Source organism: Streptomyces pseudoechinosporeus (assembly GCF_054783935.1).
The window spans coordinates 1-110,656 of sequence record NZ_BAAGPS010000016.1 but is presented as its reverse complement, the minus strand read 5'-3'; the positions used below and the strand labels follow the sequence as shown (position 1 = coordinate 110,656).

Below are 110,656 nucleotides of genomic sequence, written 5' to 3'. Positions count from 1 at the left end.
CATCATCGCCAGGACCGCAACCATGACTGCCATACGCAAGCCCCTCACCGCGGCCGGTTGCGCCGCCGCCCTGTTCGCCGGTGCGGCCGCCTGCGGCACGGTCGAGAACCTCACCGCCGGGCAGAAAGTCGACCGCGCCGTCGAGGGACTCGGCGAACAGAAGTCGCTCTCCTTCGAGTTGGGGCTCCACGCCAAGCCGTCCGTGCTCACGAAGCTGGCCTCAGAGGCGGAGCCGGGCGAGGAAATGCCGCCCGAGCTCGCGAAGTTCTTCAGCGGGCTGCGCGTCAAGCTGTCCGTCGAGTCGAAGAAGCCGCTCGCGGACTCGGGCGAGAAGGACCTCGTCGGTGTGGGCATGCGGGTTTCGGGAGCCGATGGTGTCCTGGCCGAGTTCCGGGTCGTCGGCGATTTCACGTACTACCGCGCCGACATGGAGACGCTCGGCGAGGCGATGGGCGTCCCGTTCCCCACGGTCGACGAAATCCCCGAGAGCGAGAAGGAGCTCAGGAAGGTTCTCGAGGGTGAGTGGGTCAAGGTCGACAACGCCGAACTCGAGAAGTCCGGCAAGGGCGCCTCAGGTTCCGAGGAGATCGACACCAAGACCCAGCAGAAGATCCTCAAGGCCGTACGCGGTGTCATCGCGCGCGAGGTCACCTTCAGCAGCAAGGGCGGCAGTGACGGCACCGAACAGATCGTCGCCAAGGCATCGTTCCGAGACCTGCTCACGGGTGTCTTCGACAAACTCCGGCCGCTGGCCGACGACCTCCCAGCGGGCACCGAACTGCCCACCGACAAGGACCTGAAGGAGGCCCCCGACAAGAAGATCGCCGTCAACTTCTCCCTGAAGAACGGCGACCTGACCCGCGTCTCGGTCAACCTCGCCACCCTCGCGGACAACCCGAAGGGCGCCCGACTCCCGCTCGTCCTCACCTTCGGCAAGGCATCCGACGTCAGCGCCCCCTCCGACGCCACCGAGGTGCCCGCAGGGGAGTTCGCGGGCCCCGGCAACCCGTTCACAAGCGGGATGCTGAGCGGCGGCTTCTGACGGCCGAAGCCCTCGGGGACAGGCCCGTCGGTGCCCAAAACCATCGGCACAGGTGAAAACACCAGCACGCGCGCGTGGACCTCAAAAACCCTCCACGCGCACGTGAACCCTCAAGACCCCGCCTCAGCCCAGCCTTCCCAACGCCCTCGCCTCAAGACGGCACCCCACCCCGCCCCTGCCGAGGCAGATCCAAGGCCGCAGCCGCAGCCGAGCCGCAGAATTCCCGCACCGCATTCGTCCGGACCACCACCCGCCCCTGGTGCACCACGATCCGGCTGTACGCCAGCGACAGCGCCCCCGCCAGCCGGTCCCCGCGCACGGCGAGCAGCTCGGCCGGGAAGCCGGCCTCCACCCGCACCTCGGGCAGCCCGAGCGCCGCACGCGCCGACGAACTCACCGCGTCGTACGCGTCCTCGGGCCGCAGCCCGTAGCGCGAGGCCAGCAGATACGCCGCCTCCAGCGGATCTCCGCGACCCACAGGGTTCGATACGTCCCTCAGGGCGCCGCTGCCCGCAACGACCCGCACCCCGGCCGCCCGCAACAGTCGTACCGGAGCCGTCCCGCGCCGGTCGGCGCCCGAACAGCCGCCCTGGGGCAGGCAGACGACGGTCACCCCGGCCGCGGCGAGCTGGTCCGCGGCTCGGGAGGCCGCCTCCGAGGGCAGCAGTCCGAGCCCGCCGCACGGGCCGAGCGTCACCCCGGGCCGCAGCCCGCCCGCCATCGCCGCGAGCCGCGCGAGCCTCGCCGGATCGTCACCGTCCGTGTGCAGATCGACCGGGCAGCCGTGCTCCGAAGCGACCTCCAGGACCGCCTCCACATACCCCGTCGGATCGGGGTCGAGATCCGGACAACCGCCCACTACGGAGGCACCCATTTTCACCGCGTCCCGCAGCATCGCCAGCTCCTCGGCCCCGGCGAGCCCGGTCAGCACCCGCGGCATCGCCACCGTCGTCAGCTCGGCGAGTCCCCGCAGCGCGCGCCGCGCCTGGAGTACCGCCGCCAGCGCGCCGAGCCCCTGCACATCGCCGATGCGTACGTGGGAACGCAACGCCGTGGCCCCGTGCCCGAGGTGCAGCAACGCCGCCTCGGTCGTGCGGCGCTGGACGTCCTGATCGTCGTACGGGATCGGACCGTCGCCGTCGGCAGACAGGGCCGTGTCGCCGTGGGCGTGCGGCTCCGCGGGGGCCGGCAGGAGCAGATAGCCGGCGAGATCCACGCGCGCGGTGTGCATGCTGAGGCTGCCGGCCGTGCCGACCGCCTCGATGCGCCCGCCGCCCAGCCGCACGTCCACGGTCCGGCCGTCGGTGAGCCGCGCACCGCACAGCAGCAGGGCGGAGCCGTCGGCCCGGCCCGACGAGGAACCCGACGACGAGGAAGGGGGTTGCTGCGGCCGGCTGTCGGGCATCGCGCTCCTGGGTCTCGGGCGGCTGCGCAGGGGGAACAAGCGATCACGCAGCGTGAGTCGAGCCTAGGGCGGCTAGCAGTGCGCTTCGAGGAGGAGCGGAATAGTCGTACCGGTGTGGTCCGCCGTGCATATGGGGCTGTTGGAACGCCTGTGGAGCTCCTGGGAGCTGCGCAGAACGCCGCGAACGGGGCCGGACAGGTACGGCGAAACGGATTTGGGCGAACGGCGGCCGAGCGTGTAATGTCTTCATCGCTCGCCCCAATAGCTCAGTCGGTAGAGCGTCTCCATGGTAAGGAGAAGGTCTACGGTTCGATTCCGTATTGGGGCTCTGGTGTGAGAGGTTCCCGCCGCAAGGCGGGGCCGATCGCATCACAGCGGTGTAGCTCAGTCGGTAGAGCAAGCGGCTCATAATCGCTGTGTCACCGGTTCAAGTCCGGTCACCGCTACTGACAGTAGCCGATTGCGGGGTCGGTCCTTCGATCGGCTACTCTTCTGTGCGTTAATGTCCTATCCGTTCGTCAAGGAGCACTCCTGTGGCTGCCACCGACGTCCGCCCGAAGATCACGCTGGCCTGCGTGGAGTGCAAGGAGCGGAACTACATCACCAAGAAGAACCGGCGTAACAACCCGGACCGTCTTGAGATGAAGAAGCACTGCCCGCGTTGCAATGCGCACACCGCGCACCGCGAGACGCGATAAAACAGGCTCGTACGCGAGGCCGTCCCCAGTTAACGGGGGCGGCCTCGCGTCGTTGTCGGCCGGCCGGGCCGACCGTCACGCATGCTTGTTCCGGGCCATCACAGCGACCATCAGGAGGTACCGGGCCATGGCGCTCGACCAGTCCTTCGTGGGGCGGTCCTATCCGCCCACCGATCCCTATGAGGTCGGCCGGGAGAAGATCCGCGAGTTCGCGGAGGCAGTGGGGGATCCCAACCCCGCGTACACGGACCCGGAAGCCGCCAAGGCACTCGGGTACGCCGATGTGATCGCCCCGCCCACCTTCGTGTTCACGATCACCTACAAGGCCGCGGGACAGGTCGTCCAGGACCCCCAACTGGGCCTCGACTACAGCCGCGTGGTGCACGGCGACCAGAAGTTCGCCTACAAGCGCCCGGTGCGCGCGGGAGACCGGCTGACGGTCGTCTCGACCATCGAGGCGATCAAGTCCATGGCGGGCAACGACATCCTGGACATCCGGGGTGAGGTCCACGACGAGGCGGGCGAGCATGTGGTGACCGCCTGGACGAAGCTCGTGGCTCGCGCGGCAGAGGAGGGCTGAGACGAATGGCGGCGAAGATCGCGTACGACGACATCGAGGTCGGCACCGAACTGCCGGCTCAGAGCTTCCCCGTGACCCGCGCCACGCTCGTGCAGTACGCGGGCGCATCCGGGGACTTCAACCCGATCCACTGGAACGAGAAGTTCGCGGTCGAGGTCGGCCTCCCCGATGTCATCGCGCACGGCATGTTCACCATGGCCGAGGCGATCCGGGTCGTCACCGACTGGGTGGGCGATCCGGGCGCCGTCGTCGAGTACGGCGTGCGCTTCACCAAGCCCGTGGTCGTCCCGAACGACGACAAGGGGGCCACGATCGAGGTCAGCGCCAAGGTCGCGGCCAAGCTGGACGACAACACTGTCCGCGTCGACCTCACGGCGATGAGTGCGGGACAGAAGGTCCTGGGGATGTCGCGGGCGGTCGTACGGCTGGCCTGATGGCATCGCATGAGTAAGGGGCATCCTCAATGGAGGGGTGCCCCTTACTCATGCGCTCTGCACGGCCCCAAGGATGCCCCTTGACTTAGGTAGTGATTGGCCACTAACTTCGTTCTCATGGTCAGGATGAGTGCAGAGGAGAGGCGCGAGAGCGTCATCCGCGCGGCGGTGAGCGAGTTCGCCCGGGGCGGCTACTACGGCACATCCACCGAGGCGATCGCCAAGCGGGTGGGTGTCTCGCAGCCGTATCTCTTCCGCCTCTTCCCCGGCAAGAAGGCGATCTTCCTCGCGGCGGCGGAGCGCTGTACCGAGGGCACCCGCCGTACCTTCGAGGAGGCCGCCAAGGGGTTGGAGGGCGAAGAGGCCCTGCATTCCATGGCGGACGCGTACACCAAGCTCATCGCGGAGCAGCCAGAGCTGCTGCAGATGCAGATGCAGATGTATGTCGCGGTAGGGGCTGCCGAGGAGACGGGCGACCGTGAGTTCGGTGAGGCGGTACGGGCCGGTTGGATGCGCCTGTGGGACACCGTCCACGTACCGCTTGGCGCTGACGTGAACGAAACCACGACCTTCTTGGCTTATGGCATGCTCATCAACTGCCTGGTGGCCATGGGGTTTCCGCCCGAACACCGGGTGTGGGAGGGGCTCTATCCATCGGCCCGGACCAAGGGTCGGCTCGAACACTGAAACCGCAGTGGCGTAGATCGTCGCCTTCTTTACGTCCGCGAAAGTTAGTCATTAATAACTAACCAACTCTCTGGGGGAGAGATGTCGCAGGAGACACCACGTCGCGGGGGAGCAGTCTGGGCCCTCGTCATCACCAGCGTCGCCGGGTTCATGGCGGCGCTCGACAACCTCGTCGTCACCACCGCCCTGCCGTCGATCCGTGAGGACCTCGGGGGAGGGATGGACGATCTGGAATGGACAGTGAGCGCGTACACGCTGACCTTCGCCGTGCTGTTGATGTTCGGTGCGGCGCTGGGGGACCGGTACGGCCGGCGTAGGCTCTTCCTCGCCGGCATCACGATCTTCACCGGCGCCTCGGCCGCCGCGGCCATGGCACCCGGTATCGACTCACTGATCGCCGCCCGCGCGGTGCAGGGCGTCGGCGCCGCGATCATGATGCCGCTGACGCTGACCCTGCTGACAGCCGCCGTGCCCGCCGCCAAACGCGGTATGGCGTACGGGATCTGGGGCGCCGTCAACGGACTTGCGGTCGCATCCGGGCCGCTCATCGGCGGCAGCCTCACCGAACACGTCTCCTGGAACTGGATCTTCTGGCTGAACGTGCCACTCGGCCTGGCCCTGCTGCCGCTCGCCCGGCTGCGCCTCTCGGAGTCGTACGGCTCGGGCGCCCCTCTCGACATCCGCGGCACCCTGCTGGCCAGCGGCGGGCTGTTCGGCATCGTGTACGGCCTGGTCCGCGCGCCTGTCGTCGGCTGGACCGATGAGCTGGTGCTCCTGGCGCAGTTCGCGGGCACGGCTCTGCTCGTCGGCTTCGTGGTGCACGGCAGCCGGGCCAAGCACCCGATGCTGCCGATGCGGCTCTTCCGCAACCGGGCCTTCGCCGGGATCAACGCGGCCACCCTGCTGATGTTCCTCGGGATGTTCGGCTCGATCTTCCTGCTCAGCCAGTACCTACAGGGCGTTCTCGGCTACTCGCCCACCGAGGCGGGTCTGCGGATGCTGCCCTGGACCGGAATGCCGATGCTCATCGCGCCGGTCGCCGGTTATCTGTCCGACCGGATCGGTGGGCGTCCGGTCGTCGCCGCGGGCCTGTTCCTGCAGGCTGCCGGGCTGGGCTGGTTCGCCTCGATCGTCGAGACCGACACTTCGTTCGCCGCGCAGCTGCCCGCCCTGATCATCAGCGGCGTCGGCATGTCGCTCTTCTTCGCCCCGGCATCCAACCTGGTCATGTCCAGCGTCCGAGGGCAGGAACAGGGGATCGCGTCCGGTACCAACAACGCGCTGCGCGAAGTCGGCGGCGCGCTCGGCATCGCGGTGATGGCTTCGATCTTCTCCGCGCAGGGTGGCTATGAGACCAGCCAGACCTTCGTGGACGGGATCAGGCCCGCGCTGTGGGTCGGCGCCTCCGCGGTGGCCATGGCGGGCGTCGCGGCACTGCTCATCCCGACTCGCCGTCGCACGGCCGAGGTGCGGAGGCGGGACGTCGAGGCGGCGCCCGCGCCGGTACTGGAGACGAGCTCGCACTGAGTTCGGAAATCCAACAAACCCACCAGGAACAAACCCCCAGAGTTCGGAAATCAAATCCTGGAAGGAGCCCGGTCATGCCCACCCTCCCCTGGACCGTGCCGAACATCCCGCCGGAGCACGCCGAAGTGCATGTCTTCGCCTCCCGTTTCGAAACCCGCACCCTCTGGGGAGCGCTCAAGTTCTTCGCCAGGACGCCGGGTGTCTGGCGACAGGTGCGCAAGGCGCCGGGCGCGTACGGGGCCTCGCTGAAGGCGGCGCCGTTGCGGCGGACCTTCTGGACGCTGTCCGCCTGGGAGTCACCCGCGGCGCTCAAGGCCTTCGCCCGCTCCGGCACCCATGCGCCGACCGCCCGGGGCCTCGGCCCTCAGATGCGGGACGCGAAGTTCGCCACCTGGACGGCGACCACGGACGACCTCCCGCTGGACTGGTCGGATGCGTTCCGGCGCCTGTAGTCGAACCACACGGAGAACGGCCCCGCCCTGACCGGCGGGGCCCTTCTCGTACCCTTGTGCCCGTGCAGGAACTCCACGACGCCCCACTCGCCCCACTGACCACCTTCCGGCTCGGCGGTCCCGCCGCACGGCTGATCACCGCGACGACCGACGCCGAGGTGGTCGCCGCCGTCCGCGAGGCCGACGACACCGGTACGCCGCTGCTGCTCATCGGCGGCGGCTCCAACCTGGTCATCGGCGACAAGGGCTTCGCGGGAACCGCCCTGCGCATCGCCACGCGCGGCTTCGAACTCGACGGTACGAAGCTGGAGTTGGCCGCCGGCGAGGTATGGACCGACGCGGTCGCCCGCACCGTCGAGGCGGGCCTCGCGGGCATCGAGTGCCTCGCCGGAATCCCCGGCTCCGCGGGCGCGACACCCATCCAGAACGTCGGCGCGTACGGCCAGGAAGTGTCGTCGACGATCACCGAAGTGATCGCATACGACCGGAAGAGTCGCGAAACGGTCACCGTTCCGAACGCCGACTGCGCCTTCTCGTACCGCCACAGCCGCTTCAAGGCCGACCCCGAACGCTTCGTCGTCCTGCGCGTCCGCTTCGCGCTGGAGGACGCCGACGGGCTCTCCGCGCCGATCAAGTACGCCGAGACCGCCCGCGCCCTGGGTGTCGAGGCCGGCGAGCGCGTGCCCCTCGCGGCTGCCCGTGAGACCGTCCTGAAGCTGCGCTCCGGCAAAGGCATGGTCCTGGACCCCGAGGACCACGACACCTGGTCGGCAGGATCCTTCTTCACCAACCCGATCCTCACGGACGAGGAGTTCGCGGCGTTCCACGCGCGCGTGGAGGCGCGTTTGGGGACCGACGTGGTTCCACCCGCGTACCCGGCAGGCAACGGCCACACCAAGACCTCCGCGGCCTGGCTGATCGACAAGTCGGGCTTCACCAAGGGCTACGGCACCGGCCCCGCGCGCATCTCCACCAAGCACACCCTCGCCCTCACCAACCGCGGCGAGGCCACCACCGAGGACCTGCTCGCGCTGGCCCGCGAGGTCGTCGCCGGAGTCCACGCCGCCTTCGGGATCACACTGGTCAACGAACCGGTGATGGTGGGCGTCAGCCTCTGACCGGCCCTCTCACTCAGCCGGAGCCGTGAGCCAGGCGTCGATCCCGGAGAGAAGCTTCTCCTTGACGTCCCGGGGCGCAGCCGATCCCCGTACCGACTGCCGTGCCAGTTCGGCCAGTTCCGCATCCGTGAAACCGTGATGGCGGCGCGCGATCTCGTACTGGGCGGCCAGGCGCGAGCCGAAGAGAAGGGGATCGTCCGCACCGAGTGCCATAGGAACCCCGGCTTCGAAAAGCGTGCGCAAGGGGACGTCCTCCGGCTTTTCGTACACCCCTAGGGCCACGTTCGACGCCGGGCACACCTCACACGTCACCCCACGGTCCGCGAGCCGCTTCAGCAGACGCGGGTCCTCGGCCGCCCGCACCCCGTGCCCGACCCGCGACGCCTCCAGGTCGTCCAGGCAGTCGCGCACCGACGCGGGACCCGTCAGCTCGCCGCCGTGCGGAGCGGCCAGCAGCCCGCCCTCACGCGCGATGGCGAAGGCCCGGTCGAAGTCCCGTGCCATGCCCCGGCGTTCGTCGTTGGAGAGCCCGAAGCCGACGATGCCGCGGTCCGCGTACCGCACGGCCAGACGGGCCAGCGTGCGGGCGTCCAGCGGGTGCTTCATACGGTTCGCGGCCACCAGGACCCGCATCCCGAGCCCGGTCTCGCGCACGGCCGAGTCCACCGCGTCCAGGATGACCTCCAGGGCCGGAATCAGCCCGCCCAGGCGAGGCGCGTACGACGTCGGATCGACCTGGATCTCCAGCCAGCCGGAGCCGTCCCTGAGGTCCTCCTCGGCAGCTTCGCGCACCAGCCGCTGAATGTCCTCGGGCTCTCTGAGGCACGACCGCGCCGCGTCGTACAGCCGCTGGAAACGGAACCAGCCCCGCTCGTCCGTGGCCCGCAGCTTCGGCGGCTCGCCGCTGGTCAGCGCGTCGGGAAGATGGATCCCGTGCTTGTCGGCCAGTTCCAGCAGGGTGGTGATCCGCATCGACCCGGTGAAGTGCAGGTGCAGATGGGCTTTCGGCAACTCAGAGACATCACGTACGTGCTGCATCCCAAGATCCTGCCGTACGTCGCTGTCGAGTCGGTAGCGCTTTCCCCGAACGTGGTCTTGCTCGCACTGAGAAGCGGGCCGCCTCCCCAAAGGAAAGCGACCCGCACACGCGCGTGGAGCACGAAAACAAAAACAACGCCCCTAGGACGTACAAAAACTCAGGCCCGTGCCTCCGCCAGCAGCTTCTGCATCCGGGAGACACCCTCGACGAGGTCCTCGTCCCCGAGCGCGTACGAAAGCCGCAGGTAACCCGGAGTGCCGAAGGCCTCGCCCGGGACGACCGCGACCTCGACCTCCTCCAGGATCAGGGCGGCCAGCTCGACCGTGTCCTTCGGGCGCTTGCCGCGGATCTCCTTGCCGATGAGGGCCTTCACGGAGGGGTACGCGTAGAAGGCGCCCTCGGGCTCGGGGCAGACGACGCCGTCGATCTCGTTCAGCATCCGCACAATGGTCTTGCGGCGCCGGTCGAAGGCCTCACGCATCTTGGCGACGGCCTCCAGGTCGCCCGAGACGGCGGCGAGCGCGGCGATCTGCGCCACGTTCGACACATTGGAGGTGGCGTGCGACTGGAGGTTCGTCGCGGCCTTCACCACATCCTTCGGGCCGATGATCCAGCCAACGCGCCAACCCGTCATCGCGTACGTCTTCGCCACACCGTTGACCACGACGCACTTGTCGCGCAGCTCGGGCAGGAGGGCCGGCAGCGACACGGAAGCGGCGTCTCCGTAGACGAGGTGCTCGTAGATCTCGTCCGTCATCACCCACAGGCCGTGCTCGACGGCCCAGCGGCCGATGGCCTCGGTATCGGCCCGGTTGTAGACGGCGCCGGTCGGGTTGGACGGGGACACGAAGAGGACGACCTTGGTCTTCTCTGTACGGGCCGCCTCCAGCTGCTCGACCGAGACGCGGTAGCCGGTGGTCTCGTCGGCGACGACCTCGACCGGGACGCCGCCGGCGAGGCGGATCGACTCCGGGTACGTCGTCCAGTAGGGAGCCGGGACGATCACCTCGTCGCCCGGGTCGAGGATCGCGGCGAACGCCTCGTAGATGGCCTGCTTGCCGCCGTTGGTCACCAGGATCTGCGAGACCTCGGGTTCGTAGCCGGAGTCGCGCAGCGTCTTGGCGGCGATCGCGGCCTTCAGCTCGGGAAGGCCACCGGCCGGCGTGTAGCGGTGGTACTTCGGGTTCTTGCACGCCTCGATGGCGGCCTCGACGATGTAGTCCGGCGTCGGGAAGTCGGGCTCACCGGCGCCGAAGCCGATCACCGGACGTCCGGCGGCCTTCAGGGCCTTGGCCTTGGCGTCCACGGCGAGGGTGGCGGACTCGGAGATCGCACCGACTCGGGCGGAGACCCGGCGCTCGGTGGGAGGGGTTGCAGCGCTCATGGGCCCATCGTTCCAGACCCGAAACGTCCACGGCACACGGGTTTCACAGACTGAGCGGGCCCCGCCAAGGCCCGTACGGGCGCTTTCTGTTCGACGACCGGCCGCCGACCACGTACACTCTCACCTCGTTGGCCTTCACCGGCCGCACGCACCGGGTGCACACCGAGCACCCGGACGGATGCGGTACGTTGAAGGGAAACAAAGGGTCGTAGCTCAATTGGTAGAGCACTGGTCTCCAAAACCAGCGGTTGGGGGTTCAAGTCCCTCCGGCCCTGCTACACACTCCTTTCGTCAGGATGTGTGCGCATGTACGTACTGCAATGCACCCGCCGTGCGGCTCAACCGGGCGCGGCACGGCCACGACCCGGAATCAGGTGAGGACGAGTGACGGACGCCGTGGGCTCCATCGACATGCCTGATGCCCAGGATGAGGTGCCGGAGTCCAAGAAGAAGGGCCGCAAGGGCGGCAAGCGTGCCAAGAAGGGCCCGCTGAAGCGCCTCGCCCTCTTCTACCGCCAGATCGTCGCGGAACTCCGCAAGGTTGTCTGGCCGACTCGCAGTCAGCTGACGACATACACCACTGTGGTGATCGTCTTCGTTGTGATCATGATCGGTCTGGTGACTGTGATTGACTTTGGACTCGACAAGGCGGCCAAGTACGTCTTTGGCTGAGCCAAGCGCGAAGGGCGCCGTACCCGGCGCCCCCTTTCGCGTGTTCCACCCCCATGTATCCAGGAAGAAGCAGCCACCGTGTCTGACCCGAACCTGAACGACGCCATCGAGTCGGCGGAGTCCGTTGAGGACGAGCTCGACATCGTCGAGGCTGCGGACGCTGAGAAGAACGTCGAGAACACCGACCACACTGAGAACACCGAAGACGCTGCCCTGACCGAGGCCGCCGAAGCCGAGGACGCGTCGAGCGAGGACGCGGCCGTCGCCGAGGAAGCCACGGAAGAAGTCCTGGAGGAAGCCGAGGCCGCGGAGGAAGAGGCCGAGCCGGTCGACCCGGTCACCGCCCTCCGTGAGGAGCTTCAGGGACTGCCCGGCGAGTGGTACGTCATCCACACCTACGCCGGTTACGAGAAGCGCGTGAAGGCCAACCTGGAGCAGCGCGCCGTCTCGCTGAACGTCGAGGACTTCATCTATCAGGCCGAGGTCCCCGAGGAAGAGATCGTCCAGATCAAGAACGGCGAGCGCAAGAACGTCCGGCAGAACAAGCTGCCCGGTTACGTTCTCGTCCGCATGGATCTGACGAACGAGTCCTGGGGCGTCGTCCGCAACACGCCCGGTGTCACCGGCTTCGTGGGCAACGCCTACGACCCGTACCCGCTGACCCTGGACGAGATCGTCAAGATGCTCGCCCCGGAGGCCGAGGAGAAGGCCGCGCGTGAGGCCGCGGAGGCCGAGGGTAAGCCGGCTCCGGCCCGCAAGATGGAGGTCCAGGTACTGGACTTCGAGGTCGGCGACTCGGTCACCGTCACCGACGGCCCGTTCGCGACGCTCCAGGCGACCATCAACGAGATCAACGCCGACTCGAAGAAGGTCAAGGGCCTCGTCGAGATCTTCGGCCGCGAGACCCCGGTCGAGTTGTCCTTCGACCAGATTCAGAAGAACTAGCTCCTCGGAGCCTTCTGAAACACCAAGTTCCGTCCAGGTCAGACCGGCTTTCACAGTTGGTCTGACCTGCTCGGTTTCAGGCTGCGCCACGTTGCCCGTTATCGTGGTGCGGTTGCCTTCGTGGCAACACGACAAGGAAGTCCAGAAAGAGGACCCGGAATGCCTCCCAAGAAGAAGAAGGTCACGGGGCTGATCAAGCTCCAGATCCAGGCCGGTGCCGCCAACCCGGCTCCGCCGGTCGGCCCGGCGCTGGGCCAGCACGGCGTCAACATCATGGAGTTCTGCAAGGCCTACAACGCCGCGACCGAGTCGCAGCGTGGTTCGGTGATCCCGGTGGAGATCACGGTCTACGACGACCGCTCTTTCACCTTCATCACCAAGACGCCGCCGGCCGCCAAGATGATCCTCAAGGCCGCGGGCGTACAGAAGGGCTCCGGCGAGCCGCACAAGACCAAGGTCGCCAAGATCACCCAGGCGCAGGTCCGTGAGATCGCCACCACCAAGATGCCCGACCTGAACGCGAACGACCTGGACGCCGCGGCGAAGATCATCGCCGGTACCGCCCGTTCCATGGGCATCACGGTCGAGGGCTGACCTCCACCATCCGTAAGGCCTGTGCGGCGACAGCCGCATCCGGGCACGTGGAAGGGCCTGCTCGGCCCGGACCACGACTCCTTTAGAAGACATCAGGAGCAGCAGTGAGCAAGCGCAGCAAGTCTCTCCGCGCTGCGGACGCCAAGATCGACCGGGAGAAGCTGTACGCCCCGCTCGAGGCCGTGCGTCTCGCCAAGGAGACCTCCACCACGAAGTTCGACGGCACCGTCGAGGTCGCCTTCCGCCTGGGCGTTGACCCGCGCAAGGCCGACCAGATGGTCCGTGGCACCGTCAACCTCCCGCACGGCACCGGTAAGACCGCCCGGGTCCTGGTCTTCGCGACCGGTGACCGTGCCGAGGCCGCGACCGCCGCGGGCGCCGACATCGTCGGCTCCGACGAGCTGATCGACGAGGTGTCGAAGGGCCGTCTGGACTTCGACGCCGTCGTCGCCACCCCGGACCTCATGGGCAAGGTCGGCCGCCTCGGCCGGGTCCTCGGCCCGCGTGGTCTGATGCCGAACCCGAAGACCGGCACCGTGACCCCGGACGTGGCCAAGGCCGTGACCGAGATCAAGGGCGGCAAGATCGAGTTCCGCGTCGACAAGCACTCGAACCTGCACTTCATCATCGGCAAGGCGTCTTTCGACGACACCAAGCTGGTGGAGAACTATGGCGCCGCGCTGGACGAGATCCTCCGTCTGAAGCCGTCCGCCGCGAAGGGCCGGTACATCAGGAAGGCCGCCATCACCACCACGATGGGCCCCGGCATTCCGGTCGACCCGAACCGCACCCGCAACCTCCTCGCCGAGGAGGACCGGGCAGCCGTCTGAGTCCGACGCTCACCCGGCAGTCGCGTACGCGTTCTTGTCAGCGGGCCCCGCAACCTTTCGAGGTGCGGGGCCCGTCCCTTTGGTGGATGTGGATTTCTTGAGCCGGGTGTCAGTGGCCTGCGCTGGCGTGCGGGGCACAGGAATCTCATGGGGGCGGGACGAATGAAGAGCACGAGCGTGCGCCGCGTGAGCCTGGCGATCGCGGTGGTGGCCTGTAGCGGCTCGGACTCCGGCCAGGGCTCGGGGGACGACGACAAGGTGGACGTCGCGGATCTCGCTGTGCGGAACTCGAGCCTCACCGAGGATCAACCGGCCGACTTGAAGCGGCAGTTGCAGCAGGCCGGGATCACCACCGAGAGGGTCGACATCTGGGTCAACGATGACGATCTGCTGGTGAAGAAGGTCGAGAAGGGGGAGCTGGCGAGCGGGCCGCTGTCCTCCACGGCGTACTACAGCGACTACGGGGTGGAGGTCTCCGCGGAGGAGCCGCCGGCTGCCGACACCGCGGACTTCAAGGATCTGGTGGGGACTCAGCCGGCGGCGTGAACGCTCCGCTGGGGCCCCTAAGCGGTCTCGGGGAGGTGAGGCACGCCCCCACGCCGCCCGGCACGGCACCTCGCCGCACTGCCGCATCACCCAAGTACGTCCAGTACGAGGGCGATGCGGCAGCACGCCGATGCACCGCACCGGACGACGCGGAAACGCACCCCACCTCCCCGAGACCGCTTAGGGGCGCAGGCGTCCCGCCCGACCGCCGGCGGATTTGCTTGACACTCGGCCGGTCGCGTACGCTTCCCCGGAAGCCAAAGACCGCTGGTCGTTGCCGTGTGCTCGTACGAGGACATGGTGGCCGAAGGATCCGCTGAACTGCGGACGGCCCGCGCAGGTGACTGTGGAAGAGCTCCCGTGTCCGTAAGGACGTCCGGTCGAGTTCACGCCCCGTGCGCCTGCGCCGGGGCGTTTCGTTTTGAAGACGAGCCCCTTCCTCGCGTGCCTGATTCAGGCGGTCCGGCGACGTGCGGCTGATCGAGAGGTCAGTCGAGGATCATCACCCCGGAAGGAGGCCGAGGCTCATGGCGACGTCCGACAAGGTCGCAGCCGTTGAAGAGATCACGACGAAGCTGCGTGACTCCAATGCCGCTGTCGTCACTTCGTACACCGGACTGACCGTGGCGCAGCTCCAGGAGCTGCGCCGTTCTCTCGGCGAGAACGCTCAGTACCGAGTGGTGAAGAACACGCTGACCCAGATCGCGGCCAAGCAGGCCGGGGTCGAGCTGGACGAGCACCTCGAGGGCTCGACCGCTGTTGCCTTCGTGACCGGTGACCCGGTCGTGGCGGCGAAGGGTCTGCGTGACTTCGCCAAGAACAACCCCTCTCTCGTCATCAAGGGCGGTGTCCTTGAGGGCAAGGCGTTGTCCGCCGACGAGATCAAGAAGCTTGCGGACCTCGAGTCCCGCGAGGTTCTGCTCGCCAAGCTGGCAGGTGCCATGAAGGCCAAGCCGTCCCAGGCTGCCGCGGTCTTCCAGGCGCTTCCCTCGAAGTTCGTCCGCACCGCGGAGGCGCTTCGTGCCAAGAAGGCCGAGCAGGGCGGTGCCGAGTAATTCGGCTCGCACATTGACCGCGGTCTCAAGGCAGCAGTCCTGAGGCGACGGTCGAAGCGGGCCCAACGTACGCCCGCCGACATGTACATCCGGCACCAGCCGATTTAGTGGAAGGATCGCCCATCATGGCGAAGCTCAGCCAGGAAGACCTGCTCGCGCAGTTCGAGGAGATGACCCTCATCGAGCTCTCCGAGTTCGTGAAGGCGTTCGAGGACAAGTTCGACGTCACCGCTGCCGCCCCGGCCGCCGTCGTCGCCGCCGGTGGCCCGGCCGCCCCGGCCGCCGAGGCCGAGCCTGAGCAGGACGAGTTCGACGTCATCCTCACGGGTGCCGGCGACAAGAAGATCCAGGTCATCAAGGTCGTGCGTGAGCTGACCTCCCTGGGTCTGAAGGAGGCCAAGGACCTCGTGGACGGCGCTCCGAAGGCCGTCCTCGAGAAGGTCGCCAAGGAAGCCGCCGACAAGGCCGCCGAGTCCCTCAAGGGCGCCGGCGCCTCCGTCGAGGTCAAGTAAGTCTCCACATGCGGCTACGGCCGCGCGGCGACTTCCGTGACCACGGCTCTCCCGTAGGGCTGTAACGCGGACGCACTGAGGAGCGATCACCCAGTTGGGTGGTCGCTCTTCGGCGTTCGAGGGGGTGCCGTGGCGGCTGCCTTGCGCTGTAGGTCGCGGTGGGTATGGTGATCTTCGTAGTGCCTCCCGCCGCCCCGGTGACGGGCAGCAGACCGGGCTGCAAGTGACGATGGCAGCATCCGGTTTGGGCATGGGGGGCCTTGACGAACCGCACGCAGCGCGCAATTCTCAGGACGCGTCGTCACAACGATCCGGATCCGAGGCATGGATCGACGGCGAAGAGGGAAGTATCGAGGTGCATTGAGGGCGTGGCTTGCAGCAGGGGTTGAGAACAACGAGGGTCTTCAAAAACCCGCACTGGACATCAGTGGGCCTAGTGGCTACACTGACCCTTTGCGCTGCCTGTTAGCTGCCTCCTGCCCGTCACCAGGGGCATGCCCTCGCTTGAGCACTGTGGATTGAAACGGCTCTGACCTGGCCTTCTTTGGCTGATTCAGGAAACGTCTGTCTCTGTGCCCGGCTTGGGACCGGTACGCGCGTAGTGAGTCCGAGCCCTCGGAAGGACCCCCTCTTGGCCGCCTCGCGCACTGCCTCGACCGCGAATACGAACAACGGCGCCAGCACTGCCCCGCTGCGCATCTCCTTTGCAAAGATCAAGGAGCCCCTCGAGGTTCCGAACCTTCTTGCGCTGCAAACCGAGAGCTTCGACTGGCTGCTCGGTAACGACGCGTGGAAGGCTCGTGTCGAGGCGGCTCTGGAAAGCGGACAGGACGTCCCCACCAAGTCCGGCCTGGAGGAGATCTTCGAGGAGATCTCTCCGATCGAGGACTTCTCCGGGTCGATGTCGCTGACCTTCCGCGACCACCGTTTCGAGCCTCCGAAGAACTCCATCGACGAGTGCAAGGAGCGCGACTTCACGTACGCCGCCCCGCTCTTCGTCACCGCTGAGTTCACCAACAACGAGACCGGCGAGATCAAGTCCCAGACCGTCTTCATGGGCGACTTCCCGCTCATGACCGGCAAGGGCACCTTCGTCATCAACGGCACCGAGCGTGTCGTGGTGTCGCAGCTGGTCCGTTCGCCGGGTGTCTACTTCGATTCCTCCATCGACAAGACGTCCGACAAGGACATCTTCTCCGCGAAGGTCATCCCGTCCCGGGGTGCCTGGCTGGAGATGGAGATCGACAAGCGCGACATGGTCGGTGTGCGCATCGACCGCAAGCGCAAGCAGTCCGTGACCGTTCTGCTCAAGGCTCTCGGTTGGACAACCGAGCAGATCCTCGAGGAGTTCGGCGAGTACGAGTCCATGCGCGCCACCCTGGAGAAGGATCACACCCAGGGCCAGGACGACGCACTGCTCGACATCTACCGCAAGCTGCGTCCGGGCGAGCCCCCGACCCGTGAGGCCGCGCAGACGCTGCTCGAGAACCTCTACTTCAACCCGAAGCGTTACGACCTCGCCAAGGTCGGCCGCTACAAGGTCAACAAGAAGCTGGGCGGCGACGCCCCGCTGGACGCCGGGATCCTGACCGTCGAGGACATCATCTCGACGATCAAGTACCTGGTGAAGCTGCACGCCGGTGAGACCGAGACCGTCATGGGTGAAAACGGCACGTCGATCGTCGTCGAGACCGACGACATCGACCACTTCGGCAACCGTCGTCTGCGTAACGTCGGCGAGCTCATCCAGAACCAGGTCCGTACGGGTCTGGCGCGTATGGAGCGCGTCGTGCGTGAGCGCATGACCACCCAGGACGTCGAGGCGATCACGCCGCAGACGCTGATCAACATCCGGCCGGTCGTCGCCTCCATCAAGGAGTTCTTCGGCACCAGCCAGCTGTCGCAGTTCATGGACCAGAACAACCCGTTGTCGGGTCTCACCCACAAGCGCCGTCTGTCGGCACTTGGCCCGGGTGGTCTCTCCCGTGAGCGGGCCGGCTTCGAGGTCCGTGACGTGCACCCCTCGCACTACGGCCGCATGTGCCCGATCGAGACCCCTGAAGGCCCGAACATCGGCCTGATCGGCTCGCTCGCCTCGTACGGCCGGGTCAACGCCTTCGGCTTCGTCGAGACGCCGTACCGCCGGGTCACCGACGGTTTCGTCACCGACGAGGTCGACTACCTGACCGCCGACGAGGAGGACCGCTTCGTCATCGCGCAGGCCAACGCGCCGCTGTCGGACGACATGCGGTTCGAGGAGTCCCGCGTGCTGGTTCGCCGCCGTGGCGGCGAGGTCGACTACGTCCCCGGTGACGACGTCGACTACATGGACGTCTCCCCGCGCCAGATGGTGTCGGTCGCGACCGCCATGATCCCGTTCCTCGAGCACGACGACGCCAACCGTGCCCTCATGGGCGCGAACATGATGCGTCAGGCCGTGCCGCTGATCACCGCCGAGGCCCCCCTCGTCGGTACGGGCATGGAGTACCGCTGCGCCGTCGACGCCGGTGACGTCATCAAGGCCGAGAAGGCGGGTGTGGTCCAGGAGGTCTCCGCGGACTACATCACCGTCGCCAACGACGACGGTACGTACACCACGTACCGCGTCGCGAAGTTCTCCCGTTCCAACCAGGGCACCTCGGTCAACCAGAAGGTTGTCGTCGACGAGGGCGACCGGGTCGTCGAGCACCAGGTGCTCGCCGATGGGCCGGCCACCCAGGAAGGCGAGATGGCGCTGGGCAAGAACCTGCTCGTCGCCTTCATGCCCTGGGAGGGCCACAACTACGAGGACGCGATCATCCTGTCGCAGCGCCTCGTGCAGGACGACGTCCTCTCCTCGATCCACATCGAGGAGCACGAGGTCGACGCCCGTGACACCAAGCTCGGCCCCGAGGAGATCACCCGGGACATCCCGAACGTCTCCGAGGAGGTCCTCGCCGACCTCGACGAGCGCGGCATCATCCGTATCGGTGCCGAGGTCGTCGCCGGCGACATCCTTGTCGGCAAGGTCACGCCCAAGGGTGAGACCGAGCTGACGCCGGAGGAGCGCCTGCTCCGTGCGATCTTCGGTGAGAAGGCGCGCGAGGTGCGCGACACCTCGCTGAAGGTGCCGCACGGTGAGATCGGCAAGGTCATCGGCGTCCGCGTCTTCGACCGCGAGGAGGGCGACGAGCTTCCCCCCGGTGTGAACCAGCTGGTGCGCGTGTACGTGGCGCAGAAGCGCAAGATCACCGACGGTGACAAGCTCGCCGGCCGTCACGGCAACAAGGGCGTCATCTCGAAGATCCTGCCGATCGAGGACATGCCGTTCCTGGAGGACGGCACCCCGGTCGACATCATCCTCAACCCGCTGGGTGTGCCGTCCCGAATGAACCCGGGGCAGGTTCTGGAGATCCACCTCGGCTGGCTCGCCAGCCAGGGCTGGGACGTCTCCGGACTCGCCGACGAGTGGGCGCAGCGCCTCCAGGTCATCGGCGCCGACCAGGTCGACCCGCGTACGAACGTGGCGACCCCGGTCTTCGACGGTGCCCGCGAGGACGAGCTGGCCGGTCTGCTGGAGCACACCGTCCCGAACCGCGACGGCGACCGCATGGTCCTCCCGTCCGGCAAGGCGCGGCTGTTCGACGGCCGCTCCGGCGAGCCGTTCCCCGAGCCGATCTCGGTCGGCTACATGTACATCCTCAAGCTGCACCACCTGGTCGACGACAAGCTCCACGCCCGCTCGACCGGTCCGTACTCGATGATCACCCAGCAGCCGCTGGGTGGTAAGGCCCAGTTCGGTGGCCAGCGGTTCGGCGAGATGGAGGTGTGGGCGCTGGAGGCTTATGGCGCCGCGTACGCCCTCCAGGAGCTGCTGACCATCAAGTCCGACGACGTCACCGGCCGCGTGAAGGTCTACGAGGCCATCGTCAAGGGCGAGAACATCCCCGAGCCCGGCATCCCCGAGTCCTTCAAGGTGCTCATCAAGGAGATGCAGTCGCTCTGCCTCAACGTGGAGGTGCTGTCCTCGGACGGTATGTCCATCGAGATGCGCGACACGGACGAGGACGTCTTCCGCGCCGCGGAGGAGCTCGGTATCGACCTGTCCCGGCGCGAGCCGAGCAGCGTCGAAGAGGTCTGACGGGTCTGGCCGGGGCTCCCTGAACCAGAGCCCCGGCTAACCCCGGACCCCAGTCAGACCAGTGAAGAATCGACCCCGAAAGAGGGATTGACGACCAGTGCTCGACGTCAACTTCTTCGACGAGCTGCGGATCGGCCTCGCTACCGCTGACGACATTCGTCAGTGGTCCCACGGTGAGGTCAAGAAGCCGGAGACCATCAACTACCGCACTCTCAAGCCCGAAAAGGACGGACTCTTCTGCGAGAAGATCTTCGGTCCGACCCGGGACTGGGAGTGCTACTGCGGCAAGTACAAGCGTGTCCGCTTCAAGGGCATCATCTGCGAGCGCTGCGGCGTCGAGGTCACTCGCGCCAAGGTGCGTCGTGAGCGGATGGGCCACATTGAACTGGCCGCGCCCGTCACCCACATCTGGTACTTCAAGGGCGTTCCGTCGAGGCTCGGCTACCTCCTCGACCTCGCCCCGAAGGACCTCGAGAAGGTCATCTACTTCGCCGCGTACATGATCACGTACGTGGACGAGGAGCGCCGTACGCGCGACCTGCCCTCGCTGGAGGCGCACGTCTCCGTGGAGCGTCAGCAGGTCGAGAACCGTCGCGACGCCGACCTCGAGGCCCGCGCCAAGAAGCTCGAGACCGACCTGGCCGAGCTGGAGGCCGAGGGCGCCAAGGCCGACGTACGCCGCAAGGTGCGCGAAGGTGCCGAGCGGGAGATGAAGCAGCTGCGTGACCGTGCGCAGCGCGAGATCGACCGTCTCGACGAGGTGTGGACGCGCTTCAAGAACCTCAAGGTCCAGGACCTGGAGGGCGACGAGCTCCTCTACCGCGAGCTGCGTGACCGCTTCGGCACGTACTTCGACGGCTCCATGGGTGCGGCTGCCCTGCAGAAGCGCCTGGAGTCCTTCGACCTGGAGGAGGAGGCCGAGCGCCTCCGCGAGATCATCCGTACCGGCAAGGGCCAGAAGAAGACCCGTGCGCTGAAGCGGCTGAAGGTCGTCTCTGCCTTCCTGCAGACCTCCAACAGCCCCAAGGGCATGGTCCTCGACTGCGTGCCGGTCATCCCGCCGGACCTGCGTCCGATGGTGCAGCTGGACGGTGGCCGCTTCGCGACCTCCGACCTGAACGACCTGTACCGCCGTGTGATCAACCGCAACAACCGTCTGAAGAGGCTTCTCGACCTCGGCGCGCCCGAGATCATCGTCAACAACGAGAAGCGCATGCTTCAGGAGGCTGTTGACGCCCTCTTCGACAACGGCCGTCGTGGTCGCCCGGTGACCGGTCCCGGTAACCGCCCCCTGAAGTCCCTCAGCGACATGCTGAAGGGCAAGCAGGGCCGCTTCCGGCAGAACCTGCTCGGTAAGCGAGTCGACTACTCGGCGCGTTCCGTGATCGTCGTCGGTCCGCAGCTGAAGCTGCACCAGTGCGGTCTGCCGAAGGCGATGGCGCTGGAGCTCTTCAAGCCGTTCGTGATGAAGCGGCTGGTGGACCTCAACCACGCGCAGAACATCAAGAGCGCGAAGCGCATGGTGGAGCGCGGCCGTACGGTCGTGTACGACGTCCTCGAAGAGGTCATCGCCGAGCACCCGGTTCTGCTGAACCGTGCGCCCACCCTGCACCGCCTCGGCATCCAGGCCTTCGAGCCGCAGCTGGTCGAGGGCAAGGCCATCCAGATCCACCCGCTCGTCTGCACCGCGTTCAACGCGGACTTCGACGGTGACCAGATGGCCGTGCACCTGCCGCTGTCCGCGGAGGCGCAGGCCGAGGCCCGCATCCTGATGCTGTCCTCGAACAACATCCTCAAGCCCGCTGACGGCCGTCCGGTGACGATGCCGACCCAGGACATGGTCCTCGGTCTGTTCTTCCTCACCACCGACGGCGAGATGCGGGACGTCAAGGGCGAGGGCCGGTCCTTCGGCTCCGCCGCCGAGGCGATCATGGCGTTCGACGCGGGCGAGCTCTCGCTCCAGTCGAGGGTCGACATCCGCTTCCCCGTCGGCACCATCCCGCCCCGCGGGTGGACGCCGCCGGCGCGGGAAGAGGGCGAGCCGGAGTGGCAGCAGGGTGACAGCTTCCGGCTGAAGACCACGCTCGGACGTGCGCTCTTCAACGAGCTGCTGCCCGAGGACTACCCGTTCGTCGACTACGAGGTCGGCAAGAAGCAGCTCTCCGAGATCGTCAACGACCTCGCCGAGCGCTACCCCAAGGTCATCGTGGCGGCGACGCTCGACAACCTGAAGGCTGCCGGCTTCTTCTGGGCGACCCGTTCCGGCGTCACCGTGGCCATCTCCGACGTCGTCGTTCCCGAGGCGAAGAAGGAGATCGTCAAGGGTTACGAGGCGCAGGACGAGAAGGTCCAGAAGCAGTACGAGCGCGGTCTGATCACCAAGGACGAGCGCACGCAGGAGCTCATCGCGATCTGGACCAAGGCGACCAACGAGGTCGCCGAGGCGATGAACGACAACTTCCCGAAGACCAACCCGATCTTCATGATGGTGAACTCGGGCGCCCGAGGGAACATGATGCAGATGCGTCAGATCGCCGGTATGCGCGGTCTGGTGTCGAACGCCAAGAACGAGACGATCCCGCGTCCCATCAAGGCGTCGTTCCGTGAGGGTCTGTCCGTGCTGGAGTACTTCATCTCCACGCACGGTGCCCGTAAGGGTCTGGCGGACACCGCTCTGCGTACCGCCGACTCGGGTTACCTCACCCGTCGTCTGGTCGACGTCTCGCAGGACGTCATCATCCGCGAGGAGGACTGCGGCACCGACCGTGGCCTGCGTCTGCGGATCGCGGACCGGGGCGCCGACGGTGTCCTGCGCAAGGCGGACAACGTCGAGACCAGCGTGTACGCACGTGCGCTGGCCGAGGACATCGTCGCCGACGGCAGGGTGCTGGCCCCGGCCAACACCGACCTGGGCGACGTCCTCATCGACGAGCTGGTGAAGTACGGCATCGAGGAGGTCAAGACCCGCTCGGTCCTGACCTGCGAGTCCGCCGTCGGCACCTGCGCCATGTGCTACGGCCGTTCGCTGGCCACCGGCAAGCTGGTCGACATCGGTGAGGCGGTCGGCATCATCGCCGCCCAGTCCATCGGTGAGCCCGGCACGCAGCTGACGATGCGTACCTTCCACACCGGTGGTGTGGCCGGTGACGACATCACCCAGGGTCTGCCCCGTGTCGTCGAGCTCTTCGAGGCTCGTACGCCCAAGGGTGTCGCCCCGATCTCCGAGGCCTCCGGCCGCGTACGGATCGAGGAGACCGAGAAGACCAAGAAGCTCGTCGTGACCCCGGACGACGGCAGCGACGAGACGGCGTACCCGATCTCGAAGCGCGCCAAGCTCCAGGTGCGCGAGGGCGACCACGTCGAGGTGGGCCAGAAGCTCACCTACGGTGCCACCAACCCGCACGACGTGCTGCGCATCCTCGGTCAGCGGGCCGTTCAGGTCCACCTGGTCGGCGAGGTGCAGAAGGTCTACAACTCGCAGGGTGTGTCGATCCACGACAAGCACATCGAGATCATCATCCGGCAGATGCTCCGCCGGGTGACGATCATCGAGTCCGGCGACGCCGAGCTGCTGCCCGGCGAGCTCGTGGAGCGCTCGAAGTTCGAGACCGAGAACCGTCGTGTGGTCCAGGAAGGCGGCCACCCGGCCTCCGGCCGTCCGCAGCTGATGGGTATCACCAAGGCCTCCCTCGCCACCGAGTCGTGGCTGTCGGCGGCGTCCTTCCAGGAGACGACCAGGGTCCTCACGGACGCGGCGATCAACGCCAAGTCCGACTCCCTGATCGGCCTCAAGGAGAACGTCATCATCGGTAAGCTCATCCCGGCCGGTACGGGCCTGTCCCGCTACCGCAACATCCGGGTCGAGCCGACCGAGGAGGCCAAGGCCGCGATGTACTCGGCCGTCGGCTACGACGACATCGACTACTCGCCGTTCGGCACGGGCTCCGGCCAGGCCGTTCCGCTGGAGGACTACGACTACGGTCCGTACAACCAGTAAGCGGGTCGCTTGAGTTGAAGGGCGGTCACTCCGTTTCGTACGGGGTGGCCGCCCTTCGGCGTGCTTCTCGCCCGCCGACACCGAGTCCGCCGATGCCGATTTGAAACGGAAGTGCGGGCCAGGGAACCGATGCCGATATTGACGCGTTGGAGGATGATGGAGGCATTCAGCCCCGGGGGAGGTGTCCGTGTCGTACCCATCGCAGTGGCAGCCGTGGCAGGGCCAGGGCAGTAGTCCGCAGCCCTGGCAGGGCCAGAACGGCTCGTCGATGCTGGCCTCCCACGCCGACAGAGAGCGCGCAGTCGACGTGCTCAGAGCGGGCTTCGGCGAGGGACGCCTGCAGCAGGCCGAGCTCGAGAAGCGCATCGCAAGGGCCTACGAGGCCCGCACGGTCGGCGAGTTGGCCCTGCTCGTCGCCGACCTGCCACAGGGCCCCATGCCCGTGCCCATGGCCGCCTCGGCGCCCGTGCCGCGGACCTTCCTGCCCGCACAGCCGCCGCCCACCAACGGCAAGGCGGTCGGTTCCATGGTCTGTGGTGTGCTCACCACGATGACCTTCGGTGTCACCGGCCTGCCCGCGGTGATCCTGGGTCATACGGCACGCGCCGAGATACGCCGCACCGGCGAGAGCGGCGAGGGTTTCGCGATGGCCGGACTCATCCTCGGCTGGCTGTCCGTGGCGGGCTGGGCGCTGTTCCTGATGATCATGATCGCGGCTTCGGCCTCGGGCGCCTGACGGCCGGTTCCCTGCCTGCGCCCATTTGTTTTGACCGCAGCGTATGAGGTAGGTACGCTCAGACCTTGTGCCTGGGGTGTGCCCTGGCTTCCGTGCGTGCCTTCAGACCGCAACGGGAACCGTCACCGGCCACCGTAATCTGCGCCCTTTCTGCCTTGCGGCGGGAGTCTGCAGCATTCGACACACCCGACCGCGTGGGTCGGCAACGTTCCAGGTTAGCTTCACCATTCGGCACACAGAAACCGGAGAAGTAGTGCCTACGATCCAGCAGCTGGTCCGGAAGGGCCGGCAGGACAAGGTCGAGAAGAACAAGACGCCCGCACTCGAGGGTTCGCCCCAGCGTCGCGGCGTCTGCACGCGTGTGTTCACGACCACCCCGAAGAAGCCGAACTCGGCCCTGCGTAAGGTCGCGCGTGTGCGTCTGACCAGCGGGATCGAAGTCACCGCTTACATTCCGGGTGAGGGACACAACCTGCAGGAGCACTCCATCGTGCTCGTGCGCGGCGGCCGTGTGAAGGACCTGCCGGGTGTTCGCTACAAGATCATCCGTGGCTCGCTCGACACCCAGGGTGTCAAGAACCGCAAGCAGGCCCGCAGCCGCTACGGCGCCAAGAAGGAGAAGTAAGAATGCCTCGTAAGGGCCCCGCCCCGAAGCGCCCGGTCATCATTGACCCGGTCTACGGTTCTCCTCTGGTGACCTCCCTCATCAACAAGGTGCTGCTGAACGGCAAGCGCTCCACCGCCGAGCGCATCGTCTACGGCGCCATGGAGGGTCTGCGTGAGAAGACGGGCAATGACCCGGTCATCACGCTGAAGCGCGCGCTGGAGAACATCAAGCCGACCCTCGAGGTCAAGTCCCGCCGTGTCGGTGGCGCCACCTACCAGGTTCCGATCGAGGTCAAGCCCGGTCGTGCCAACACCCTGGCGCTGCGCTGGCTGGTCGGTTACTCCCGCGCCCGTCGCGAGAAGACCATGACCGAGCGTCTGCTCAACGAGCTTCTCGACGCCTCCAACGGCCTTGGTGCCGCTGTGAAGAAGCGCGAGGACACCCACAAGATGGCTGAGTCCAACAAGGCCTTCGCGCACTACCGCTGGTAGTCGCTACCCACATCGAGACCGAGAGAAGACCGAAGCCTTATGGCTACCACTTCACTTGACCTGGCCAGGGTCCGCAACATCGGGATCATGGCCCACATCGACGCGGGCAAGACGACCACCACCGAGCGGATCCTGTTCTACACCGGCGTCTCCTACAAGATCGGTGAGGTCCACGACGGCGCTGCCACCATGGACTGGATGGAGCAGGAGCAGGAGCGTGGCATCACGATCACCTCCGCTGCCACCACCTGTCACTGGCCGCTGGACAACGACGACTACACCATCAACATCATCGACACCCCGGGTCACGTCGACTTCACCGTCGAGGTGGAGCGCTCGCTGCGCGTGCTCGACGGTGCCGTGACGGTGTTCGACGGCGTCGCCGGTGTCGAGCCGCAGTCCGAGACGGTGTGGCGTCAGGCCGACCGTTACGGCGTGCCGCGCATCTGCTTCGTCAACAAGCTGGACCGTACCGGCGCCGAGTTCCACCGTTGCGTGGACATGATCTCGGACCGTCTGGGCGCCCAGCCGATCGTCATGCAGCTGCCGATCGGTGCCGAGGCCGACTTCAAGGGCGTTGTGGACCTGGTCCGCATGAAGGCGCTCGTGTGGTCCGCCGAGGCGGCGAAGGGCGAGATGTACGACACCGTCGACATCCCGGCCACGCACGCCGAGGCCGCCGAGGAGTGGCGCGGCAAGCTGCTCGAGGCCGTCGCGGAGAACGACGAAGAGATCATGGAGCTGTACCTGGAGGGCCAGGAGCCCACCGAGGAGCAGCTGTACGCCGCGATCCGTCGCATCACCATCGCGTCCGGCAAGTCCAACGACACCACGGTCACCCCGGTGTTCTGTGGCACCGCGTTCAAGAACAAGGGCGTACAGCCCCTGCTCGACGCGGTCGTGCGCTACCTCCCGACTCCGCTCGACGTCGAGGCCATCGAGGGCCACGACGTCAAGGACCCGGAGCTGGTCGTCAAGCGCAAGCCGTCCGACGACGAGCCGCTGTCCGCCCTTGCGTTCAAGATCATGAGCGACCCGCACCTGGGCAAGCTCACCTTCGTCCGGGTTTACTCGGGCCGCCTGGAGACCGGCACCGCGGTGCTGAACCCGGTCAAGGGCAAGAAGGAGCGCATCGGCAAGATCTACCGTATGCACGCGAACAAGCGTGAGGAGATCGCGGCGGTGGGCGCCGGCGACATCGTCGCCGTGATGGGCCTGAAGCAGACCACCACCGGTGAGACGCTGTGCGACGACAAGCAGCCGGTGATCCTGGAGTCCATGGACTTCCCGGCGCCGGTCATCCAGGTCGCCATCGAGCCCAAGTCCAAGGGTGACCAGGAGAAGCTGGGTGTCGCCATCCAGCGTCTCGCGGAGGAGGACCCCTCCTTCCAGGTCCACTCGGACGAGGAGACCGGCCAGACCATCATCGGCGGCATGGGCGAGCTGCACCTCGAGGTGCTGGTCGACCGCATGAAGCGCGAGTTCAAGGTCGAGGCCAACGTCGGCAAGCCGCAGGTGGCCTACCGCGAGACGATCCGCAAGGCCGTCGAGCGTGTGGACTACACGCACAAGAAGCAGACTGGCGGTACCGGCCAGTTCGCCAAGGTGCAGATCGCGATCGAGCCGATCGAGGGCGGCGACGCCTCGTACGAGTTCGTGAACAAGGTGACCGGTGGTCGCATCCCGAAGGAGTACATCCCTTCGGTCGACGCCGGTGCGCAGGAGGCCATGCAGTTCGGCATCCTCGCGGGCTACGAGATGACGGGCGTTCGCGTCACGCTCATCGACGGCGCCTACCACGAGGTCGACTCCTCCGAGCTCGCGTTCAAGATCGCCGGTTCGCAGGCCTTCAAGGAGGCCGCGCGCAAGGCCAGCCCCGTACTGCTCGAGCCGATGATGTCCGTCGAGGTCACCACGCCCGAGGACTACATGGGCGAGGTCATCGGTGACATCAACTCCCGACGTGGTCAGATCGAGGCCATGGAGGAGCGTGCCGGTGCCCGCGTCGTCAAGGGCCTGGTTCCGCTGTCGGAGATGTTCGGCTACGTCGGCGACCTCCGCAGCAAGACATCGGGTCGCGCGAGCTACTCGATGCAGTTCGACTCCTACGCCGAGGTTCCCCGGAACGTCGCCGAGGAGATCATCGCGAAGGCCAAGGGCGAGTAACTCACCCGAGTTCACGCCTTAGGCTTGACTCCGGAGCTTGCTGGGGCATTCCGTCACCATCGTGGCTGGAGTGCCCCGGGCCCCGGCTTTCCAGCAAAGATCACCTGGCGCCGATGAGTAAGGCGTACAGAACCACTCCACAGGAGGACCCCAGTGGCGAAGGCGAAGTTCGAGCGGACTAAGCCGCACGTCAACATCGGCACCATCGGTCACATCGACCACGGTAAGACGACCCTCACGGCCGCCATTACCAAGGTGCTGCATGACGCGTACCCGGACCTGAACGAGGCCTCGGCCTTCGACCAGATCGACAAGGCTCCTGAGGAGCGCCAGCGCGGTATCACCATCTCCATCGCGCACGTCGAGTACCAGACGGAGACGCGTCACTACGCGCACGTCGACTGCCCCGGTCACGCGGACTACATCAAGAACATGATCACGGGCGCGGCCCAGATGGACGGCGCCATCCTCGTGGTCGCCGCCACCGACGGCCCGATGCCGCAGACCAAGGAGCACGTGCTCCTGGCCCGCCAGGTCGGCGTTCCCTACATCGTCGTCGCCCTGAACAAGGCCGACATGGTGGACGACGAGGAGATCCTGGAGCTCGTCGAGCTCGAGGTGCGTGAGCTGCTCTCCGAGTACGAGTTCCCGGGCGACGACCTGCCGGTCGTCAAGGTCTCGGCGCTCAAGGCTCTCGAGGGTGACAAGGAGTGGGGCAACTCCGTCCTCGAGCTGATGAAGGCCGTCGACGAGGCGATCCCGCAGCCCGAGCGTGACGTCGACAAGCCGTTCCTGATGCCGATCGAGGACGTCTTCACGATCACCGGTCGTGGCACCGTCGTCACCGGTCGTATCGAGCGTGGTGTCCTCAAGGTCAACGAGACCGTTGACATCGTGGGCATCAAGCAGGAGAAGACCACCACCACGGTCACCGGCATCGAGATGTTCCGCAAGCTGCTCGACGAGGGCCAGGCCGGTGAGAACGTCGGTCTGCTGCTTCGTGGCATCAAGCGCGAGGACGTCGAGCGCGGCCAGGTCATCATCAAGCCGGGCTCGGTCACCCCGCACACCGAGTTCGAGGCGCAGGCGTACATCCTGTCCAAGGACGAGGGTGGCCGCCACACGCCGTTCTTCAACAACTACCGTCCGCAGTTCTACTTCCGTACGACTGACGTGACCGGTGTTGTGACCCTCCCCGAGGGCACGGAGATGGTCATGCCGGGCGACAACACTGAGATGAAGGTCGAGCTCATCCAGCCCGTCGCCATGGAAGAGGGCCTGAAGTTCGCCATCCGTGAGGGTGGCCGGACCGTGGGCGCCGGCCAGGTCACCAAGATCAACAAGTGAGCTTGTTGACTTGACCTGGTAGCTCAGCGAGCTGCTGAAAGGGCCCGTACGACTTCGGTCGTACGGGCCCTTTTGCTGCTGCTGGGGTTGCTGTTCTGGGGCGGCTGGAGAAGCCGTTGCATTCGCTGACGCGGCATCGGCATCTGTGGCCGGTGTCCGGCTCAGCGGCTGACGGCGATATTCCTTTGGAAGCGCTCATGCAGCGCGATACCGACCGAGACCGAGACATTGAGGGACTCGGTGGAATCGATCATCGGGATGGAAACCGTTGTGGCGGACGTCTTCTTGAACAATTCGGAAGGGCCGCCCTTCTCGCTGCCGAACAACAGGGCCAGCCGGTCCTGGTTGCCGCCGAGGTCTTTGACGGTGAGTTCACCGCCCGCTTCGAACGCCATCAACGGCATTCCGCTGTCGTGGACGAAGGCGGCCGCTTCCTCGCGACTGGCGAGAACGACGGGAAGGGAGAAGACGTAGCCCCGGCTGGCCCTCAGCAGACGCCGGTCGGCGATGCTGGTGAGATCGCTGTCGACCAGGACGATTCCCGAGGCCCCCATCGCGAGGGAAGTCCGCACGATCGCGCCGATGTTCCCGACGATCTTCACGCCGTCGAGAACGACGACGTCTCCGCCGCGCTCCGCGATGTCACTGAACCGAGCCGGCCGGGGGACGCGTGCGATACCGAATGTCTTGGCCTTTCGCTCCCCTTTGAACAGCTGATTGACGATCGACGATTCAACGAGGCGGACCGGCACATTTCGCTGCCGGCACAGGTCGAGCAGTTCGGGAGAGAACGGAATGCTGTCGCTGCCGTACACCTCGATGAATTCCACCCCCGCTGCCAGGCATTGCATAAGGGGTTCGGTGTCCTCGATCAATACCGTCTTGATGCTGGATCTCGACGGCTTGGTGACGTCGAGAATTCGCTGCATCGCGGGATCGGAAAGGGAAGTGATGGTGGCCAGCTCGTTCATGTGCCGATCCTAACAGCGCTGTGTAACGGCGAATATCGACGAAAAGTGCGTGCGCCGTTCACTCCGTGCGGCGTCACTGCAAGGAGCACTCGGCCCAGACCGTCTTACGCGGGGGCAGGTCCTGCGTGACGCCCCAGCGGTCGGCCAGGGCCTCGACGAGGAGGAGCCCGCGGCCGGACTCGGCCTCGGAGGAGGGCTGTTGAGGGTCGGGAAGCGGTCGGTCTCCGCGTGTGTCGGTCACTTCGATACGAAGGGTGCCGCCGGTCACGTAGAGCGCGAGCCGGAAGTCGCGGCCGGGTACGCGGCCGTGCGTCGCCGCGTTGGCCGCCAGCTCGGCCACGATGTGGCTCGCTGCCTCCAACGGCAGCCCCCAGGAACGGAGTTGCTCGGTCGCGAGCAGTCGGGCCAGGCGGGCGCCGCGCCGGGTGGAGGAGAGCTGCACGGTGAACCGGCGTGCGGTGGCGGGGACTTGAGCGGTTTCGGCGTTCATGTGACTCAGAGTGCCGGAGGTTGCCTACGCTGAGCTGCGATGACGCCTGTGCGTACCGGGACTGTCCCGCCGTTGTCTCGTTCTGTCTCGGCTGTCTTGGGTGTCGTACGGGTACGGGTGGGCGTTGGAGGTGGGTGGGCATGAGTAGCGAGGGTGTGGACGAGGCGGGCTGGGACCTCGAACCGGGGGACGAGAGCGCGCCGTTGGTGGAGGCCGTGGGGCGGCTGGTGAAGTTCTGCCGGGAGGCCTGCGGGATGCGGGTGGCCGACCTCGCCGATGCCATGGGGTACGGCGAGGACATGATCCGCAAGATCGAGCGCGGGGCTCGGATTCCCCGCCCGGAGTTCCTGGAGCAGGCGGATGAACTCCTCAACGCGAATGGGCGCCTCAAGTGGTTCGTGGAGGACATGCGGAGGGCTCGATATCCCAAGAAAGTGCGGGAGTTGAAGGCGTTGGAGGATCGGGCGGTCGAGCTTCTCCTCTACAGCAACCACAACATCCATGGGCTGTTGCAGACGCCGGAGTACGCGAAGGCTCTGTTCGAGACGCGGCAGCCCCCGTCTTCGACGGACGTGGTGGAGCGGGAGACCGCCGGGCGCATGGCCCGTAAGACGATCTACGACCGGGACCCCGCCCCAATGCTTGGGTTCGTCCAGGAACAGGTGACGCTGGAACGCCCCATCGGGGGCAGGATGGTGTTGCGTCGGCAGCTCGAACACATGCTGGAGATCGCGGAGTTTCGGAACGTCACGCTCCAGGTCATGCCGACCGACCGAGAGGATCATGCTGGGATGCAGGGCCTGATCGAGGTGCTGAAGTTCGCGGACGGTACAGGCGTCGGACGTTCCGATGGCGCGTTCAACGGACGCCCGGTCTCCAACCTCAGGGATCTTCGTATCCTGGAACTGCGGTATGGCATGATCCGCGCGCAGGCTCTCACTCCGAGGGAGTCGCTGGCCTTCATCGAGCGCACGCTGGGAGAACTATGAGCGCCCCGGAACTCCACTGGTTCAAGAGCAGCTACAGCAGCAGCAGTGAGCCCGGCGACTGCGTCGAGGTCGCGCTGGACTGGCGCAAGAGCAGCTACAGCAGCAGCGAAGTCGGCGACTGCGTCGAGATAGCCCCCACCCCCTCCACCATCCACGTCCGCGACTCCAAGAACACCCAGGGCCTCCACCTCGACTTCGCCCCCACCGCCTGGGCCGACTTCGTCTCGTACGCCTCCGAGAGCTGACGCCCGATCAGTACAACGTCGGGATCTCGCCGCCCTCAACTCTCCTCAGCGTGACCCCCGACAGGCCGCGCAGCCGACGCTCCGCGACCGCCGCGAGACGATCCGGAGCCGGTGGGTTGAGGCCCAGGCCAATGGCGTAGCGGAGCGGGTCCCTGGTGAAGGGCCGGGGCCAGGCATGGGTGGCCGGAGCCGCGTCCGACAGGTCGGTCAGCAAGGCCCGCATCCTGCCCCGTACCCGGCCCTCGTCAGCGCCAGGGCCCACCGTCACGACCGCCCAGGCCGCGTGGCGGCGGTGCAGCGGGGGAGGGGACAGCAGCTCGGGCCACGGGAACGGGTCCGCGGTCGAGTCCAGCAACTCCCAGGCGCGGAACAGCTCTTGGGTGATGAGGTCTCGCATGCCCGCAGTGACCTGGTCCGTGCAGGGGCGGACCGGATCGGACGGCGTCGTGATCGTGAGGGGGAGCGCCTGACGACCCCCTTCGCCCGGTTCGCCCACCGGGTCGCGCCAGTCCCAGGCCGCCCACGTCGCGAAGAAGTGCCGTAGGAGATCGGCCGGGGGCAGGTCGCCGGCCTCGCTCGCGGTACGGGCCGCCAGGACGGACCAGGCCAGGCCCGGCAGCCCGCCGAACGGTGCCGAATCCAGGCCGCGTGCCTTCGCCCACGCCTTGACCTGCGTGGCCAGCCGGGCAAAGGCCGGTCCGTGAGCGCCGACCGAGGCGAGGAGTGCGTCGGCGTCGCTCACCGCACTGAGCGCGATCGCCGCCGCCTCGCCCAGTTCGGCCCGGCGGTTCACCGCCTCCGTGGGGTCCATCGATCCGGTGGTCACGACGACCACGTCCACGTCTAGCCCGTCGAGCCACAACCGCAGGCCGGGTACGCGCGCCCCGACCACTTCCCGTACGTCGCTCGCCTCGGGCAGGGCCTCGGTCAACTCCGCCTGTACGGCGGCGAGTTCGATCGTGCCGGGAAGCGCCGCCACCAGGTCCAGGTCCGCACCCGGCAGCGCGCAGCCCATGCGCCGGGAGCCGACGACGTGTACGACGCCACCGGGGAGGGCCTGCGCGATGCGGTGGGTGATGCGGTCGGCCACAGCGGTGTCGGCCACGTCCATGTCGGCGGCGTCGTACCCGTCCCCATACCCGTAGTCCACGCCCGTATCGCCGGCGTCGTACCCGTAGTGCTCGGCAGCCTCGTACCCGTAGTGCGGGGCATCCTCCGCCCACCGCACCGCTCCCGTGCCCAACGTCACCGTCGCTCGCAACCGCATCGGTTCGTCCCCGCGCCGCGACAGCAGCGCCAGCTCGCCGATCCGGACCGGCATGGGGGTGAGCCGGGCCTCGCAGGCGGCGGCCAGGGTGTTCGGGTCGGTGGTGCGGCCCAGGCTCAGGTGCGGGGTGAAGCCCGCGTGGCGGCTGCGGCAGTGAGGGAAGTGGCGTACGAGGGTGCGGTGCAGCTCGGCCCATGGCTCCTCGTCGGCCGCCGTCGGGTCGAGCCACACCGTCGCGTAGTCCCGGTGGCCGAACCAGTGCACGCCCTCCAGCCGGGCGTCGAAGGGAGCCGTCCTGGCCGCCGCGAGCACGGATGCCGCCTGCTCGAAGGCGTGTTCCGGTACGAAGCCGAAGAGGACGTTCACGTGCGGGGGCCAGCGGTGGATCTGCGGGTCGTGGTTCCGGCGAATGTCCTGGAGGGGCGGCCACAGCTCCTGGGGCGGGATCCACGCCAGGGCCGTACGGGGAGTCGGCTGCGCGTCGAGAACGTCGTACGCCCCCGGCTCAGCCGAGTCCGCCGAGTCCGCCGTCAACTCGACCCGCACCCCGTAGTGATCGGAGATGTGGAGGCCGTCGGCCGAGGGTGTGTCGCCGTAGATCTCGGCCCGCCGTACCCGCAGGCCCTCCGCGCGCAGCAGCACCCGGTCCAGTCGGGAGGCCCGGCCGGTCAGGGAGGAGACCGCGGCCAACTGGTTGGCGCCCGGGTCGAACGTCGGCGTCCGGTCGTCGGCGCCGTGCGCCTCGCTCCACGCGTCCCGCAGGCCCAGTGTCAGCTGCGGTGTGTCCCCGCCGTCGTTGAAGTCGCCCATCAGGACAAGGCCGTCCTCCAGGGCCGCCAACCCCTCGGCGATACGGGCGAGTTCGGCCTCGCGTCTGTCGGCACCGTTCTCGGAGTGGTCGCTGCTGAGGTGGGTCGCGGCGACGACGAGGGGCCGGGTGCCCGTCTCCACGACGAGGGCGGTCACCGCCTTGTGCGGGCCCAGCGCGTGGTGGGCCGCCTCGCGGACGGGCAACCGGCTCAGGAGCAGCAGACCGCAGTCGTCCACGTCCCGGCCCCGGGGATCCGTGCCGAGCGTCCAGTCCGCCCGGACCCACGGCTCCCGCAGCAGCATGCCCAGCAGCTCCGCCTCGACCTCCTGCAGCGCGATCACGTCCACATCGGCATCGTGCAGGGCCCGCAGGAGCAGCGGTCTGCGCCGGGCGCTGTCGATCCGGTCGGCGTCGTACCGGTCCCAGAGGGTGTTCCAGGTCAGCACCCGTACACCGCCGGGGTGGTGACCGGGTACGGTGCCGCGCGGCGAGCGCACGGGGCGCCACTCCTCGCCGTCCCACGCGTACGGCATACGGGCCTCGAAGAACGGCGCCCGGAGCCGCCGCGCCTCCCGCACCCGCCCGGCCTCCGTCGCGTCGATCCGGTCCACGCCCGTGGTCCGGTCCCACACCACCTCGCCGTCGGCCTCGAAGAACAGCACCCGGTGCCACGGGATCTCGCCGCCGGGCACGAAGGCGGGCAGCGGAACGCGCTTGGGATCGGCGCCGCGCTGCAGCACGCCCAGCACGAAGCGGGCCGGGTCGAAGCGCGCGTCCCAGCGCACCCGGTGATAGATCTCCTCGCTTGTGCGCACCGGTCAGACCTCCTCCTCGACGGTCCCGCTCGCTCCGATGTACCAGGTGCGGTGCGCGTCGCCCGCGTATGGCGGGCCGAAGCGGCGCAGCTGGGCAGTGAGCACCCCGGGTGGCACCGGGTGCTCGCGGCGGGCGTTGCGCCGTATCAGCTCGTGCTCGTCGACCAGGACCACGGCGTGGGTGAGCAGGGCGTCGCGGCGGTGGGCGATCGCGTGGACGAGCGAGCGCTGCTGCTTGTTGAGGGACGTGGCGTCCCACACCACGGTCCCTCCGGCGGCCAGGGCGGTGTCCAGGCGGCCGAGACCCTCGCGCAGGACGTCCGCGTTCGTCCGCTGGTCGGCGCGTGAACCGCGGGCCTCGCGCAGGTCGTCGAGGGAGATGTACGCGTCCACGCCTGGAAGCCCCCGGGCGAAGGTGCTCTTGCCGCTGCCCGCGGGGCCGACCGTCTGGATCAGCTTGGGGAAGGCGCCGGAGCGCCAGCGCCACGTGGCGGCGACCGCCTCGTCGAGACCGTGGATCCGCCCCCGCGCGTACGCCTCGCGTGCCTCGGCCCGGCAGCGGACGGCCGCGTCGCCCGGCAGCCCGGCGAAGGCCTCCTGCAGCCCACCCTCGTCCAGGCCGCCGCCGATGTCCTCGACGTGCAGGGCCGACCACTCCACCTGCTCGCGTGCCTCGTCCGTGTCCGCCGTGGCCCGGGCGACCGCGTGCAGGAGACCGAGATCGGCTGCGTACGACAGCCGCACCAGGCCGGCCCGCCGGTCCTCGTCCGGATACGGCCGGTGCAGCGCGGGGTGCAGTCCGACGAGGTCCGCGACCCGGCGTGCGAGCGGCATGTCCGCCGCGGCGATCTTTGCCGCGATCCGTGCCCGCCGGCCTCCGTGCAGCAGCGCGGCAAGTACGCCGGCGAGCCGGTCGTCCCCGGACCGCCCCGCCAGATCGAGTCGGGCGACGACCTCGGAATCCCCCTCGCCGGCCAGCCCCACCGCACGCATCAGGGCATCCACGTCGACCGCCGCTCCCGAACGCACCGCCCACAGGGCGGCCCTCGCCCCGAGCCCGTTCTCCACGACGGCCGCGTGCATCCAGTGCGTGTCCGTCCGCACATGCCCGGCCCGCACCCACTTGGCGACCCGCTGCCCGAACTCCTGCGCGCCGAAGGCGGCGACGGCCCGGACGACGTATCCCTCCTGCCGTACGGGATCCAGCCGCAGCGCCCGCAGCACACGCTCGTCGAACACGCCCCGCCACAGCACGCGCGGCACGGGAATGCCGAGCCCGCGCAGATACGTGACCGTCCGGTCCCAGTCCAGGCAGCGGCCGTCCGCGTCCCACACCGAGAAGCCGTAGAACCAGCTGTCCAGGTCCTCGTACGCGATCGAATGCCGGGCGTACATGTTCTCCCCGCACACGCGCCAGCCCTCGGGGATGGCAGGACCGATGCGCCCCTGGAGCGCCTTGACCCAGGCCCGGGAGGGGTGGTGGGCCGAGTCGAGCGAGCGGGCGTGCAGGCCGTCGGCGTACAACGTGGTGTTCTCGCCGTCGAGCTTCTCGGTGACGACGACCTCGCGTCCCCGCAGACCCGACAGGTCCGTGACCCGGAGATCGTCCGCGGTGGCGCCGGGCGACCAGGGCAGATGCCGGGTTCGTGGGTAGTGCGTACGCATGCTGAACGCTCCCCCCGTGGCAACCGCTGTACCTGATCAGCGTAGGAGCGCAGGGGAGGGGCGAGCGAGCGGATTAGCGGCGGCTCAGGGCCCGACCGACTCGGGCTCAGACGGTCCCAGGTTTGACGCACGTCGCTCCCCGGGTACCCTCTACCGCTCGATTGGCCAGCGCAGTGGCCCGTATGGCAGACTGTCCGGGTTGCTCGGTTGAGTGCCGATGCTGCGCGCCTCCCGCCGGGAGGACCGGAAGCGAGTCCCACAGTACTCGTCGTCTTAACTGCCCCTCAGGGCAGCGCTGAGGCGGACGTACGGGAATCTTCCGGGAAGTGTCAGCGGGGTACCGGCCAGGCGCCCGGTGGGTGTCTCACCCTCGGATCCGCGGTCGATGATCGCACCCCCTAGCAGGGAATCCCTTTGTGGATATCTGTGTCAGTGAGGGAGCGACACGCCCGACCGCGTGGGTCGGAGGATGAAGACGCGGACCTTCCGAGTCGCCAGAGCGTTTATTGAGAGACAGGACTACGGAGTAGCCATGGCGGGACAGAAGATCCGCATCCGGCTCAAGGCCTACGACCACGAGGTCATCGACTCCTCGGCGAAGAAGATCGTCGAGACGGTGACGCGTACTGGTGCGTCGGTCGCGGGCCCGGTGCCGCTGCCCACTGAGAAGAACGTGTACTGCGTCATCAAGTCGCCGCACAAGTACAAGGACTCGCGCGAGCACTTCGAGATGCGTACGCACAAGCGCCTGATCGACATCCTCGACCCGACGCCCAAGACCGTTGACTCTCTGATGCGACTCGACCTCCCGGCCGGTGTCGACATCGAGATCAAGCTCTAAGGGCCGGTGATCTGAGAATGGCTAAGCAGATCAAGGGCATCCTGGGCGAGAAGCTCGGCATGACGCAGGTGTGGGACGAGAACAACCGGGTTGTTCCCGTCACCGTCGTCAAGGCCGGGCCGAACGTCGTCACCCAGGTCCGTACGAACGACACCGACGGCTACGAGTCCGTGCAGATCGCCTTCGGCGAGATCGACCCGCGCAAGGTGAACAAGCCCCTCAAGGGCCACTTCGCCAAGGCCGACGTGACCCCCCGCCGCCACCTCGTGGAGATCCGCACCGCGGACGCCAGCGAGTACACGCTCGGGCAGGAGATCACCGCCGAAACCTTCGAGGCCGGCGTGAAGGTCGACGTCACCGGCAAGAGCAAGGGCAAGGGCTTCGCCGGTGTCATGAAGCGTCACAACTTCAAGGGCCTCGGCGCCGGTCACGGCACCCAGCGCAAGCACCGCTCTCCCGGCTCCATCGGTGGCTGCGCCACCCCGGGCCGTGTGTTCAAGGGCCTCCGCATGGCGGGTCGTATGGGCAACGAGCGGGTCACCACCCAGAACCTGACCGTCCACGCCGTTGACGCGGAGAAGGGTCTGCTGCTCATCAAGGGCGCGGTTCCCGGTCCGAACGGCGGCCTCGTCCTGGTCCGCACCGCGGCCAAGGGGGCCTGAGGTAACGATGAGCACTGTTGACATCATTTCGCCGGCAGGCGACAAGACCGGGACGGTCGAGCTCCCCGCGGAGATCTTCGACGTTGAGAAGGTCAGCATCCCGCTGATCCACCAGGTCGTCGTCGCCCAGCTGGCCGCTGCCCGTCAGGGCACGCACAAGACCAAGACCCGCGGCGAGGTTCGTGGTGGCGGTAAGAAGCCTTACCGCCAGAAGGGCACCGGGCGTGCGCGCCAGGGCTCGACCCGCGCTCCGCAGTTCGCCGGTGGTGGCGTCGTGCACGGTCCCGTGCCGCGTGACTACTCGCAGCGGACCCCGAAGAAGATGAAGGCCGCGGCCCTGCGCCACGCCCTCACCGACCGGGCCCGCAACAACCGCATCCACGTCGTCACCGGCGTGGTCGAGGGCGAGATCTCCACCAAGGCCGCGAAGACTCTGCTGGGCAAGATCAGCGAGCGCAAGAACCTGCTCCTGGTCATCTCCCGCGAGGACGAGCAGGGCCTGCTCTCCGCCCGCAACCTGCCCCAGGTGCACATCCTGGAGCCGGGCCAGCTGAACACGTACGACGTTCTCGTCTCGGACGACGTGGTCTTCACCCAGGCCGCCTTCGAGTCCTTCGTGTCCGGCGCACCTTCTGCTGCGGAGAACACCGACACTGAAGGGAGCGAGGTCTGATGGCTATCCGTCACCCCTCCATCGCCTCGAAGGCCGCGAAGAAGGCCAAGGAGGCGCGCGTCAAGAAGGCGCGTCGCCACGCCACCGAGGGCAAGAACACCGTCGAGACGCCGCTGAGCAAGTCGTACACGGACCCCCGTGACGTACTGATCAAGCCGGTCGTCTCCGAGAAGAGCTACGCGCTCCTCGACGAGAACAAGTACACGTTCATCGTCGACCCGCGCAGCAACAAGACCCAGATCAAGCAGGCCGTCGAGACGGTCTTCGAGGTCAAGGTCACCGGGGTCAACACGATCAACCGCCAGGGCAAGCGCAAGCGGACCCGCACTGGTTTCGGCAAGCGTGCCGACACCAAGCGCGCGATCGTGACCCTTGCCGAGGGCGACCGTATCGACATCTTCGGCCAGGCCTCCTAACGGAGTGCCCTGGTCCGATATCGGACGAGGACTGAGAAATGGGAATCCGCAAGTACAAGCCGACTACGCCGGGCCGCCGTGGCTCCAGCGTCGCCGACTTCGTCGAGGTCACGCGGTCCACGCCGGAGAAGTCGCTGGTTCGCCCGCTGCACAGCAAGGGCGGCCGTAACAATTCCGGTCGTGTGACCGTGCGCCACCAGGGTGGTGGCCACAAGCGCGCCTACCGCGTCATCGACTTCCGTCGCCATGACAAGGACGGCGTGCCGGCGAAGGTCGCGCACATCGAGTACGACCCCAACCGCACCGCGCGCATCGCGCTGCTGCACTACGCCGACGGCGAGAAGCGCTACATCCTCGCCCCGCGCAACCTGCAGCAGGGCGACCGTGTGGAGAACGGTCCCGGGGCCGACATCAAGCCCGGCAACAACCTGGCGCTCCGCAACATCCCGGTCGGTACCACGATCCACGCGATCGAGCTCCGTCCCGGTGGCGGCGCCAAGTTCGCCCGCTCCGCCGGTGCCTCCGTGCAGCTGCTCGCGAAGGAGGGCACGATGGCCCACCTTCGTATGCCGTCCGGTGAGATCCGCCTGGTCGACGTGCGCTGCCGCGCCACCGTCGGTGAGGTCGGCAACGCCGAGCAGTCGAACATCAACTGGGGCAAGGCCGGCCGCAAGCGCTGGCTGGGCGTCCGCCCGACCGTTCGCGGTGTGGCGATGAACCCGGTTGACCACCCCCACGGTGGTGGTGAGGGCAAGACCTCCGGTGGTCGCCACCCGGTCAGCCCCTGGGGCCAGAAGGAAGGACGTACTCGTTCGCCCAAGAAGGCCTCGAACAAGTACATCGTCCGCCGCCGCAAGACGAACAAGAAGCGCTAGGAGCGGGTTTAGATGCCGCGCAGTCTCAAGAAGGGGCCCTTCGTCGACGACCACCTGATCAAGAAGGTGGACGCCCAGAACGAAGCCGGTTCCAAGAACGTCATCAAGACCTGGTCCCGTCGCTCGATGATCGTCCCGGCCATGCTGGGCCACACGATCGCGGTGCACAACGGCAAGACCCACATCCCGGTGTTTGTCACCGAGTCCATGGTCGGCCACAAGCTCGGCGAGTTCTCGCCGACGCGCACCTTCCGGGGTCACGTCAAGGACGACCGGAAGTCGAAGCGCCGCTAAGGCGGGGTGAATGACCATGACAGACACTGAAGGGACAACCATGGAAGCCAGGGCCCAGGCGCGGTACATCCGCGTCACGCCCATGAAGGCCCGCCGAGTGGTGGACCTCATCCGTGGCATGGACGCCACGGAGGCTCAGGCGGTCCTGCGTTTCGCCCCGCAGGCCGCGAGCGTGCCGGTCGGCAAGGTGCTGGACAGCGCCATTGCCAACGCCGCGCACAACTACGACCACACCGACGCCGACAGCCTCTTCATCTCCGAGGCGTACGTCGACGAGGGCCCGACCCTGAAGCGGTTCCGTCCGCGTGCCCAGGGCCGTGCCTACCGGATCCGCAAGCGGACCAGCCACATCACCGTGGTCGTCAGCAGCAAGGAAGGAACCCGGTAATGGGCCAGAAGGTTAACCCGCATGGGTTCCGGCTCGGCATCACCACGGACTTCAAGTCCCGTTGGTACGCCGACAAGCTGTACAAGGACTACGTCAAGGAAGACGTCGCCATCCGTCGGATGATGACGTCCGGCATGGAGCGCGCCGGTATCTCGAAGGTGGAGATCGAGCGCACCCGTGACCGTGTGCGGGTGGACATCCACACCGCGCGTCCGGGCATCGTCATCGGCCGCCGTGGCGCCGAGGCCGACCGCATCCGCGGTGACCTCGAGAAGCTCACGGGCAAGCAGGTCCAGCTGAACATCCTCGAGGTCAAGAGCCCCGAGACCGACGCTCAGCTGGTTGCTCAGGCCGTTGCCGAGCAGCTGTCCTCCCGCGTCTCCTTCCGTCGCGCCATGCGTAAGAGCATGCAGGGCACGATGAAGGCCGGCGCCAAGGGCATCAAGATCCAGTGTGGTGGCCGTCTCGGCGGCGCCGAGATGTCCCGCTCGGAGTTCTACCGCGAGGGCCGCGTGCCCCTGCACACGCTCCGCGCGAACGTCGACTACGGCTTCTTCGAGGCCAAGACGACCTTCGGCCGCATCGGTGTGAAGGTCTGGATCTACAAGGGCGACGTCAAGAACATCGCCGAGGTCCGCGCCGAGAACGCCGCCGCCCGCGCCGGCAACCGTCCGGCCCGTGGCGGCGCCGACCGCCCGGCCCGTGGCGGTGGCCGCGGTGGCGAGCGTGGCGGTCGCGGTCGCAAGCCGCAGCAGCAGTCCGCGCCGGCTGCCGAGGCCCCCAAGGCCGAGGCTCCCGCCGCTGCCGCTCCGGCTGAGAGCACTGGAACGGAGGCCTGACCGACATGCTGATCCCTCGTAGGGTCAAGCACCGCAAGCAGCACCACCCCAAGCGCCGCGGCCAGGCCAAGGGTGGTACGACGGTTGCGTTCGGCGAGTACGGCATCCAGGCCCTCACGCCGGCGTACGTGACGAACCGCCAGATCGAGGCGGCTCGTATCGCGATGACCCGCCACATCAAGCGTGGCGGCAAGGTCTGGATCAACATCTACCCGGACCGTCCCCTCACGAAGAAGCCCGCCGAGACCCGCATGGGTTCCGGTAAGGGTTCGCCGGAGTGGTGGGTCGCGAACGTTCACCCGGGCCGGGTGATGTTCGAGCTGTCCTACCCGAACGAGAAGATTGCGCGTGAGGCGCTTACCCGCGCTGCTCACAAGCTTCCGATGAAGTGCCGCATTGTGCGGCGCGAGGCAGGTGAAGCGTGATGTCGGCCGGTACCAAGGCGTCCGAGCTGCGCGAACTGGGCGACGAGGAGCTTCTCGCGAAGCTTCGCGAGGCCAAGGAAGAGCTGTTCAATCTCCGCTTCCAGGCGGCGACCGGCCAGCTCGAGAACCACGGCCGTCTGAAGGCGGTCCGTAAGGACATCGCGCGGATCTACACCCTGATGCGTGAGCGCGAGCTGGGCATCGAAACGGTGGAGAGCGCCTGATGAGCGAGAACAACGTGACTGAAGAGACGAAGGCCGCGCGCGGCGCCCGTAAGACCCGTGAGGGTCTCGTCGTCAGCGACAAGATGGACAAGACCGTCGTCGTCGCCGTCGAGGACCGCGTCAAGCACGCGCTGTACGGCAAGGTCATCCGCCGTACGAACAAGCTCAAGGCGCACGACGAGCAGAACGCCGCCGGTGTCGGTGACCGGGTCCTCCTCATGGAGACCCGCCCGCTCTCGGCGACGAAGCGCTGGCGCATCGTGGAGATCCTCGAGAAGGCGAAGTAATCAAGCGGGGGTTCCACCCCCGCTGACCCCCGCTGGGGGCTCCGCCCCCAGGCCCCCGGGCCGGGGGGCGAAAGCCCCAGCAAAGGGATCCGGCGCCAGGCCCGATGGCCTGCGGCCGGACCGGCTGGGGCACTGTCCCAGGCCCCTCGGGGCCGGTGGGGCGGAAGCCCCGCGGCCCCCGCAAGGTGGCGCCGCCGGCCCTCGGGCCCGGCGGCGCCGAGCCCCGGCGAGGGTTTTCGCCTCTAGAGGCACATGTAATTCCTGCGGGAGCAACTCGCAGGACGGTTCCGCCAGGCTCTCCGGGCCAACCCCCGGAGGGAACCGGCAGACAAACAGGAGATAGACGTGATCCAGCAGGAGTCGCGGCTGCGTGTCGCCGACAACACGGGAGCGAAGGAAGTCCTTTGCATCCGTGTGCTCGGTGGCTCCGGTCGCCGCTACGCGGGCATCGGTGACGTCATCGTCGCCACCGTCAAGGACGCGATCCCCGGTGGCAACGTGAAGAAGGGTGACGTCGTCAAGGCGGTCATCGTTCGCACCGTCAAGGAGCGCCGCCGTCCGGACGGCTCGTACATCCGCTTCGACGAGAACGCCGCTGTCATTCTCAAGAACGACGGCGACCCTCGCGGCACCCGTATCTTCGGCCCCGTGGGCCGTGAGCTGCGCGAGAAGAAGTTCATGAAGATCATCTCCCTCGCGCCGGAGGTGCTGTGAGCATGAAGATCAAGAAGGGCGACCTGGTCCAGGTCATCACCGGCAAGGACAAGGGCAAGCAGGGCAAGGTCATTGCCGCTTACCCGCGCGACGAGCGTGTTCTGGTCGAGGGTGTCAACCGGGTCAAGAAGCACACCAAGGCCGGTCCGACCGCTCGCGGTTCGCAGGCCGGCGGCATCGTCACGACCGAAGCGCCGATCCACGTCTCCAACGTCCAGCTGGTCGTTGAGAAGGACGGCAAGAAGGTCGTCACGCGTGTCGGTTACCGCTTCGACGACGAAGGCAACAAGATCCGCGTTGCCAAGCGGACGGGTGAGGACATCTGATGACTACCACCACCGCTCCGCGTCTGAAGCAGAAGTACCGCGAGGAGATCGCGGGCAAGCTGCGTGACGAGTTCAAGTACGAGAACGTCATGCAGATCCCCGGCCTCGTCAAGATCGTGGTCAACATGGGTGTGGGCGACGCCGCCCGCGACTCCAAGCTGATCGAGGGCGCCATCCGCGACCTCACCACGATCACCGGTCAGAAGCCGGCCGTCACCAAGGCCCGTAAGTCCATCGCGCAGTTCAAGCTGCGCGAGGGCCAGCCGATCGGTGCCCACGTCACGCTCCGTGGCGACCGCATGTGGGAGTTCCTGGACCGCACCCTGTCGCTCGCGCTCCCGCGCATCCGCGACTTCCGTGGTCTGTCCCCCAAGCAGTTCGACGGCCGTGGCAACTACACCTTCGGTCTCACGGAGCAGGTCATGTTCCACGAGATCGACCAGGACAAGATCGACCGCGTCCGGGGTATGGACATCACCGTGGTCACCACGGCGACCAACGACGCTGAGGGCCGCGCGCTCCTCCGTCACCTCGGCTTCCCCTTCAAGGAGGCGTAAGCGAGATGGCGAAGAAGGCTCTGATTGCCAAGGCTGCTCGTAAGCCCAAGTTCGGTGTACGTGGCTACACGCGCTGCCAGCGCTGTGGTCGTCCGCACTCCGTGTACCGCAAGTTCGGCCTCTGCCGCGTGTGCCTTCGTGAGATGGCTCACCGTGGCGAGCTGCCGGGCGTGACCAAGAGCTCCTGGTAATCCCCCAAATAGGGGATCGTCAGGGCTCTCGGTAAGTAAAGGGTTCGGTCAGGGGCCCACCCCTCCATGGCTTAGGCTAGGAGGGTTGGGCGCCTGACGCCCGTACGACTTACTACGCCGTAGGTCCACCGCGCCGCACCCGTCCCGTCTCGGATCGGGGAGAGGGATGGCGCACCAGGAAACCCCGGCGAGAGAGGCCGAAGGCCAATTCATGACCATGACTGATCCGATCGCAGACATGCTGACGCGTCTGCGTAACGCGAACTCGGCATACCACGACACCGTGGCTATGCCGCACAGCAAGATCAAGTCGCACATCGCGGAGATCCTCCAGCAGGAGGGCTTCATCACGGGCTGGAAGGTCGAGGACGCCGAGGTCGGCAAGAACCTCGTTCTCGAGCTGAAGTTCGGCCCGAACCGTGAGCGCTCCATCGCGGGCATCAAGCGGATCTCCAAGCCCGGTCTCCGGGTGTACGCGAAGTCCACCAACCTGCCGAAGGTGCTCGGCGGCCTGGGCGTGGCGATCATCTCCACGTCGCACGGTCTCCTCACCGACAAGCAGGCCGGCAAGAAGGGCGTAGGCGGAGAAGTTCTCGCCTACGTCTGGTAGCGGAAGGGAACGGAGGAAACAGCTATGTCGCGCATTGGCAAGCTCCCCATCACGGTTCCCGCCGGCGTGGACGTCACCATCGATGGCCGTACGGTCCAGGTGAAGGGTCCCAAGGGCACCCTCTCCCACACCATCGCGGCGCCGATCGAGATCGCTAAGGGCGAGGACGGCGTGCTGAACGTCGTGCGTCCGAACGACGAGCGTCAGAACAAGGCCCTGCACGGCCTGTCCCGCACGCTGGTGGCGAACATGATCACCGGCGTGACCACGGGTTACGTGAAGAAGCTCGAGATCAGCGGTGTCGGTTACCGAGTCCTGGCGAAGGGTTCCAACCTGGAGTTCTCGCTCGGCTACAGCCACCCGATCCTGGTCGAGGCCCCCGAAGGCATCACCTTCAAGGTCGAGAACCCGACGCGGTTCTCGGTCGAGGGCATCGACAAGCAGAAGGTCGGCGAGGTTGCGGCCAACATCCGCAAGCTGCGCAAGCCCGACCCGTACAAGGCCAAGGGCGTCAAGTACGAGGGCGAAGTCATCCGCCGCAAGGTCGGAAAGGCGGGTAAGTAAGCCATGGCATACGGGCAGAAGATCGCCAAGGGCGACGCCTACAAGCGTGCTGCCATCAAGCGGCGTCACATCCGGATCCGTAAGAAGGTCTCGGGTACGGCTGAGCGTCCCCGCCTGGTCGTGACGCGCTCGAACCGCCACATCGTGGCCCAGGTGATCGACGACCTCAAGGGACACACCCTTGCGTCGGCGTCCACTCTGGACACCTCGATCCGCGGCGGAGAGGCCGACAAGTCCGCGCAGGCCAAGCAGGTCGGCGCCCTGGTCGCCGAGCGCGCCAGGGCCGCGGGCGTCGAGGCCGTCGTGTTCGACCGTGGTGGCAACCAGTACGCGGGGCGCATCGCCGCCCTGGCGGACGCCGCCCGCGAAGCCGGGCTCAAGTTCTGAGCCTGCCGTAGCTAGCGGAAACAGAGAGAGGTAAATCCAATGGCTGGACCCCAGCGCCGCGGAAGCGGTGCCGGTGGCGGCGAGCGGCGGGACCGGAAGGGCCGTGACGGCGGTGCGGCTGCCGCCGAGAAGACCGCGTACGTTGAGCGCGTCGTCGCGATCAACCGCGTCGCCAAGGTTGTGAAGGGTGGTCGTCGCTTCAGCTTCACCGCGCTGGTCGTGGTGGGCGACGGTGACGGCACCGTGGGTGTCGGTTACGGCAAGGCCAAGGAGGTGCCGGCCGCCATCGCCAAGGGTGTCGAGGAGGCCAAGAAGCACTTCTTCAAGGTCCCCCGTATCCAGGGCACCATCCCGCACCCGATCACGGGCGAGAAGGCCGCGGGCGTCGTCCTGCTCAAGCCGGCTTCCCCCGGTACCGGCGTTATCGCCGGTGGCCCGGTGCGTGCCGTGCTCGAGTGCGCCGGTGTTCACGACATCCTGTCGAAGTCGCTCGGCTCGTCGAACGCGATCAACATCGTGCACGCGACCGTGGCAGCCCTGAAGGGTCTGCAGCGTCCCGAGGAGATCGCGGCCCGCCGCGGTCTGCCCCTCGAGGACGTCGCTCCCGCGGCTCTGCTGCGTGCGCGTGCCGGGGCTGGTGCTGCGTAATGGCTCAGCTCAAGATCACGCAGACGAAGTCGTACATCGGCAGCAAGCAGAACCACCGTGACACCCTGCGTTCGCTTGGTCTCAAGAGGATCAACGACGTGGTCGTCAAGGAGGACCGCCCCGAGTTCCGCGGCATGGTGCACACCGTCCGCCACCTCGTGACGGTCGAGGAGGTCGACTGATCATGGCGGAGCAGAACCCGCTCAAGATCCACAACCTCCGTCCTGCCCCGGGCGCCAAGACCGCCAAGACCCGCGTCGGTCGTGGTGAGGCCTCGAAGGGTAAGACGGCCGGTCGTGGTACCAAGGGCACAAAGGCCCGCTACCAGGTTCCGGAGCGCTTCGAGGGCGGGCAGATGCCCCTCCACATGCGGCTCCCGAAGCTGAAGGGCTTCAAGAACCCGTTCAAGACCGAGTATCAGGTCGTGAACCTGGACAAGCTGGCCTCCCTCTACCCCGAGGGTGGCGAGGTCACGGTGGCCGATCTGGTCGCCAAGGGCGCCGTTCGCAAGAACAGCCTTGTCAAGGTCCTCGGCCAGGGCGAGATCTCCGTGGCACTCGAGGTGAAGGTCGACGCGGCCTCCGCCTCCGCCAAGGAGAAGATCACCGCCGCCGGCGGCACCGTCACCGAGCTCGTCTGAACTCCACGGACGCCTCGATGACTTGAGCGCACCCGACCGGGGATGCCCCACAAATGGGGCATCCCCGGTCTGTCGTTCCAAGGAAAGCTGTGTCGCCGGTATGGTGGCCAGCACTGCTCATTTTCGACTGGTGTGCCCACTGGGAACTCCAGGCCGCTTTTGACTGTTAGTTAGCTGTCCATTACTCGTCGAACCTCAAGACCGCCTCTGACGCAGTTGCGCGGGGGTCGCAGGAGGCACCGTGCTCACCGCGTTCGCCCGGGCGTTCAAGACGCCCGACCTGCGCAAGAAGCTGCTCTTCACGCTCGGCATCATTGTGATCTACCGGATCGGTACGCATATCCCGATCCCCGGTGTCGACTACAGGAACGTCCAGACCTGTATCGACAACGCCAACGCGAACCAAGGCATCTTCGGCCTGGTCAACATGTTCAGCGGCGGCGCGCTGCTGCAGATCACGATCTTCGCGCTGGGCATCATGCCGTACATCACGGCGAGCATCATTCTGCAGCTGCTGACCGTGGTGATCCCGCGTCTGGAAGCCCTGAAGAAGGAGGGCCAGTCCGGCACGGCGAAGATCACGCAGTACACCCGTTATCTCACGGTGGCGCTGGCCGTCTTGCAGGGCACCGGCCTGGTGGCCACCGCCCGCACGGGCGCGCTGTTCCAGGGCTGCCCGGTCGCCACGCAGATCGTGCCCGACCGCTCGATCTTCGTGACCACCACGATGGTCATCACCATGACCGCCGGTACGGCCACCGTCATGTGGCTCGGTGAGCTCATCACCGACCGCGGCATCGGCAACGGCATGTCGATCCTGATGTTCATCTCGATCGCCGCCACCTTCCCGTCCGCGCTGTGGGCCATCAAGCAGCAGGGCAACCTCGCGGGCGGCTGGATCGAGTTCGGGGTCGTGATCGCGGTAGGCCTGTTCATGGTCGGCCTGGTGGTCTTCGTCGAGCAGGCCCAGCGCCGTATCCCGGTCCAGTACGCGAAGCGGATGATCGGCCGCCGCTCCTACGGCGGCACGTCCACGTACATCCCGCTGAAGGTGAACCAGGCGGGCATCATCCCCGTGATCTTCGCCTCGTCACTGCTCTACATCCCGGCTCTGATCGCGCAGTTCTCGGGTGGAACTTCCGGCTGGAAGACCTGGATCGAGCAGAATCTCGCGGATCCGGGCGCGACGCCGCACATCATCCTCTACTTCTTCCTGATCATTTTCTTCGCGTTCTTCTACGTGGCGATCTCGTTCAACCCCGAGGAAGTCGCGGACAACATGAAGAAGTATGGTGGCTTCATCCCGGGCATCCGGGCTGGCCGACCGACCGCTGAGTACCTGGGATACGTACTCAACCGGATCACCTGGCCGGGTTCGCTGTACCTGGGGCTGATCGCTCTCGTGCCGACAGTGGCGTTGGCTGGCTTCGGCGCCAACCAGAACTTCCCGTTCGGCGGTACCAGCATCCTGATCATCGTGGGTGTGGGTCTGGAGACGGTGAAGCAGATTGAGAGCCAGCTCCAGCAGCGCAATTACGAAGGGTTCCTCCGCTGATGCGAATCGTCCTCGTCGGGCCGCCCGGTGCAGGCAAGGGAACGCAGGCCGCGTTTCTTGCCAAGAACCTGTCGATCCCGCACATCTCAACGGGCGACCTCTTCCGCTCCAACATCAACCAGCAGACGGAACTCGGCAAACTTGCCAAGTCCTACATGGACGCGGGGAACCTGGTACCGGACGAGGTCACCATCGGGATGGCGCGGGACCGCATGGAGCAGCCCGACGCCGTGAACGGCTTCCTGCTGGACGGCTTTCCGCGCAACGTCTCGCAGGCCGAGGCGCTGGACCAGGCGCTGAAGGCCGACGGGGTGGAGCTGAACGCGGTGCTGGACCTGGAGGTCCCCGAGGACGAGGTGGTCAAGCGCATCGCCGGCCGCCGCATCTGCCGCATGGACTCGAGCCATGTCTTCCACGTGGCGTACAGCCCGCCGAAGAAGGAAGGCGTCTGCGACGTCTGCGGCGGCGAGCTGTACCAGCGCGACGATGACTCCGAGGAAACCGTTCGCCGACGGCTCGAGGTCTACCACACGCAGACCGAGCCGATCATCGACTACTACCGGGCCCAGGGCCTGGTCGTGACGATCTCGGCGCTCGGCAAGGTGGACGAGGTCACCAAGCGGGCGATGGACGCGCTCAAGCGTGAGGACGACGAGAGCTCTGAGGACGACGAGAGCGCGTAGTCGTCCCGCTGGTTCGGCCGCGGTGCCCGTCAGGGTGCCGCGGCCGTACTGTTGTGTGTACGTGACGGTCAAGAAGACGGAGAGCGCAGGCCCCCATGGTGCAGATCAAGACCCCCGAGCAGATCGCCAAGATGCGTGAGGCGGGCCTTGTCGTCGCCGCCGTCCACAAGGCGACGCGTGAGGCGGCGGTGCCCGGGGCCACGACCAAGGATCTCGACGAGGTTGCCCGCAAGGTGCTGGACGAGCACGGGGCGAAGTCGAACTTCCTCGGGTACGGGGGCTTTCCCGCGACGATCTGCACCTCCGCGAACGAGGTCGTCGTCCATGGCATCCCCAGTGACGAGGTCGTTCTCAAGGACGGCGACATCATCTCCATCGACGCCGGTGCGATCGTGGACGGGTGGCACGGGGACGCGGCGTACACCGCCTTTGTGGGGAGTGGGCACGCTCCCGAACTCGTTGAGCTCTCGCGGGTGACCGAGGAGTCGATGTGGGCGGGGATCGCCGCGATGAAGGTGGGGCACCGGCTTGTCGATGTCTCCCGTGCCATTGAGACGTATATCCGGCGGCAGCCCAAGCCCGGCGGCGGGCGGTACGGGATCATCGAGGACTACGGCGGGCATGGCATCGGTACGGAGATGCACATGGACCCGCATCTGCTGAACTACGTCGAGCGGAAGCGGGGGAGGGGGCCGAAGCTGGTGCCCGGCTTCTGTCTTGCCATCGAGCCGATGGTGTCCTTGGGGACGGCGAAGACCGAGGTTCTCTCGGACGACTGGACTGTCATCACCACGGATGGCACGTGGTCGTCCCACTGGGAGCACTCGGTCGCCTTGACGGAGGCCGGTCCGCTCGTGCTGACGGCTCCGGACGGAGGTAAGGCGAAGCTCGCCGAGTACGGGGTTGTGGCTGCGCCTGATCCGCTGGGGTGACGGGGAGGGTTTTTCTTTCCCCAAGCCCGCGCCTTCCCGAAACTGGGGGCTGTGCCCCCAGGCCCCCCGGGGTTTGTTCGTCGGCCGCGGGCCGGTTGTGGCTGGTCGCGCAGTTCCCCGCGCCCCTTACGGGGCGCGCCCCCTGTCTACCCGCTTAAGGATCTTCCTGGGTGGGCAGGCTCCCAATTCGTGTTTCCGATGGCCCTGACGTAGACTGACTCGTCGGCTCTTGTGTACCCGCATGTCTGCATGCGGTTGTGTGGAGCCGATCAAGGTAGTCGATTCGAAGGGCGAAGCGTGGCCAAGAAGCAAGGTGCCATCGAGATCGAGGGCACTGTCGTCGAGTCTCTTCCGAACGCGATGTTCAAGGTCGAGCTCCAGAACGGCCACCAGGTCCTGGCACACATCAGCGGCAAGATGCGTATGCACTACATCCGCATCCTCCCTGACGACCGGGTCGTGGTGGAGCTGTCTCCGTACGACCTGACGCGTGGCCGGATCGTCTACCGGTACAAGTGAGTTTGGGCGAGTCCCGTACTTGCCTCGGCGGCCGGGAGGGTCGTCGTCGGACAGGCTCGACCTGTCAAACTCCCCGGAGCGATCCAGGAGAGAGTCTTCCTGATCCGTCAGGAAGAGAACTCCAACGGTACAAGTAGATCTTTGCGCCCCGCCTCCGCCTGGTGCGGTGGCACTGACCCGGAGAACCTCACCCAATGAAGGTCAAGCCGAGCGTCAAGAAGATCTGCGACAAGTGCAGGGTGATCCGCCGTCACGGTCGGGTCATGGTCATCTGCGAAAACCCGCGCCACAAGCAGCGCCAGGGCTGACGCACGACCAACCTTCTGCATCCGCAGACTTCGCGCGACGCAAGCAGTACATGTTCATACGCAGGGCCCGGATCCCATGTTTCAGCAAGGATCCGATACCCCCGGTCGGAGGCCGGGGACCCGGTTCGTACCGAATCTTGGAGTCCAAGAGTCTTTGGAGTTCGAGAGGACGGCGGGCGGGAGCCGGTTCTGCGGAAGACCTCCGAACGACAACTGGAGCCATTGAATGGCACGCGTTTCCGGTGTTGACATCCCGCGCGAAAAGCGCGTGGAGGTTGCCCTCACCTACGTGTTCGGCATCGGCCGGACCCTCTCGCAGAAGACGCTGGCCGAGACCGGCGTCAACCCGAACACCCGCGTTCGCGACCTCTCCGAGGAGGAGCTGGTCAAGATCCGCGAGTACGTGGACAACAACATCAAGACCGAGGGTGACCTCCGTCGTGAGGTTCAGGCCGACATCCGCCGCAAGGTGGAGATCGGCTGCTACCAGGGTCTGCGTCACCGTCGTGGCCTGCCCGTCCACGGTCAGCGCACCAGCACCAACGCCCGTACCCGCAAGGGTCCGCGTCGCGCCATCGCCGGCAAGAAGAAGCCGGGCAAGAAGTAGTCCTCAGCGGACAACGCTTCATCAGCGGTCTTCGCTGTAGGACCGACCACCTCCCCGTAGGAGTAATAGATGCCCCCCAAGGGTCGTCAGGGCGCTGCCAAGAAGGTGCGCCGCAAGGAAAAGAAGAACGTCGCTCACGGCCACGCGCACATCAAGAGCACGTTCAACAACACCATCGTTTCGATCACCGACCCCACCGGCAACGTGATCTCCTGGGCCTCCGCCGGCCACGTCGGCTTCAAGGGCTCGCGCAAGTCGACCCCCTTCGCCGCGCAGATGGCCGCCGAGTCGGCCGCCCGCCGCGCGCAGGAGCACGGCATGCGCAAGGTGGACGTGTTCGTCAAGGGCCCGGGTTCGGGTCGTGAGACCGCCATCCGTTCGCTTCAGGCGACCGGTCTTGAGGTCGGCTCCATCCAGGACGTCACGCCTACCCCGCACAACGGCTGCCGTCCGCCCAAGCGTCGTCGCGTCTGACGCCGCACCTTAAGGGCTTGCTGTGCCTCCGGTGCTTTTCGGCCGGGGGTGTGGGGGTTGGCCCCCACATGTAACAGCCGGGCGGTACGGCTCCGTAAAAGGGCCGTATCGCCCGTACCCTTGCAGTATCCCGCGCTCTGGCTGGCGCGGTTCCGTCGGGCGTCAAATAGCGGGCGTCCACGAAAAAAGGATCCACACATGCTGATTGCTCAGCGTCCCTCGTTGACCGAAGAGGTCGTCGACGAGTTCCGCTCCCGGTTCGTGATCGAGCCGCTGGAGCCGGGCTTCGGCTACACCCTCGGCAACTCCCTGCGTCGGACTCTCCTGTCGTCGATTCCCGGTGCGGCTGTCACCAGCATCCGTATCGACGGTGTCCTGCACGAGTTCACCACCGTGCCGGGCGTCAAGGAGGATGTCACCGACCTGATCCTCAACATCAAGCAGCTGGTCGTGAGCAGCGAGCACGACGAGCCTGTGGTGATGTACCTGCGCAAGCAGGGGCCGGGTCTGGTGACCGCCGCCGACATCGCGCCGCCGGCCGGTGTCGAGGTGCACAACCCGGATCTGGTTCTTGCCGCGCTCAACGGCAAGGGCAAGCTGGAGATGGAGCTGACCGTGGAGCGCGGTCGCGGCTACGTCTCCGCCGTGCAGAACAAGCAGGTCGGTCAGGAGATCGGGCGTATTCCGGTCGACTCGATCTACTCGCCGGTGCTCAAGGTCACGTACAAGGTCGAGGCCACGCGTGTCGAGCAGCGCACCGACTTCGACAAGCTGATCGTCGACGTCGAGACCAAGCAGGCGATGCGTCCGCGTGACGCGATGGCTTCCGCCGGTAAGACGCTGGTCGAGCTGTTCGGTCTGGCCCGTGAGCTCAACATCGACGCCGAGGGCATCGACATGGGTCCGTCGCCGACGGACGCCGCCCTCGCGGCCGATCTGGCGCTGCCGATCGAGGAGCTGGAGCTCACCGTTCGGTCGTACAACTGCCTCAAGCGTGAGGGCATCCACTCCGTGGGTGAGCTCGTGGCGCGTTCCGAGGCCGACCTGCTCGACATCCGTAACTTCGGTGCGAAGTCGATCGACGAGGTCAAGGCGAAGCTGAACGGGATGGGTCTGGCCCTGAAGGACAGCCCGCCCGGGTTCGACCCGACCGCTGCGGCGGACGCCTTTGGCGCCGACGACGACGCCGACGCCGGTTTCGTCGAGACCGAGCAGTACTAAGCGCTCCGCTGGAAGGCGGGTTCGAAACTGCGGGTCCGTCGTGGCTGGTCGCGCCCGCGCGGCGGAGCCGCAAATCGATACAGCCCCGCGCCCCTTACGGGGCGCGGGACCGCAGCGGACTGCGGGGTGCGCCCCGCGTGCAAGCCTCCGGGTTCACCCGGATCTCCGACGGGCGACCGCCCGCTCGGATACTGACCCCGGTACCTGATACGGCCGGGGCAGACACCTAGGAGAAGAACCATGCCGAAGCCCGCCAAGGGTGCCCGTCTGGGCGGCAGTGCCGCGCACGAGAAGCTGCTTCTTGCGAACCTTGCGAAGGCGCTGTTCGAGCACGGCCGTATCACCACGACCGAGGCGAAGGCCCGCCGGCTGCGGCCGTACGCCGAGCGTCTGGTCACCAAGGCGAAGAAGGGCGACCTTCACAACCGCCGTCAGGTGCTCCAGGTCATCACGGACAAGAGCATCGTGCACACGCTCTTCACCGAGATCGGCCCGCGGTACGAGAACCGTCCGGGTGGCTACACCCGTATCACCAAGATCGGTAACCGTCGGGGCGACAACGCGCCCATGGCTGTCATCGAGCTGGTGGAGGCGCTGACCGTGGCCCAGGAGGCCACCGGTGAGGCCGAGGCGGCCACCAAGCGTGCCGTCAAGGAGGACGCCTTCAAGAAGGAGGACACCCTCGAGAAGGAGGATGTTCTCAAGAAGGAAGACGTTCTCAAGAAGGACGAGGCCGCTGAGGCCGAGGCCGAAGAGGTCGTCGAGGACGCGAAGCCGGCTGCCGCCGAGGGCGACGAGTCCAAGGACGCCTGAGGTTTCACCTCGCGTCGAGCGGGTCCGCCCCTCCGGGGGCGGGCCCGTTTTCGTGTTCCTGAAAGGATCCAGGTGTGAGTGACGAGGTAGAGCCCGGGTTCGTACGGGTGCGGCTTGATCTTTCGTATGACGGGAGCGCGTTCTCCGGGTGGGCCAAGCAGGCTGGGGGGCGGCGGACCGTGCAGGGGGAGATCGAGGATGCGCTGCGTACGGTGACGCGGTCGCGGGAGACGACGTACGAGCTGACCGTGGCCGGGCGGACCGATGCCGGGGTGCATGCGCGGGGGCAGGTGGCGCATGTCGATCTGCCCGAGGGGCTGTGGGCCGAGCATCGGGAGAAGCTGCTCAAGCGGCTGGCCGGGCGGTTGCCGAAGGATGTGCGGGTGTGGTCGCTGCGGGAGGCGCCCAGCGGCTTCAACGCGCGGTTCTCGGCGGTCTGGCGGCGGTACGCCTATCGCGTGACCGACAACCCCGGTGGCGTCGACCCCTTGCTGCGCAGTCACGTCCTCTGGCACGACTGGCCGCTCGATGTCGACGCCATGAACGAGGCGGCGCGGCCGCTGCTCGGGGAGCACGACTTCGCGGCGTACTGCAAGAAGCGGGATGGAGCGACCACCATTCGTACGCTTCAGGAGCTGAGCCTGGCGCGGGGGACGGACGGGGTGATTACCGCCACAGTGCGGGCCGATGCCTTCTGCCACAACATGGTGCGGTCGTTGATCGGGGCGCTGCTGTTCGTGGGGGACGGGCACCGCGCTCCCGACTGGCCGGGGAAGGTGCTGGCCGCCGGGGTCCGGGACTCGGCGGTGCATGTCGTACGGCCGCACGGGCTGACGCTGGAGGAGGTCGGGTACCCGGCGGACGAGTTGCTGGCGGCGCGGAACAAGGAGGCGCGGAACCGGCGGTCGTTGCCGGGGGTGGGGTGCTGCTGAGCGGGAAGTCGCCTCTTATGCCCGCTGCGGCGGACAGGGAAACCCCTGCGTAACACGTATGTTCGGGCGTAACTGCTGAAACTCGGTTACGATGCCGCTGCTCGGCCTTGGGTTCGATTGGGTAGTGGCCGGGCTTGGGTGGGGGTAACGGGCTGGACCGGCCCGGGGGGTTTGTACATGAGTGCAGTGGGGACTGCTCGTGTTCCACAGAACCGACGTCGCAGGCGGGCGCCGCAGAGTCATGGGCTGCTGCCGCAGCCGCCGGACGACGCGGAGAAGTACTCGTACGCGCGCCGGTACCTGTGGGTGCTGACGATCGGCTCGCTGATCAGCTTCGCGTGCCTGGCGATGAGCCAGTTTCTGTTCACGGCGTCGAGCCCTTGGTTCTGGCTGACGCTGCCGCTGCTGGCGTTCATCATCGCGGACTACCTGATCTCGCTGTATCTCGACGGGCTCAGCAAGGACTTCGACCTCAAGGCACACAAGCGGCTCGTCCGCTGGTGGCAGCCCGCCGTGTACCCGAGCGTGGACATCTTCCTGCCGGTGTGCGGTGAGCCGCTGGAGGTGCTGCACAACACCTGGGTCCATGTGAACCGGCTCGCGGCCAGCTATCAGGGCGAGGTGAAGACGTACGTCCTCGACGACGCCGCCGAGGACGAGGTCGGGGCCATGGCGCACGACTTCGGCTTCCACTACGTGGTGCGGCCCAACCGGGGCTGGTTCAAGAAGGCCGGCAACCTCAACCACGCCTTCGAGAAGACCGACGGCGACCACATCCTCATCCTGGACGCCGACTTCGCGCCGCGCGCCGATCTGCTCGACGAGCTGCTGCCGTACATGGACGACGACCCGAAGATCGGCATCGTGCAGTCGCCGCAGTTCTTCCGCATCGTCGACCGGCAGAACTGGATCGAGCGTGGGGCCGGCGCCGTGCAGGAGCAGTTCTACCGGTCCGTGCAGACTTCCCGGGAGGACAAGGACGGGTCCATCTGCGTGGGGTCGTGCGCGGTCTACCGGCGTGAGGCGCTGGCGCAGATCGGCGGCATCACGCTGATCGAGCACTCCGAGGACATGTACACCGGTTTCGATCTGCGGGCCCTCGGCTGGAAGCTGCGCTATGTGCCCGTCGCGCTGTCCGCCGGGGTGTGCCCGGACACGGCCGGTGCCTTCCACAACCAGCAGTACCGCTGGTGCATGGGCTCGCTGGAGCTGCTGACCAGCAAGCGGTTCTGGGAGATGGACCTGAAGTTCAAGACGCGGCTGTGCTACGTCTCGGGCTTCCTCTACTACCTGCAGACCGCGCTCGCCACGTTCATCGCGCCGGTCATCCCGCTCGCGCTGATGATCCTGCGCCCCGATCTGCTGCGGGCCGAGGCCGCGCTGTGGGTGCTGCCGAGCGTCGCGTACGTGACGCTGGTGCTGCCGCTGTGGCACCGGGCGCCGTACCGGCTTGAGGCCTGGTCCGTCCGGATCATGTACGGGTGGTCGCATGTCTTCGCCGTCTGGGACGTGCTGCGCGGCCGTCCGATGGGCTGGAAGCCCACGGGTTCGGACGGCGCCAAGAAGAACGGCATGCGCCGCTACTGGAACTGCATGATCATCTGGACCGGCGGCACCGCCCTGCTCTGGATCGTCGTCGCCGCCTGGCGCATGCTCACCCTCTATCCGCCGGACTTCGCGCTGATGCTGTCGGCCGGGCTGTTCTACGCGATGGTCGTCGGTCGCGTCCTCGTACAGCCCCGTGGCCAGGAAGTGCAGGAAGCGACCGCATGATTTTCTCCCTACGCTCCGTCAGGGCGCTGCGGCACGTGCAAGCGCTTGCCGCCGCACTGCTGGCCGGTGCGCTGCTCGCCGGATGCAGCACCTTCTCCGAGGAGGGCCGAGACCAGTACGAGCGCAGCCAGGGCGAGCAGCCGGACGCCGACCCCTCCGCCGAGGCGAGCGAGTCCCCGAAGCCGGAGCCGCCGTACGACGTCCGGCCGCTGCTGGAGCCGGCCAAGGACTATCTGGGGCTGGCCGCCGACGGTGCCCCCGCCAAGATGACCGCCGTCAAGGACTTCGCGGAGAAGGCGGGCAAGAAGCCCAACCTCATCGAGTTCTACTCGGCCTGGGGCGACCAGTACGAGACGCGCCTTGTGCAGAACTCCTGGGACTACGGCGCGGTGTCCTTCATCGCCTGGGAGCCCTTCGAGACGAGCCTGAAGGACATCGCCGGCGGCAAGGAAGACGAGTACATCCGCGAGTACGCGCGCTCCGTCAAGGAGCTGAATCTGCCCGTGGCGATCAGCTTCGCGCACGAGATGAACGGCTTCTGGTACCCGTGGGGCACCAAGAAGGCCACGGCCGCCCAGTTCACCGCCGCGTACCAGCACATCCACGACATCTTCGCCGACGAGGGCGCCACGCAGGTCATCTGGGTGTGGAGCCCGAACGTCACGCACCCGATGCCGAAGGTGAAGCTCGAGCCGTACTGGCCGGGCGACGAGTATGTCGACTGGGTCGGCGTGGTCGGCTACTACGCGGCCACCGGTCCCTCGACGTACCAGGCGCTCTACGGGCCGACGATGACCCAGATCCGTACCTTCACGAAGAAACCGTTCATCATCGCGGAGACCGCGGCGCAGGCCGGCGAGCGCAAGCCCGCCGACATCAAGGATCTCTTCCAGGGGACGGCGGAGCGCGAGGACGTCATCGGGTTCGTCTGGTTCAACTTCGACAAGGAGACCGACTGGCGCATCAACAGCGGTCCGCTGTCCCAGAAGACCTTCCGGGAGCAGGCCCAGAGCCAGAGCTTCGGATTCGATGTGACCAAGCCATGACGGACCGACGCACGCCCACCTGGGCGGAGGACTCCGAGCTGCGCGGCGGGGAGTACGAGCGCCCGTACGCGTACGAGCAGGGGAATCAACAAACCTACGAGCAGGGGCAGCAGACCTCGTACGGGCACGGGAACCAGCAGCAGCCGTACGACCAGGGGAATCAGCAGCCGTATCAGGGCAGTCAGCAGCCTTACGGGCAGGGGAACCAGCAGTCGTACCCGCAGGCGGAGCAGCGGCAGGTCGGGAACGAGAGCCTGCGGCAGTACGTGCAGAACGCGCCGCCCGCGGTGTACCCGCCCTATCCCGAGTACGACGAGAACGCCGCGGGCGGGCGGCAGCTGACCGAGACCGGCACCTGGCGGTTCAACGGGCGGACGTCCCTGTACCTGGACCAGGCGACGTTCCAGATCTACGCGCCCTTCGACCCGTACGCGCGCTACACCGCGGTCGAGCCGGAGCCCGAGGCTCAGGCGCAGGAGGAGAAGCCGGGGTACACGCTGCCCGCTGTGCCGGAGTCCTCCTGGTCGGTGGACACCCGGCGCAGCAAGCTGCTGGGCCGTGCGGTGCTGCTGTTCATCCTGCTCGTTCAGGCGGGGCTGTCCCTGCGCCTGAAGGGGACGGCCTTCCAGGACGAGGCGCTGTATGTCGCGTCCGGCCACTACGAGCTGGCCAACCTGCTGCACGGCACGAAGCTGCCGGTCGACTTCGCGGCCTACTTCTCCGGGCACCCCAAGCTGTATCCGGTGCTCGCGGCGATCGTGGACAGCCGGTTCGGGCTGACCGGCGTACGGCTGGTGAGCCTGCTGTTCATGCTGGGGTCCACCGGGCTGCTCTACTCGCTCACCCGGCGGCTGTTCAACCTCCGCGCCGCGTTGGGTGCCGCCGCGCTGTTCTCGGTGATCCAGTCGACGAGCGTGCTCGGCAACTTCGCCACGTACGACGCCGCCGCGGTCTTCCTGCTCGCGCTCGCGGCCTGGGCGGTGGTGCGCACCGACCGAATGAGCGCCTTCGCCGTGCTGCTCGCGGCGCCACCGGCCGCGCTCGCCTTCGGGGTGAAGTACGCTTCCGGGCTCTATCTGCCGACCCTGGTACTCCTCGCCGTGATCACCGCGCACCGGCACCGCGGCATCCGCGCGCTGGGCCGTGGTGTGGTGCTGGGCACGGGCGTCGTGGCCCTGCTCGGTGTCGGCTACTACTTCTCCGGGCCGCTGGGCGGTATCAGCTCCACCACCACCGACCGCGCGAAGGGCCAGGACACCGCGGCAACGATGCTCCAGCACAGCGCGGAATGGGGCGGTCTTGTCTTCCTGGCCGCGCTGGGCGGCTCGATCGCGTACGTGATGCGCGGCCGGATGGGCGAGATGCCGTGGATCGACGGCACCGCCACCCCGGGCCGCTGGCGGCGCGCCTCACTCGGCCTGCTGCTGACCGGGACCGCGCTGCTCGCCCCCGCGTACCAGATCCACATCCAGACCGAGATCTCGCTCTACAAGCACGTCGGCTTCGGCCTGCTCTTCGCGGCGCCGATGGCAGGACTCGGCATGGCCCGCCTGGTCGGCCCGCACTTCAGACATCCGCAGCTCGGGATCCTGCTGTACGTGCTCACGCTGGTCTTCGGCATGGTCCAGGCGCAGCGGGCGTACAGCTTCCCGGACTCCACGGAGATGATCGCGTACATGCGCAAGGTCGTCGACAAGAAGGGTGAGTACCTCGCCGAGGAGCAGGAGGTCCCGGGCTACTACCTGCGGGACAAGACGGACTGGCGGCAGTGGCAGAACTCCTACTTCATGGACTACCGCGGCAAGAAGGACAAGAAGCAGTACTCCGGCCCCGAAGCCTTCCGGCAGGCCGTCCGTGAGGGGCACTTCGACGCGATCGTGATGCACGGCGGGGTGAGCCCCGACACGTACAAGGCGGTCAAGGAGGGGCTGAAGGGCAACTCCCACTACCGGCTGGCCGCCGTGTTCCCCTTCACCACGAGCAGCGGTGAGCACGCCTACCGGATTTGGGTGAAGCGATGACTGTCAATGCCTCCCCGCCGTACGGCGGCGGATACCCGGATGCCCGGGGCGGCCATGATCCGTACGCGGGTCAGGGCGGCTACGGCGGTCAGGGCACGTACGCCGGTGGCCAGGGCGGCTACGGCGGCCCCGGCAACCAGGGCACCTATGCCGACCCGGCGCAGGGCGGGTACGCGGGTGCCGGTCAGTACGCCGACCCCGGTGCGTACGCCGCCCCTGGAACGTACGCCCAGCCCGGCCAGGACACCTACACCCCCGAGCCCACTCCGGTCGAGCCGCCCCCGGCCCGGCACCGCGCGCCCAAGGCGGAGGAGCCCAAGGCCGACCCCGAGGCCGACGACGAGCAGCCCGACGAGCCGGAAGGCGGGCGGCTCGCCGGCGTGCTGACCTTCCTGGTGCCCACGGCGCTCGCCTTCGCCCTGATCTGGCGCGGGATCGGTGAGCGGCAGTTGTGGCGGGACGAGCACGCCACCTGGTGGGCGGCGACGCTGTCGTTCCACGACCTGAGCATGCTGATCCGCTCCATCGACGTGGTCTTCACGCCGTACTACGTGCTCATGCACGCCTGGATCGCCGTCGCCGGGGACTCCCCGACGGCGATGAGGATCCCCGGCGCGGTGGCCATGGCGGCGTCCTGCGGTCTGCTGGCCCTGCTCGGGCGGCGGCTGTTCACCACACAGGCGGGACTGCTCGCGGGGCTGGCCTTCGCGGTCGTCCCGGCGACGACGCGGTACGGGCAGGAGATCCGGCCGTACGCCTTCGCGGTGGCGGCCGTGCTGCTGTCGACGTGGCTGCTCGCCCGGGCGCTGGACAAGCCGTCGTTCAAGGTGTGGGTCGCCTACACGCTGTCGGTGCCGCTGATCGGCTGGAGCCATCTGGCCTCGATGGCGGTGCTCGGCGCGCATCTGGTGATGATCCTGATCGCGCGCCGCGAGGGCGACAAGATCGTGGGCTGGGCCTATGCCGCCGCCTGCACCCTGGGCCTGTGCTTCGTCATCCCGATGGCGGTCTCGGGCTCGGGGCAGAGCGGACAGATCGCCTGGAACAACCCGGTGCTCAAGGACCTGATCGACTTCCCGAAGAACCTCTTCGGGTCCTGGGCGGTGGCCGTGCCGGTGATGGCGCTCGGCACTCTCGGACTGCTCTTCGTGGGCAAGCGGGCCCTCGCGCTGGCCGTCTGGATCGTGCTGCCGCCGCTGGCCACCTACGTCACCGCCGCGCAGCTCCACCTCTTCCTGCCGCGCTATCTGCTGTTCACGGCGCCCGCGTGGGTGCTGCTCGCGGCCGTGGCCGTGTGCCGGCTCGCCGGTCCGGTCGCCGGGGCGAAGGCCGGTTCCGGGGCGGCGGTGCGGCGCGGCTTCGGCTGGGTGCTCGTGGCGGTCACGGTCGCCGGGATCGCCGTCCAGGCGAAGCCCGGGATTCGTGAGACCCGGCAGAACGCGCTGGGAGAGCCCGACTTCCGCGGCGCCGCGCAGATCATCGAGGCCGGGCAGAAGAAGGGCGACGGCATCGTCTTCAGCGGTGTGATGGCCGAACGCCGGGCCATGGACTACGAGTTGCGCAACGACGCGGGCCGCCCGAAGGACTGGCTGATGTACCGCACCCCGCAGGAGCTGGGCTCGTTCGGCGCCGCCGAGTGTCCCAAGCCCGCAGCGTGCCTGGCGAAGGCCGACCGCCTGTGGCTCGTCGCGACGACGCTCGACGGGAATCCGTTCAGCGGCATGCCGAAGCAGACGGCGACCGCGATCCAGAGGAGCTTCCGCACCGTGAAGACACGGAAGCTCGACAGTCTCCAGCTCGTGCTCCTCGAAAGGAAGAAGGACGCGAAGGCCGACCCGTCGGACGAGAAGGACGACGCGGCCGAGCGCGAGGTGCACACCTAGAGCTGGTTCGGTACGGGCGCCGGAACGGCCGGTGCCCGTGGGGGTTCCCGCATGGGGACATGGGGAGGGAAAAGAGATGACGTACGACCTGGGGGCGGGCACGGCGGTCACCGTGGTGATGCCCACGTACAACGAAGCCGCCAACCTGCCGAGAATGGCCGAGGCGGTGCTCCAACTGCCGCTTGACAGGCTCCACTTGAAGATCGTGGACGACTCCAGTCCGGATGGTACAGGACGGATCGCCGACGAGCTGGCGGAGAAGCACAACTGGGGTGGGCGGCGCCGGATGAGCGTGCTGCACCGGACCGAGAAGGACGGCCTCGGGCGTGCCTACGTGGCGGGTATGAGTGCCGCCGTCGACGAGGGCGCCGAGTACGTCGTGCAGATGGACGCCGACGGCAGCCACCCCGTGGAAGCGGTCCCACGGATGCTCGGCACCGCCCTGGCCTCCGGGGTCGGACTGGTCATCGGCAGCCGGTACGTCCAGGGCGGCTCGCTCGACGAGGACTGGGGCGCGCACCGCGTGCTGCTGTCCCGCTTCGCGAACCGTTACGCGCGCACCGTGCTCGGCACGAAGATCCGCGATATCACGGCCGGCTTCAACCTCTGGTCGGCCGAGGCCCTCCGTGACGTCGACCTGCACTCCTTGGACAGCGCGGGCTACAGCTTCCAGGTCGAGCTCAAGTACAAGGCCGTACGCGCCGGTCACAGCGCCGTCGAGATCCCGATCCGCTTCGAGGAGCGGACCGAGGGCGTCTCGAAGATGACCTTGCGTACGCAGCTGGAGTCGGCGGTCGTGCCGGTGCGGCTGCGACTGAAGCACAAGTAGCGGGCGGGGGTTGGTTGTTGGCGGTGGTCGCTCACGGGTGGCCGCCGCCTTCCCGTTGCCCGCCTGCCGACGCCAGCTCAACTCCTCGCGGCTGCCTACTCGTTGGCCGCGGCCGTAGCCTGCGCCTCCCCCCGCCGACGGATCTGGCGGAAGGTGAACTCCGCGAGGTCGTCGCCGGTGGAGAAGACCTTGGTGTCCTTCTGGGTCACGTCCTTGCCGTTGGTGAAGCCGGCGACCGTGAAGTAGGCGTAGCGTCCGTAGGAGTTGGTCGTCGAGCGGCAGACCGCCGCGCGGCAGAAGGCGGGGACGCCGTCGCCCGACAACGACTGGACGACGCTCTTGGTGTCGGCGTCGTTCTTGGCCTTGGTCGCCTGGGCCTCGGTGTCGAAGAGGGCCACGCCGACCGTCACCGCCACACCGTCCAGGGAGTACGTGACGCGCATCAGCCGCGTGCAGTCGTTCTTCGTGAGGACCGTGCCGAGCGTGCCCTGGACGGCGGACGCGCAGTCCTTCGTGGACGCGGTCTTGCCCTTCTCGTAGCGGGACTCGCCCATCGTCAGCCGCGAACCGGGGAAGAGGATGTCCGGGCTGAGCGGAGCCGTGTCCTTCTTCGCGCTGGAGATGAAGTCCTTCGGGTCCAGCGGGGGAGGCGCCGAGGTCTCCGCGAACGACGGGCCGGGTCCTGTGGTGTCCGGCGGGATGTCCGAGGTGGCGGGCAGGTCGGAGGCAGGCCGGTTCGCCGCCTGGCCGTCGTTGCCGTCGGCCGAGACCACGGCCACGGCGACGGCCGCGCCTATCGCGACCGTGGCGAGCGCGCCGCCGCCGACCATCAGCCATCTGCGGCGCCGGTTGCGCGACTCGGACGCCTCGGCGAGCGCCGCCCAGTCGGGAGTCTGGTTTCCCCACTGCGGCGGCTGAGAACCCGATCCCCCGGGACCCCACTGAGGTCCCCCCTGCCCAAAGCTCATGGGGCGCATCTTATGACAGGACAAGGCGTCTACTGGTCCCACAGCGGTAACAGTGGTAACCGTCGGCCCCCACGCGTTTTGACCCGTGTGGGCCGCCGGAGCTATTCTTGCCCTTCGTTATGTGTATTGGCTTGCTCATTCTCACGTGAGAGGCCCTTACACCGGTCCACCGGGGCCGATGACCAGCGATCTGCATGCGGTTGCGTCGCCGCCGTGCGGTCAGGGCTGTCGTGATCGTCCGTGGTGGCCTTGTCAGGACCCCACTCACTGAAGAAGCGAAGGCTACGAACCGTGCGTACGTACAGCCCCAAGCCCGGCGACATCACTCGCCAGTGGCACGTCATCGATGCCCGGGACGTCGTTCTCGGCCGTCTGGCGACCACCGCTGCCACCCTTCTGCGGGGCAAGCACAAGCCGATCTACGCTCCGCACGTCGACGCTGGTGACTTCGTCATCATCATCAACGCGGACAAGGTCCACCTGTCCGGCAACAAGCGGACCCAGAAGCTGGCCTACCGCCACTCCGGGTACCCGGGTGGTCTGCGCTCCGTCCGCTACGACGAGCTGCTGGACAAGAACCCCGAGAAAGCGGTCGAGAAGGCCGTCAAGGGCATGCTCCCGAAGAACACCCTGGGCCGTCAGATGCTCTCGAAGCTGAAGGTCTACAGGGGTGACCAGCACCCGCACGGCGCGCAGCAGCCGCAGCCGTACGAGATCACCCAGGTCGCGCAGTAAGTCCGGCCACCCCTAAGACCGAAGAGAATCTGAGGAGAATCGTGGCCGAGACCACCCCCGAGCAGCCGGTCGAAGAGACTGAGACCGAGCTCGTCGACATCGAGCAGTACACCACCGAGTCCGAGGTCCCCGTCGAGGGCGAGTACACCTCGGAGTCCCTGGCCTCCCGCTTCGGCGAGCCGCAGCCGGCCGCCGGACTGGGCCGCCGCAAGAACGCCATCGCCCGCGTCCGGATCGTCCCGGGCACCGGCAAGTGGAAGATCAACGGTCGCACCCTTGAGGACTACTTCCCCAACAAGGTGCACCAGCAGGAAGTCAACGAGCCCTTCAAGGTGCTCGAGCTCGACGACCGTTACGACGTTGTCGCCCGCATCTCGGGTGGCGGCGTGTCCGGCCAGGCCGGCGCCCTGCGCCTCGGCGTGGCCCGCGCCCTGAACGAGGCCGACGTGGACAACAACCGCGGCGCCCTCAAGAAGGCCGGCTTCCTCCGCCGCGACGACCGTGCGGTCGAGCGCAAGAAGGCCGGTCTGAAGAAGGCCCGCAAGGCTCCGCAGTACAGCAAGCGTTAGTCGTTTCCGCGTGCTCTGCACGCAGCATCGCCCCGGCGGCACTTCTGTGCCGCCGGGGCGTTCGTTTACGGCCGGTATGCACTTATCGCGGCCTTACGCCACGGTCCTTCAGCCTGGGAACTGGAGGACACGCGTGATCAAGGCCTTACCTGGACACTCGGCATGAGCCGCAATTTCTGAGCATGTTCGGAGGACATCAGTGGGACGACTCTTCGGCACGGACGGCGTGCGCGGTGTCGCCAACGCGGACCTGACGGCTGAGCTGGCGCTCGGCCTGTCCGTCGCGGCGGCGCACGTACTGGCCGAGGCGGGCACCTTCGAGGGCCACCGGCCCACGGCGGTGGTCGGGCGGGACCCGCGGGCGTCCGGGGAGTTCCTGGAGGCCGCCGTGGTCGCCGGCCTCGCCAGCGCGGGTGTGGACGTACTGCGCGTGGGCGTGCTGCCGACGCCGGCGGTGGCGTATCTCACCGGCGCACTCGGCGCCGACCTCGGCGTGATGCTCTCCGCCAGCCACAACGCCATGCCCGACAACGGCATCAAGTTCTTCGAGCGCGGCGGCCACAAACTCGCCGACGAGCTGGAGGACCGGATCGAGGCCGTGTACGAGGAGCACCGCACCGGGGCTCCCTGGGACCGGCCCACCGGTGCGGGCGTCGGGCGCGTCCGGACGTACGAGAAGGGTGCCGATCAGTACGTCGCCCACCTCATCACGGCCGTTCCGAACCGTCTGGACGGTCTGAAGGTCGTCCTCGACGAGGCGCACGGCGCCGCCGCCCGGGTCTCGCCCGAGGCCTTCACCCGGGCCGGCGCCGAGGTCGTCACCATCGGTGCCGAGCCGGACGGCCTGAACATCAACGACGGGTGCGGCTCCACGCACCTGGGTCTGTTGCAGGCAGCCGTCGTCGAGCACGGCGCCGACCTGGGCATCGCGCACGACGGCGACGCCGACCGCTGCCTCGCCGTGGACCACACGGGCGCCGAGGTCGACGGGGACCAGATACTGGCCGTACTCGCGCTGGCGATGCGGGAGCGTTCCGCACTGCGCTCCGACACCGTTGTCGCGACGGTCATGTCCAACCTGGGCTTCAAGCTGGCCATGGAGCGCGAGGGACTCTCCCTGGTACAGACGGCAGTTGGTGACCGTTACGTCCTGGAGGAGATGAAGAAGCACGACTACGCGCTCGGCGGCGAGCAGTCCGGGCACGTGATCATCACGGACCACGCGACCACCGGCGACGGCACGCTGACCGGCCTGCTGCTGGCGGCCCGGGTCGCCCAGACGGGACGTACGCTCCAGGACCTCGCGTCCGTCATGGACCGGCTGCCGCAGGTACTGATCAATGTGCCGGACGTGGACAAGTCCCGGGTCAACACCTGCGCCGAACTGACGGCCGCGGTCGCCGACGCCGAGCGCGAACTCGGTTCCACGGGTCGGGTGTTGCTGCGCTCGTCCGGTACGGAGCCGCTGGTGCGCGTGATGGTGGAGGCCGCCGACCTCGACCAGGCCAGGTCGGTGGCGGGGCGGCTCGCCGACGTGGTGAAGTCGACGCTCGGCTAAGCGGTCTCGGGGAAGTGGGGTGCGTTCCCGCGTCGTCCGGTGCGGTGCATCGGCGTGCTGCCGCATCGCCCTCGTACTGGACCGTACTTGGGTGATGCGGCAGTGCGGCGAGGTGCTGTGCCGGGCGGCGTGGGGGCGTGCCTCACTTCCCCGAGACCGCTTAGATGCCCGGCTGGGACTTCCCGGCCTTCGCCGTACGCTCGCGCTGTGCGGCCCAGAGCCACTTCTGGGCGAGCAGTGTGAGCGTGCCGGCGAGGATGATGCCGAGCAGGTTCAGGAGCAGTTGTTCGGTGGAGCCCCAGGTCTGCTTCGTGTCTCCGTAGCTCAGGGCCACCGCCGCGTTGGCGGCGGCCGGGACGGTCGTGACGGAGATGGCGACACCGACCAGGGCGCCCGACTTGGCCGAGGTCAGCGAGAGGGTGCCGGCCATGCCCGCGAGGACGGCCACGATGAACGAGAACCAGTCGGGTGCGTAGACGAAGGCGGTGTTGGGTCGCTCGCTCTCCAGCCGGCTCTCGCTGAACAGGTCGATGCTGTCCATGAAGAAGCTGAATCCCACGGTCACGGCCATCGCCACGGCGAAGCCCACCAGGAGCGCGATCAGTGAACGCGCCGCCAGCCGCGGATGACGCTGCACGACCGCCGTACTGAACCCCGCGAGCGGCCCGAACTCCGGGCCTACCGCCATCGCGCCAACGATCAGGATCGCGTTGTCGAGGACCACACCACAGGCCGCGATCATCGTGGCGAGTGTGATGAAGGCGACGTACGTGATCGAGAGCGTCGACTCCTCGTGCGTGGCCTCCGCCAGGTGCTCCCACAGGACGGCGTCCGCGCCCTCGCCCGGCGCCTCCTCCTCCGCCTTCTCGGCGCGCTTCGACAGTGACAGGTGGATGTCGTCGACGGCGATCGAGCCGCACTTGTCGATGTCCAACACCTGCAGCCCGCTGATCAGTTGGTCGCCCGCCTCGCGTGCGACGTCGCACGTCACGATGTCCCCGGCGGGGTTGCGGGCGACCCCCGGCACGACGACGAGATGAGTGGCGCCGGCCGTGTTCTCGATCAGACGCACCACGTCGTCGGTCTTGTCGGCGGGCGTGATCAGACGCAGGTGCAGCATGGGGGCAGGGTAACGGTGCCTGATTACAGCTTGCGCAGGCTCAGGCGCTGCACCTTGTGGTCGGGGCCCTTGCGCAGGACGAGGGTGGCGCGGCCGCGCGTGGGGGCCACGTTCTCCAGCAGATTGACCTTGTTGATGGTCCGCCAGGTCGTACGGGCGTAGTCCAGGGCCTCTTCCTCGGAGACCTGGGTGTACTTGCGGAAGTACGAGGACGGGTTCTGGAAGGCCGTCTCGCGGAGCCTGCGGAAACGATGGAGGTACCAGCGCTCGATGTCCTCGGGCCGGGCGTCGACGTACACGCTGAAGTCGAAGTAGTCGGCGAGGCCCACGCGGGTGCGGCCGTCCTTGCCGGGCAGGGCGGGCTGGAGGACGTTCAGGCCCTCGACGATCAGGATGTCGGGGCGGCGCACGGTGAGCCGCCTGCCCGGCACGATGTCGTAGATCAGGTGGGAGTAGACGGGCGCGGTGACCTCGTCCTTGCCGGCCTTGATGTCCGCGACGAAACGGGTCAGGGCGCGTCGGTCGTACGACTCCGGGAAGCCCTTGCGCGACATCAGGCCGCGCGCCTGGAGCTCCTTGGTCGGCAGCAGAAAGCCGTCCGTGGTGACCAGTTCGACACGCGGGTGCTCGGGCCAGCGGGACAGCAGGGCCTGGAGGAGACGCGCGACGGTCGACTTGCCGACCGCCACGGAACCGGCGACCCCTATCACAAATGGGGTCCCGGACTGGGAGCCCTGCTCGCCGAGGAAGGTGTTCAGGGCGCCGCGCAGGCCGTCCGTGGCCTTCACGTACAGGTTCAGCAGCCGGGACAACGGCAGATAGATGTCCCGTACTTCGTCGAGGTCGATGACGTCGCCGAGGCCCCGCAGCTTCTCGACCTCGTCGGCGGTCAGCGGGAGCGGCGTCTTCTCACGCAGCGCACTCCACTCGGCACGGGTGAGGTCGACGTAGGGAGTCGCCTCCGGCCTGGACCGGTGGGCGCTCCGCGGCGACGAGGAGACCGAAGAGATCACAGTCCATTGTTACGGGAGTGGGGGCGCGTCGGCGGGTGGGGTCCGTCACGTCTGGCTGTGGATGAGTTGTGGGGAAAGTATGGACCTGCGGGGTCGGTGGGGATACGGTCCGGGCAGCCGGGAGCGAGCCGCCTTCCGGAAGCCTTGGGCGGTTGGGGGTGGCTGTGGCCATGCGTATTCGTGATGCCGTGCGGCGAAGATCGACGCGTACTGACGCGGACTTCGCGGGGCGCGTGAGCAGCGAGCTGGCGGTGGACCTGCCGGACGAGGACTTGGGCGAGTACCTCTACGACTGCATCGACCTGTACGAGATGGGCAGCAAGCCGCGGTGTGAGGAAGTGGAGTACTTGGAGCTGGTGCAGGAAGCGATAGAGCGGGTTGAGCGGGGGCGCTGAGCGCTGGCTTGAACGGTTTCGGCTGCGGCGCCGTTGTGGCTGGTCGCGCCGTTCCCCGCGGGGTGCCTCCGGCGGTTGGGCGGCTGCGGGTGCGTGGTGGCTGGTCGCGCCGTTCCCCGCGCCCCTTGGGTGGGTGGGGGGTGCGGGGCCGTGGGCCGGTGCGTCAGCCCGTCGCAGGCCGGGCATACGGCCCTGGCCTGGTACACGGTCCTGGTTCTCCGAGACCGAACCTAAGCGACGGGCATACGACGCACCGGCCCACGGCCCCTCCCGCCGGTGGGAGGCTGCGGGCACGTGGTGGCTGGTGAACATGATGGCCGGCGGCTCCAGGGACACGCCCTTTAGGGGCGCGGGGAACTGCGCGACCAGCCACAACGAACCCGCACCCGCCCATGAACGGAACCCACCCTCCCGGTAGGCGCTCCCGCCCAACCGCCGGAGGCATAAGCTGCCGCGCATGTGTGCAGTCGTGGGTTACGGCCTCGGGGGAGTGGCGTGATCATCGGGGTGGGGATCGATGTCGCCGAGATCGAGCGGTTCCGGGCGTCGCTGGAGCGGACGCCGGCGCTCGCGGAACGGCTTTTCGTTGAGCGGGAGTTGTTGTTGCCGAGTGGCGAGCGGCGGGGGGTCGCATCGCTGGCGGCCCGGTTCGCGGCCAAGGAGGCGTTGGCGAAGGCGCTGGGGGCGCCCTCGGGCCTGTACTGGACCGATGCCGAGGTGTACGTCGAGGACAGCGGGCAGCCACGGTTGCGGGTACGGGGAACTGTGGCTGCCCGGGCCGCGGAACTGGGCGTGCGGTCGTGGCATGTTTCGCTGAGTCATGACGCGGGAGTGGCTTCGGCGGTGGTCGTCGCGGAAGGGTAGAGGTGGCCTCCGGCGCCTCAACTCATGACATCCCGCCACGCGGAGCGGATCGACTCGGACACGTCGTGCGCGCCCATCGGCGCCCCGTCCGCCGCGAACCGGCCGGCGAGCCCGTGGAGGTACGCCGCGACGCTCCCGGCGTCCAGAGCGCCCAGCCCCGAGGCCAGCAATGACCCGGCAAGCCCCGACAACACGTCCCCGCTGCCCGCCGTGGCCAGCCAGGACGTCCCCGTCGCGTTGACCCGGACCGGCCCACCCCCGGGCGAAGCCACCAGCGTGGTCGAGCCCTTCAGCAACACCGTCGCCCCGTACCGCTCCGCCAGTTCCCGCACGGAGTGCAACCGTGCCGCTTCGACCGACTCCCGCGAGACACCGAGCAAGGCGGCGGCCTCACCGGCGTGAGGCGTCATCAGCGTGGTCGCCTTCCGGGCCCGTACGAGATCCCGGTCCGCCAGCCGGAGGCCGTCCGCGTCCACCAGGACGGGTACGTCCTGGGCGAGCACCTCCGCCACCGTCTGCGCGTCGTCGCCGGCACCCGGCCCGACGACCCAGGCCTGCACCCGCCCGGCCCGCTTCGGGCCCTGGTCCGAGACGAGGGTTTCGGGGAAGCGGGCGATCACCGCGTCTCCGGCGGGGCCGACGTACCGTACGGCCCCGGCTCCACCCCGCAGCGCGCCCGCCACGGCGAGTACGGCCGCCCCGGGATACCGGGAGGACCCGGCGGCGATCCCCACGACCCCCCGCCGGTACTTGTCGCTCTCCGCCCCCGGAACAGGCAACAGCGCCGCCACATCGGCATGTTGCAGGGCCTCCGCCTCGGCCTCGTCGGGCAGCGAGAGCCCGATGTCCACGAGCCTCACCGAACCGGCGTACTCCCGGGCCGGATCGATCAGCAGCCCCGGCTTGTGCGTGCCGAAGGTCACGGTCAGGTCGGCACGGATCGCCGCGCCGCGTACCTCGCCGGTGTCCGCCTCGACACCGCTCGGCAGATCCACGGCGACGACGGCGGCGCGGGAGGACTCGGCCAACTCGGCCAGGGTGGCGGCGTCGGGGCGCAGCCCGCCCTTGCCGCCGATCCCGACGATTCCGTCGACCACGAGATCGGCGGAACGGATCGCCCGCTCGACCGCTGCGGCGTCTTCTTTCTGCCGGGTCGCGAGTGCGCTGCCGCCTGCCCGGCGCAGCGCGGCCAGGCCGCCGGGATGGGTTCGTTCGGGAGACAGCAGTACGGCCGTGACGCCCGCGCCGCGGCGGGCGAGGCGGGCTCCCGCGTACAGGGCGTCTCCGCCGTTGTCCCCGCTGCCGACGAGCAGGACGACCCGGCGGCCGTACACCCGTCCCATCAACTCCGCACAGGCGGCGGCCAGTCCGGCCGCCGCCCGCTGCATGAGCGCCCCCTCCGGAAGCCGCGCCATCAACTCCCGTTCGGCCGCCCGCACCTTCTCCACTCCATATGCACTACGCATACGCCGAGTCTCGCGCACCCGGCGGACTCGCGGGCGGCGGCCCGGTACGTCGGGCGCGCCCGGTGCTCACAGCGGTACGGGCTCGGCGAAGCTGTCAGTGGGCTCTGAGACACTGGGCGCGATGAACGAGACAGCACCCGCGCGTGCCCGCGCCGAGATCGATCTGGCCGCCCTGAGGGCCAATGTGCGGACTCTGCGCGCCCACGCGCCCGCCGCCGCCCTCATGGCGGTGGTGAAATCGGACGCGTACGGACACGGGGCGGTGCGCTGTGCCCGGGCGGCCCTCGACGCGGGGGCCACGTGGCTGGGGACGGCCACGCCCGAGGAGGCCCTGGCCCTGCGCGAGGCGGGGCTGCGGGGACGGATCATGTGCTGGCTGTGGACGCCCGGCGGCCCTTGGCGTGCAGCCGTCGAGGCCGACCTGGACCTTGGGATCAGCGGGCTCTGGGCGTTGCGGGAAACCGTCGAGGCCGCGCGCGCCGCGGGGCGTACCGCTCGGGTTCAGCTCAAGGCCGACACCGGGCTCGGGCGTAATGGATGTCAGCCCGGTGACTGGCCCGAGTTGGTCGCGGCAGCCCTGCGGGCCGAGGCCGAGGGGCTGGTCAAGGCCACCGGGCTCTGGTCGCATTTCGCCTGCGCCGATGAGCCGGGGCATCCCTCCATCGGGGCCCAACTCACCGCCTTCCGCGAGATGGTGGCATACGCGGAGAAGCAAGGCATACGGCCAGAAGTGCGCCACATCGCCAACTCGCCCGCCACGCTGACCCTTCCAGAGTCCCACTTCGATCTCGTACGCACCGGAATCGCGACGTACGGCATCTCGCCCAGCCCCGCACTCGGCACCGCGGCCGAACTGGGGCTGCGGCCGGTGATGACGCTGTCGGCCGCGCTCGCGCTGGTGAAGCGCGTTCCGGCAGGGCACGGCGTCAGTTACGGGCACCACTACGTCACACCGGGCGACACGACCCTCGGCCTGGTGCCCGTGGGATACGCGGACGGGATCCCACGGCACGCCTCCGGGACCGGGCCCGTCCTGGTCGGTGGCAAGTGGCGGACGGTGGCGGGGCGGGTCGCGATGGACCAGTTCGCCGTCGACCTCGGCGGGGACCAGCCGGCGGTGGGGGAACGAGTGGTGCTGTTCGGGCCGGGCGATGAAGGTGAGCCGACCGCCGAGGACTGGGCCCAGGCCGCGGGCACGATCGCGTACGAAATCGTGACCCGGATCGGAACCCGCGTACCGCGCGTCTACGTGAATAGTGAATAACGCACAAGACGGGTACTCACCTTTCCGGGGACGGCCCCCGGACCACAAACCGGCGAAGAGGAGCGGTACGTGAGCGAGAGCAGGGCGGAGGCCGTCGCCTCGGTGGCCTCCGCCGCGGGGAACGCCGGGAGCTGGCGTAGGGCGGGCATCGTCGGCACCGCGATAGGTGTCGTCGCCGCGGGCGCCGCCGCCGGAGTCGCGATCGAGCGGCTCACCGTCGGCCGCGGCATGCGCAAGAAGGCCCGCCTCGCGCTCGACTCGGCAGGTCCGTACGGCGCACTGCGCGGCATGCCCGGCACGGCAACCGCGGACGACGGCACGGAGATCTACTACGAGATCGACGACGTGGAGCAGGACGCCACGCTCACCCCCCGCCGCCGCAGACTGTTCGGCCGTAAGGCCCCGGCCCCCGTCACCGTCGTCTTCAGCCACGGCTACTGCCTCAGCCAGGACTCCTGGCACTTCCAGCGCGCCGCCCTGCGCGGTGTCGTACGGACCGTCCACTGGGACCAGCGCAGCCACGGCCGCTCCGCACGCGGGGTCGCACAGGTCCAGGACGGTGTGCCGCTCGACATCGAGCAGCTCGGCCGCGATCTGAAGGCCGTGATCGACGCGGCTGCCCCCGATGGACCGCTCGTGCTCGTCGGGCACTCGATGGGTGGAATGACGGTGATGGCCCTTGCCGACCAGTACCCCGACCTCATCCGCGAGCGAGTGGTCGGTGTCGGACTCATCGGTACGTCGTCGGGGAAGCTCGGCGAGGTCAACTTCGGGCTTCCCGTGGCGGGTGTCAACGCGGTACGGCGCGTGCTGCCCGGCGTACTGAAGGCGCTGGGGCAGCGGGCCGAACTGGTGGAACGGGGGCGGCGGGCCACGGCCGATCTGTTCGCCGGGATCATCAAGCGGTACTCGTTCGCGTCCAGGGACGTCGACCCGGCGGTCGCGCGGTTCGCCGAGCGGCTGATCGAGGGCACGCCGATCGATGTGGTCGCCGAGTTCTACCCGGCGTTCACCGACCACGACAAGACGGAGGCGCTGGCGTACTTCGCCGAGCTGCCCGTCCTCGTACTGTCCGGCGTCAAGGACCTCGTCACACCGAGCGAGCACAGCGAGGCGATCGCGGATCTACTGCCGGACGCCGAGCTGGTGCTCGTGCCGGACGCCGGACATCTGGTGATGCTGGAGCACCCGGAGGTCGTCACGGACCGTCTCGCCGACCTCCTCACCCGCGCGGGAGCCGTCCCTGCCGACGCTACCGTGGGTGGCTATGGAAGCACCAGCAGCACCGCACAGCCCGGCTGATCACCCGATGCCGTACGTCACCACCGAGCTCACCGTCAACTCCCCCGAACAGATGCAGGAGTTGGGCCGCCGCTTGGCCAAGCTCCTGCGCGCCGGTGACCTGGTGATGCTCACCGGCGAGCTCGGCGCGGGCAAGACAACGCTGGCCCGTGGGCTCGGCGAGGGGCTTGGCGTACGGGGTGCGGTCACGTCCCCCACCTTCGTGATCGCCCGCGTGCACCCCTCCCTCGGTGACGGGCCGCCGCTCGTCCACGTCGACGCCTACCGCCTGGGCGGCGGACTGGACGAGATGGAGGACCTCGACCTCGATGTCTCGCTGACCGATTCCGTGATCGTCGTGGAGTGGGGCGAGGGGAAGGTCGAGGAGCTGACCGAGGAGCGGCTGCATGTGTTCATCCACCGCGCGGCGGGAGACACGACGGACGAGGTCCGGCACGTGACGCTCCGCGGGGTGGGGGAGCGGTGGGCTGCCGTGGATCTGAGTGTGCTTTCGGCTTGAGAGCCGGGTATTCGTAACGTTCCGACACGGCGTCGGCAAGAGGTTGCGTGGGGTGGCTTCGGCGTGTTCATATGGATACCGGTGTTGGTTAGGGTTACCTAACTACGTCTGCTCCGGGAGCCCCAGGAGGCGGCCATGTCGACTTCGGATCGTGACGCGGTAGTTCCTGCGGAAGCTGGCGTGGTTTCGGTGCGCGAGCTGCTCGCGGCTTGCGCCGCCGCCCGCGTCGTGTCTACGCCGCCGCGGGACCCGGCGCCTGCGCCGCGGGCGCCCGCGCCAGCGCCGGAGGGCCGGCAACACCGCGAGGCTGCGTAAGCAGGAGGTTTCTTTCCCCAGCCCCGCCCCTTCCCGAAACTGGGGGCTGCGCCCCAGACCCCGCAAGGGGGTGGGGGTGACACGGCGTGTCGCGGCTGCGGGTGCGTCGTGGCTGGTCGCGCAGTTCCCCGCGCCCCTGAAAAGCCTGCGACTGCCCGCGCCCCCAGAAAAGTTCGCGCCCTGAGCAAGTCCGCGCCCCGGGGGGAGCCCGCACCCCAACGCTCCCGCAGCCTCCCCCCGGCGGGAGGGGTCGTGGGCCGGTGCGTCGTATGCCCGTCGCGTAGGTTCTGTCTCAGGCCACCCGCACCGTGTACCAACACCGGGCCGTATGCCCCGCCTGCGACGGGCTGACGCACCGGCCCACGGCCCCGACCCACCCACCGGACCCAAAGGGGCGCGGGGAACGGCGCGACCAGCCACCCACCAGCCCGCAGCCGCGACACGATCCCCAACACCCCACCCCCGTAGGCCCCCATCCCGCCGTGGGCGAGGTGCTACTCGACCACGACAACCTTCGTGCCGATCGTCGCGAACTCCCACAGCGCATCCCCATCCGCCCGGGATTCCCGAATGCCACCCAGCTTCTTCCCGGGGTCGGGGGCGGAGGTCGACCCGTCCACCGCCGCGCTGAACCCGATCGTCGTGCCGTCCACGTTCGCGAAGCGGACGACGTGTTCGACGGCTACTCCGTCGGAGCCGGTGATGGAGCCGGAGCGGGAGGTGACGGCGTACGTGTCGGGCGTGGGGTCGACCGTGCCCGGGGTGACCTCGAAGGTGCGGCGGACCTTGTCGTTCGCGGCGACCAGCCAGACGCGGTCGGCCTGCACCGAGTAGACGACCCGTCGGCCCGTGCCGGACCGGCCGGGCAGCGCCGCCGCGTTCGGCTCGGCGCGCGGGGACGGGGCGGAGGCCGCAGGGGACTCGGCGGCCCGGGGCGGTGCGCCCAGGGTGTCCGGCACGTTGGCGGACGCCTGGTAGGCGAGGAAGCCGACTGCGGCGACCGCCGCCACGGTGAGCCCGGCCACGAATCCCGAGCTGCTCCTAGCCACCTTGGGTGCCCACCTCTCGTACGGCATACGTGTCAATGTGACAGTTTGACGTGACGGTAGCAGGAGGGGCGCGTGGGACCTGGGCGACGGTGCCTTCGCCCTGGGCGCCGTAGGCTGTTCGCGTGCTCTTGCTCGCTCTGGATACCGCCACCTCCGCTGTCACCGTCGCCCTGCATGACGGGACGTCCGTCGTCGCCTCGTCGAGTCAGGTGGACGCTCGTCGGCACGGAGAGTTGTTGCTGCCCGCCGTCGACCGGGTGCTCACCGAGGCCGGGCTGCGGCTCGACGCCGTCACCGGCATCGTCGCGGGCGTGGGACCCGGCCCGTACACAGGGCTGCGGGTCGGCCTGATGACCGCCGACACCTTCGGGCTCGCGCTGGGCGTTCCCGTGTACGGACTGTGCACGCTCGACGGCCTCGCGTACGCGGCCGACATGCAGGGCCCCTTCGTCGTGGCGACCGACGCGCGGCGCAAGGAGGTCTACTGGGCGCGGTACGCCGATTCCCGTACGCGCGTCAGCGGGCCCGCTGTGGACCGGCCCGCCGATATCGCCGAAGCCGTCGCCGGTCTGCCCTCGGTCGGCGCGGGCGCGCTGCTCTATCCCGGCACCTTCCCGGACGTGTACGAGCCGGAGAACGTCTCGGCGGCGGCGCTCGCGTCCCTAGCGGCGGAGCGGCTGGCGAAGGGCGAGGAACTCCCCGCCCCCCGGCCGCTCTACCTGCGCCGCCCCGACGCCCAGGTGCCCAAGAACTACAAGGTGGTCACCCCCAAGTGACTCCCGTGCTGCGCGAGATGCGCTGGTGGGACATCGATCCCGTACTGGAGCTGGAGAAGGCTCTCTTCCCCGAGGACGCCTGGTCGCGGGGTATGTTCTGGTCCGAGCTGGCCCATTCCCGGGGGCCGACGGCGACGAAGCGGTATGTCGTGGCGCAGGACGGTGAGCGGATCGTCGGATACGGGGGACTCGCCGCCTCCGGAGACGTGGGTGACGTACAGACCATCGCCGTCGCCCGTGATCAGTGGGGCACCGGTCTCGGTGCGCTGATCCTGACCGAGCTGCTGCGGGCCGCGACCGCCTTCGAGTGTGCCGAAGTGATGCTCGAGTGCCGGATCGACAACATCCGTGCCCAGAAGCTGTACGAGCGCTTCGGCTTCGAGCCGATCGGCTTCCGGCGCGGCTACTACCAGCCGGGCAACGTCGACGCGCTCGTGATGCGCCTGCAAGATCCCTCAACCTCAGTGCAAGGAACCGAGATCCATGGCTGACGAACCACTAGTCCTCGGTATCGAGACCTCCTGCGACGAGACCGGCGTCGGCATCGTCCGCGGCCGCACGCTGCTCGCGGACGCGATCGCCTCGAGCGTCGACGAGCACGCGCGGTTCGGCGGCGTCGTACCGGAGGTCGCCTCTCGCGCGCACCTGGAGGCGATGGTGCCGACCATCGACCGGGCCCTGAAGGAAGCGGGGGTGAGCGCGAGGGACCTGGACGGGATCGCCGTCACCGCCGGTCCGGGGCTCGCGGGCGCGTTGCTCGTGGGGGTGTCGGCGGCGAAGGCGTACGCGTACGCGCTGGGCAAGCCGCTGTACGGCGTCAACCATCTGGCGTCCCACATCTGTGTGGATCAGCTGGAGCACGGGGCGCTGCCGGAGCCGACCATGGCGCTGCTGGTGTCCGGCGGGCACTCGTCGCTGCTGCTGTCCTCGGACATCACCTCCGACGTACAGCCGATGGGCGCGACCATCGACGACGCGGCGGGCGAGGCCTTCGACAAGATCGCACGGGTGCTGGACCTGGGATTCCCGGGCGGTCCGGTCATCGACCGGTACGCGCGCGAGGGCGACCCGGAGGCGATCGCGTTCCCGCGCGGGCTGACCGGGCCGCGCGATGCGGCGTACGACTTCTCCTTCTCCGGGCTGAAGACCGCCGTGGCGCGCTGGATCGAGGCCAAGCGGGCGGCGGGCGAGGAGGTGCCGGTGCGCGATGTGGCGGCCTCCTTCCAGGAGGCGGTCGTGGATGTGCTGACGCGTAAGGCCGTGCGGGCGTGCAAGGACGAGGGTGTCGAGCACCTGATGATCGGCGGAGGTGTCGCGGCCAACTCGCGGCTGCGGGCCCTCGCCCTGGAGCGCTGCGAGGCCGCCGGGATTCAACTGCGGGTGCCGCGGCCCAAGTTGTGCACGGACAACGGCGCGATGGTGGCGGCGCTCGGCGCGGAGATGGTGGCGCGGAACCGGTCCGCCTCCGACTGGGACCTGTCGGCGGACTCCTCGCTGCCGGTGACGGAGCCGCATGTGCCCGGGCTCGGCCATAGCCACCACCATGACCACGATCACGTGCACGAGGTGAGCAAGGAGAACCTCTACTCGTGACCGTCGCGCTGATGTGGGAGGCCCGCGCCGTCGCGGGCCGGGGCGAGGAGCTGTTGGCCTGGGCGCGGGCGCAGGACCTCCCGGCGCGGCCCCTGCGCCGGGAGATCCTGCGGGCTCCGCAGGACCGGGTGCTCGTGATCACGTGGTGGGACGCCGCCTACGACGCCGAACTTCCCGAACTGCCCGAGCCGACGGGGGACTTGGTCACGCGGGCGGTGCATCGGTGGCGGTTCGAGTCGGTTGCCGTGGACTGACCAGGAGATTCCCCGGATGGCCCGGGACGGGACCGCGCCACACCAGCAGGCCGTGCCTGCGCTCCCAGTACGCGGCCAGCGCGGCCTTTCCCAGCCAGTCCAGGGCCCAACCCACGGGGACCACGATCACCCACGGTTCCCAGAAGGACATGGGCAGGAGGAACACCAGAAAGAACGCGAAGAGCCCCAGGTTGACCGGCTGGTTGTGCAGGAAGTCCTTGGTGGGCAGGACCACGTCGGTGTCCTCCACGCGGACCGCGGCCTCGAAGTTCCGTACCTCGCTGACTCCCTTGAGCCGGGACGCCTTGAGGAGCGTGAACACGGCGATCCCGAGCGGGAGGACGACGAGTATCCAGAGCCAGTCGGCCTTCAGCGGCGGGAACCCGCGCACGATGCCCGTCACCGCCAGGCAGGCGGCGACCGCCAGCACCGCGAAGGCCGATCTCAGCTCGTGGTGCACGTACCTGTCCATCGCGTCCCCCGTACTCACCGCGCGGAGGGTCACGCCACCCGCGACACCTCCGTCTCGCACCGCAGCCTGCGGTCCGGCCCCAGTTCCCGTACCGGTCCCGTGAGGTTCAGCCGTGCCGTGTGTCGTACCTCCGCGCTGGAGGCCGCCAACCGTAGCTCCAGCGCGCCCGGTTCAACCACCCGCCGGCCTGAACGGTCGGTGAACGCCGAGAGATCCGCGTGGAAGCGGAACGTCACGCGGACTGCCTCCCCCGGTTCCGGTTCCACACGCTGGTAGCCGATCAAGCGGACGTCCGGGCGGGTGACCTGGGCCACCGGGTCGTGGAGGTAGAGCTGGACGACGTCCGCGCCTTCGCGGGCGCCGGTGTTACGGACGGTCACCGAGAGGTCGTACGTACCGTCCGTGCCGATCTCCGCCTCCGAGCCGTCCGCGCCCTCTGCGTCCTCCCAGGTGAAGTCCGTGTAGGAGAGGCCGTGGCCGAAGGGGTGCAGCGGGGTCGGGTCGACGCTGCTGGAGTCGCTCGCGAGGCCGAGTGGGGGCTGGAGGTAGGTCCAGGGCTGGCCGCCGGTCTCCCGGGGGACGCTGACCGGCAGGCGCCCGGAGGGGTTCACCCGGCCGGAGAGCACGCCCGCGACGGCCGGGCCGCCCTCCTCGCCCGGGAAGAACGCCTGGACGGCGGCGGCGAGTTGACCGTCCCAGCGGCCCAGCGCGTACGGGCGGCCGGTGAGCAGGACCAGCACGACGGGCGTGCCCGTGGCGGTCAGTGCGTCCAGCAACTCGGTCTGTACGCCCGGCAGTCGGAGGTCCGCCACATCGCAGCCCTCGCCCGAGGTGCCCCGGCCGAACAGGCCCGCCCGGTCGCCCAGGACGGCCACGCAGACGTCCGCCTCGGCGGCCCGTGCCACGGCCTCCTCGAAACCGGAGGTGTCCGGGTCCGTGGTGTCGCAGCCCTCGGTGAACGTGAGCTTGGCGTCGGGGAGTTCGACGCGCAGGGACTCCAGGAGGGTGGGGATCTCGATGCCCATGGGCTTGTCGGGGTGGCTCGTGCCGACATGGGAGGGGAACGAGTAGCAGCCCAGCATGGCCAGCGCGTCGTCGGCCCGTGGGCCCACCACCGCGATCCGGGTGTCCGGGGCCAGCGGGAGCAGCCCGGCCGGGTTGGAGAGCAGGACCACGGAGGCTTCCGCGAGGCGGCGGGCGAGGGCGCGGTTCTCCGGGGAGTCCAGGTCGATGACGGCCCGGGTCTCGGGCGTCCAGTCCTCGTCCAGCAGGCCCAGCTCGCACTTCTGGAGCAGGACGCGGGTCGCCGCGCGGTCCACCAGGGACTCCGGGACGGTGCCTTCGTGTACGGCGGCGACGAGGGCGTCCCCGTAGCAGCGGGGATTGGGCAGCTCCACCTCGAGGCCCGCTTCGAGCGCCGCGTGCGCCGCCTGGGCCGGGTTCCCCGCGACCCGGTGCAGGGTCTCCAGGAAGGTCACGCCGTTGTAGTCGGAGACGACCGTGCCCGTGAACTGCCACTGCTCCCGCAGGAGTTCGGTCAGCAGATACGGGTCCGCGGTGGCCGGCACACCGTCCGTCTCCGTGTACGCGGCCATCACCGAACGGGCGCCGCCCTCCCGCAGCGCGAACTCGAAGGGCGGCAGGGTGATGTCGGCGAACTCGCGGGCACCCGCCCGTACGGGAGCGAGATTGCGGGCGCCCGCGGAGGACGCGTACCCCGCGAAGTGCTTGAGCGTGGCCACGATCCCCGCGGACTCCAGTCCGCGGACGTAGGCCGCGGCGATCGTGCCCACCAGGTACGGGTCCTCGCCGGGGGTCTCCTCGACCCGGCCCCAGCGCAGGTCGCGCACGACGTCGAGGACGGGGGCCAGCCCCTGGTGGACGCCCACGGAGGCGAGGTCGCGGCCGATGTGCCGGGCCATCTCCTCGACCAGGTCCGGGTCGAAGGTGGCGCCCCAGGCCAGCGGCACCGGGTACGCCGTCGCGCCCCAGGCCGTGAAGCCGGCCAGGCACTCCTCGTGGGCGATCGCCGGGATGCCGAAGCGGCCTGCCGCGACGATCCGGCGCTGGGCGCGGGCGAGGGCCTGCGCGCCCAGCTCCGGGTCCACGGGGGCCGTGCCGAAGGAGCGGGTGAGCTGGCCGAGGCCCCGGGTGATCAGCTCGTCCCAGTCGTAGGAGGTGTCCATGTCCTGCTGGTACGGGGAGACTCCGTCGCCGTCCGTGTCGGCGCCCACCCACACGCCGTACAGCTGGGCGGTCTTCTCCTCCAGGGTCATCCGGGTCAGGAGGTCGTGGACGCGGGCGGTGGCGGGCAGGTCGCGGTCGCGCCAGGGGGTCGTGGTGCTCATGAAACTCCCGTCAGAGTAAGTGAGTTCACTTTCCGCCTACGCCCATGAGGCCGCCTATGAGAGCTCGGCGGGCCACCAGATAGACGGCGAAGATCGGGACGCCGGAGAGGACGACCGAGGCGAGCAGGGCGGGGATGTTGACGCCGAACTGGCTGACGTAGTTGAACAGTCCGAGCGTGAGGACCCGTGGTCCGTCGGACTGGGTGAAGATCAGCGGGAAGAGGAAGCCGTTCCAGGCCTGGAGCGCCGAGTAGATGACGACGGTGCTGATGCCGCCCTTGGCCATCGGGATGGCGAGCTGGAACAGCATCCGCTGCGGTGAGGCGCCGTCCAGGGCCATCGCCTCGTACAGGTCCTCCGAGACGTCCCGCAGCGTGCCGACCAGGACCAGTACCGAGACCGGCATCGCGAAGGCCGCGGTCGGCAGGATGACCGCCAACAGGGTGTCGTACAGGTCGAGTTTGGCGATGAGGAGGTAGAGCGGTACGACGACGGCCTGGGCCGGGATCGCGACGCCGAGGAGGAACAGCCGGAAGGCCATGCCCGACCAGCGGTTCCGGGTGCGGACGGCGACGTACGCGAGGGGGACGGAGAGGACGAGGACGATGGCCACGACGGCGACGGCGACGATCAGTGTGTTGCTGAACAGATGGTCGAAGCCGGAGTTCAGGACGGTGTTGTAGTTGTCGAGGGTCGGACTGGTAGGGGGCTGCAGGGGGTTGTCGGTGAGCGCCTTGTCCTGGCCGGTGAGCGAGGCCGACAGCATCGCGTAGATGGGGATGATGACGACCGCGAGCCACAGGACGGAGCCCAGGCCCGCCAGGGGGTTGGGGCGCTTCGTCCAGTGCAGGCGGCGGCGCTGCGGCGGGGGCTGCGTCGGTGGCTCCTCGGTCTTCACGGGACGCGGCAACGTCTCTTGTGACACTTCGTCACATCCCTTCGCGGGTACTGCGCATGCCGCCGAAGCCGGTCAGCCGCACCAGGAGCAGGGACAGGCCGGTGGCGGCCAGGACCAGGAAGGACGCGATGGCGCTCGCGTAGCCGAAGTCGTAGCGCTTGAAGCCCGCCTCGTACATCAGGTACGGCAGGATCGCCGTGTCGGTGCCCGGGCCGCCCTTGGTGAGGATCAGGACGGTCTCGAAGTACGTCAGTGAGCCGACGACCATCAGCACGGTGGACGTGGTGACCGTGTGGCGCAGCTGCGGCAGCGTGATCGAGAAGAACTGGCGGTAGCGGCCCGCCCCGTCGACGGCCGCCGCCTGGTAGAGGACTTCGGGTATCTGACGGGCCCCGCCCTGGTAGATCAGCGTGTGGAACGGGATGAACTGCCAGCCGCCGACGAACACGATCGCCAGGAACGCGCCCGTGGACGAGCCCAGCGTGTCCTTCTGGATGATGCCGAAGTTCGGGTCGAGCAGGGCGTAGAAGAGCAGCGCGATCGCCGTCGAGGAGAGCAGGAACGGGACGAAGAAGATCGCGGAGAGGACCGCCCGGTTGCGCTGCCGCCCCGCCGCCCAGACGCCGAGCAGCAGGGCCACGACCGTCTGGAAGACCCAGCTGACGGCCGTCAGCAGGACGGTCAGCCACAGGGACTGGGTGAAGCGCGGATCGTCGAACAGCTTCCGCCAGTTGTCGAGGCCGGTCGGCTGCGGGTCGCCGAGGCCGTCCCAGGTGGTGAAGGAGAGGTAGAAGGCCACGCCCATGGGGACGACGGCGAAGAAGGCGAAGAACAGGACGCCGGGGAGGGCCCAGGCGGCGTGCGGACGGCCCACTGTCGTGGCGGCGCTCGCCTTCGGGGCCTTCGCCGGGGCTGCTTCCGGGGCTCTCGTCTTTGTGGCGGGCACTTTCGTGGCGGTCATTTCAGCCTCTTGCACGCCGCCACGAACTCGCTCGGCGACGACTTCCCGCTGAACAGCTTGCTGATCTCCGTGTGCATGGGGGTGGCGAGCTCGTCGCCGAGGGCCTGGTCCCAGGAGAGCGTGAAGGCGGGCGCCTGCTCGACCATGTCGTACTGGAACTTCGCGTACTCGGGATTCGGCGAGGAGGCGAGGAGCTTGGCGGCGTTGGAGGTCGTCGGTACGTCTCCGTTGGCGATGAGGTCCTTCGCGTACGCCTGGGACGCGGCGTCCTTCAGGAAGGCGACGGCGGCGTCCTGGTTCTTCGTACGGGTGTTGATGGACCAGTAGTTGGTGGGGTTGCCGACGACGTTGCGGACGTCGCCGGTGCCGCCCTCGACGGTGGGGAAGGCGGCCCAGCCCAGGTGCTTCTTGGCGAAGTCCGGGAACTTGCCGAGCTGCGTGGGGTACTCCCACGAGCCCATCAGGTGCATGGCCGCCTTGCCCCTGGCGAAGACGGCGGGCGCGTTGCCGTTGACGTACGACACCGAGCCGAACTTGTCGCCGAAGGCGCCGTCGTCGACCAGTTCCTTGACCATCTCGGCGGCCTTCAGCATGGCCGGGTCGCCCCAGCCCTCCGAGTCGCCGTTCTGGATCCGCTTGAAGACCTCGGGGCCGCCGATGCGGTCGAGCAGGTACTCCAGCCACATCAGCTCGGGCCACATGTCGAGGCCGCCGAGCGCGAACGGGGTGATCTTCGCGGCCTTCAGCTTGGCGTTGTTGTCCAGCAACTGGTCCCAGGTCTTGGGTGGTTGGAGCTTGTGCTCGGCGAAGAGGGACTTGTTGTAGAAGAGGATCACGGGCTGCATGCCGCGCATCGGGATGCCGTAGTGGCGGCCGTCGAGGTCGCCGGCCGCGAGCACCGAGGGCAGAAAGCCGCTCTTCAGGACCGGATCGCCCTCGATGATGTCGGTCAGATCGACGAGCTGGTCCGCCTCCTGGTACGCCTTGATCGAGCCGCCGCCCCAGTTGAAGAACACGTCCGGCGCACTGGGCGAACCCATGGCCGTACGCAGCTTGGGGGAGTAGTCGGAGCCCGGCACCTTCTCCAGCTTCACCTTGCCCTTGGCCGACTTGGCGGCGGCGGACTTGTTGAACCGGTCGACCGACGCGACCTGGACCTTCACCGCGTCGTCCCCGTACACGAAGGCGGTGATCGTGCCGCCGTCGCTGCCACTGCCGCTGCCGGAGCCGCAGGCGGTGAGTCCGGTGGTGAGCAGGGTGGTGGCGCCGGCGCCGAGCACCCAGCGCCTGCTGAAGGACCGGCTGCCGGTGGCTGTGGCGGGCGGTTTGCTGCCCGGTGGCCGGTCGCCGCCGGCCGGCCTGCCGCCCGACTGCCCGTCGTTGGACAGCCCGCTGATCGACTCCATGACAGCACCCCTTTTTCTGGCTCGCTATCGAATGTTTCGAGTTACACTTCGAATGTTCCGGGAACGTATGGCCGTCAAAGGGCTTCGTCAAGAGGGTGCGCAGGGATACGATCGCGCCCATGACTCACCCGAATCCCGCCGTGGCCCGGTCCGCGACGCTCGCCGAGATCGCCCGCGAGGCGGGAGTCTCGGCTCCGACTGTTTCGAAGGTGCTCAACGGCCGTGCCGATGTGGCCCCCGCGACCCGTACGCGCGTCGAGGAGCTGCTGCGCCACCACGGCTATCGGCGGCGCCGGGCCGAGGCATCCCGTTCGCCTTTGATCGACCTGGTCTTCCACGAGCTGGAGAGCGCCTGGGCTATGGAGGTCATCCGGGGTGTCGAGAACGTCGCGCGGGACGAGGGGCTGAGCGTGGTGCTCTCCGAGAGCGCGGGCCGCCTCACCCCCGGCCGTACCTGGGCCGACCAGGTCGCGGCCCGTCGGCCGCACGGTGTCGTGCTCGTGCTGAGCGGGCTCGACGAGTCCCAGCGGGCGCTGCTGACCAGCCGTTCCATCCCGTTCGTGGTGATGGACCCGGCCGGCGACCCCGGCGACGACGTGCCGTCCGTCGGCGCCACCAACTGGCAGGGCGGCCTTGCCGCGACCCGCCATCTCGTGGACCTCGGCCACCGGCGGATCGGGGTGATCAGTGGGCCCTCGCGAATGATGTGCAGCCGGGCGCGGCTCGACGGCTACCGGGCCGCGCTCGAAACGGCCGGACTGCCCGTCGACCCCTCGCTGATCCGGACCGGCGACTTCCACCACGAGGCCGGATACCGCTGCGGGCTCGAACTGCTGAAGCAGCCCGACCGGCCCACGGCCGTCTTCGCGGGCAACGACCTCCAGGCCCTCGGGCTGTACGAGGCCGCCCGTGAGCTGGGGCTTCGCGTGCCCGAGGACCTCAGCATCGTCGGCTTCGACGACCTGCCGGTGGCCCGCTGGGTGGGCCCGCCGCTGACCACGGTCCGTCAGCCGCTCATGGAGATGGCCGAGGCGGCGGCCCGGCTCGTCCTCGACCTCGGACGCGGGGAACGGCCCACGACAGCGACGCGGGTGGAGCTGGCGACGAGTCTGGTGGTGCGGAGCAGCACGGAAGGCGTACCGAAAGTTTCGAAACTTCAGTAGAAACCCCACGAAATATGAGAGTTTCCTCAGTAAAAGCCGTTAGGGGTTTCTGCGCGTAACAATTCGGACTTACGTTCCTCTCTGTGAGCGGAGACGGCGAAGACGGGACCGACGATGAGAACAACGGCGGCGAGCGCGGCGGCGCCGTCGACCGCGGTGCCGACAGTGTCGGAAGTGTCGACAGGGCCGGCAGGCGCTCACGGCTGCTCAAGGCCACGGGTATCGCGCTCGGTTGCGTACTCACCGTCTCGCTCGCCGGGGCGGCATGGGCGTACTGGCACCTGAACCGCAACATCGACAGCGTCGACATCAACAGCGCACTGGGCGACGACCGCCCGGCGCGCGCCATGGTGACGCCGGACGGCTCCGCCTCCCCGCTGCCGAGCGGCGCCCTGAACATCCTGGTCCTCGGCTCGGACTCGCGCAGCGGCGAACGCAACGCCACGCTCGGCGGGGGCGGTGAGGGCTCCGGCGCCCGTTCCGACACGGCGATGGTCGTCCACATCGACGAGGGCCGTACGGGGGCGACGATCGTGAGCATCCCGCGCGACACGCTCGTCACACGCTCGGCCTGCCCGCGGGAGTCGGGCGGTTCGACGTCGGTGGCGTACAACGCGATGTTCAACAGCGCGTACTCCGTGGGCGGTCCGGTCTGCGCGGTCAAGACGGTGGAGTCCATGACGAACGTCCGCATGGACCACTACATAGAGATCGACTTCGCCGGTTTCGCGGACCTGGTGGACGCGCTCGGCGGCGTCACGGTGACGACGGACGAAGACATCTCCGACGAGGACAGCCATCTCGAACTGGAGGCGGGCACCCACCACCTCAACGGCGAGCAGGCCCTCGCCCTCGCCCGCACCCGCCACGGCATAGGCGACGGCAGCGACCTGGGCCGCATAGGTCTGCAGCAAACCCTGGTCAAGGCCCTGCTCGACCAGATCTCCGCCACCGAGCTCCTCACCAACCCGGCCAAGCTCTACAACGTCGCCGACACCCTGACCGGCAGCCTCACCACGGACACGGACCTGGACTCGCTCAGCGAGCTGATGAGCCTCGGCCAGAGCCTGAGCGGCTTGTCCTCGGCCGACACCAGAACAGTGACGATGCCGGTGATCCCGGCTCCGTACGACCGGAACCGGGTGGTGGCGGAGGAGCCGGAGGCGGGGCAGCTGTGGGAGTCGCTGAGGTGAAGCACTCCTGGCAGGCGCCCCTGAGAGTCTGTGGGCATGGAGTTCTTCTGCTACCACCGTGATCGGCCCGGCTCCGTCAAGCTGCGCAACGAACTGCTGGAAGACCACTGGTCGTACATGGATGGGTACGCGTCGCAGCTGATCGCCCGCGGCCCGACGTTCGCCGCCGACGGCGAAACGCCCACCGGCAGCGTGCACATCGTCGACCTGCCCGATCCCGCTGCCGCCCGCACGTTCGCCTTCGACGAGCCCAACTACCAGGCAGGCGCCTACCGGGACGTGCTGCTGCGCCGGTGGCGCAACCTGCTGGGCCGCACCATGTGGGATTTCCCCGGCGGCCGGACCGGCGGCAACCGGTACCTGGTGCTCGGCCTCGGCTCAGGCCAGGCCGCCGACCTCGTACTGCCTCCCGACCAGGACGAGTTGATCGCGTACGGGCCCCTGCTGTCCGACGACGACGCCACCTGGCTGGGGACGGCGGCGCTGCTCCGAGCCCCGGACCCGGCCGCGGCGCGCGCCGTCCTGACCCAGGACCGGTATGCCGACATCGAGGTCCACGACTGGGAGTTCGGCGGGCGGCGGTAATGAGTACTCGTGACTCGAAGCTCAACTCGATCGATGACGCCCCCGAGTTGACCGTTCCCGCCCCCGCGTGGGCGGAGTTCGTTGCGCGCGTCGGGGCTTGAGCTTCGGGGGTCGGGATTCGAGACTCTTTTGCAAGGAATGGGTGGGTTGGCTCAACCCACCCTCCCTCCCCTGTGGCTGTGTGCGGCGGGCCCAAGGGCCGCTCGGGCCAGGGGAGATGACTTCTTGTGATCGGGTCGCGGCGGAGTGTGGCGAACGTGTAGCGTGCGCCGAAAGAAATGACCCCCGTGGGTGTTAGCGCACCGCGCGGGGGTCTGACCAACTAGATCGAATGCGAGCTTCGATCCATGGCTGTTGCCCAGCTTAGTGCTGCCCCGCGCCCCTCCGCCCACCCCATGGCCAATCCGGGGTACGGAAAGAAGTCGGCGCCCGACCAAGAGCCCCGCACGGGACGGGACTTCGGTCATCTGCCCGCTCGCGAGGCCTCGATCGCGACGTACCTGGACCGGCTCGACGACGAGTCCGACATCTCGATCAAGACGCTGGCCAAACACCTCCCACACGGCCAGTGCGCCATCGGCACCGCCCTCAACAACCTCTCCGCAGCAGGGCATTTGCGCCGCGTACGCCGTCCGGTCACCGTCGACGGCTGTTCGCGCTGGGTGTGGCACACCTTCTTCTCGCGCACCGCGCGCGACGACGCCTGGTGGGACTCCTTCCTCGCCGGGAAGGCACCGGTCACCGAGCCCTCACGGGCGGCGCGGTCGATCGCGTACGACGTACTCGCCCGGCTCGGCCGCATCGACGCCCGGCTGACGCTCTCGGCCGCCGAGTGCGGGGCGCTGGAGGAGCAGGCGGCCGAGTGGTTCGCGCGGGGTGCGAGGGAGGCGCAGCTTGTGCAGGCGGTGTCCGCCGGGCTCCCCGAACGGGTCGAGCATGCCTACGGCTTCGTACACGCCCGGCTCCTCGCCAAGCTCCCGCCCGAACAGCATCAGCCCGGGCAGCCGCACTACGAGATGGTCTGCACGGCGTGCGGTGAGCCGGGGTCGGCCGGCGGGCTGCGGGGCGGGTTGTGCGGAGGCTGCTGGGGAGAGCGGCCGGGCCTCGGGGCCGACCGGGTTCACGACCACGCGGAGCGGCTGCGTGCCGCCCTGCGCACAGGGACACGTACAGAGAAAGGAGCAGGCGCATGACGATCGTGCAGCACAGCCCACCCGAACTCGGGGCAGGATGGAGGGGAGGAGGCGATGCTATGACCCCCCGTACTGCCGATCAGCCGCAGATGCTCGTCGAGGAATTCGAGGAGCTTGCCCGGAACGCACCCGAGCTTGTGCGACTGGAGTTCATCAACGGAAAGGTCGTGGTCAAGCCCGTGCCGGACGGTAACCACAGCGAGATCATCGCTTGGCTCACGAAAGTGTGCATGCAGCATCGTCCGGATCTCACGCTGTACGCGGAGCGGGAACTCAAGATCGAGGAGTACCGCAAGGGGCGGGCCAAGGCGGACGGGGTTCTGGCTCCCGACAGACACTTCGTCGGAACGGGTGAGTGGGCCGAGCCGGACGGTGTCCTGATGGCCGTCGAGGTCACCTCCCGCGACCGGGATACGAACCAGCGCGACCGCATCGACAAGCCGCGCGGCTACGCGGCCGCGGGAATCCCCGTCTACCTTCTCGTTGACCGGGATGCGAACAGCGTCGTCGTGCACGCGGACCCGGACCCGGAAAAGGGGAAGTACGACTCGGTCACCAGCAGGGCCTTCGGTGTCGCGATCGACTTGCCGGACCCCATCGGCTTCACCCTGGAGACCGACGGGCTCAAGGAGTTCGCCGACTGACCGTGAGTGGCACTCCGCGCGGCGGGCCGCCCGTTACGGTCAGGCAGCCCGCCGGTACTCCAGGAGGTACCGCCAGAAGAGAAGACGGCGGACGGTGCAGTCGGGCAGTAGGTGTGCTGCCTCTCGGCGGATCTCGGGGAGTGTCATCTCGGGCTGTCGTACGGGCGGTTGAGGCGGTGGGACGTCGGCGCCCCGGAGCCGCTCGGCCGTGTGGACAGTGGCCCGCGCGACGGCGTTGGCGGGTACGGCCACGATGTCCCACGGGGAGATGCCCGCGTAGCAGCCCAGGACCAGCAGGGTCCCGCCGGGTGCCAGCGCGGCCCGGAGTTTCGTCACCGTGTCGAACGGCAGGTGGTGGAGGCTCGCGAGGCAGGTGATGGCGTCGTAGTGGGTGGGCGAGAAGTCGAGCGTGCCGGCATCCGCCTGCCGGAAATCGGGGCCGCCGCCCAGCCTGCGCGCCTCGGTGATCATCTCGGCGGACGGGTCGATCGCGTCCACCTCGTAGCCGCGCGCCGCGAGCCTGCGCGCGAAGCGGCCGGTGCCGCAGCCGACATCGAGGGCGCGGCCCGTGCGTTTCGGCAGCCGGCGCAGCAGGAGACGGTGGTAGTGGTCGTTGTGGTCGAACGGCATGTCAGTTTCCGGTGTTCGCGTGGGCCAGCAATCCGTTCACGATCGCCTTCAGCTGTTCCGTGATGTCGTAGTCGCCGGTCAGCTCGTCCCAGTGGTCGGCCAGGGACGTCAGGTGGGGGAGTTCCGTCGCGTCGTCCTCGGAGAGGAGGGCGTCGGGGAAGTAGCGCTTGCGGTCCGGCTCCTGGGCGCGGCGTTCCATGGCGCGGCGGAAGACCAGGTCGCCGTAGACGCAGTGCCAGATCGTGCGGTACGCGTGGACCGCCGCCCGGGGGGTCAGGCCGGACGCGATGCCCGAGGCGATGATCTCCTCGGTCATCCAGAGGGCGCCCTTGTCGGTGAGGTCGCCGAGGCCCAGTACCTCGATCACCCACGGCATCTGCCGCAGTACGGCGTGCATGTGGACCGTGACCGCGAGCATCCGATCGCGCGGGTCCTCGGGGAGGTCGGGGCGCGGCACCGTGGCCGCCATGCCGGAGAGGGTGAGCATCAGCAGGTCGTCCTTGTCGCGGACGTGGTGGTAGAGCGCCATCGGCGTCGTGCCGACCTCTTTGGCGACCCTGCGCATCGAGACCGCGTCGACGCCCTCTTCCTGGATGATCCGGCGTGCGACGTCCACGATCTGCCGAGCCTCGATACGGCGCGGACGCCCGACGTTCTTCCTTGCCTCTGCCACGGAAGGCATTCTCCACTGTCGAATTTCTATACGCGTATAATAATGTGCTGGACATGGTGAACTCGCAGACTCGGCAAGCCCGTTGGTCACAAGCTCGTTGGTTACTGCCGGTGCTGCTCACCGTGCAGTTCCTCGTCTCTCTCGACATGTCCGTCGTCAATGTCGCGCTGCCGGACATCGGCAGCGGCCTCGGCTTCGCGGACGAGTCCCTGGCCTGGGTGGTCAATGCGTACGCGCTCGCCTTCGGGGGACTGCTCATGCTCGGCGGGCGGCTCGCCGACGTCGTCGGGCGGCGGCGGATGCTCGTCGGCGGCTTCGCGGTGTTCGGCGCCGCGAGTCTCGCGGGCGGTCTCGCCACCACGCCGGGTCAGCTGATCGCCGCCCGCGCCGCGCAAGGCGCAGGGGCGGCCGCCCTCGCACCCGTCGCGCTCGCCCTGATCACCGTCAACTACGCGGAGGGCGCGGCCCGTTCGCGGGCACTCGGACTGTGGGGCGCCGCCGGAGCGGTGGGCGGGGCGGTCGGGGTGCTCGCGGGCGGACTGCTCACCGACTGGGCGGGCTGGCGCTCGGTGATGCTGATCAACGTGCCGGTGGTGGTCGCCGTGCTGGCGGTCGCGCGGACCGCCGTACCCGTCGACCGCAGCGCCGGTCCGCGGCCCCGGCTCGACATCGCGGGCGCGCTGCTCGTCACTGCCGGGACGACGGCGCTCGTACTCGGGCTGGTGCGCACGGAGTCGTACGGGTGGCTGTCCGCCCGGACGCTGGGCACGCTCGGCGCCGCCGCGCTGCTGCTCGTCGCGTTCGTCGTGATCGAGACGCGCCTGAGGCAGCCGCTGCTGCGGCTCGGGCTCCTGGCCGGCGGACCGGTGCTCGCGGCGAACGTCTTCGCGCTGCTGATGTCGGCGGGACAGTTCGCGGCGTTCTACTTCACCTCGCTCTATATGCAGCAGGTCCTGGGATGGGGGCCGACGGCCACCGGGAGCGCGTTCCTGCCGTTCTGCGTGGGCGTCGTCGTCGGCTCGGTTGTCGCGACGCGTGCGGTGGGGCGGTTCGGGGCGGGTGCCGTGCTGGTGGTGGGAGGGCTGCTCGGGGCCGCGGGGTTCGCGTGGTTCGCTGCGGCCGTCGCCGTGGACGGGGGCTTCTGGTTGTCCGTGCTCGCGCCGTCCGCGGTCGCCAGCATCGGCATCGGCATGTGCTTCGTACCGCTGGGCACGGCGGCCACCGCGGGCGTCGCCCCGGAGGAGACCGGGATGGCCTCCGGGCTGCTCAACAGTTCACGGCAGATCGGCGGGTCGGTCGGGCTGGGGGTGCTGGTGACGGTGGCCGCGAATGCCGGTGGTGCGGGGCCCGCCGGGATGGTCGACGGGTTCTCCGCGGCCTACTGGGTGGCCGCCGCGCTGCTGGCCGCCGGGTCCCTCGCGGCCGGCGTCCTGTACCGGACCTCCGTACGGCCGCGACTCGCGGAGACGCCTCTCGCCGAAAAGAGCTGAGCTTGGCCGTACGGCTCCGTAGGTGTCTGATGGTGTGCCGTGAGAGCAGAGCCGTCGAACCAGCCGACAGACCCCGCGGACCGCGCCACCGAAAGGGGCACCAAGAGCACCCCGGAGACGGCCACTGAAAGGGGCGCCAAAAGCACCATCGAAACCGTCTTCCGCATCGAGTCCCCCCGCATCATCGCGGGCGTCGCCCGCATCGTGCGCGACGTCGGTATCGCCGAGGAGCTCGCGCAGGATGCGCTGGTCGCCGCCCTGGAGCAGTGGCCGCGCGACGGCGTCCCCGACAACCCCGGTGCCTGGCTCACGGCCACGGCCAAGCACCGCGCGATCGATCTCGTACGGCGGCGGGAACGGTACGCGCGCAAGCTGGCGGAGATGGGCCGCGACCTGGAGACATCCGCGCCGCACGGCCACGTCGACGAACCGTCCGACCCCGACGACATCGACGACGACCTGCTGCGGCTGGTCTTCACCGCCTGCCACCCGGTTCTGTCCGCCGAGGCCCGCGTCGCCCTCATCCTGCGCCTGCTCGGCGGCCTGACCACCGCCGAGATCGCCCGCGCCTACCTCGTTCCCGAGGCGACCATCGCCCAGCGCATCGTCCGCGCCAAGCGGACGCTCGCCGCGAAAGGGGTCGCCTTCGAGGTGCCGTACGGGCCGGAGCGCGAGGCCCGGCTCGGGTCCGTACTCGAGGTCATCTACCTGATCTTCAACGAGGGATACGCGGCCACCGCCGGAGACGACTGGCTGCGCCCGGCGCTCTGCGAGGACGCGCTCCGAGTCGCCCGCGTACTGGCCGAGTTGATGCCGAAGGAACCCGAAGTACACGGCCTGGCCGCGCTGTTGGAGCTCCAGACGTCCCGCTCAGCCGCGCGTACCGGCCCGTCGGGCGAGCCGGTGCTGCTGGCGGACCAGAACCGGGCCCGCTGGAACCGCATGCTGATCCGCCGCGGTTTCGCCGCCCTCGCCCGCGCCGAGGCGGTCGCCACGGGCGGCGGTCCGGGGCCGTACGTCCTCCAGGCCGCCATCGCCGCGTGCCACGCCCACGCGTACACGTACGAGGAGACCGACTGGAGCCGGATCGCCACGCTGTACGGCCTCCTCGCCGCCCGCACCCCGTCCCCCGTCGTCGAGTTGAACCGCGCGGTCGCCGTCTCCATGGCCGAGGGCCCCGAACCGGCCCTCGCCATCGTCGACGCCCTGACCGCCGAACCCGCCCTGCGCGACTACCACTTGCTGCCCAGCGTGCGCGGCGACCTGCTGGCCCGCCTGGGGCGTACGGCCGAAGCGCGGGCCGAGTTCGAGCGCGCAGCGGCGCTCACGCGCAACGAGCGGGAGCGGGGGCTGTTGCTGGCCCGGGCCGAGGAAACCCGCGGAGACCGGGGCGTGCGCTGAGGGCATGCGCGCCCATACCCCGAACGCTCCACCCACCGAGACCCCACCTCGGGGCAACGTCCAACGCGTGCTGCGCGCCACGGACTTCACGGTCCGTGCCGCGCAACAGCGTCGCGGACCGTCCACGGTGAGCATCGCCCAGCTCGACGGTTAGGGCCTGTCCGGCGGATCATGCCGGAGACGCGGGCCCTGGCACGCACATCTGCCGCGTTGTCGTCGGTCGCCGACTCCCCCACGCTCGAACCGAGCTCGCGCGGGGGGACCCCCATCGCGTCGACTCCCTCCTCCGCCTTGCAGCTGCACGCACCAGACCCCCCTCACCTCCGCTCGCCAGGCACCCTTGGCTGCCCTCCGGCCTGATCCGCCGGACAGACCCTAGCCGCCGCTGAGTCCTCAGCAGGCGCAGAGGCAGAACGGGTGGCCGGCCGGGTCCGCGTACACCCGGTAACTACGCGTCCGGTCCTCCGCGTCGAGCACCTTCGCGCCCAGTGCGAGGACCTCCTTCTCCGCCGCGTCCATGTCGTCGACGGTCAGGTCCAGATGGAACTGCTGCGAAGCGTCGGGCGCCGGCCACCTCGGCGGTACGTATCCGGGGGCGGCCTGGAACGCCAGCAGTTGCCCGCCGGGCACGTGCAGGTCGACCCAGCCGTCGTCCTCCTCGAGGTCACCGCCCAGCACCCCGGCGTAGAACTCGGCGAGGGCGCGCGGGTCGGGACAGTCCAGGACGACGGCACCCAGCTTGGCGAGAGCCATGACTTCCTCCTCGGTTACCTCTAAGAGGCCTCAACGAGTAACGGTTACTGCATGCTCCCGCATAAGGGGTAACGTCGCAACCATGAATGACCGAGCGCCCGCTCCCGGCGGCCTGGCCCTCGTCGAGTCCCTGGTGAACACCCTGGACATCGAGACAGGCGCCGACTCCCTGGACACGGCCGAGGGGCGCGCGGCGCTGGACCTGACGGAGGCGGACCTGGCGTCGGCACGCGAGCTGCGCGAGTCCCTGCGCGCCGCCTGCCTGGCCCATGCGGGCCACCCTCCGCACCGCACGGTGACCCCCCTGGGTGAGCTGCTGGCCCAGGCACCACTGCTGATCACGGTCGACGAACGGGACGGCTCCGCCTCCCTCACCCCCGCCCGCCCCGCTCCCCTCACCTCCCGCGTGGCCGCCGCGATCGCCGAGGCCATCACCGCCGGCACCTGGCTCCGCCTCAAGGCCTGCGAGGCCCCGACCTGCCACTGGGCGTACTACGACCGCAGCCCGGCGGGGCGGGGGCGCTGGTGCAGCATGTCGGTCTGCGGGGCGAGGGCGAAGATGCGCCGCTACCGAGCGAGCGCGAAGGATTCACGGTGAAGGATGCGCGCGAGGACCTGTGACACCGTCGGCCAAAGGCCGCAGGCCGAACCGACGAACAGCCAAACCCGCTAAGCCGCCGGACGGCCCATCGCCCGGTACGTCCAGCCGGCCGCCCGCCACACCGCCGGGTCCAGTGCGTTGCGCCCATCCAGCACAAGCCGTCGCGACACGGCCTCACCCAGCACCGCCGGATCCAGCTCCCGGAACTCACTCCACTCGGTGAGATGCAGGACGACATCGGCACCCCGTACGGCCTCGATCGCGGAATCGGCGTACCCGAGCGTCGGAAAGAGCCGCCGCGCGTTCACCATCCCCTTCGGGTCGTACACCGTGACCTGCCCGCCCTGAAGATGGATCTGCCCCGCGACATTCAGCGCGGGCGAATCCCGTACGTCATCCGAGTCCGGCTTGAACGTGGCACCCAGCACCGCCACCCGCTTCCCCAGGAACGAGCCACTCCCCAGCGCCTGACGCGTCAGCTCCACCATCTGACCGCGCTGCCGCATGTTGATGGAGTCGATCTCGCGCAGGAAGGTCAGCGCCTGATCGGCCCCCAGCTCGCCCGCCCGCGCCATGAACGCCCGGATGTCCTTCGGCAGACACCCACCACCGAAACCGATCCCCGCCCGCAGGAACTTCTTCCCGATCCGGTCGTCGTACCCGATCGCCTCCGCCAGCTTGGCGACGTCACCGCCCGAGGCCTCGCACATCTCGGCCATGGCGTTGATGAACGAGATCTTGGTGGCGAGGAAGGAGTTCGCCGAGGTCTTCACCAACTCGGCGGTCGGGAAGTCCGTCACCACGAAGGGCGTGCCGTTGGCCAACGGCGTCGCGTACACCTCACGCAGCAGCTTCTCCGCGCGCTCGCTGCGCACACCGGCCACGATCCGGTCGGGGTGCAGCGTGTCCTTGACGGCGAAGCCCTCGCGCAGGAACTCGGGGTTCCAGGCGAGTTCGGCGTCCTCGCCGGCGGGCGCGAGTTCGGCCAGCGTACGAGCGAGCCGGTCCGCGGAGCCGACGGGCACGGTCGACTTGCCGACGACCAGGGCGGGGCCCTTCAGATGCGGGGCGAGCGAGGTGAAGGCGGCGTCGACGTACGACATGTCACAGGCGTACTCGCCATGCTTCTGCGGTGTGTTCACGCAGACGAAGTGGACGTCACCGAACTCCGCGACCTCGGCCCAGTCCATCGTGAAACGCAGCCGCCCGCTGGCCCCCTCGATCCCGGCGACATGCTTGCGCAGCAGCTCCTCCAGACCGGGTTCGTAGATCGGGACCTCGCCCCGCTGAAGCATCTCGATCTTCTCGGGAACGACATCGAGGCCGAGCACCTCGAAGCCGAGCTCGGCCATGGCCGCGGCGTGCGTGGCGCCGAGATAGCCGGTGCCGATCACGGTGATCTTCAGGGCCATGGGTGCTCCAGTAGGTGGCGGGTGGGGTGCGCTGCCTGAGCATAGTCGGGGGGTCGCGTGCGGCTCATCGGGCAACTCTCTGTTGTCGTTCCGGTTGTTTGTCCGTCCCCTGTTTGTCTGTCCCGCTGTCGCCAAGCTCACGTATCACTAGCGTGGGCGGGCCCTTAAAATTTGGGTTACTTAACGGTAATTAGCGTCCTTGGAGCGTGAGATACCTTGGCCGGATCGGCTGATTTCGACCTGTACCGCCCGTCCGAGGAGCACGACATGCTCCGCGATACGATCCGCGCCCTCGCGGAGGCGAAGATCGCGCCGTACGCCGCCGCGGTGGACGAGGAGTCCCGTTTCCCGCAGGAGGCCCTGGACGCCCTCGTCTCCTCCGATCTGCACGCCGTCCACGTACCGGAGAGCTACGGCGGCGCGGGCGCGGACGCGCTGGCCACGGTGATCGTGATCGAGGAGGTGGCCCGCGTCTGCGCCTCCTCCTCCCTGATACCGGCCGTGAACAAGCTGGGCTCGCTCCCCGTGATCCTCTCCGGCTCGGAGGACCTCAAGAAGAAGTACCTGGGCCCGCTGGCCGCCGGCGACGCGATGTTCTCGTACTGCCTCTCCGAGCCGGACGCCGGCTCGGACGCGGCGGGCATGAAGACGAAGGCGGTGCGGGACGGCGACTCGTACGTCCTCAACGGCGTGAAGCGCTGGATCACGAACGCGGGCGTGAGCGAGTACTACACCGTCATGGCCGTGACGGACCCCACGAAGCGCTCGAAGGGCATCTCGGCCTTCGTGGTCGAGAAGTCCGACCCCGGGGTCTCCTTCGGCGCGCCGGAGAAGAAGCTCGGCATCAAGGGCTCGCCGACGCGCGAGGTGTACCTGGACAACGTCCGCATCCCCGCCGACCGCATGATCGGCGAGGAGGGCACGGGCTTCGCCACCGCCATGAAGACCCTGGACCACACCCGCATCACGATCGCGGCCCAGGCCCTCGGCATCGCCCAGGGAGCGTTGGACTACGCCAAGGGCTACGTCCAGGAGCGCAAGCAGTTCGGCAAGGCGATCGCCGACTTCCAGGGCATCCAGTTCATGCTCGCCGACATGGCCATGAAGATCGAGGCCGCGCGTCAGCTCACGTACGCGGCTGCCGCCAAGTCCGAGCGCGGCGACGCGGATCTGACCTTCCAGGGGGCGGCGGCGAAGTGCTTCGCTTCGGATGTGGCGATGGAGGCCACGACGGACGCGGTGCAGTTGCTGGGTGGGTACGGGTACACGCGGGACTATCCGGTGGAGCGGATGATGCGCGACGCGAAGATCACGCAAATATACGAGGGAACGAACCAAGTCCAGCGCATCGTGATGGCGAGGAACCTGCCGTAACAACTGGTCAACTGACCTTCGAAGGGCGCCCAGCCACTGGGCGCCCTTCACCGGTCTCGCTTCAGCCGCCCACATACTCCGCCAGATGCTCCCCCGTAAGCGTCGAACGCGCCGCGACCAGGTCGGCCGGCGTTCCCTCGAAGACGACCCGCCCGCCGTCGTGGCCGGCGCCGGGGCCGAGGTCGATGATCCAGTCGGCATGGGCCATGACCGCTTGGTGGTGTTCGATGACGATGACCGACTTGCCGGAGTCGACGAGGCGGTCGAGCAGGCCGAGGAGTTGCTCGACGTCGGCGAGGTGGAGGCCGGTGGTGGGCTCGTCGAGGATGTAGACGCCACCCTTCTCGGACATGTGGGTGGCCAGCTTGAGGCGCTGGCGTTCGCCGCCGGACAGGGTGGTGAGGGGCTGGCCGAGTGTGATGTAGCCGAGCCCGACGTCGGCGAGCCGGTCGAGGATCTTGTGCGCGGCCGGCGTACGGGCCTCTCCGGCACCGAAGAACTCCTCGGCCTCGGTCACCGACATCGCGAGCACCTCGCTGATGTCGCGCCCGCCGAGGCGGTACTCGAGGACCGAGGCCTGGAACCGCTTCCCCTCGCACTCCTCGCAGGGGGTGGCGACGGTGGCCATCACGCCCAGCTCGGTGTAGATGACGCCGGCGCCGTTGCACGTGGGGCAGGCGCCCTCGGAGTTGGAGCTGAACAGGGCCGGTTTGACGCCGTTGGCCTTCGCGAAGGCCTTGCGGATCGGGTCGAGCAGTCCGGTGTACGTCGCCGGGTTGCTGCGTCGCGAGCCCTTGATCGCGCCCTGGTCGATCGACACCACGCCCGCGCCGGCCGGGATCGACCCGTGCACCAGCGAACTCTTGCCGGAACCGGCGACGCCGGTCACGACGGTCAGCACGCCGAGCGGGATGTCGACGTCGACGTCCTGGAGGTTGTTCGCCGTCGCGCCGCGGATCTCCAGCGCGCCGGTGGGCTTGCGCACCGTCTCCTTGAGCGTGGCCCGGTCATCGAGATGGCGGCCGGTGATGGTGTCGCCGGCCCGCAGCCCCTCGACGGTGCCCTCGAAGCAGACGGTGCCGCCCCCCGTGCCGGCGCCGGGGCCGAGGTCGACTACGTGGTCGGCGATCGCGATGGTCTCCGGCTTGTGCTCCACGACGAGCACCGTGTTGCCCTTGTCCCGCAGCCGCAGCAGCAGGTTGTTCATGCGCTGGATGTCGTGCGGGTGCAGGCCGATGGTGGGCTCGTCGAAGACGTACGTGACATCCGTGAGCGAGGAGCCGAGGTGGCGGATCATCTTCGTACGCTGTGCCTCGCCGCCCGACAGCGTGCCCGAGGGCCGGTCGAGCGAGAGGTAGCCGAGGCCGATCTCCACGAACGAGTCGAGGGTGTGCCGCAGCGTGCCGAGCAGCGGTGCCACCGACGGCTCGTCGAGGCCGCCCACCCACTTGGCCAGGTCGCTGATCTGCATCGCGCAGGCGTCGGCGATGCTGATCCCCTTGATCTTCGACGACCGGGCAGCCTCGCTGAGCCGCGTGCCGCCGCACTCGGGGCAGGCGGTGAAGGTGACCGCCCGGTCCACGAACGCCCGGATGTGCGGCTGCATCGCCTCCCGGTCCTTGGCCAGCATCGACTTCTGCAGCTTCGGGATCAGACCCTCGTACGTCAGGTTGATGCCCTCGACCTTGATCTTGGTCGGCTCCTTGTAGAGCAGGTCGTGCAGCTCGCGCTCGGTGAACTCGCGGATCGGCTTGTCCGGGTCGAAGAAGCCGCAGCCGCTGTAGATACGGCCGTACCAACCGTCGGCGCTGTAACCGGGGACGGTGAACGGGCCCTCGTTCAGCGACTTGCTGTCGTCGTACATCGCGGTCAGGTCGAAGTCGGTGACCCGGCCCGTGCCCTCGCAGTTCGGGCACATGCCGCCGGTGATCGAGAAACTCCGCCGCTCCACGGTCTTGCCATGACTGCCCTCGATCGTGACCGCGCCCTTCCCGCTGATCGAGGCGACGTTGAAGGAGAACGCCTGGGGCGAGCCTATGTGCGGCTTCCCGAGCCGGCTGAACAGGATGCGCAGCAGCGCGTTGGCGTCGGTGGCGGTGCCGACCGTGGAGCGGGAGTTGGCGCCCATCCGCTCCTGGTCGACGATGATCGCGGTCGTGAGCCCTTCGAGTACGTCGACGTCGGGCCGGGCCAGGTTCGGCATGAAGCCCTGGATGAAGGCGCTGTACGTCTCGTTGATCATGCGTTGCGACTCGGCGGCGATCGTGGCGAACACCAGCGAGCTCTTGCCCGAGCCGGAGACGCCGGTGAACACCGTCAGCCGGCGCTTGGGGAGCTCGACGCTGACGTCCTTGAGGTTGTTCTCGCGCGCGCCGTGCACGCGGATCAGATCGTGGCTGTCGGCGACGTGCGGCGCAGGCGACTGCGTGCCCGTGCTTGTGGCCGTGTTCATCGTGTCTCCGTCTTCTGTTGGTCGGGGCTTGGGCAGGGCGCCGACGGGTCTCCGTCGGCGCCCTGCCCGGCTCGATCTGATCAGCTTTTTGGCGGTACGTCTGGTTCTACTTCGTCGGCGCGGTGCACGGCAACGGTTCGCCGCAAACCGGCCGGCGGCCGTCGCGGATCAGCAACGGACGGCTCATTTCAGCTCATTGATACGGACCATGTTGCCCGCGGGATCGCGGAGGGCGCAGTTCCATGGACGTCAGGCTAGGAGCGGCCGGGTGGCCCGCGCTTCTCCGTTCCTGACCGCTCTGGTCGCCCTGCATGGGAAACTGACCGCGTGAAACGGCAGGATCTCGACGACCTCGTCCGGCTGCGGCGCGCCCGCGACCGCATGGACCGCGACTATGCCGAACCGCTCGACGTCCCGGCGCTGGCGCGGGACGCCCTGATGTCGGCGGGCCACTTCTCCCGCAGCTTCCGCGCCGCCTACGGAGAGACCCCGTACAGCTACCTCATGACCCGCCGCATCGAGCGGGCCAAGGCGCTGCTGCGGCGCGGCGACCTCACGGTGACCGAGGTCTGCTTCGCGGTCGGCTGTACGTCGCTGGGGTCGTTCAGCTCGCGCTTCAGCGAGCTGGTCGGCGAGAGCCCGAGCGCCTACCGGGCCCGCAGTCATGACGACGGCGCCGACATCCCGGCCTGCATCGCCAAGATCCACACACGACCGGTCAGGAATGGAGAAGCGCCCCCCGCTGCCCGGTCGTAGCGTGAACGGCATGGACATCAAACTTTCCTCATGCTTCATCGCCGTCGACGACCACGACAAGGCGATCGCCTTCTACCGCGACGTACTCGGCCTCGAGGTACGCAATGACGTCGGCTTCGAGGGAATGCGCTGGGTGACCGTCGGCTCGCCCACCCAGCCGGACGTGAACATCGTCCTGGAACCGCCCGCCGCCGACCCGAGCACCTCACCTGCCGACAAACAGGCCCTGGCGGAGCTGATGGCCAAGGGCCTGCTGCGCGGCGTCATCTTCGTGACGGACGACGTCGACGCCGCCTTCGAGCGCATCAGCGGCGCGGGCGCCGAGGTGCTGCAGGAGCCGATGGACCAGCCGTACGGCGTCCGCGACTGCGCCTTCCGCGACCCCGCAGGCAACATGCTGCGTTTCAACCAGCCCCGCAAGGAGTGAGTTCGCGGGGAAGTGAGCTCTTGGCGGGCTTTGTAGTGGATTGTTGGCCTCCGCCGGATGGCGCGCGGCGGGCAGCAGGCGTACCACGGAAGGGCATGGGGACCCGTTCAGGGACCCCACCACTCCTAGGAGGAGCCATGCAGCAGCCCTCAACCATGAGCCCCATGAGCAAGGAGATGCAGGACTGCGTCGAGGCGTGCATGAACTGCCACAGCGTGTGCGAGGAGACCATGAGCTCCTGCATGCAGATGGGCGGCCAGGCCCAGATGCAGATCATGCGCGCGCTCATGGACTGCTCCGAGATGACCCGTATGTGCTCGGACATGATGATGCGCAGGTCACCGATGTCGGCCGAGATGTGCGCCATGTGCGCGCGGGCGTGCGAGATGTGCGCGGAGGCGTGTATGGCGATGCCGGACGACGCGCAGATGATGCGCTGCGCCGAGGCGTGTCGCCACTGTGCGCAGACGTGCCGCGCGATGTCCGGCGCCACGGCCTGAGCGCTACGGCATGAGCCTCGGCCGACCCGGTCGCGGCACGGAAAGACGGCACGCAAAAGCCCGCTTCCCAGGCATCCGTCAAGTGCCTGGGAAGCGGGCTTTGTCCTACTCCGTAACCGTCACCTTCTCGTCGTTCTTCAGCTGCTCCACCAGGGTCTTCATCTTGGCGGTGTCCCACTGGAGGTTGCCGTTGGAGGTGTTGCCGGAGATGGGCATGTTCATGGACTTGCCCTCGCCGCTGGTGATGCCCTTCATGGCCCAGAACATGGAGGCCAGGTTCCACAGGGACATGTCCTTGTCGACGGTGAGGGTGTCGAGGCCGGCGCCCATGGTCGGGTAGAGCTTGAAGGGGTTGAGGACCGTGGACGGCGTCGCGGTCTGGCTGGCGAGGGCCGCGAGGAACTTCTGCTGGTTCTTCGTACGGTCCAGGTCGCTGCCCGCGAGGGCGTATCGCGTACGGACGAAGGCCAGGGACTCCTCGCCGTTGAGGACCTGCTTGCCCTCCTCGAAGTCGGCGCCGGACTTGGGGTCCTTCATGCCGCCCTTGGGGATCTCGAGCTCCACGCCGCCGACCGCGTCGACGATCTTCGCGAAGCCGGCGAAGCCGATCTCCGCGTAGTGGTCGATGTGCAGGCCCGTGTTCGCCTCGACGGTACGCACGAGCAGTTCGGGCCCGTCCTCCGCGTACGCCGCGTTCAGCTTCACCTGGCGGCCGGTGCCCGGGAAGGTCCTGCCGGACTCGGAGCCGACGAACGTCGGGATCGTGACGTTCGAGTCGCGCGGCAGCGAGATCATCGTGTTCCCGTTGTCGCCGACGTGCAGGATCATCATCGAGTCCGTGCGCTTGCCCTCGGCGGAGCCCGTGCGGAGCTTCTTCTTCTCCTCGTCGGACAGGCCCTCGCGGCTGTCGGAGCCGACGATCAGGTAGTTCGTGCCCTCGCCCGCCTCGGGCCGGTCGATCACCTTGGACAGGTCGACATCGCGCTTGAGCTTCGAGTCGGCCCAGAAGTACGTACTGACGGAGACCACGACCAGCAGCGTGACCAGCGTTATCGCGGTCCACTTGATCCGGCGCCGCCAGTTCGGCGCGGGCCGGCCGTGGGACCCGGGTCCCACGGGTCCGCCGCCGCCCGGCGAGCCGTACACCTGGCCCGTGTTGTAGCCGCTGTTGTAGCCGTCGTCAGCGTATCCGTGTCCGTCGTCGTAGGTGGGCTGCGGTGGGACCCCGCCCCGTGGCGGTGCCGACGGCCCCGCGCCCGGGCCGCGCCCCACCTGCCGCATTACGCGCGCGCCCTCGGGCTGGGCGTTCGCGCTGCCGCGGCCGTAACGGTCGCCGCCGTTGTCTCCGTGCCATCCCTCGGGCCAATTGTTCATGCGCCCCAGTGTGCAGTGCCGAACCGTCCGGCTTACAAGAGTCGACGGAAAATCACATCACCGCTGTTGCAAAGCTGATGCAAACCGGACCTTGCGGGTACCGACATAAAGAGAAAGGCCATGACAGAACAGGCTCCTCGACCGGAATGCGATATTCCGGTCAAGATTCCCGTCAAGCCGAGCGGTCCGCGGCCCGCCGCCTCACGGACACCCCACCTCGTCCCCCGTGACCACCCCGGCCTCCCCCCGCCGCGCATCCTCCGCCCGTACCTTCGTCACCCGCTTGAAGTCCGAGCCCGCGATCACCTTCAGCGTCGGGCCCTGGCCCTTGACCGCCTGTGACTGACTGCCAGGCAGGGCCGCCGTCAGGGACTTGACCGAGCGGTTCCAGCCGGGGTCGTACGTGATGAGGGTGCGCTCCACGGAGCGGTCGCGGGCGTTCTTCGGGACGCCCGTCGTGTTGAAGCCCGTCGCGGACAGCGCGTCGTCGACGCGGCGGCCGAGGTCCGGTGTGGTCGTGCCGTTCTCGACCTGGACGCGGATCTGCTGCGGGGCCACATCGACACGTACGGCCTTGGAGGGAGCGTGGTACGGAGCGAGGGGCCTGTCCTCGCGGAGGGCGCGGAAGATCCGCTCCGACTTCTTCTCGTCCCACTTCAGGGTCGAGCCGATGCCCTTCACGGGGTACCGCATCCGCCCGATCGGGACGGTCGTGAACTCCGAGGAGGACGGCGAGAAGTTCCGCATCGCCCACCCCAGAGCGACCAGCTTGCCCGGGCCGAAGCCTTTGTCCGCCCGCACCGAGCCGAGCACGGCCTGCGTCACATCGCGGAACTTCAGCGGGTTCAGCAGCACACCGGAGGAGGTGGCCCGTTCCATCAGCGCGGCCAGGAAGCGCTGCTGACGCTGCATCCGGCTGAGGTCGGCGGTGCCGTCGATGTGCCGGGAACGTACGTACTGGAGCGCCTGGGCGCCGTTCAGGTTGTGCGCCCCGGCGGGCAGGTTCAGGCCGGTGTGCGAGTCCTTCAGAGGGTGCACCGTGCAGATCCGTACGCCGCCGAGCTCGTCCACCGTCTTCATGAAGCTGGTGAAGTCGACCTCCAGGTAGTGGTCGATCTTCACGCGGGTCATGTTCTCGACGGTACGCACGGTCAGTTGAGGCCCGCCCTCCGCGTACGCGGCGTTGAGCTTGAGTGCGTGCGGGCGGTGCCGTTCGCCGGTGGTGCGGTCGGTGTGCGGGGGCGTCTCGGCGTACGAGTCGCGCGGCAGGCTGACGACGCTGGTCCGCTTACGGTCCTGCGAGAGGTGCACGATCATCACGGTGTCCGTGCAGCGACAGGGCGGGCCGCCGAGACGGTACTTCTTGCGCTCCGCCCGGCTGATCCGCTCGCGGCCGTCGGTGCCGACCAGCAGGACGTTCATGCCGTCGCCCGGCGCGGGCCGGTTCTTCATGTCCTTGAAGGGGTCGATGCGGTCGATGTCGGCGTCGAAGCCGGTGACCACCGCGTGCCCGATGCCGGCCGCCGCGAGCACCACCACGGAGAGCGAGGTCACCACCCGCGTGGTGCACTGCGACCGCTTGCGCCGTACGGGTGGCCGCGCCGGGTGCTGCCGCGGAGGGTGAGCGGGTCTGCGGGGCGGCGTGGGCAAGGGGGACACCTCCGCGTCGGCCGGGTGTGGGGGTCCGTGGGAACCGTAGGCCCATGCGATCTGCGGCCCGCAGCGGCAAGCCGGGCGGCGCGCTTCCGTGTCCCCCGTTCGCGGTAACGTACGGCCTGATGCTGCATTTCCCGGGGGCGCTGCGCCTGACAGCCGCTGCGCGGCGGGCCGGACCCCCGGCCGAAAAGACGAGAGGGAACCCCAGCACGTGAATTCCGACGGGCGCCTCCCCGCCGTATCCGTGATCATGCCCGTCCTCAACGAGGAGCGGCATCTGCGCGGAGCTGTCCAAGCGATCCTCGCCCAGGAATACGACGGCGAGATGGAGGTCGTGATCGCCATCGGTCCCTCCACGGACCGTACGGACGAGATCGCCGCCGAGCTCGTACGAGAAGACCCCCGTGTGCACACCGTCCCGAACCCGACGGGTCGTACGCCGGCAGCCCTCAACGCCGCGATCAAGGCGTCCCGGCACCCCGTCGTCGTTCGTGTCGACGGGCACGGCATGCTCTCGCCGAACTACATCGCGACCGCCGTACGTCTCCTGGAGGAGACCGGCGCGCAGAACGTCGGCGGCATCATGCACGCCGAGGGTGAGAACGACTGGGAGCACGCGGTGGCGGCGGCCATGACGTCGAAGATCGGCGTGGGCAATGCCGCCTTCCACACCGGTGGCGAGGCCGGGCCCGCCGAGACCGTGTACCTGGGCGTCTTCCGGCGCGAGGCGCTGGAGCAACAGGGCGGCTACAACGAGGAGTTCATCCGCGCCCAGGACTGGGAGCTGAACTTCCGGATCAGGGAGGCGGGCGGGCTGATCTGGTTCTCGCCCGAGCTGAGGGTCTCGTACCGCCCGCGCCCTTCGGTGAAGGCGCTCGCCAAGCAGTACAAGGATTACGGCCGTTGGCGCCACGTCGTCGCCCGCTACCACGAGGGCTCCATCAACCTGCGCTACCTCGCTCCGCCGGTGGCGGTGTGCGCGATAGCGGCGGGCCTTGTGGCGGGCGCCGCGCTGACCCCGTGGGGTTTCGTCATCCCGGCCGGCTATCTCGCGGCCATCACCGCCGGTTCCGTACCGGCGGGCAAGGGCCTCCCGCTCAGGGCCCGCCTGCAGATTCCCGTAGCCCTCGCCACGATGCACATGTCGTGGGGCTGGGGCTTCCTGACCAGCCCACGCTCACTGGCCAGGAAGGTCATCGCGTCCCGGCGGCCCGCGGTGCTCGCGGAGAGCTGAGCACCGCGGCTATGCCGGGGAACTACCAGCGGTAGGGCTCGTACACGGGCATGCACTTGTCGCTGTCCGAGCCGTTCAGGGCGTCGGCGGTGTCGGGGACATCCCCGGCCTCGGGCTCGGCCTGCTTCGGATAGCTCGTGCCCTCGCGCCAGTCGGCGCCCACGACGAGGGTGACGCCGGAGACGTCGGTCGACCTCTTCACCGAACTCAGCGGAATCCCCAGCGACTTGGCGACACGCTGGGCATCGCCCTCCAACTCGGCACTCGGATAGCGGACCACCGTCTTGTCCTCGGCAAGAGTCACCGTCCCGTCGGCCGTCGCCCTGCTGAAGCCTTTCTGCACGAGCGACTGGCTCACCGCGTTCGCACGCCCGCCGACCGCGGCGAGTGTGGACGAGCGCGTGCCGTTCTGCACCACGATGCCGATCTCGCCGTCCTCGGCGGCCGGGTCGTCGGAGGCCTGCTCCTGCGCAGGCTTCTTCTTCGCGGCCGCGTCCTTGCCCTTGTTGTCGAAGGCCACGTCGTCGCGGATCATCGTCCAGACCCGCTCGGCGTCCGCGCCCCTCGGCACCAGATGGTTGGGGTTCTGCGGGTCCACGTCGTTCGGCATGGTCATCATCGTGATGCGGTCGGTCGGCACCGTCTTGAGCTGCATGCCGAGGCCGTACAGGTCATCGACCGAACCGATCTCCTCGGAGACCTTCAGGGAGTTCGTGGCCGCTTCAGCCAGGTTCATCAGTCGGCCGGTGTCGGTGAAGACGTTCTGCTTCTTCAGCGTGCGGATCATCGAGTTCATGTACATGTGCTGAGCCTTGGCGCGCCCCAGGTCGCTCTCGAAGGCATGCCTGGTACGCAACCACTGCAAGGCCTGCTTGCCCTGGACCTTCTGCTTGCCCTTCTTCAGCTTGAGACCGGAGCCGCCCGGGACGCCGGGCAGCGCACGGTCCCACACGTTCTGCTCCACACAGACCTCGACACCGCCGATGGCGTCCGCCATCTTCACCACGCCCGCGAAGTCGATCGTCATCCAGTGGTCGATATAGGCCCCGGTGAGGTTCTCCCAGGTGGCCAGCGTGCAGCCGGCTCCGCCGCGGGCCAGCGAGGCGTTGATGATGTCGTTGGTCGCCGGGTAGGTCTCGCCGGTCTCGGGGTCCTTGCACTCGGGGATGTCGACCCGGGTGTCGCGCGGAATGCTCACCACTGAGGCGTGCTTCCGGCCCGCGGACAAGTGGATGAGCATCTGGACGTCGCCCCGCGGCTTGGTGCCCACGCTCTCCTTGCTCCCGCCCAGTTCCAGGTTCTCCGTCGAGTTACGGCTGTCGGAACCGATCAGCAGGATGTTCAGCGGCGTCTGACCGGCCGCGTTCGGCTCCGCCTTCTTGGCGTCGGAGTCTCCGCTGCTGCGCTCGCCCTTGTCGATGTTGTTGTTCAGATGCCAGTAGTAGATGGATCCGGCGCCGGCCGTGCCAAGTATCAGTACCGACAGGGTTATCGCGGACCAGCGGAGTATGCCGCGTTTGCCCCGCGGCCGTCTTCTGCTGTGCCGTCTGCCCCCAGCACCGCCGGCCCCCGCACCGCTGCCGTCACCGCCGTCGGCCGGCCCGGCGTCCTCGTGCGGACCGTCATCCCGGCCCAGGTCCCGAGCCTGTCCGACGCGTGATCGCGTCGGCTTCCCACGGACACCACTCTGCGTCATGCCCTTGCCCTCCCCACCCCTGCGCCACGGAACAGGCCTGCCATACGCCTTGGTAGACGTATGGCAGGCCGTTCAGGTCACTCGGCGCACTCGACTTTGTCCGCCGTGGACTTGTCCACATCCGGCGTCGTCGACGGAGCGGTGAGGGATTCCCCAGCTCCCCCGAAGTCCTCTCCCAGGGTCAGCGTGATCGCCGGTAGCCCCTGGGAGTTGGTCACGCTTTCGCCCGGCTTCATGGCCGACCCGGACAGGCCCATGATGTCGGCGAGCCTGCGTGCCTGGTCTGCCTGATCGGGAGCGTACTCGAGGGTTGTCTTCTTCAGGGTCGTCTCGGCGTTACCCGCGTTCTCGGACTTGAGCACGCCCTCGTCGTTCTGCAGGTAGGTGAGGGTTTCCTGTGCGGAGCCCGGGGCGGCGCCGCCGTTGAGGATCCGTACGCGTACGTCCGCGGGATCGGCCTTGGCGCCCTTGAGGCGGGCGGCGACCTCCGCCTTCTCCTTCTGCTGCTGCTTCTTCACCGCGGTGAACGAGACGTCGTCCTTGATCATCGAGAAGACGTCGGGGGCCTTCGTCTCGTCGACGACGACCGTGGCCTTGACCTGCTCGGTGGGGTTGTCGACCACCGGCACCGTCATGAAGGAGACGTTCTTCGGCGGCACCTTCTTCAGCTCCAGGGCCACGTCCTTGAGCGTGCTGACCTTGCCGATGCCGGTGTCGACGGTCAGCGCCTTGGTGGCGGCCTCCGCCAGCTTCACCAGTTTCGTGGGGCTGGTCAGGGTGTCGCTGGAGGACATCTTCCGCATGAGCGAACCCAGGAACTGCTGCTGCACCTTGATGCGGTCGAGGTCGCCGCTGTTGCCGAAGCTCTTCCGGGTGCGGACGAAGGCGAGCGCCTGCTCGCCCTCGACCGTCGACGTGCCCGCGGGCAGGTTGAGCTTCGACTCCTTGTCGTTGACGGGTTCGGTGAGACAGACCTCGACCCCGCCCACCGCCGACGTCAGCGTCTTCACCGCGTTGAAGTCGGCCATCATGAAGTGGTCCACCGGGATGCCGGTGGCCTCCGTGACCGTGCGCATCGTGCAGCCCGGATCGCGTCCGTCCTGCCCGAGGCTCGTGTTGAAGCGGACGCCCTGCGAGCCGGCGATGACCTTGGTGGTGTCGTCCTCCTGCTTGGTGGGGCAGTCCGGAATGTCCACGATCAGGTCGCGCGGAATGCTCATCGCGGTCGCGTTCGTACGGTCCTTGGAGACGTGCAGCAGGATGTTGGTGTCGGCGTGCCCGATGTTGTTGGCGTCGCCGTACCCCTGATTGCCCTTGCCGGTGCGCTTGTCGGTCCCGATGATCAGGATGTTGAAGGCCTCGTCCTTGCTGAAGCCACCTGCGCCCGCGCTCCCCACGTCCGTCGTGTTGACGTTGCCCTCGAGGTGCTTGAGGTAGACGTAGGCCGCGCCCGAGACGGCAACGAGTGCGAAGGCCATGGCGCCGCCGGTCCACAGGACTATCTTCTTCGCCTTGGGCTTCTGCTGCCTGCCCTTGCGACGGCTCGGCGGCGGCCCCTGTGGCGGGCGCCGCCTGCGCGGGCCGGATACGTCGGGCGCCGGCGCCACCTCCGGCGATCCCCGGCCCGGCGCCATACGGCCGCGCGGAGGCGCGGCGGCACCTGCGGTCGCGGTTCTGGAAGAGCGGGGGCCGGGGACCGACGGCTGCGCTGTGGAAGGGCCCAGTCGCAATTCGTAGTCACCGGTGTTCGGATTGAGTACCCACTGGTCTGCGGGGTCGATATTGTCCGCCCGCCCTCGGCCTTGCGCGTCCACGGTTGTGTCAGTCCTCCGTCGGGGCCACGCGGCGCCTTCTCCCCTCAAAAGGCGCCAGGTCTCGTTCAAGCAGTGCATGACCTCATCGGGTGCACCGGACCGCTCACACTATCTGGCCGGATCAGCGTCAAGGGGAGCCGGTGACAAATTGCACGTCTTACAACTGGGCAATCCGCCCCATATTTTTGGACGAATGTTCCCCGGCTTGACGTGCCCTTTACCCGCAGACGCGTTCGGGGCTTAACCGCACGGGTCATCAGCCGCCGTGTTCCCGCGGAAAGTCGGCGCCGGACTCGTCGTGGGTGAGGGTCCGTCATTCCGCTTTCCGCCCGATTTGCCGCTCTGGCTGCCGGAGTTGTCCGCGACCTCCACCGGAGCATCCCTGCGCAGCCGCTCGAAGAGTTTCTCCGCCTTGGCTTCCACCAATTGGTCGCGATTGGGATTGGAGGGGTACGACTCCCTCGGCACCGTCAGAAACTGCACACGTTCGGTGGGGATATCGCGCAGACCGCGCACCAGGTCGTACAGGCCCCGCAGGTTCGCCAGGGCCGGGTCCGTGGTGAGCGCCGAGGTCGCCGCGTCGAGCACCGGATAGAGCTTCACGGGATTCAGCAGTACGTCATTGCTGCGCACCTTGCTGACGAGCGCGCCCAGGAACCGCTGCTGGCGTTCCATCCGCTCGGTGTCGCTGCCGTCGCCGAGGCTCTTGCGGGCGCGTACGTAGCCGAGGGCCCGCTCGCCGTCGAGCTTCACCTTGCCCTCAGGGAGCCGTAGTTTCGCCGCGGGGTCGTCTATCGGCTCCTTGAGGCATACCTCGACGCCGTCGACCGCGTCGACCATGTCCTTGAAGCCGTTGAAGTCCACGACCATGTGGTGGTCGACCCGGATGTCCGTCAGCTTCTCGACCGTACGGATCGTGCAGGCCGAACCCCCGGTCTGGAAGGCGTAGTTGAACATCGCGAACACCGGCTTGCTGCGGCTGCCGTCCCGGCGCCGGCAGCCGGGTACGTCCACCATCAGGTCGCGCGGTATCGAAACGGCGGTCGCGCTGCGCCGGTCCGCCGCGAGGTGCAGCAGGATCACGGTGTCGGAGCGCTCGGTGCCGAAGTCCCGCCCGTACTTGCGGTTCTCCTCACCCGAGCGCGAGTCGGACCCGATCAGCAGGATGTTCCGCGCGCCCTTCACCAACGCGGTCGGCCGCTCCTTCTCGTACCGCGCGAGCTCGGCCGCGGCGGCCTCGTCCGCCGTGATGTTCCCGTCCAGCTTCTCGTACACCGCCCACCCACCCCCCGCCGCCGCGAGCAGCCCCAGCCCGACCCCCACCGCCCCATACCTGAGCCACCGCCGCCGCACACCTCCGGCCCCGGTGGGCGAAGCGCCCAGACCGGGTCCAACGCCTCCGGTGCCGCTCACTTC

At 68.3% G+C, this 110,656-nt stretch carries 113 protein-coding genes and 3 tRNA genes; 89 read left to right on the top strand and 27 right to left on the bottom strand.

What is annotated here, in order from left to right; genetic code table 11:
* Positions 1–22: 22 nt before the first annotated feature.
* Positions 23–1,042, top strand: coding sequence for a hypothetical protein (locus ACYVO6_RS21450; RefSeq protein ID WP_461063400.1), 1,020 nt, complete (start codon positions 23–25; stop codon positions 1,040–1,042).
* A 151-nt stretch (positions 1,043–1,193) separates the two neighbouring features.
* Here the strand turns inward: ACYVO6_RS21450 and ACYVO6_RS21445 are convergent, their stop codons facing one another.
* A complete protein-coding gene (locus ACYVO6_RS21445) occupies positions 1,194–2,447 on the bottom strand; it encodes an amidohydrolase family protein (RefSeq protein ID WP_461063398.1) in 1,254 nt (417 codons plus the stop codon).
* A 255-nt stretch (positions 2,448–2,702) separates the two neighbouring features.
* Here ACYVO6_RS21445 and ACYVO6_RS21440 point away from each other — a divergent pair.
* The 9 genes from ACYVO6_RS21440 to ACYVO6_RS21400 all read left to right on the top strand — a co-directional run bounded on the left by ACYVO6_RS21440 (position 2,703) and on the right by ACYVO6_RS21400 (position 7,943).
* Positions 2,703–2,775, top strand: a tRNA-Thr gene (locus ACYVO6_RS21440).
* A 45-nt stretch (positions 2,776–2,820) separates the two neighbouring features.
* A tRNA-Met gene (locus ACYVO6_RS21435) sits at positions 2,821–2,893 on the top strand.
* 87 nt (positions 2,894–2,980) lie between these two features.
* Positions 2,981–3,145 (top strand): 50S ribosomal protein L33, encoded by a 165-nt coding sequence (gene rpmG / locus ACYVO6_RS21430; protein WP_003948671.1) that lies wholly within the window; start codon positions 2,981–2,983, stop codon positions 3,143–3,145.
* Between the two features lie 127 nt (positions 3,146–3,272).
* Positions 3,273–3,725 carry an FAS1-like dehydratase domain-containing protein gene (locus ACYVO6_RS21425; protein ID WP_393420066.1) on the top strand — a complete coding sequence of 151 codons (453 nt, stop codon included), beginning with the start codon at positions 3,273–3,275 and terminating at the stop codon, positions 3,723–3,725.
* A 5-nt stretch (positions 3,726–3,730) separates the two neighbouring features.
* On the top strand, positions 3,731–4,159 hold the full coding sequence (locus tag ACYVO6_RS21420; protein WP_461063396.1) for a MaoC family dehydratase: 429 nt from the start codon (positions 3,731–3,733) through the stop codon (positions 4,157–4,159).
* 117 nt (positions 4,160–4,276) lie between these two features.
* Positions 4,277–4,846, top strand: coding sequence for a TetR/AcrR family transcriptional regulator (locus ACYVO6_RS21415; RefSeq protein ID WP_461063394.1), 570 nt, complete (start codon positions 4,277–4,279; stop codon positions 4,844–4,846).
* A gap of 81 nt (positions 4,847–4,927) precedes the next feature.
* A complete protein-coding gene (locus ACYVO6_RS21410) occupies positions 4,928–6,373 on the top strand; it encodes an MFS transporter (RefSeq protein ID WP_461063392.1) in 1,446 nt (481 codons plus the stop codon).
* Between the two features lie 74 nt (positions 6,374–6,447).
* Positions 6,448–6,825 carry a DUF3291 domain-containing protein gene (locus tag ACYVO6_RS21405; protein ID WP_461063390.1) on the top strand — a complete coding sequence of 126 codons (378 nt, stop codon included), beginning with the start codon at positions 6,448–6,450 and terminating at the stop codon, positions 6,823–6,825.
* A gap of 56 nt (positions 6,826–6,881) precedes the next feature.
* Entirely contained in the window at positions 6,882–7,943 is a 1,062-nt protein-coding gene (locus ACYVO6_RS21400; protein WP_461063388.1) for a UDP-N-acetylmuramate dehydrogenase, read from the top strand.
* 9 nt (positions 7,944–7,952) lie between these two features.
* Here the strand turns inward: ACYVO6_RS21400 and ACYVO6_RS21395 are convergent, their stop codons facing one another.
* Positions 7,953–8,981 carry an adenosine deaminase gene (locus tag ACYVO6_RS21395; RefSeq protein ID WP_461063386.1) on the bottom strand — a complete coding sequence of 343 codons (1,029 nt, stop codon included), beginning with the start codon at positions 8,979–8,981 and terminating at the stop codon, positions 7,953–7,955.
* A gap of 158 nt (positions 8,982–9,139) precedes the next feature.
* Positions 9,140–10,366 (bottom strand): pyridoxal phosphate-dependent aminotransferase, encoded by a 1,227-nt coding sequence (locus ACYVO6_RS21390; RefSeq protein WP_461063383.1) that lies wholly within the window; start codon positions 10,364–10,366, stop codon positions 9,140–9,142.
* Between the two features lie 202 nt (positions 10,367–10,568).
* On the opposite strand from ACYVO6_RS21390, the gene ACYVO6_RS21385 reads away from it, so the two are divergent.
* The 15 genes from ACYVO6_RS21385 to tuf all read left to right on the top strand — a co-directional run bounded on the left by ACYVO6_RS21385 (position 10,569) and on the right by tuf (position 28,984).
* Positions 10,569–10,641 (top strand) — tRNA-Trp (locus ACYVO6_RS21385).
* Between the two features lie 109 nt (positions 10,642–10,750).
* A complete protein-coding gene (gene secE, locus ACYVO6_RS21380; RefSeq protein WP_165261552.1) occupies positions 10,751–11,038 on the top strand; it encodes a preprotein translocase subunit SecE in 288 nt (95 codons plus the stop codon).
* A 78-nt stretch (positions 11,039–11,116) separates the two neighbouring features.
* The gene (nusG, locus tag ACYVO6_RS21375) at positions 11,117–11,983 is read left to right on the top strand and encodes a transcription termination/antitermination protein NusG (protein ID WP_461063381.1); all 867 of its coding nucleotides are present in this window, start codon (positions 11,117–11,119) and stop codon (positions 11,981–11,983) included.
* A gap of 159 nt (positions 11,984–12,142) precedes the next feature.
* Complete coding sequence (gene rplK, locus ACYVO6_RS21370; protein ID WP_033319614.1) at positions 12,143–12,577, top strand: 50S ribosomal protein L11; 435 nt, start codon at positions 12,143–12,145, stop codon at positions 12,575–12,577.
* Between the two features lie 104 nt (positions 12,578–12,681).
* Complete coding sequence (rplA, locus tag ACYVO6_RS21365) at positions 12,682–13,407, top strand: 50S ribosomal protein L1 (RefSeq protein WP_461063378.1); 726 nt, start codon at positions 12,682–12,684, stop codon at positions 13,405–13,407.
* Between the two features lie 162 nt (positions 13,408–13,569).
* Entirely contained in the window at positions 13,570–13,953 is a 384-nt protein-coding gene (locus tag ACYVO6_RS21360; protein WP_461063376.1) for a hypothetical protein, read from the top strand.
* 527 nt (positions 13,954–14,480) lie between these two features.
* Positions 14,481–15,008, top strand: coding sequence for a 50S ribosomal protein L10 (gene rplJ, locus ACYVO6_RS21355; protein ID WP_033319616.1), 528 nt, complete (start codon positions 14,481–14,483; stop codon positions 15,006–15,008).
* A 125-nt stretch (positions 15,009–15,133) separates the two neighbouring features.
* Entirely contained in the window at positions 15,134–15,520 is a 387-nt protein-coding gene (gene rplL, locus ACYVO6_RS21350) for a 50S ribosomal protein L7/L12 (protein WP_461063374.1), read from the top strand.
* A 631-nt stretch (positions 15,521–16,151) separates the two neighbouring features.
* Complete coding sequence (gene rpoB / locus ACYVO6_RS21345) at positions 16,152–19,640, top strand: DNA-directed RNA polymerase subunit beta (protein WP_461063372.1); 3,489 nt, start codon at positions 16,152–16,154, stop codon at positions 19,638–19,640.
* A 97-nt stretch (positions 19,641–19,737) separates the two neighbouring features.
* Complete coding sequence (locus tag ACYVO6_RS21340; protein WP_461063370.1) at positions 19,738–23,637, top strand: DNA-directed RNA polymerase subunit beta'; 3,900 nt, start codon at positions 19,738–19,740, stop codon at positions 23,635–23,637.
* 187 nt (positions 23,638–23,824) lie between these two features.
* Positions 23,825–24,373, top strand: coding sequence for a DUF1707 and DUF4190 domain-containing protein (locus tag ACYVO6_RS21335; protein WP_461063368.1), 549 nt, complete (start codon positions 23,825–23,827; stop codon positions 24,371–24,373).
* A gap of 253 nt (positions 24,374–24,626) precedes the next feature.
* Positions 24,627–24,998, top strand: coding sequence for a 30S ribosomal protein S12 (gene rpsL, locus ACYVO6_RS21330; RefSeq protein ID WP_003948652.1), 372 nt, complete (start codon positions 24,627–24,629; stop codon positions 24,996–24,998).
* Between the two features lie 2 nt (positions 24,999–25,000).
* A complete protein-coding gene (rpsG, locus tag ACYVO6_RS21325; protein ID WP_003974303.1) occupies positions 25,001–25,471 on the top strand; it encodes a 30S ribosomal protein S7 in 471 nt (156 codons plus the stop codon).
* Between the two features lie 39 nt (positions 25,472–25,510).
* The gene (fusA, locus tag ACYVO6_RS21320) at positions 25,511–27,637 is read left to right on the top strand and encodes an elongation factor G (RefSeq protein WP_461063366.1); all 2,127 of its coding nucleotides are present in this window, start codon (positions 25,511–25,513) and stop codon (positions 27,635–27,637) included.
* A 153-nt stretch (positions 27,638–27,790) separates the two neighbouring features.
* Complete coding sequence (gene tuf / locus ACYVO6_RS21315) at positions 27,791–28,984, top strand: elongation factor Tu (RefSeq protein ID WP_033319627.1); 1,194 nt, start codon at positions 27,791–27,793, stop codon at positions 28,982–28,984.
* A 161-nt stretch (positions 28,985–29,145) separates the two neighbouring features.
* Here tuf and nshR read toward each other — a convergent pair whose 3' ends face one another.
* Together nshR and ACYVO6_RS21305 are read right to left on the bottom strand one after the other, a co-directional pair.
* The gene (gene nshR / locus ACYVO6_RS21310) at positions 29,146–29,955 is read right to left on the bottom strand and encodes an NshR/TsnR family 23S rRNA methyltransferase (RefSeq protein WP_461063363.1); all 810 of its coding nucleotides are present in this window, start codon (positions 29,953–29,955) and stop codon (positions 29,146–29,148) included.
* 73 nt (positions 29,956–30,028) lie between these two features.
* Positions 30,029–30,445 (bottom strand): ATP-binding protein, encoded by a 417-nt coding sequence (locus tag ACYVO6_RS21305; protein ID WP_461063361.1) that lies wholly within the window; start codon positions 30,443–30,445, stop codon positions 30,029–30,031.
* 140 nt (positions 30,446–30,585) lie between these two features.
* Here ACYVO6_RS21305 and ACYVO6_RS21300 point away from each other — a divergent pair, with 140 nt between their 5' ends.
* Together ACYVO6_RS21300 and ACYVO6_RS21295 are read left to right on the top strand one after the other, a co-directional pair.
* On the top strand, positions 30,586–31,434 hold the full coding sequence (locus ACYVO6_RS21300; protein ID WP_461063359.1) for a helix-turn-helix domain-containing protein: 849 nt from the start codon (positions 30,586–30,588) through the stop codon (positions 31,432–31,434).
* On the top strand, positions 31,431–31,679 hold the full coding sequence (locus ACYVO6_RS21295) for a DUF397 domain-containing protein (protein ID WP_461063357.1): 249 nt from the start codon (positions 31,431–31,433) through the stop codon (positions 31,677–31,679). Before ACYVO6_RS21300 ends, ACYVO6_RS21295 begins: the two co-directional genes overlap by 4 nt.
* A gap of 7 nt (positions 31,680–31,686) precedes the next feature.
* Here ACYVO6_RS21295 and ACYVO6_RS21290 read toward each other — a convergent pair whose 3' ends face one another.
* Positions 31,687–34,572, bottom strand: coding sequence for a poly(A) polymerase (locus tag ACYVO6_RS21290; protein WP_461063355.1), 2,886 nt, complete (start codon positions 34,570–34,572; stop codon positions 31,687–31,689).
* 3 nt (positions 34,573–34,575) lie between these two features.
* On the bottom strand, positions 34,576–36,237 hold the full coding sequence (locus ACYVO6_RS21285; protein ID WP_461063353.1) for an RNA ligase family protein: 1,662 nt from the start codon (positions 36,235–36,237) through the stop codon (positions 34,576–34,578).
* 532 nt (positions 36,238–36,769) lie between these two features.
* Here ACYVO6_RS21285 and rpsJ point away from each other — a divergent pair.
* From rpsJ to ACYVO6_RS21105, 36 genes are all read left to right on the top strand, one after another.
* Entirely contained in the window at positions 36,770–37,078 is a 309-nt protein-coding gene (gene rpsJ / locus ACYVO6_RS21280) for a 30S ribosomal protein S10 (RefSeq protein WP_003948644.1), read from the top strand.
* Positions 37,079–37,095: 17 nt separating this feature from the next.
* Positions 37,096–37,740: a 50S ribosomal protein L3 gene (gene rplC, locus ACYVO6_RS21275; protein WP_355782961.1), complete on the top strand. Its 645-nt coding sequence runs from the start codon at positions 37,096–37,098 to the stop codon at positions 37,738–37,740.
* 7 nt (positions 37,741–37,747) lie between these two features.
* Positions 37,748–38,413, top strand: coding sequence for a 50S ribosomal protein L4 (rplD, locus tag ACYVO6_RS21270; RefSeq protein ID WP_461063351.1), 666 nt, complete (start codon positions 37,748–37,750; stop codon positions 38,411–38,413).
* On the top strand, positions 38,413–38,829 hold the full coding sequence (gene rplW, locus ACYVO6_RS21265) for a 50S ribosomal protein L23 (protein ID WP_461063349.1): 417 nt from the start codon (positions 38,413–38,415) through the stop codon (positions 38,827–38,829). Before rplD ends, rplW begins: the two co-directional genes overlap by 1 nt.
* Positions 38,830–38,867: 38 nt before the next feature.
* Entirely contained in the window at positions 38,868–39,704 is an 837-nt protein-coding gene (gene rplB, locus ACYVO6_RS21260; RefSeq protein ID WP_165337680.1) for a 50S ribosomal protein L2, read from the top strand.
* A gap of 12 nt (positions 39,705–39,716) precedes the next feature.
* Positions 39,717–39,998: a 30S ribosomal protein S19 gene (gene rpsS, locus ACYVO6_RS21255; protein WP_007384069.1), complete on the top strand. Its 282-nt coding sequence runs from the start codon at positions 39,717–39,719 to the stop codon at positions 39,996–39,998.
* 40 nt (positions 39,999–40,038) lie between these two features.
* A complete protein-coding gene (gene rplV / locus ACYVO6_RS21250; RefSeq protein ID WP_003974262.1) occupies positions 40,039–40,386 on the top strand; it encodes a 50S ribosomal protein L22 in 348 nt (115 codons plus the stop codon).
* Positions 40,386–41,225, top strand: a complete 840-nt coding sequence (gene rpsC, locus ACYVO6_RS21245) for a 30S ribosomal protein S3 (RefSeq protein WP_033319639.1) — start codon at positions 40,386–40,388, stop codon at positions 41,223–41,225. The genes rplV and rpsC overlap by 1 nt, the downstream gene beginning before the upstream one ends.
* Before the next feature lie 5 nt (positions 41,226–41,230).
* The gene (gene rplP / locus ACYVO6_RS21240; protein ID WP_033319640.1) at positions 41,231–41,650 is read left to right on the top strand and encodes a 50S ribosomal protein L16; all 420 of its coding nucleotides are present in this window, start codon (positions 41,231–41,233) and stop codon (positions 41,648–41,650) included.
* Positions 41,650–41,874, top strand: a complete 225-nt coding sequence (gene rpmC, locus ACYVO6_RS21235) for a 50S ribosomal protein L29 (RefSeq protein WP_003998824.1) — start codon at positions 41,650–41,652, stop codon at positions 41,872–41,874. The genes rplP and rpmC overlap by 1 nt, the downstream gene beginning before the upstream one ends.
* Positions 41,874–42,161, top strand: coding sequence for a 30S ribosomal protein S17 (gene rpsQ, locus ACYVO6_RS21230; RefSeq protein ID WP_461063346.1), 288 nt, complete (start codon positions 41,874–41,876; stop codon positions 42,159–42,161). The genes rpmC and rpsQ overlap by 1 nt, the downstream gene beginning before the upstream one ends.
* 345 nt (positions 42,162–42,506) lie before the next feature.
* Positions 42,507–42,875 (top strand): 50S ribosomal protein L14, encoded by a 369-nt coding sequence (rplN, locus tag ACYVO6_RS21225; protein WP_030831680.1) that lies wholly within the window; start codon positions 42,507–42,509, stop codon positions 42,873–42,875.
* Between the two features lie 2 nt (positions 42,876–42,877).
* Positions 42,878–43,201, top strand: a complete 324-nt coding sequence (rplX, locus tag ACYVO6_RS21220; RefSeq protein ID WP_016434629.1) for a 50S ribosomal protein L24 — start codon at positions 42,878–42,880, stop codon at positions 43,199–43,201.
* Positions 43,201–43,758: a 50S ribosomal protein L5 gene (gene rplE / locus ACYVO6_RS21215; RefSeq protein WP_165261508.1), complete on the top strand. Its 558-nt coding sequence runs from the start codon at positions 43,201–43,203 to the stop codon at positions 43,756–43,758. Before rplX ends, rplE begins: the two co-directional genes overlap by 1 nt.
* 5 nt (positions 43,759–43,763) lie before the next feature.
* Positions 43,764–43,949: a type Z 30S ribosomal protein S14 gene (locus ACYVO6_RS21210; RefSeq protein ID WP_003948630.1), complete on the top strand. Its 186-nt coding sequence runs from the start codon at positions 43,764–43,766 to the stop codon at positions 43,947–43,949.
* A 211-nt stretch (positions 43,950–44,160) separates the two neighbouring features.
* Positions 44,161–44,559 (top strand): 30S ribosomal protein S8, encoded by a 399-nt coding sequence (gene rpsH / locus ACYVO6_RS21205; protein WP_015658459.1) that lies wholly within the window; start codon positions 44,161–44,163, stop codon positions 44,557–44,559.
* 24 nt (positions 44,560–44,583) lie between these two features.
* A complete protein-coding gene (gene rplF / locus ACYVO6_RS21200) occupies positions 44,584–45,123 on the top strand; it encodes a 50S ribosomal protein L6 (RefSeq protein WP_461063342.1) in 540 nt (179 codons plus the stop codon).
* Positions 45,124–45,126: 3 nt separating this feature from the next.
* Positions 45,127–45,510 carry a 50S ribosomal protein L18 gene (gene rplR, locus ACYVO6_RS21195; RefSeq protein WP_461063340.1) on the top strand — a complete coding sequence of 128 codons (384 nt, stop codon included), beginning with the start codon at positions 45,127–45,129 and terminating at the stop codon, positions 45,508–45,510.
* A gap of 39 nt (positions 45,511–45,549) precedes the next feature.
* Positions 45,550–46,158, top strand: a complete 609-nt coding sequence (gene rpsE / locus ACYVO6_RS21190; protein WP_005481208.1) for a 30S ribosomal protein S5 — start codon at positions 45,550–45,552, stop codon at positions 46,156–46,158.
* The gene (gene rpmD / locus ACYVO6_RS21185) at positions 46,158–46,340 is read left to right on the top strand and encodes a 50S ribosomal protein L30 (protein ID WP_033319647.1); all 183 of its coding nucleotides are present in this window, start codon (positions 46,158–46,160) and stop codon (positions 46,338–46,340) included. Before rpsE ends, rpmD begins: the two co-directional genes overlap by 1 nt.
* Before the next feature lie 2 nt (positions 46,341–46,342).
* Positions 46,343–46,798, top strand: a complete 456-nt coding sequence (gene rplO, locus ACYVO6_RS21180; protein WP_461063337.1) for a 50S ribosomal protein L15 — start codon at positions 46,343–46,345, stop codon at positions 46,796–46,798.
* A 241-nt stretch (positions 46,799–47,039) separates the two neighbouring features.
* The gene (gene secY / locus ACYVO6_RS21175) at positions 47,040–48,353 is read left to right on the top strand and encodes a preprotein translocase subunit SecY (RefSeq protein WP_461063335.1); all 1,314 of its coding nucleotides are present in this window, start codon (positions 47,040–47,042) and stop codon (positions 48,351–48,353) included.
* Entirely contained in the window at positions 48,353–49,036 is a 684-nt protein-coding gene (locus tag ACYVO6_RS21170; RefSeq protein WP_461063333.1) for an adenylate kinase, read from the top strand. The genes secY and ACYVO6_RS21170 overlap by 1 nt, the downstream gene beginning before the upstream one ends.
* Positions 49,037–49,131: 95 nt before the next feature.
* Positions 49,132–49,968, top strand: a complete 837-nt coding sequence (map, locus tag ACYVO6_RS21165; protein WP_033319651.1) for a type I methionyl aminopeptidase — start codon at positions 49,132–49,134, stop codon at positions 49,966–49,968.
* A gap of 297 nt (positions 49,969–50,265) precedes the next feature.
* Positions 50,266–50,487: a translation initiation factor IF-1 gene (infA, locus tag ACYVO6_RS21160; RefSeq protein ID WP_003948620.1), complete on the top strand. Its 222-nt coding sequence runs from the start codon at positions 50,266–50,268 to the stop codon at positions 50,485–50,487.
* Positions 50,488–50,681: 194 nt separating this feature from the next.
* Positions 50,682–50,795 (top strand): 50S ribosomal protein L36, encoded by a 114-nt coding sequence (rpmJ, locus tag ACYVO6_RS21155; RefSeq protein WP_003998809.1) that lies wholly within the window; start codon positions 50,682–50,684, stop codon positions 50,793–50,795.
* Positions 50,796–51,021: 226 nt separating this feature from the next.
* Positions 51,022–51,402 carry a 30S ribosomal protein S13 gene (rpsM, locus tag ACYVO6_RS21150; RefSeq protein WP_119102568.1) on the top strand — a complete coding sequence of 127 codons (381 nt, stop codon included), beginning with the start codon at positions 51,022–51,024 and terminating at the stop codon, positions 51,400–51,402.
* Positions 51,403–51,471: 69 nt separating this feature from the next.
* Complete coding sequence (rpsK, locus tag ACYVO6_RS21145) at positions 51,472–51,876, top strand: 30S ribosomal protein S11 (protein ID WP_003948617.1); 405 nt, start codon at positions 51,472–51,474, stop codon at positions 51,874–51,876.
* Between the two features lie 198 nt (positions 51,877–52,074).
* Positions 52,075–53,097 carry a DNA-directed RNA polymerase subunit alpha gene (locus ACYVO6_RS21140; RefSeq protein WP_461063331.1) on the top strand — a complete coding sequence of 341 codons (1,023 nt, stop codon included), beginning with the start codon at positions 52,075–52,077 and terminating at the stop codon, positions 53,095–53,097.
* 240 nt (positions 53,098–53,337) lie between these two features.
* On the top strand, positions 53,338–53,910 hold the full coding sequence (rplQ, locus tag ACYVO6_RS21135; RefSeq protein WP_461063329.1) for a 50S ribosomal protein L17: 573 nt from the start codon (positions 53,338–53,340) through the stop codon (positions 53,908–53,910).
* A gap of 74 nt (positions 53,911–53,984) precedes the next feature.
* Positions 53,985–54,842, top strand: coding sequence for a tRNA pseudouridine(38-40) synthase TruA (gene truA / locus ACYVO6_RS21130; protein ID WP_461063327.1), 858 nt, complete (start codon positions 53,985–53,987; stop codon positions 54,840–54,842).
* 177 nt (positions 54,843–55,019) lie between these two features.
* On the top strand, positions 55,020–56,615 hold the full coding sequence (locus ACYVO6_RS21125) for a glycosyltransferase family 2 protein (protein ID WP_461063325.1): 1,596 nt from the start codon (positions 55,020–55,022) through the stop codon (positions 56,613–56,615).
* The gene (locus ACYVO6_RS21120; RefSeq protein ID WP_461063323.1) at positions 56,612–57,661 is read left to right on the top strand and encodes a glycoside hydrolase family 26 protein; all 1,050 of its coding nucleotides are present in this window, start codon (positions 56,612–56,614) and stop codon (positions 57,659–57,661) included. Before ACYVO6_RS21125 ends, ACYVO6_RS21120 begins: the two co-directional genes overlap by 4 nt.
* The gene (locus tag ACYVO6_RS21115; protein ID WP_461063321.1) at positions 57,658–59,682 is read left to right on the top strand and encodes a glycosyltransferase family 39 protein; all 2,025 of its coding nucleotides are present in this window, start codon (positions 57,658–57,660) and stop codon (positions 59,680–59,682) included. Before ACYVO6_RS21120 ends, ACYVO6_RS21115 begins: the two co-directional genes overlap by 4 nt.
* Positions 59,679–61,565 (top strand): glycosyltransferase family 39 protein, encoded by a 1,887-nt coding sequence (locus ACYVO6_RS21110; protein WP_461063319.1) that lies wholly within the window; start codon positions 59,679–59,681, stop codon positions 61,563–61,565. The genes ACYVO6_RS21115 and ACYVO6_RS21110 overlap by 4 nt, the downstream gene beginning before the upstream one ends.
* A 76-nt stretch (positions 61,566–61,641) precedes the next feature.
* Positions 61,642–62,394 carry a polyprenol monophosphomannose synthase gene (locus tag ACYVO6_RS21105; RefSeq protein ID WP_461063316.1) on the top strand — a complete coding sequence of 251 codons (753 nt, stop codon included), beginning with the start codon at positions 61,642–61,644 and terminating at the stop codon, positions 62,392–62,394.
* 95 nt (positions 62,395–62,489) lie between these two features.
* On the opposite strand, the gene ACYVO6_RS21100 is transcribed toward ACYVO6_RS21105, so the two are convergent.
* The gene (locus tag ACYVO6_RS21100; protein WP_461063314.1) at positions 62,490–63,362 is read right to left on the bottom strand and encodes a hypothetical protein; all 873 of its coding nucleotides are present in this window, start codon (positions 63,360–63,362) and stop codon (positions 62,490–62,492) included.
* Between the two features lie 291 nt (positions 63,363–63,653).
* Here ACYVO6_RS21100 and rplM point away from each other — a divergent pair, with 291 nt between their 5' ends.
* The 3 genes from rplM (at position 63,654) to glmM (ending at position 66,224) form a co-directional block, all read left to right on the top strand.
* Positions 63,654–64,097 (top strand): 50S ribosomal protein L13, encoded by a 444-nt coding sequence (gene rplM, locus ACYVO6_RS21095; protein WP_033329151.1) that lies wholly within the window; start codon positions 63,654–63,656, stop codon positions 64,095–64,097.
* A gap of 41 nt (positions 64,098–64,138) precedes the next feature.
* Complete coding sequence (gene rpsI, locus ACYVO6_RS21090) at positions 64,139–64,666, top strand: 30S ribosomal protein S9 (protein WP_461063312.1); 528 nt, start codon at positions 64,139–64,141, stop codon at positions 64,664–64,666.
* A gap of 199 nt (positions 64,667–64,865) precedes the next feature.
* Complete coding sequence (glmM, locus tag ACYVO6_RS21085; protein WP_461063310.1) at positions 64,866–66,224, top strand: phosphoglucosamine mutase; 1,359 nt, start codon at positions 64,866–64,868, stop codon at positions 66,222–66,224.
* A 160-nt stretch (positions 66,225–66,384) separates the two neighbouring features.
* On the opposite strand, the gene ACYVO6_RS21080 is transcribed toward glmM, so the two are convergent.
* On the bottom strand, positions 66,385–67,344 hold the full coding sequence (locus ACYVO6_RS21080; protein WP_461063308.1) for a DUF389 domain-containing protein: 960 nt from the start codon (positions 67,342–67,344) through the stop codon (positions 66,385–66,387).
* Between the two features lie 23 nt (positions 67,345–67,367).
* Positions 67,368–68,357, bottom strand: coding sequence for a type I pantothenate kinase (gene coaA / locus ACYVO6_RS21075; RefSeq protein WP_461063306.1), 990 nt, complete (start codon positions 68,355–68,357; stop codon positions 67,368–67,370).
* A 170-nt stretch (positions 68,358–68,527) separates the two neighbouring features.
* Here coaA and ACYVO6_RS21070 point away from each other — a divergent pair, with 170 nt between their 5' ends.
* Both ACYVO6_RS21070 and ACYVO6_RS21065 read left to right on the top strand, forming a co-directional pair.
* The gene (locus ACYVO6_RS21070) at positions 68,528–68,752 is read left to right on the top strand and encodes a hypothetical protein (protein ID WP_461063304.1); all 225 of its coding nucleotides are present in this window, start codon (positions 68,528–68,530) and stop codon (positions 68,750–68,752) included.
* Positions 68,753–69,247: 495 nt separating this feature from the next.
* Positions 69,248–69,616, top strand: a complete 369-nt coding sequence (locus ACYVO6_RS21065; protein ID WP_461063302.1) for a holo-ACP synthase — start codon at positions 69,248–69,250, stop codon at positions 69,614–69,616.
* 17 nt (positions 69,617–69,633) lie between these two features.
* Here ACYVO6_RS21065 and ACYVO6_RS21060 read toward each other — a convergent pair whose 3' ends face one another.
* Positions 69,634–71,082, bottom strand: a complete 1,449-nt coding sequence (locus ACYVO6_RS21060) for an NAD(P)H-hydrate dehydratase (RefSeq protein ID WP_461063300.1) — start codon at positions 71,080–71,082, stop codon at positions 69,634–69,636.
* Between the two features lie 121 nt (positions 71,083–71,203).
* On the opposite strand from ACYVO6_RS21060, the gene alr reads away from it, so the two are divergent.
* The 3 genes from alr (at position 71,204) to tsaE (ending at position 74,147) form a co-directional block, all read left to right on the top strand.
* Positions 71,204–72,346: an alanine racemase gene (alr, locus tag ACYVO6_RS21055; RefSeq protein WP_461063298.1), complete on the top strand. Its 1,143-nt coding sequence runs from the start codon at positions 71,204–71,206 to the stop codon at positions 72,344–72,346.
* Between the two features lie 69 nt (positions 72,347–72,415).
* Complete coding sequence (locus ACYVO6_RS21050; RefSeq protein ID WP_461063296.1) at positions 72,416–73,648, top strand: alpha/beta fold hydrolase; 1,233 nt, start codon at positions 72,416–72,418, stop codon at positions 73,646–73,648.
* Positions 73,614–74,147 carry a tRNA (adenosine(37)-N6)-threonylcarbamoyltransferase complex ATPase subunit type 1 TsaE gene (gene tsaE / locus ACYVO6_RS21045; RefSeq protein ID WP_461063293.1) on the top strand — a complete coding sequence of 178 codons (534 nt, stop codon included), beginning with the start codon at positions 73,614–73,616 and terminating at the stop codon, positions 74,145–74,147. Before ACYVO6_RS21050 ends, tsaE begins: the two co-directional genes overlap by 35 nt.
* An 809-nt stretch (positions 74,148–74,956) precedes the next feature.
* Here tsaE and ACYVO6_RS21040 read toward each other — a convergent pair.
* Entirely contained in the window at positions 74,957–75,511 is a 555-nt protein-coding gene (locus ACYVO6_RS21040) for a hypothetical protein (protein ID WP_461063291.1), read from the bottom strand.
* A gap of 122 nt (positions 75,512–75,633) precedes the next feature.
* On the opposite strand from ACYVO6_RS21040, the gene tsaB reads away from it, so the two are divergent.
* From tsaB to ACYVO6_RS21020, 4 genes are read left to right on the top strand one after another with little or no spacing between them, the layout of a single operon-like run.
* The gene (gene tsaB / locus ACYVO6_RS21035; RefSeq protein ID WP_461063289.1) at positions 75,634–76,287 is read left to right on the top strand and encodes a tRNA (adenosine(37)-N6)-threonylcarbamoyltransferase complex dimerization subunit type 1 TsaB; all 654 of its coding nucleotides are present in this window, start codon (positions 75,634–75,636) and stop codon (positions 76,285–76,287) included.
* Positions 76,288–76,304: 17 nt separating this feature from the next.
* Positions 76,305–76,778, top strand: a complete 474-nt coding sequence (gene rimI / locus ACYVO6_RS21030) for a ribosomal protein S18-alanine N-acetyltransferase (protein ID WP_461063620.1) — start codon at positions 76,305–76,307, stop codon at positions 76,776–76,778.
* Positions 76,771–77,880 carry a tRNA (adenosine(37)-N6)-threonylcarbamoyltransferase complex transferase subunit TsaD gene (gene tsaD / locus ACYVO6_RS21025; protein ID WP_461063287.1) on the top strand — a complete coding sequence of 370 codons (1,110 nt, stop codon included), beginning with the start codon at positions 76,771–76,773 and terminating at the stop codon, positions 77,878–77,880. Before rimI ends, tsaD begins: the two co-directional genes overlap by 8 nt.
* Positions 77,877–78,134, top strand: coding sequence for a hypothetical protein (locus tag ACYVO6_RS21020; protein ID WP_461063285.1), 258 nt, complete (start codon positions 77,877–77,879; stop codon positions 78,132–78,134). Before tsaD ends, ACYVO6_RS21020 begins: the two co-directional genes overlap by 4 nt.
* Here ACYVO6_RS21020 and ACYVO6_RS21015 read toward each other — a convergent pair.
* Genes ACYVO6_RS21015 through ACYVO6_RS20995 form a run of 5 tightly spaced genes read right to left on the bottom strand, consistent with a single transcriptional unit; the run spans position 78,085 to position 84,219 of the window.
* Positions 78,085–78,624 carry a hypothetical protein gene (locus tag ACYVO6_RS21015; RefSeq protein ID WP_461063283.1) on the bottom strand — a complete coding sequence of 180 codons (540 nt, stop codon included), beginning with the start codon at positions 78,622–78,624 and terminating at the stop codon, positions 78,085–78,087. The genes ACYVO6_RS21020 and ACYVO6_RS21015 overlap by 50 nt on opposite strands.
* 11 nt (positions 78,625–78,635) lie before the next feature.
* The gene (locus ACYVO6_RS21010; RefSeq protein ID WP_461063281.1) at positions 78,636–80,954 is read right to left on the bottom strand and encodes a beta-xylosidase/alpha-l-arabinosidase; all 2,319 of its coding nucleotides are present in this window, start codon (positions 80,952–80,954) and stop codon (positions 78,636–78,638) included.
* A gap of 25 nt (positions 80,955–80,979) precedes the next feature.
* The gene (locus ACYVO6_RS21005) at positions 80,980–81,852 is read right to left on the bottom strand and encodes a carbohydrate ABC transporter permease (RefSeq protein WP_461063618.1); all 873 of its coding nucleotides are present in this window, start codon (positions 81,850–81,852) and stop codon (positions 80,980–80,982) included.
* A gap of 31 nt (positions 81,853–81,883) precedes the next feature.
* Entirely contained in the window at positions 81,884–82,813 is a 930-nt protein-coding gene (locus ACYVO6_RS21000) for a carbohydrate ABC transporter permease (protein ID WP_461063279.1), read from the bottom strand.
* Positions 82,810–84,219, bottom strand: a complete 1,410-nt coding sequence (locus ACYVO6_RS20995) for an ABC transporter substrate-binding protein (protein WP_461063277.1) — start codon at positions 84,217–84,219, stop codon at positions 82,810–82,812. The genes ACYVO6_RS21000 and ACYVO6_RS20995 overlap by 4 nt, the downstream gene beginning before the upstream one ends.
* 119 nt (positions 84,220–84,338) lie before the next feature.
* Between ACYVO6_RS20995 and ACYVO6_RS20990 the strand changes: the two genes are divergently transcribed.
* The 5 genes from ACYVO6_RS20990 to ACYVO6_RS20970 all read left to right on the top strand — a co-directional run bounded on the left by ACYVO6_RS20990 (position 84,339) and on the right by ACYVO6_RS20970 (position 88,997).
* Complete coding sequence (locus ACYVO6_RS20990) at positions 84,339–85,382, top strand: LacI family DNA-binding transcriptional regulator (RefSeq protein WP_461063275.1); 1,044 nt, start codon at positions 84,339–84,341, stop codon at positions 85,380–85,382.
* Between the two features lie 83 nt (positions 85,383–85,465).
* On the top strand, positions 85,466–86,575 hold the full coding sequence (locus ACYVO6_RS20985) for an LCP family protein (protein ID WP_461063273.1): 1,110 nt from the start codon (positions 85,466–85,468) through the stop codon (positions 86,573–86,575).
* Positions 86,576–86,611: 36 nt separating this feature from the next.
* A complete protein-coding gene (locus tag ACYVO6_RS20980) occupies positions 86,612–87,160 on the top strand; it encodes a YciI family protein (RefSeq protein WP_461063271.1) in 549 nt (182 codons plus the stop codon).
* A gap of 347 nt (positions 87,161–87,507) precedes the next feature.
* Positions 87,508–88,353 carry a hypothetical protein gene (locus tag ACYVO6_RS20975; RefSeq protein WP_461063269.1) on the top strand — a complete coding sequence of 282 codons (846 nt, stop codon included), beginning with the start codon at positions 87,508–87,510 and terminating at the stop codon, positions 88,351–88,353.
* 59 nt (positions 88,354–88,412) lie between these two features.
* A complete protein-coding gene (locus tag ACYVO6_RS20970; RefSeq protein WP_461063267.1) occupies positions 88,413–88,997 on the top strand; it encodes a Uma2 family endonuclease in 585 nt (194 codons plus the stop codon).
* Between the two features lie 39 nt (positions 88,998–89,036).
* On the opposite strand, the gene ACYVO6_RS20965 is transcribed toward ACYVO6_RS20970, so the two are convergent.
* Positions 89,037–89,627, bottom strand: a complete 591-nt coding sequence (locus ACYVO6_RS20965) for a class I SAM-dependent methyltransferase (RefSeq protein WP_461063265.1) — start codon at positions 89,625–89,627, stop codon at positions 89,037–89,039.
* A gap of 1 nt (position 89,628) precedes the next feature.
* A complete protein-coding gene (locus ACYVO6_RS20960; protein WP_461063263.1) occupies positions 89,629–90,300 on the bottom strand; it encodes a TetR/AcrR family transcriptional regulator in 672 nt (223 codons plus the stop codon).
* A 53-nt stretch (positions 90,301–90,353) separates the two neighbouring features.
* Here ACYVO6_RS20960 and ACYVO6_RS20955 point away from each other — a divergent pair, with 53 nt between their 5' ends.
* The 3 genes from ACYVO6_RS20955 to ACYVO6_RS20945 all read left to right on the top strand — a co-directional run bounded on the left by ACYVO6_RS20955 (position 90,354) and on the right by ACYVO6_RS20945 (position 93,345).
* Positions 90,354–91,790, top strand: coding sequence for an MFS transporter (locus ACYVO6_RS20955; RefSeq protein ID WP_461063261.1), 1,437 nt, complete (start codon positions 90,354–90,356; stop codon positions 91,788–91,790).
* Positions 91,791–91,937: 147 nt separating this feature from the next.
* Entirely contained in the window at positions 91,938–93,191 is a 1,254-nt protein-coding gene (locus ACYVO6_RS20950; protein WP_461063616.1) for an RNA polymerase sigma factor, read from the top strand.
* 4 nt (positions 93,192–93,195) lie between these two features.
* The gene (locus tag ACYVO6_RS20945; RefSeq protein ID WP_461063259.1) at positions 93,196–93,345 is read left to right on the top strand and encodes a hypothetical protein; all 150 of its coding nucleotides are present in this window, start codon (positions 93,196–93,198) and stop codon (positions 93,343–93,345) included.
* Positions 93,346–93,584: 239 nt separating this feature from the next.
* Here ACYVO6_RS20945 and ACYVO6_RS20940 read toward each other — a convergent pair whose 3' ends face one another.
* Positions 93,585–93,944: a VOC family protein gene (locus ACYVO6_RS20940; protein WP_461063257.1), complete on the bottom strand. Its 360-nt coding sequence runs from the start codon at positions 93,942–93,944 to the stop codon at positions 93,585–93,587.
* 82 nt (positions 93,945–94,026) lie between these two features.
* Here ACYVO6_RS20940 and ACYVO6_RS20935 point away from each other — a divergent pair, with 82 nt between their 5' ends.
* Positions 94,027–94,542, top strand: coding sequence for a CGNR zinc finger domain-containing protein (locus tag ACYVO6_RS20935; RefSeq protein ID WP_461063254.1), 516 nt, complete (start codon positions 94,027–94,029; stop codon positions 94,540–94,542).
* Positions 94,543–94,613: 71 nt separating this feature from the next.
* On the opposite strand, the gene ACYVO6_RS20930 is transcribed toward ACYVO6_RS20935, so the two are convergent.
* On the bottom strand, positions 94,614–95,957 hold the full coding sequence (locus ACYVO6_RS20930; RefSeq protein ID WP_461063252.1) for a UDP-glucose dehydrogenase family protein: 1,344 nt from the start codon (positions 95,955–95,957) through the stop codon (positions 94,614–94,616).
* Positions 95,958–96,173: 216 nt separating this feature from the next.
* On the opposite strand from ACYVO6_RS20930, the gene ACYVO6_RS20925 reads away from it, so the two are divergent.
* Positions 96,174–97,331, top strand: coding sequence for an acyl-CoA dehydrogenase (locus tag ACYVO6_RS20925; protein WP_461063250.1), 1,158 nt, complete (start codon positions 96,174–96,176; stop codon positions 97,329–97,331).
* A 61-nt stretch (positions 97,332–97,392) separates the two neighbouring features.
* On the opposite strand, the gene ACYVO6_RS20920 is transcribed toward ACYVO6_RS20925, so the two are convergent.
* Complete coding sequence (locus ACYVO6_RS20920) at positions 97,393–99,783, bottom strand: ATP-binding cassette domain-containing protein (RefSeq protein WP_461063248.1); 2,391 nt, start codon at positions 99,781–99,783, stop codon at positions 97,393–97,395.
* A 381-nt stretch (positions 99,784–100,164) separates the two neighbouring features.
* Here ACYVO6_RS20920 and ACYVO6_RS20915 point away from each other — a divergent pair, with 381 nt between their 5' ends.
* The 3 genes from ACYVO6_RS20915 (at position 100,165) to ACYVO6_RS20905 (ending at position 101,466) form a co-directional block, all read left to right on the top strand.
* Positions 100,165–100,539, top strand: a complete 375-nt coding sequence (locus tag ACYVO6_RS20915; RefSeq protein WP_461063614.1) for a helix-turn-helix transcriptional regulator — start codon at positions 100,165–100,167, stop codon at positions 100,537–100,539.
* Between the two features lie 10 nt (positions 100,540–100,549).
* Positions 100,550–100,966 (top strand): VOC family protein, encoded by a 417-nt coding sequence (locus ACYVO6_RS20910; protein ID WP_033326715.1) that lies wholly within the window; start codon positions 100,550–100,552, stop codon positions 100,964–100,966.
* A 137-nt stretch (positions 100,967–101,103) separates the two neighbouring features.
* The gene (locus tag ACYVO6_RS20905; protein ID WP_461063246.1) at positions 101,104–101,466 is read left to right on the top strand and encodes a four-helix bundle copper-binding protein; all 363 of its coding nucleotides are present in this window, start codon (positions 101,104–101,106) and stop codon (positions 101,464–101,466) included.
* A gap of 105 nt (positions 101,467–101,571) precedes the next feature.
* Here the strand turns inward: ACYVO6_RS20905 and ACYVO6_RS20900 are convergent, their stop codons facing one another.
* On the bottom strand, positions 101,572–102,840 hold the full coding sequence (locus tag ACYVO6_RS20900) for an LCP family protein (protein ID WP_461063244.1): 1,269 nt from the start codon (positions 102,838–102,840) through the stop codon (positions 101,572–101,574).
* Between the two features lie 201 nt (positions 102,841–103,041).
* Positions 103,042–104,490 (bottom strand): LCP family protein, encoded by a 1,449-nt coding sequence (locus ACYVO6_RS20895; RefSeq protein WP_461063242.1) that lies wholly within the window; start codon positions 104,488–104,490, stop codon positions 103,042–103,044.
* Between the two features lie 217 nt (positions 104,491–104,707).
* Between ACYVO6_RS20895 and ACYVO6_RS20890 the strand changes: the two genes are divergently transcribed.
* Positions 104,708–105,730 (top strand): glycosyltransferase family 2 protein, encoded by a 1,023-nt coding sequence (locus ACYVO6_RS20890; protein ID WP_461063240.1) that lies wholly within the window; start codon positions 104,708–104,710, stop codon positions 105,728–105,730.
* A 22-nt stretch (positions 105,731–105,752) separates the two neighbouring features.
* Here ACYVO6_RS20890 and ACYVO6_RS20885 read toward each other — a convergent pair whose 3' ends face one another.
* The 3 genes from ACYVO6_RS20885 to ACYVO6_RS20875 form a co-directional block, all read right to left on the bottom strand.
* Positions 105,753–107,426, bottom strand: coding sequence for an LCP family protein (locus ACYVO6_RS20885; protein ID WP_461063238.1), 1,674 nt, complete (start codon positions 107,424–107,426; stop codon positions 105,753–105,755).
* Between the two features lie 77 nt (positions 107,427–107,503).
* Positions 107,504–109,240, bottom strand: coding sequence for an LCP family protein (locus ACYVO6_RS20880; RefSeq protein WP_461063236.1), 1,737 nt, complete (start codon positions 109,238–109,240; stop codon positions 107,504–107,506).
* 240 nt (positions 109,241–109,480) lie between these two features.
* Positions 109,481–110,653 carry an LCP family protein gene (locus ACYVO6_RS20875; RefSeq protein WP_461063612.1) on the bottom strand — a complete coding sequence of 391 codons (1,173 nt, stop codon included), beginning with the start codon at positions 110,651–110,653 and terminating at the stop codon, positions 109,481–109,483.
* Positions 110,654–110,656 lie beyond the last annotated feature (3 nt).

What these genes read in the sequence shown, in the direction of transcription:
- fusA (WP_461063366.1), top strand. Translation starts at nt 25,511, where the DNA reads ATGGCTACCACTTCACTTGACCTGGCCAGGGTCCGCAACATCGGGATC.
- ACYVO6_RS20935 (WP_461063254.1), top strand. Translation starts at nt 94,027, where the DNA reads ATGAATGACCGAGCGCCCGCTCCCGGCGGCCTGGCCCTCGTCGAGTCC.
- ACYVO6_RS21450 (WP_461063400.1), top strand. Translation starts at nt 23, where the DNA reads ATGACTGCCATACGCAAGCCCCTCACCGCGGCCGGTTGCGCCGCCGCC.
- ACYVO6_RS21390 (WP_461063383.1), bottom strand. Translation starts at nt 10,366, where the DNA reads ATGAGCGCTGCAACCCCTCCCACCGAGCGCCGGGTCTCCGCCCGAGTC.
- ACYVO6_RS21295 (WP_461063357.1), top strand. Translation starts at nt 31,431, where the DNA reads ATGAGCGCCCCGGAACTCCACTGGTTCAAGAGCAGCTACAGCAGCAGC.
- ACYVO6_RS21395 (WP_461063386.1), bottom strand. Translation starts at nt 8,981, where the DNA reads ATGCAGCACGTACGTGATGTCTCTGAGTTGCCGAAAGCCCATCTGCAC.
- rpsH (WP_015658459.1), top strand. Translation starts at nt 44,161, where the DNA reads ATGACCATGACTGATCCGATCGCAGACATGCTGACGCGTCTGCGTAAC.
- rpsQ (WP_461063346.1), top strand. Translation starts at nt 41,874, where the DNA reads ATGAGCGAGAACAACGTGACTGAAGAGACGAAGGCCGCGCGCGGCGCC.
- ACYVO6_RS21125 (WP_461063325.1), top strand. Translation starts at nt 55,020, where the DNA reads ATGAGTGCAGTGGGGACTGCTCGTGTTCCACAGAACCGACGTCGCAGG.
- rplV (WP_003974262.1), top strand. Translation starts at nt 40,039, where the DNA reads ATGGAAGCCAGGGCCCAGGCGCGGTACATCCGCGTCACGCCCATGAAG.
- ACYVO6_RS21420 (WP_461063396.1), top strand. Translation starts at nt 3,731, where the DNA reads ATGGCGGCGAAGATCGCGTACGACGACATCGAGGTCGGCACCGAACTG.
- ACYVO6_RS20970 (WP_461063267.1), top strand. Translation starts at nt 88,413, where the DNA reads ATGACCCCCCGTACTGCCGATCAGCCGCAGATGCTCGTCGAGGAATTC.
- ACYVO6_RS21115 (WP_461063321.1), top strand. Translation starts at nt 57,658, where the DNA reads ATGACGGACCGACGCACGCCCACCTGGGCGGAGGACTCCGAGCTGCGC.
- ACYVO6_RS21210 (WP_003948630.1), top strand. Translation starts at nt 43,764, where the DNA reads ATGGCGAAGAAGGCTCTGATTGCCAAGGCTGCTCGTAAGCCCAAGTTC.
- ACYVO6_RS20975 (WP_461063269.1), top strand. Translation starts at nt 87,508, where the DNA reads ATGGCTGTTGCCCAGCTTAGTGCTGCCCCGCGCCCCTCCGCCCACCCC.
- rpmJ (WP_003998809.1), top strand. Translation starts at nt 50,682, where the DNA reads ATGAAGGTCAAGCCGAGCGTCAAGAAGATCTGCGACAAGTGCAGGGTG.
- ACYVO6_RS21070 (WP_461063304.1), top strand. Translation starts at nt 68,528, where the DNA reads ATGCGTATTCGTGATGCCGTGCGGCGAAGATCGACGCGTACTGACGCG.
- ACYVO6_RS20945 (WP_461063259.1), top strand. Translation starts at nt 93,196, where the DNA reads ATGCGCGCCCATACCCCGAACGCTCCACCCACCGAGACCCCACCTCGG.
- rplR (WP_461063340.1), top strand. Translation starts at nt 45,127, where the DNA reads ATGGCATACGGGCAGAAGATCGCCAAGGGCGACGCCTACAAGCGTGCT.
- ACYVO6_RS21425 (WP_393420066.1), top strand. Translation starts at nt 3,273, where the DNA reads ATGGCGCTCGACCAGTCCTTCGTGGGGCGGTCCTATCCGCCCACCGAT.
- ACYVO6_RS21080 (WP_461063308.1), bottom strand. Translation starts at nt 67,344, where the DNA reads ATGCTGCACCTGCGTCTGATCACGCCCGCCGACAAGACCGACGACGTG.
- ACYVO6_RS21405 (WP_461063390.1), top strand. Translation starts at nt 6,448, where the DNA reads ATGCCCACCCTCCCCTGGACCGTGCCGAACATCCCGCCGGAGCACGCC.
- alr (WP_461063298.1), top strand. Translation starts at nt 71,204, where the DNA reads ATGAACGAGACAGCACCCGCGCGTGCCCGCGCCGAGATCGATCTGGCC.
- rpmD (WP_033319647.1), top strand. Translation starts at nt 46,158, where the DNA reads ATGGCTCAGCTCAAGATCACGCAGACGAAGTCGTACATCGGCAGCAAG.
- rplL (WP_461063374.1), top strand. Translation starts at nt 15,134, where the DNA reads ATGGCGAAGCTCAGCCAGGAAGACCTGCTCGCGCAGTTCGAGGAGATG.
- ACYVO6_RS21300 (WP_461063359.1), top strand. Translation starts at nt 30,586, where the DNA reads ATGAGTAGCGAGGGTGTGGACGAGGCGGGCTGGGACCTCGAACCGGGG.
- ACYVO6_RS20910 (WP_033326715.1), top strand. Translation starts at nt 100,550, where the DNA reads ATGGACATCAAACTTTCCTCATGCTTCATCGCCGTCGACGACCACGAC.
- rplD (WP_461063351.1), top strand. Translation starts at nt 37,748, where the DNA reads ATGAGCACTGTTGACATCATTTCGCCGGCAGGCGACAAGACCGGGACG.
- ACYVO6_RS20995 (WP_461063277.1), bottom strand. Translation starts at nt 84,219, where the DNA reads ATGGAGTCGATCAGCGGGCTGTCCAACGACGGGCAGTCGGGCGGCAGG.
- rplJ (WP_033319616.1), top strand. Translation starts at nt 14,481, where the DNA reads ATGGCGACGTCCGACAAGGTCGCAGCCGTTGAAGAGATCACGACGAAG.
- ACYVO6_RS21110 (WP_461063319.1), top strand. Translation starts at nt 59,679, where the DNA reads ATGACTGTCAATGCCTCCCCGCCGTACGGCGGCGGATACCCGGATGCC.
- rplO (WP_461063337.1), top strand. Translation starts at nt 46,343, where the DNA reads ATGGCGGAGCAGAACCCGCTCAAGATCCACAACCTCCGTCCTGCCCCG.
- ACYVO6_RS21120 (WP_461063323.1), top strand. Translation starts at nt 56,612, where the DNA reads ATGATTTTCTCCCTACGCTCCGTCAGGGCGCTGCGGCACGTGCAAGCG.
- rpmC (WP_003998824.1), top strand. Translation starts at nt 41,650, where the DNA reads ATGTCGGCCGGTACCAAGGCGTCCGAGCTGCGCGAACTGGGCGACGAG.
- rplB (WP_165337680.1), top strand. Translation starts at nt 38,868, where the DNA reads ATGGGAATCCGCAAGTACAAGCCGACTACGCCGGGCCGCCGTGGCTCC.
- rplF (WP_461063342.1), top strand. Translation starts at nt 44,584, where the DNA reads ATGTCGCGCATTGGCAAGCTCCCCATCACGGTTCCCGCCGGCGTGGAC.
- nshR (WP_461063363.1), bottom strand. Translation starts at nt 29,955, where the DNA reads ATGAACGAGCTGGCCACCATCACTTCCCTTTCCGATCCCGCGATGCAG.
- ACYVO6_RS21360 (WP_461063376.1), top strand. Translation starts at nt 13,570, where the DNA reads ATGAAGAGCACGAGCGTGCGCCGCGTGAGCCTGGCGATCGCGGTGGTG.
- rpsC (WP_033319639.1), top strand. Translation starts at nt 40,386, where the DNA reads ATGGGCCAGAAGGTTAACCCGCATGGGTTCCGGCTCGGCATCACCACG.
- rpsJ (WP_003948644.1), top strand. Translation starts at nt 36,770, where the DNA reads ATGGCGGGACAGAAGATCCGCATCCGGCTCAAGGCCTACGACCACGAG.
- tsaD (WP_461063287.1), top strand. Translation starts at nt 76,771, where the DNA reads ATGGCTGACGAACCACTAGTCCTCGGTATCGAGACCTCCTGCGACGAG.
- rpsK (WP_003948617.1), top strand. Translation starts at nt 51,472, where the DNA reads ATGCCCCCCAAGGGTCGTCAGGGCGCTGCCAAGAAGGTGCGCCGCAAG.
- ACYVO6_RS20915 (WP_461063614.1), top strand. Translation starts at nt 100,165, where the DNA reads ATGGACCGCGACTATGCCGAACCGCTCGACGTCCCGGCGCTGGCGCGG.
- ACYVO6_RS20965 (WP_461063265.1), bottom strand. Translation starts at nt 89,627, where the DNA reads ATGCCGTTCGACCACAACGACCACTACCACCGTCTCCTGCTGCGCCGG.
- rpsM (WP_119102568.1), top strand. Translation starts at nt 51,022, where the DNA reads ATGGCACGCGTTTCCGGTGTTGACATCCCGCGCGAAAAGCGCGTGGAG.
- ACYVO6_RS21410 (WP_461063392.1), top strand. Translation starts at nt 4,928, where the DNA reads ATGTCGCAGGAGACACCACGTCGCGGGGGAGCAGTCTGGGCCCTCGTC.
- rpsS (WP_007384069.1), top strand. Translation starts at nt 39,717, where the DNA reads ATGCCGCGCAGTCTCAAGAAGGGGCCCTTCGTCGACGACCACCTGATC.
- ACYVO6_RS20900 (WP_461063244.1), bottom strand. Translation starts at nt 102,840, where the DNA reads ATGAACAATTGGCCCGAGGGATGGCACGGAGACAACGGCGGCGACCGT.
- ACYVO6_RS20930 (WP_461063252.1), bottom strand. Translation starts at nt 95,957, where the DNA reads ATGGCCCTGAAGATCACCGTGATCGGCACCGGCTATCTCGGCGCCACG.
- rimI (WP_461063620.1), top strand. Translation starts at nt 76,305, where the DNA reads ATGCGCTGGTGGGACATCGATCCCGTACTGGAGCTGGAGAAGGCTCTC.
- map (WP_033319651.1), top strand. Translation starts at nt 49,132, where the DNA reads ATGGTGCAGATCAAGACCCCCGAGCAGATCGCCAAGATGCGTGAGGCG.
- ACYVO6_RS21010 (WP_461063281.1), bottom strand. Translation starts at nt 80,954, where the DNA reads ATGAGCACCACGACCCCCTGGCGCGACCGCGACCTGCCCGCCACCGCC.
- rplE (WP_165261508.1), top strand. Translation starts at nt 43,201, where the DNA reads ATGACTACCACCACCGCTCCGCGTCTGAAGCAGAAGTACCGCGAGGAG.
- rplQ (WP_461063329.1), top strand. Translation starts at nt 53,338, where the DNA reads ATGCCGAAGCCCGCCAAGGGTGCCCGTCTGGGCGGCAGTGCCGCGCAC.
- rpsE (WP_005481208.1), top strand. Translation starts at nt 45,550, where the DNA reads ATGGCTGGACCCCAGCGCCGCGGAAGCGGTGCCGGTGGCGGCGAGCGG.
- ACYVO6_RS20990 (WP_461063275.1), top strand. Translation starts at nt 84,339, where the DNA reads ATGACTCACCCGAATCCCGCCGTGGCCCGGTCCGCGACGCTCGCCGAG.
- ACYVO6_RS20980 (WP_461063271.1), top strand. Translation starts at nt 86,612, where the DNA reads ATGGAGTTCTTCTGCTACCACCGTGATCGGCCCGGCTCCGTCAAGCTG.
- ACYVO6_RS20940 (WP_461063257.1), bottom strand. Translation starts at nt 93,944, where the DNA reads ATGGCTCTCGCCAAGCTGGGTGCCGTCGTCCTGGACTGTCCCGACCCG.
- ACYVO6_RS21100 (WP_461063314.1), bottom strand. Translation starts at nt 63,362, where the DNA reads ATGAGCTTTGGGCAGGGGGGACCTCAGTGGGGTCCCGGGGGATCGGGT.
- rplP (WP_033319640.1), top strand. Translation starts at nt 41,231, where the DNA reads ATGCTGATCCCTCGTAGGGTCAAGCACCGCAAGCAGCACCACCCCAAG.
- ACYVO6_RS21305 (WP_461063361.1), bottom strand. Translation starts at nt 30,445, where the DNA reads ATGAACGCCGAAACCGCTCAAGTCCCCGCCACCGCACGCCGGTTCACC.
- ACYVO6_RS20955 (WP_461063261.1), top strand. Translation starts at nt 90,354, where the DNA reads ATGGTGAACTCGCAGACTCGGCAAGCCCGTTGGTCACAAGCTCGTTGG.
- rplX (WP_016434629.1), top strand. Translation starts at nt 42,878, where the DNA reads ATGAAGATCAAGAAGGGCGACCTGGTCCAGGTCATCACCGGCAAGGAC.
- ACYVO6_RS21060 (WP_461063300.1), bottom strand. Translation starts at nt 71,082, where the DNA reads ATGCGTAGTGCATATGGAGTGGAGAAGGTGCGGGCGGCCGAACGGGAG.
- tsaE (WP_461063293.1), top strand. Translation starts at nt 73,614, where the DNA reads ATGGAAGCACCAGCAGCACCGCACAGCCCGGCTGATCACCCGATGCCG.
- rplW (WP_461063349.1), top strand. Translation starts at nt 38,413, where the DNA reads ATGGCTATCCGTCACCCCTCCATCGCCTCGAAGGCCGCGAAGAAGGCC.
- ACYVO6_RS21285 (WP_461063353.1), bottom strand. Translation starts at nt 36,237, where the DNA reads ATGCGTACGCACTACCCACGAACCCGGCATCTGCCCTGGTCGCCCGGC.
- ACYVO6_RS21415 (WP_461063394.1), top strand. Translation starts at nt 4,277, where the DNA reads ATGGTCAGGATGAGTGCAGAGGAGAGGCGCGAGAGCGTCATCCGCGCG.
- ACYVO6_RS21140 (WP_461063331.1), top strand. Translation starts at nt 52,075, where the DNA reads ATGCTGATTGCTCAGCGTCCCTCGTTGACCGAAGAGGTCGTCGACGAG.
- ACYVO6_RS21105 (WP_461063316.1), top strand. Translation starts at nt 61,642, where the DNA reads ATGACGTACGACCTGGGGGCGGGCACGGCGGTCACCGTGGTGATGCCC.
- ACYVO6_RS20885 (WP_461063238.1), bottom strand. Translation starts at nt 107,426, where the DNA reads ATGACGCAGAGTGGTGTCCGTGGGAAGCCGACGCGATCACGCGTCGGA.
- rpsG (WP_003974303.1), top strand. Translation starts at nt 25,001, where the DNA reads ATGCCTCGTAAGGGCCCCGCCCCGAAGCGCCCGGTCATCATTGACCCG.
- ACYVO6_RS21170 (WP_461063333.1), top strand. Translation starts at nt 48,353, where the DNA reads ATGCGAATCGTCCTCGTCGGGCCGCCCGGTGCAGGCAAGGGAACGCAG.
- ACYVO6_RS20905 (WP_461063246.1), top strand. Translation starts at nt 101,104, where the DNA reads ATGCAGCAGCCCTCAACCATGAGCCCCATGAGCAAGGAGATGCAGGAC.
- ACYVO6_RS20920 (WP_461063248.1), bottom strand. Translation starts at nt 99,783, where the DNA reads ATGAACACGGCCACAAGCACGGGCACGCAGTCGCCTGCGCCGCACGTC.
- ACYVO6_RS21445 (WP_461063398.1), bottom strand. Translation starts at nt 2,447, where the DNA reads ATGCCCGACAGCCGGCCGCAGCAACCCCCTTCCTCGTCGTCGGGTTCC.
- rplC (WP_355782961.1), top strand. Translation starts at nt 37,096, where the DNA reads ATGGCTAAGCAGATCAAGGGCATCCTGGGCGAGAAGCTCGGCATGACG.
- ACYVO6_RS21000 (WP_461063279.1), bottom strand. Translation starts at nt 82,813, where the DNA reads ATGACCGCCACGAAAGTGCCCGCCACAAAGACGAGAGCCCCGGAAGCA.
- rplK (WP_033319614.1), top strand. Translation starts at nt 12,143, where the DNA reads ATGCCTCCCAAGAAGAAGAAGGTCACGGGGCTGATCAAGCTCCAGATC.